General features: G+C 59.5%; 90 protein-coding genes, 2 tRNA genes and 1 pseudogene (1 of these 93 cut by a window edge). 41 read left to right on the forward strand and 52 right to left on the reverse strand.

Annotation, left to right across the window (positions count from 1 at the left end):
* The 21 genes from LKK40_RS05110 to LKK40_RS05205 all read right to left on the reverse strand — a co-directional run.
* On the reverse strand, window positions 1-140 hold the 5' end (the start) of the coding sequence (locus tag LKK40_RS05110) for an HK97 family phage prohead protease (RefSeq protein WP_304309736.1). The gene continues 532 nt to the left of window position 1, outside the view; 140 of the gene's 672 nt are visible here — the first part of the coding sequence; its start codon is at window positions 138-140; its stop codon lies beyond the left edge, outside the window.
* The gene (locus tag LKK40_RS05115) at window positions 137-1,423 is read right to left on the reverse strand and encodes a phage portal protein (protein WP_304309737.1); all 1,287 of its coding nucleotides are present in this window, start codon (window positions 1,421-1,423) and stop codon (window positions 137-139) included. Before LKK40_RS05115 ends, LKK40_RS05110 begins: the two co-directional genes overlap by 4 nt.
* A gap of 21 nt (window positions 1,424-1,444) precedes the next feature.
* Window positions 1,445-2,989 (reverse strand): terminase large subunit, encoded by a 1,545-nt coding sequence (locus LKK40_RS05120; RefSeq protein ID WP_304309738.1) that lies wholly within the window; start codon window positions 2,987-2,989, stop codon window positions 1,445-1,447.
* Window positions 2,934-3,257 carry a hypothetical protein gene (locus LKK40_RS05125; protein ID WP_304309739.1) on the reverse strand — a complete coding sequence of 108 codons (324 nt, stop codon included), beginning with the start codon at window positions 3,255-3,257 and terminating at the stop codon, window positions 2,934-2,936. The genes LKK40_RS05120 and LKK40_RS05125 overlap by 56 nt, the downstream gene beginning before the upstream one ends.
* A 271-nt stretch (window positions 3,258-3,528) precedes the next feature.
* Window positions 3,529-3,822 carry an HNH endonuclease gene (locus LKK40_RS10715; RefSeq protein WP_368491454.1) on the reverse strand — a complete coding sequence of 98 codons (294 nt, stop codon included), beginning with the start codon at window positions 3,820-3,822 and terminating at the stop codon, window positions 3,529-3,531.
* Between the two features lie 12 nt (window positions 3,823-3,834).
* Window positions 3,835-4,053, reverse strand: a complete 219-nt coding sequence (locus LKK40_RS05130) for a hypothetical protein (RefSeq protein ID WP_304309740.1) — start codon at window positions 4,051-4,053, stop codon at window positions 3,835-3,837.
* 135 nt (window positions 4,054-4,188) lie between these two features.
* On the reverse strand, window positions 4,189-4,521 hold the full coding sequence (locus LKK40_RS05135; protein WP_304309741.1) for a hypothetical protein: 333 nt from the start codon (window positions 4,519-4,521) through the stop codon (window positions 4,189-4,191).
* A gap of 61 nt (window positions 4,522-4,582) precedes the next feature.
* The gene (locus LKK40_RS05140) at window positions 4,583-4,879 is read right to left on the reverse strand and encodes a hypothetical protein (protein WP_273328458.1); all 297 of its coding nucleotides are present in this window, start codon (window positions 4,877-4,879) and stop codon (window positions 4,583-4,585) included.
* Window positions 4,880-5,023: 144 nt separating this feature from the next.
* Window positions 5,024-5,905: a hypothetical protein gene (locus LKK40_RS05145; protein ID WP_304309742.1), complete on the reverse strand. Its 882-nt coding sequence runs from the start codon at window positions 5,903-5,905 to the stop codon at window positions 5,024-5,026.
* Window positions 5,906-6,122: 217 nt separating this feature from the next.
* Window positions 6,123-6,335: a hypothetical protein gene (locus LKK40_RS05150; protein ID WP_304309743.1), complete on the reverse strand. Its 213-nt coding sequence runs from the start codon at window positions 6,333-6,335 to the stop codon at window positions 6,123-6,125.
* Complete coding sequence (locus LKK40_RS05155) at window positions 6,328-6,690, reverse strand: hypothetical protein (RefSeq protein ID WP_273328452.1); 363 nt, start codon at window positions 6,688-6,690, stop codon at window positions 6,328-6,330. Before LKK40_RS05155 ends, LKK40_RS05150 begins: the two co-directional genes overlap by 8 nt.
* Window positions 6,691-6,773: 83 nt before the next feature.
* Window positions 6,774-7,400: a hypothetical protein gene (locus LKK40_RS05160; RefSeq protein WP_304309744.1), complete on the reverse strand. Its 627-nt coding sequence runs from the start codon at window positions 7,398-7,400 to the stop codon at window positions 6,774-6,776.
* Window positions 7,397-8,455: a hypothetical protein gene (locus LKK40_RS05165; protein WP_304309745.1), complete on the reverse strand. Its 1,059-nt coding sequence runs from the start codon at window positions 8,453-8,455 to the stop codon at window positions 7,397-7,399. Before LKK40_RS05165 ends, LKK40_RS05160 begins: the two co-directional genes overlap by 4 nt.
* A complete protein-coding gene (locus LKK40_RS05170) occupies window positions 8,452-9,849 on the reverse strand; it encodes a ParB/RepB/Spo0J family partition protein (RefSeq protein ID WP_304309746.1) in 1,398 nt (465 codons plus the stop codon). Before LKK40_RS05170 ends, LKK40_RS05165 begins: the two co-directional genes overlap by 4 nt.
* Window positions 9,850-9,978: 129 nt before the next feature.
* The gene (locus LKK40_RS05175) at window positions 9,979-10,449 is read right to left on the reverse strand and encodes a hypothetical protein (protein WP_304309747.1); all 471 of its coding nucleotides are present in this window, start codon (window positions 10,447-10,449) and stop codon (window positions 9,979-9,981) included.
* Between the two features lie 12 nt (window positions 10,450-10,461).
* Window positions 10,462-10,944: a single-stranded DNA-binding protein gene (locus tag LKK40_RS05180; protein ID WP_304309748.1), complete on the reverse strand. Its 483-nt coding sequence runs from the start codon at window positions 10,942-10,944 to the stop codon at window positions 10,462-10,464.
* Window positions 10,934-11,191: a hypothetical protein gene (locus LKK40_RS05185; RefSeq protein ID WP_304309749.1), complete on the reverse strand. Its 258-nt coding sequence runs from the start codon at window positions 11,189-11,191 to the stop codon at window positions 10,934-10,936. Before LKK40_RS05185 ends, LKK40_RS05180 begins: the two co-directional genes overlap by 11 nt.
* A 126-nt stretch (window positions 11,192-11,317) precedes the next feature.
* The gene (locus tag LKK40_RS05190; RefSeq protein ID WP_304309750.1) at window positions 11,318-11,503 is read right to left on the reverse strand and encodes a DivIVA domain-containing protein; all 186 of its coding nucleotides are present in this window, start codon (window positions 11,501-11,503) and stop codon (window positions 11,318-11,320) included.
* A complete protein-coding gene (locus LKK40_RS05195) occupies window positions 11,487-11,687 on the reverse strand; it encodes a hypothetical protein (RefSeq protein ID WP_273328441.1) in 201 nt (66 codons plus the stop codon). The genes LKK40_RS05190 and LKK40_RS05195 overlap by 17 nt, the downstream gene beginning before the upstream one ends.
* Complete coding sequence (locus tag LKK40_RS05200) at window positions 11,684-11,926, reverse strand: hypothetical protein (RefSeq protein ID WP_273328439.1); 243 nt, start codon at window positions 11,924-11,926, stop codon at window positions 11,684-11,686. Before LKK40_RS05200 ends, LKK40_RS05195 begins: the two co-directional genes overlap by 4 nt.
* Entirely contained in the window at window positions 11,926-12,177 is a 252-nt protein-coding gene (locus tag LKK40_RS05205; RefSeq protein WP_273328437.1) for a helix-turn-helix domain-containing protein, read from the reverse strand. The genes LKK40_RS05200 and LKK40_RS05205 overlap by 1 nt, the downstream gene beginning before the upstream one ends.
* A gap of 117 nt (window positions 12,178-12,294) precedes the next feature.
* Between LKK40_RS05205 and LKK40_RS05210 the strand changes: the two genes are divergently transcribed.
* The gene (locus tag LKK40_RS05210) at window positions 12,295-12,669 is read left to right on the forward strand and encodes a hypothetical protein (RefSeq protein ID WP_304309751.1); all 375 of its coding nucleotides are present in this window, start codon (window positions 12,295-12,297) and stop codon (window positions 12,667-12,669) included.
* A gap of 19 nt (window positions 12,670-12,688) precedes the next feature.
* Window positions 12,689-13,084, forward strand: a complete 396-nt coding sequence (locus LKK40_RS05215) for an ImmA/IrrE family metallo-endopeptidase (protein ID WP_304309752.1) — start codon at window positions 12,689-12,691, stop codon at window positions 13,082-13,084.
* A gap of 29 nt (window positions 13,085-13,113) precedes the next feature.
* Here the strand turns inward: LKK40_RS05215 and LKK40_RS05220 are convergent, their stop codons facing one another.
* From LKK40_RS05220 to LKK40_RS05230, 3 genes are read right to left on the reverse strand one after another with little or no spacing between them, the layout of a single operon-like run.
* Window positions 13,114-14,025: a hypothetical protein gene (locus tag LKK40_RS05220; protein ID WP_304309753.1), complete on the reverse strand. Its 912-nt coding sequence runs from the start codon at window positions 14,023-14,025 to the stop codon at window positions 13,114-13,116.
* Window positions 14,026-14,080: 55 nt separating this feature from the next.
* Window positions 14,081-14,902, reverse strand: coding sequence for a hypothetical protein (locus LKK40_RS05225; RefSeq protein WP_304309754.1), 822 nt, complete (start codon window positions 14,900-14,902; stop codon window positions 14,081-14,083).
* A complete protein-coding gene (locus LKK40_RS05230; RefSeq protein ID WP_304309755.1) occupies window positions 14,899-15,921 on the reverse strand; it encodes a DNA-processing protein DprA in 1,023 nt (340 codons plus the stop codon). Before LKK40_RS05230 ends, LKK40_RS05225 begins: the two co-directional genes overlap by 4 nt.
* A gap of 216 nt (window positions 15,922-16,137) precedes the next feature.
* Here LKK40_RS05230 and LKK40_RS05235 point away from each other — a divergent pair, with 216 nt between their 5' ends.
* From LKK40_RS05235 to LKK40_RS05265, 7 genes are all read left to right on the forward strand, one after another.
* A complete protein-coding gene (locus tag LKK40_RS05235) occupies window positions 16,138-17,295 on the forward strand; it encodes a DUF4236 domain-containing protein (RefSeq protein WP_304309756.1) in 1,158 nt (385 codons plus the stop codon).
* A gap of 26 nt (window positions 17,296-17,321) precedes the next feature.
* The gene (locus tag LKK40_RS05240) at window positions 17,322-18,494 is read left to right on the forward strand and encodes a tyrosine-type recombinase/integrase (protein ID WP_273328427.1); all 1,173 of its coding nucleotides are present in this window, start codon (window positions 17,322-17,324) and stop codon (window positions 18,492-18,494) included.
* A gap of 162 nt (window positions 18,495-18,656) precedes the next feature.
* Complete coding sequence (locus LKK40_RS05245) at window positions 18,657-19,454, forward strand: YoaK family protein (protein ID WP_304309757.1); 798 nt, start codon at window positions 18,657-18,659, stop codon at window positions 19,452-19,454.
* 125 nt (window positions 19,455-19,579) lie between these two features.
* The gene (gene mvk / locus LKK40_RS05250) at window positions 19,580-20,758 is read left to right on the forward strand and encodes a mevalonate kinase (protein ID WP_304309758.1); all 1,179 of its coding nucleotides are present in this window, start codon (window positions 19,580-19,582) and stop codon (window positions 20,756-20,758) included.
* 183 nt (window positions 20,759-20,941) lie between these two features.
* Complete coding sequence (mvaD, locus tag LKK40_RS05255; RefSeq protein ID WP_304309759.1) at window positions 20,942-22,123, forward strand: diphosphomevalonate decarboxylase; 1,182 nt, start codon at window positions 20,942-20,944, stop codon at window positions 22,121-22,123.
* Window positions 22,124-22,362: 239 nt separating this feature from the next.
* A complete protein-coding gene (gene fni / locus LKK40_RS05260) occupies window positions 22,363-24,774 on the forward strand; it encodes a type 2 isopentenyl-diphosphate Delta-isomerase (RefSeq protein WP_304309760.1) in 2,412 nt (803 codons plus the stop codon).
* 314 nt (window positions 24,775-25,088) lie between these two features.
* Window positions 25,089-25,724, forward strand: coding sequence for a DNA-3-methyladenine glycosylase (locus tag LKK40_RS05265; protein ID WP_304309761.1), 636 nt, complete (start codon window positions 25,089-25,091; stop codon window positions 25,722-25,724).
* Between the two features lie 146 nt (window positions 25,725-25,870).
* Here LKK40_RS05265 and LKK40_RS05270 read toward each other — a convergent pair.
* Window positions 25,871-25,956: transfer RNA gene (locus LKK40_RS05270), tRNA-Leu, on the reverse strand.
* Between the two features lie 163 nt (window positions 25,957-26,119).
* On the opposite strand from LKK40_RS05270, the gene LKK40_RS05275 reads away from it, so the two are divergent.
* The 3 genes from LKK40_RS05275 (at window position 26,120) to LKK40_RS05285 (ending at window position 29,107) form a co-directional block, all read left to right on the forward strand.
* A complete protein-coding gene (locus LKK40_RS05275) occupies window positions 26,120-26,968 on the forward strand; it encodes a DsbA family protein (protein WP_304309762.1) in 849 nt (282 codons plus the stop codon).
* A gap of 335 nt (window positions 26,969-27,303) precedes the next feature.
* On the forward strand, window positions 27,304-27,609 hold the full coding sequence (locus LKK40_RS05280) for a hypothetical protein (RefSeq protein WP_304309763.1): 306 nt from the start codon (window positions 27,304-27,306) through the stop codon (window positions 27,607-27,609).
* Window positions 27,610-27,679: 70 nt separating this feature from the next.
* On the forward strand, window positions 27,680-29,107 hold the full coding sequence (locus LKK40_RS05285) for a hypothetical protein (protein WP_304309764.1): 1,428 nt from the start codon (window positions 27,680-27,682) through the stop codon (window positions 29,105-29,107).
* A gap of 74 nt (window positions 29,108-29,181) precedes the next feature.
* Here LKK40_RS05285 and LKK40_RS05290 read toward each other — a convergent pair whose 3' ends face one another.
* The gene (locus LKK40_RS05290) at window positions 29,182-29,931 is read right to left on the reverse strand and encodes a hypothetical protein (RefSeq protein ID WP_304309765.1); all 750 of its coding nucleotides are present in this window, start codon (window positions 29,929-29,931) and stop codon (window positions 29,182-29,184) included.
* 16 nt (window positions 29,932-29,947) lie between these two features.
* Window positions 29,948-30,658, reverse strand: coding sequence for a hypothetical protein (locus tag LKK40_RS05295; protein ID WP_304309766.1), 711 nt, complete (start codon window positions 30,656-30,658; stop codon window positions 29,948-29,950).
* A 117-nt stretch (window positions 30,659-30,775) separates the two neighbouring features.
* Here LKK40_RS05295 and LKK40_RS05300 point away from each other — a divergent pair, with 117 nt between their 5' ends.
* The 3 genes from LKK40_RS05300 to LKK40_RS10720 all read left to right on the forward strand — a co-directional run bounded on the left by LKK40_RS05300 (window position 30,776) and on the right by LKK40_RS10720 (window position 33,174).
* Entirely contained in the window at window positions 30,776-31,054 is a 279-nt protein-coding gene (locus LKK40_RS05300; protein WP_304309767.1) for a helix-turn-helix domain-containing protein, read from the forward strand.
* A gap of 771 nt (window positions 31,055-31,825) precedes the next feature.
* A complete protein-coding gene (locus LKK40_RS05305) occupies window positions 31,826-32,992 on the forward strand; it encodes a hypothetical protein (RefSeq protein ID WP_304309768.1) in 1,167 nt (388 codons plus the stop codon).
* Window positions 32,993-33,003: 11 nt separating this feature from the next.
* A complete protein-coding gene (locus tag LKK40_RS10720) occupies window positions 33,004-33,174 on the forward strand; it encodes a helix-turn-helix domain-containing protein (protein WP_368491455.1) in 171 nt (56 codons plus the stop codon).
* Here LKK40_RS10720 and LKK40_RS05310 read toward each other — a convergent pair.
* On the reverse strand, window positions 33,167-34,324 hold the full coding sequence (locus LKK40_RS05310) for a tyrosine-type recombinase/integrase (protein ID WP_304309769.1): 1,158 nt from the start codon (window positions 34,322-34,324) through the stop codon (window positions 33,167-33,169). The genes LKK40_RS10720 and LKK40_RS05310 overlap by 8 nt on opposite strands.
* A 270-nt stretch (window positions 34,325-34,594) precedes the next feature.
* Window positions 34,595-34,667, reverse strand: a tRNA-Ala gene (locus tag LKK40_RS05315).
* Window positions 34,668-35,512: 845 nt separating this feature from the next.
* On the opposite strand from LKK40_RS05315, the gene LKK40_RS05320 reads away from it, so the two are divergent.
* Window positions 35,513-36,112, forward strand: a complete 600-nt coding sequence (locus LKK40_RS05320) for a hypothetical protein (protein ID WP_304309770.1) — start codon at window positions 35,513-35,515, stop codon at window positions 36,110-36,112.
* Between the two features lie 284 nt (window positions 36,113-36,396).
* On the opposite strand, the gene LKK40_RS05325 is transcribed toward LKK40_RS05320, so the two are convergent.
* Both LKK40_RS05325 and LKK40_RS05330 read right to left on the reverse strand, forming a co-directional pair.
* The gene (locus LKK40_RS05325; RefSeq protein WP_304309771.1) at window positions 36,397-37,083 is read right to left on the reverse strand and encodes a DedA family protein; all 687 of its coding nucleotides are present in this window, start codon (window positions 37,081-37,083) and stop codon (window positions 36,397-36,399) included.
* A 265-nt stretch (window positions 37,084-37,348) separates the two neighbouring features.
* Entirely contained in the window at window positions 37,349-39,169 is a 1,821-nt protein-coding gene (locus tag LKK40_RS05330; protein ID WP_304309772.1) for a dolichyl-phosphate-mannose--protein mannosyltransferase, read from the reverse strand.
* Window positions 39,170-39,314: 145 nt separating this feature from the next.
* On the opposite strand from LKK40_RS05330, the gene rsmI reads away from it, so the two are divergent.
* Window positions 39,315-40,316: a 16S rRNA (cytidine(1402)-2'-O)-methyltransferase gene (rsmI, locus tag LKK40_RS05335; RefSeq protein WP_304309773.1), complete on the forward strand. Its 1,002-nt coding sequence runs from the start codon at window positions 39,315-39,317 to the stop codon at window positions 40,314-40,316.
* A 28-nt stretch (window positions 40,317-40,344) separates the two neighbouring features.
* Here the strand turns inward: rsmI and LKK40_RS05340 are convergent, their stop codons facing one another.
* Genes LKK40_RS05340 through LKK40_RS05350 form a run of 3 tightly spaced genes read right to left on the reverse strand, consistent with a single transcriptional unit; the run spans window position 40,345 to window position 41,321 of the window.
* Window positions 40,345-40,545: a hypothetical protein gene (locus LKK40_RS05340; protein WP_304309774.1), complete on the reverse strand. Its 201-nt coding sequence runs from the start codon at window positions 40,543-40,545 to the stop codon at window positions 40,345-40,347.
* Window positions 40,542-40,775 (reverse strand): hypothetical protein, encoded by a 234-nt coding sequence (locus LKK40_RS05345; RefSeq protein WP_304309775.1) that lies wholly within the window; start codon window positions 40,773-40,775, stop codon window positions 40,542-40,544. Before LKK40_RS05345 ends, LKK40_RS05340 begins: the two co-directional genes overlap by 4 nt.
* A 36-nt stretch (window positions 40,776-40,811) precedes the next feature.
* Window positions 40,812-41,321, reverse strand: coding sequence for a hypothetical protein (locus LKK40_RS05350; protein WP_304309776.1), 510 nt, complete (start codon window positions 41,319-41,321; stop codon window positions 40,812-40,814).
* Window positions 41,322-41,692: 371 nt separating this feature from the next.
* On the opposite strand from LKK40_RS05350, the gene metG reads away from it, so the two are divergent.
* Window positions 41,693-43,579 carry a methionine--tRNA ligase gene (gene metG / locus LKK40_RS05355; RefSeq protein WP_304309777.1) on the forward strand — a complete coding sequence of 629 codons (1,887 nt, stop codon included), beginning with the start codon at window positions 41,693-41,695 and terminating at the stop codon, window positions 43,577-43,579.
* A 555-nt stretch (window positions 43,580-44,134) separates the two neighbouring features.
* Here metG and LKK40_RS05360 read toward each other — a convergent pair.
* On the reverse strand, window positions 44,135-45,484 hold the full coding sequence (locus LKK40_RS05360) for a LacI family DNA-binding transcriptional regulator (RefSeq protein ID WP_304309778.1): 1,350 nt from the start codon (window positions 45,482-45,484) through the stop codon (window positions 44,135-44,137).
* 1,162 nt (window positions 45,485-46,646) lie between these two features.
* On the opposite strand from LKK40_RS05360, the gene LKK40_RS05365 reads away from it, so the two are divergent.
* The 3 genes from LKK40_RS05365 (at window position 46,647) to LKK40_RS05375 (ending at window position 54,728) form a co-directional block, all read left to right on the forward strand.
* Entirely contained in the window at window positions 46,647-48,446 is a 1,800-nt protein-coding gene (locus LKK40_RS05365) for a DUF5979 domain-containing protein (protein WP_304309779.1), read from the forward strand.
* Window positions 48,447-48,924: 478 nt separating this feature from the next.
* On the forward strand, window positions 48,925-52,923 hold the full coding sequence (locus LKK40_RS05370; protein WP_304309780.1) for a SpaA isopeptide-forming pilin-related protein: 3,999 nt from the start codon (window positions 48,925-48,927) through the stop codon (window positions 52,921-52,923).
* A gap of 137 nt (window positions 52,924-53,060) precedes the next feature.
* On the forward strand, window positions 53,061-54,728 hold the full coding sequence (locus tag LKK40_RS05375) for a SpaH/EbpB family LPXTG-anchored major pilin (protein WP_304309781.1): 1,668 nt from the start codon (window positions 53,061-53,063) through the stop codon (window positions 54,726-54,728).
* 162 nt (window positions 54,729-54,890) lie between these two features.
* Here LKK40_RS05375 and LKK40_RS05380 read toward each other — a convergent pair whose 3' ends face one another.
* Window positions 54,891-55,052, reverse strand: coding sequence for a hypothetical protein (locus LKK40_RS05380; protein ID WP_304309782.1), 162 nt, complete (start codon window positions 55,050-55,052; stop codon window positions 54,891-54,893).
* 529 nt (window positions 55,053-55,581) lie between these two features.
* Here LKK40_RS05380 and LKK40_RS05385 point away from each other — a divergent pair.
* The 3 genes from LKK40_RS05385 (at window position 55,582) to LKK40_RS05395 (ending at window position 57,975) form a co-directional block, all read left to right on the forward strand.
* The gene (locus LKK40_RS05385) at window positions 55,582-56,892 is read left to right on the forward strand and encodes an ATP-binding protein (RefSeq protein ID WP_304309783.1); all 1,311 of its coding nucleotides are present in this window, start codon (window positions 55,582-55,584) and stop codon (window positions 56,890-56,892) included.
* 481 nt (window positions 56,893-57,373) lie between these two features.
* Window positions 57,374-57,679, forward strand: coding sequence for a type II toxin-antitoxin system RelE/ParE family toxin (locus LKK40_RS05390; protein ID WP_304309784.1), 306 nt, complete (start codon window positions 57,374-57,376; stop codon window positions 57,677-57,679).
* Window positions 57,676-57,975, forward strand: coding sequence for an addiction module antidote protein (locus LKK40_RS05395; RefSeq protein ID WP_304309785.1), 300 nt, complete (start codon window positions 57,676-57,678; stop codon window positions 57,973-57,975). Before LKK40_RS05390 ends, LKK40_RS05395 begins: the two co-directional genes overlap by 4 nt.
* Window positions 57,976-58,502: 527 nt before the next feature.
* On the opposite strand, the gene LKK40_RS05400 is transcribed toward LKK40_RS05395, so the two are convergent.
* Window positions 58,503-59,663 (reverse strand): LacI family DNA-binding transcriptional regulator, encoded by a 1,161-nt coding sequence (locus LKK40_RS05400; RefSeq protein WP_304309786.1) that lies wholly within the window; start codon window positions 59,661-59,663, stop codon window positions 58,503-58,505.
* Between the two features lie 501 nt (window positions 59,664-60,164).
* Between LKK40_RS05400 and LKK40_RS05405 the strand changes: the two genes are divergently transcribed.
* The 3 genes from LKK40_RS05405 (at window position 60,165) to LKK40_RS05415 (ending at window position 71,841) form a co-directional block, all read left to right on the forward strand.
* Complete coding sequence (locus LKK40_RS05405) at window positions 60,165-61,193, forward strand: class C sortase (RefSeq protein ID WP_304309787.1); 1,029 nt, start codon at window positions 60,165-60,167, stop codon at window positions 61,191-61,193.
* Between the two features lie 565 nt (window positions 61,194-61,758).
* Window positions 61,759-62,385 carry a hypothetical protein gene (locus LKK40_RS05410; RefSeq protein WP_304309788.1) on the forward strand — a complete coding sequence of 209 codons (627 nt, stop codon included), beginning with the start codon at window positions 61,759-61,761 and terminating at the stop codon, window positions 62,383-62,385.
* 171 nt (window positions 62,386-62,556) lie between these two features.
* On the forward strand, window positions 62,557-71,841 hold the full coding sequence (locus LKK40_RS05415) for an Ig-like domain-containing protein (protein WP_304309789.1): 9,285 nt from the start codon (window positions 62,557-62,559) through the stop codon (window positions 71,839-71,841).
* A gap of 326 nt (window positions 71,842-72,167) precedes the next feature.
* On the opposite strand, the gene LKK40_RS05420 is transcribed toward LKK40_RS05415, so the two are convergent.
* Together LKK40_RS05420 and LKK40_RS05425 are read right to left on the reverse strand one after the other, a co-directional pair.
* Entirely contained in the window at window positions 72,168-75,275 is a 3,108-nt protein-coding gene (locus LKK40_RS05420; protein ID WP_304309790.1) for an HAD-IA family hydrolase, read from the reverse strand.
* Between the two features lie 396 nt (window positions 75,276-75,671).
* Window positions 75,672-77,273 carry a PucR family transcriptional regulator gene (locus LKK40_RS05425; protein WP_304309791.1) on the reverse strand — a complete coding sequence of 534 codons (1,602 nt, stop codon included), beginning with the start codon at window positions 77,271-77,273 and terminating at the stop codon, window positions 75,672-75,674.
* Window positions 77,274-77,592: 319 nt separating this feature from the next.
* Here LKK40_RS05425 and gabT point away from each other — a divergent pair, with 319 nt between their 5' ends.
* From gabT to LKK40_RS05465, 8 genes are all read left to right on the forward strand, one after another.
* Window positions 77,593-78,963: a 4-aminobutyrate--2-oxoglutarate transaminase gene (gene gabT / locus LKK40_RS05430; protein WP_304309792.1), complete on the forward strand. Its 1,371-nt coding sequence runs from the start codon at window positions 77,593-77,595 to the stop codon at window positions 78,961-78,963.
* 39 nt (window positions 78,964-79,002) lie between these two features.
* Complete coding sequence (locus LKK40_RS05435) at window positions 79,003-80,580, forward strand: ABC transporter substrate-binding protein (protein WP_304309793.1); 1,578 nt, start codon at window positions 79,003-79,005, stop codon at window positions 80,578-80,580.
* Window positions 80,581-80,665: 85 nt separating this feature from the next.
* Window positions 80,666-81,607: an ABC transporter permease gene (locus LKK40_RS05440; RefSeq protein WP_304309794.1), complete on the forward strand. Its 942-nt coding sequence runs from the start codon at window positions 80,666-80,668 to the stop codon at window positions 81,605-81,607.
* 3 nt (window positions 81,608-81,610) lie between these two features.
* Complete coding sequence (locus LKK40_RS05445) at window positions 81,611-83,299, forward strand: dipeptide/oligopeptide/nickel ABC transporter permease/ATP-binding protein (RefSeq protein WP_304309795.1); 1,689 nt, start codon at window positions 81,611-81,613, stop codon at window positions 83,297-83,299.
* Between the two features lie 16 nt (window positions 83,300-83,315).
* On the forward strand, window positions 83,316-84,104 hold the full coding sequence (locus LKK40_RS05450; RefSeq protein WP_304309796.1) for an ABC transporter ATP-binding protein: 789 nt from the start codon (window positions 83,316-83,318) through the stop codon (window positions 84,102-84,104).
* A 91-nt stretch (window positions 84,105-84,195) separates the two neighbouring features.
* Window positions 84,196-85,815, forward strand: a complete 1,620-nt coding sequence (locus LKK40_RS05455; RefSeq protein ID WP_304309797.1) for an amidohydrolase — start codon at window positions 84,196-84,198, stop codon at window positions 85,813-85,815.
* A gap of 102 nt (window positions 85,816-85,917) precedes the next feature.
* On the forward strand, window positions 85,918-87,327 hold the full coding sequence (locus tag LKK40_RS05460) for an amidase (RefSeq protein WP_304309798.1): 1,410 nt from the start codon (window positions 85,918-85,920) through the stop codon (window positions 87,325-87,327).
* Between the two features lie 109 nt (window positions 87,328-87,436).
* Window positions 87,437-88,372 (forward strand): NAD(P)-dependent oxidoreductase, encoded by a 936-nt coding sequence (locus LKK40_RS05465; RefSeq protein WP_304309799.1) that lies wholly within the window; start codon window positions 87,437-87,439, stop codon window positions 88,370-88,372.
* Window positions 88,373-88,597: 225 nt separating this feature from the next.
* On the opposite strand, the gene LKK40_RS05470 is transcribed toward LKK40_RS05465, so the two are convergent.
* From LKK40_RS05470 to LKK40_RS05520, 11 genes and pseudogenes are all read right to left on the reverse strand, one after another.
* On the reverse strand, window positions 88,598-88,795 hold the full coding sequence (locus tag LKK40_RS05470; protein ID WP_152599295.1) for a hypothetical protein: 198 nt from the start codon (window positions 88,793-88,795) through the stop codon (window positions 88,598-88,600).
* The gene (locus LKK40_RS05475) at window positions 88,776-89,492 is read right to left on the reverse strand and encodes a zeta toxin family protein (RefSeq protein ID WP_033503404.1); all 717 of its coding nucleotides are present in this window, start codon (window positions 89,490-89,492) and stop codon (window positions 88,776-88,778) included. The genes LKK40_RS05470 and LKK40_RS05475 overlap by 20 nt, the downstream gene beginning before the upstream one ends.
* Before the next feature lie 479 nt (window positions 89,493-89,971).
* The gene (locus tag LKK40_RS05480) at window positions 89,972-91,480 is read right to left on the reverse strand and encodes a multicopper oxidase domain-containing protein (RefSeq protein WP_033503402.1); all 1,509 of its coding nucleotides are present in this window, start codon (window positions 91,478-91,480) and stop codon (window positions 89,972-89,974) included.
* 122 nt (window positions 91,481-91,602) lie between these two features.
* Window positions 91,603-93,072 (reverse strand): hypothetical protein, encoded by a 1,470-nt coding sequence (locus LKK40_RS05485; RefSeq protein ID WP_304309800.1) that lies wholly within the window; start codon window positions 93,070-93,072, stop codon window positions 91,603-91,605.
* A gap of 25 nt (window positions 93,073-93,097) precedes the next feature.
* A complete protein-coding gene (locus LKK40_RS05490; RefSeq protein WP_304309801.1) occupies window positions 93,098-94,474 on the reverse strand; it encodes a hypothetical protein in 1,377 nt (458 codons plus the stop codon).
* A gap of 841 nt (window positions 94,475-95,315) precedes the next feature.
* Window positions 95,316-96,584: an ISL3 family transposase gene (locus tag LKK40_RS05495; RefSeq protein WP_304309802.1), complete on the reverse strand. Its 1,269-nt coding sequence runs from the start codon at window positions 96,582-96,584 to the stop codon at window positions 95,316-95,318.
* 314 nt (window positions 96,585-96,898) lie between these two features.
* The gene (locus LKK40_RS05500) at window positions 96,899-97,243 is read right to left on the reverse strand and encodes a hypothetical protein (protein WP_304309803.1); all 345 of its coding nucleotides are present in this window, start codon (window positions 97,241-97,243) and stop codon (window positions 96,899-96,901) included.
* Window positions 97,244-97,281: 38 nt separating this feature from the next.
* Window positions 97,282-98,247 carry a DMT family transporter gene (locus LKK40_RS05505; protein ID WP_304309804.1) on the reverse strand — a complete coding sequence of 322 codons (966 nt, stop codon included), beginning with the start codon at window positions 98,245-98,247 and terminating at the stop codon, window positions 97,282-97,284.
* A 59-nt stretch (window positions 98,248-98,306) separates the two neighbouring features.
* Window positions 98,307-99,299 (reverse strand): annotated as a pseudogene (locus tag LKK40_RS05510) (hypothetical protein); the annotation flags it as partial.
* Window positions 99,300-99,314: 15 nt separating this feature from the next.
* Complete coding sequence (locus LKK40_RS05515) at window positions 99,315-99,611, reverse strand: hypothetical protein (RefSeq protein WP_304309805.1); 297 nt, start codon at window positions 99,609-99,611, stop codon at window positions 99,315-99,317.
* Window positions 99,608-100,399 carry a TetR-like C-terminal domain-containing protein gene (locus LKK40_RS05520; protein WP_304309806.1) on the reverse strand — a complete coding sequence of 264 codons (792 nt, stop codon included), beginning with the start codon at window positions 100,397-100,399 and terminating at the stop codon, window positions 99,608-99,610. Before LKK40_RS05520 ends, LKK40_RS05515 begins: the two co-directional genes overlap by 4 nt.
* 87 nt (window positions 100,400-100,486) lie before the next feature.
* Here LKK40_RS05520 and LKK40_RS05525 point away from each other — a divergent pair, with 87 nt between their 5' ends.
* Window positions 100,487-101,338, forward strand: coding sequence for an aldo/keto reductase (locus LKK40_RS05525; protein WP_304309807.1), 852 nt, complete (start codon window positions 100,487-100,489; stop codon window positions 101,336-101,338).
* Between the two features lie 3 nt (window positions 101,339-101,341).
* Here LKK40_RS05525 and LKK40_RS05530 read toward each other — a convergent pair whose 3' ends face one another.
* Complete coding sequence (locus LKK40_RS05530) at window positions 101,342-102,601, reverse strand: glycoside hydrolase family 26 protein (RefSeq protein WP_304309808.1); 1,260 nt, start codon at window positions 102,599-102,601, stop codon at window positions 101,342-101,344.
* A 131-nt stretch (window positions 102,602-102,732) separates the two neighbouring features.
* Here LKK40_RS05530 and LKK40_RS05535 point away from each other — a divergent pair, with 131 nt between their 5' ends.
* Window positions 102,733-103,821 (forward strand): glycoside hydrolase family 26 protein, encoded by a 1,089-nt coding sequence (locus tag LKK40_RS05535; protein WP_304309809.1) that lies wholly within the window; start codon window positions 102,733-102,735, stop codon window positions 103,819-103,821.
* On the opposite strand, the gene LKK40_RS05540 is transcribed toward LKK40_RS05535, so the two are convergent.
* Window positions 103,722-106,187 (reverse strand): glycosyltransferase, encoded by a 2,466-nt coding sequence (locus LKK40_RS05540; protein WP_304309810.1) that lies wholly within the window; start codon window positions 106,185-106,187, stop codon window positions 103,722-103,724. The genes LKK40_RS05535 and LKK40_RS05540 overlap by 100 nt on opposite strands.
* Window positions 106,188-107,665: 1,478 nt before the next feature.
* On the opposite strand from LKK40_RS05540, the gene LKK40_RS05545 reads away from it, so the two are divergent.
* The 4 genes from LKK40_RS05545 (at window position 107,666) to LKK40_RS05560 (ending at window position 115,007) form a co-directional block, all read left to right on the forward strand.
* Window positions 107,666-108,841: an IS1249 family transposase gene (locus LKK40_RS05545; protein ID WP_304309811.1), complete on the forward strand. Its 1,176-nt coding sequence runs from the start codon at window positions 107,666-107,668 to the stop codon at window positions 108,839-108,841.
* Window positions 108,842-109,203: 362 nt separating this feature from the next.
* Entirely contained in the window at window positions 109,204-113,031 is a 3,828-nt protein-coding gene (locus LKK40_RS05550) for a hypothetical protein (RefSeq protein WP_304309812.1), read from the forward strand.
* Between the two features lie 252 nt (window positions 113,032-113,283).
* The gene (locus tag LKK40_RS05555; RefSeq protein WP_273296759.1) at window positions 113,284-113,700 is read left to right on the forward strand and encodes a helix-turn-helix domain-containing protein; all 417 of its coding nucleotides are present in this window, start codon (window positions 113,284-113,286) and stop codon (window positions 113,698-113,700) included.
* A complete protein-coding gene (locus LKK40_RS05560) occupies window positions 113,697-115,007 on the forward strand; it encodes a type II toxin-antitoxin system HipA family toxin (RefSeq protein WP_274967660.1) in 1,311 nt (436 codons plus the stop codon). Before LKK40_RS05555 ends, LKK40_RS05560 begins: the two co-directional genes overlap by 4 nt.
* The last annotated feature ends 336 nt before the right edge of the window (window positions 115,008-115,343 follow it).

Raw genomic sequence — 115,343 nt, forward strand, 5'->3', positions numbered from 1 at the left:
AGGTCGCGGCTTTCGGTGTTGAAGGCGATGGCAATGCCTTCGAGCGCGCCGGGGGATGATTCCGAATCGTCGGCTGTCCGGAAGATCGCTGGCTGGGGGCTGGCGACGCGCTGCAGTTCATGCGGGATGGTGATGGTCATGATGCCTCCTGTGTGCTCGATGTGCTTTCGGACACGGATTGTGATGTGGATTCGGACTTGGCTTGGCTGCTGCTCTTGGTGGTGCGGTACCAGGTCTGCCAGTCGTCGACGTCCTGCATGCTGAGCGCGGGGTCGCCGTTGTCGACGCGTGCTTCTCCCAATGTCAGGGTGCCGTTGTCGAGACGTTCGGACTGCACCTTCGCCCACGTGAGGGCGTCGGGCTTGCTACGGGCGTCGAGGTCGAATCTTACGAACCGTCGCGGAGCGCCGAACGGCTTGTCGAGGTTCGCTACCGGGGAGAGTGCCTGCTGCAATCGGATGGCCCATGGCTGCAGGGTGCGCAGCACGAGCTTGCGTTCGTTGCCCTCCACGGTGCTGTAGGTCAGGCTCGAGTCTTCGCTGCCGCCGATGTCGCGGGGGTCCACGCCGAAGATCACGGCGATCTGCGTGGCCGATGCCTTGATGGTCTCGAGGAACTGCAGGTCGCCGGCGTCCAACGTGACTTTCTCGAATGACCAGTGTTTGTCCAATGTCGCCACGTCGCCGGGCTTGACCGAATCGCGGAAGCGCTGCTTCGCGGTGTCGGCCTGCTTTTGGTTGAGTGTCTGATCGTTTTTCAGGATGCCGCCGGGGATCGGGGCGCGCTGGCCGAAGAACGAGTTGGCTGTGTCCGTCGCGTTCCTGCTCATTTCAAATTGGCTGCGAAAATGGGCGATCGGGTTGATGCCGCGCACGGTTCCGGTCACCGCGAACGCGGGAACGTGCAGCATCAATGGGGTTCCTGCGGGCTGGGCTATGCCTAGGGGGGAGCGTATTGCGGGGATCTCGACGCCGTTGACCCAGTATCGTGGCCAGTGGCGTTGCGAGGAGGAGTCGATGTCCTGCACTGTCACGTCGCTGCGTGGCACCCAGTCGATCTCGCGCACGCTGCCGTCGTCGCGCCTCCATACGATGCCGTACGCGTTGCCGTGCAGCAGCAGTTCGACCAGCCCTTGGTGGATCCAGTCGAAGGTGCTGAACCGGTCGTCCGGCGTTTCGAACCATTCCGGGTCGGGCAGGCGCGAAGGGGCGCTGCCGGTTCCGGCTGACTGCCACAGCCCCCAGGGCAGGGTGGCCACGCCGTCGGCGATCAGCCTGACGGCGCCGAACACGCTGGCGACGCGCAGCACGTTGTCGCCGCTGATATCAGTCCACGGCGAGTCCGGGCTCCAGCTGTCGCCGAACACTGATTGTCCGTCGATGCTCCGCTGCTGCGGGCCGAACAGATTCTTCCAAAAGCCCATCGCGGGAGTCCCTTCGATTGGTTACCAGATGCCGGAGAGCGGGTCGTATCCCCAGTCGGGCATGTCCTTGGCGAGCGCGCGGTGCGCGAGTGTGATGGCCATGAGCGGCGTGATCTCTTTGAGGCTTTTGCCTCGTGCCCATCCCCAGCCGTCGCCGATCGGGCGGCGTTGAGCCACGGACAGTGCGTCGGCGAGTTCGGATTGGCCAAGCAATGCGACCTGCTTGTTGAGGATCGCGTCGTATAGGCCGGGCGCGGCTACTCTGATCTCGGATGCGGGCAGCGGCTGCGCGTCGATGCCATGAGCGGCGAATTGCGGGGCGAGGGATCCGACGGTCTGCCAGTCGAACCATGTTCTGCCGCCCCATTTGCCGGTGAGCTGCTTGATGCCGTGCAGGTGCAGCGGGTCGGATGATGGCCGGTCGTCGCCGTCGATCACCCAGTCGGTGCCCGGCCCGTGGTCGACGATCTCCAAGTGCACGATGTTGTCCGCGCGCACCGCCGCCACTGCTATGGATGCTGCGGAGCGGTCGGGCGCGATGTCCACGCACCACACGAGGTTCGTGTCCTCGGGGATCGTGGAGTGCGGATCCGTGCAGGCGGCGACCGCGTCGCGCGGGATGGGCCAGTCGTCTGTGCTCTCGTCGGGCCAGATGTTCAGGAACGAGCGTTTGAACAGGGAATGGTTCTTGCTGGTGTCCTGTTCGAGCTCGTCGGTGATCTTGCGGATGGATTGCGTGTAGCCGAGCGCGGGCATCGTGTGCCACCAGGTGAGTCGGTCCATCGGGTCGGCGTCCGGGGGAGCGCTGTATTCGACGTACAGGCTGTGCGATTCCAGCTTCGATTCGACGCGGTTCCTTCCTGCCTGCATCTTCGCCCACAGGGGCGCTGAGCGGATCTTCGATTCGCCGACCGTGGAGAGGTACCAGAGCTGCGAGTCGTCGACGGTGATCATCGTGGGGCGCGGCGCCTTCTCGACTCGGTCGTCGACCTGCGACCAGTATTCGTCGATGAATCCGAGGTCGTTCGTGCTGCCGTGACCGGCGTCCTCGCTGGGAACGTCCGGCCACCATTGGGAGCCTGTCACGAAGTCCAGGTGCTGGCGTCCGTTGGTGCGGTTCGGCTCCAGTTCGTGCATGCGGTTCGGCTTGATGAGCTGGCGGAACGGGCTGGCTTGCAATTGCAGCACCTGCTCCTCCCATTTCTTGACGGTGCGGATGCCGTCCTGCGCGATGTAGACGATCTGCTGGGCGTGAGGCCACACGGCTGCGCGATGCGTGTTGATGGAAAGCGTCGACGTGGTCTTGCCTGACTGCCTTGGCACCAGCACCACGATCTCGCCGTACCATAGGCTGCCTGTCCGCGGGTCGATCTCGTAGGCCACGTCGAACAGGTCGCGCTGCCAGGGCAAAGGCTCGACGCCGAGCAGGCGGGAGATGCGCACCAGCTCAGGGCCGCGCGTCTCCCTGTGTGGGTTGCGCGGTGTCATCCAGCGCGGCGCGCATTCGCCGTCAGCTGGTTCCCCGGATCGCTGCCACAAGCGCAGCGGCTTCGTTGGATCCAGCATCAGCAGCCTCCACGACTCCCAGCTCGTGCAGCAGGTCGGCCACCACCTTCACCTCGTCCTTGAAGAGATTCGAACGCTTTGGGGCGTCCATGATCGTCGCCGCCGTCATGAGCTCCGCGAGACGCAGATCCGTGACCGGGTCACGCGGGTCGAGCCTGCCGTCCGAGCAATACTGCTCGATGAGCTTCGCCATCTTCTCCACGCAGCCGCCCGGCACCCATATGGCGCGCTGCGGCGCATGCGCTTCGATGACTTTGAGGCGATCCAATCGTTCGGATTCGGCTCTGCCGTGCGCCAGTCTCTTCCTGCGTCCTCTCGCGTAGGACGCGTTCGCGCTCCTGCATCTCTCGCACTTGCATCCGCGCCGGTAGCGTGCGCGCGTGCCATGCTCAGGCATCGTCATAGCCGCCTCCAACATGGCCCGTGTCACGGGTTCGCGGGTTTACTCGGGGAGAGAAAAAATGGAAACTGCGCGGGTCTTGCATTGCGCGCTTCTTAAAAAATTCTGTGGCAATCGCAGCCGACAGACGGCAGTGGGGCTACCAGTTGCGGGAACGAATGTGGTTTTGCGATTCGATTCGTTGAATTCTGTTCTGCTTCGCGCTGTTGCATCCGTAATGCGCTGGCTGCAGGTTGCCCATGGCCCACGTGCCCCCCAGTGACCTTGGCAGGATGTGGTCGATGCTCGGGCCGAGCGGGTGGCGTGGCCTCAGGCCGAACACTATCGGCTTGCCGCACAGGGCGCAGACGCTGCCGGTCGGGCATACGAGGCGCAGGAGCCGCTGTCGTTCCCTGCCGGTGGGCTCACGGTCTGGGCCTGGACGGTATGACATTGGTTACATGGGTCACGGGTGCTGGAGCGCGGCCACGATGTCAGCCGCCGTGCTCTCGCTGGTAAGGCCCGCGATAGCTTCGAGAGTTCCTGCCGGCAGGCTTGCGGGCATGCCAGCGGCGAGGTCGACGTGCTTGCCCTGTTCGTCCACGATGTCAAGGGTGACAGTCGCTTGGGTCGGATCCGCGTCACCTGTGCCCAAGGTGGCTTGCATTGATGTGTTATCGGCCATAATAATTCCAATCGTCGATGTACGGGATGGTGTGATTCGAACGTATGCTGCTTCGGGCAGCGACTCCTGCGGATATGGCGAAGCCCCGTGCCATCCATTGGGTAGGACGGTGCGGGGCTTCGGTCTCTATGGCCATCAGGAGAAAGAGTCGTGAAGGCCGGCGGGTTCTTTTTCTACTCTAACTCGATTCGAGAAGTCGTCTATGTCCTGTCGGATTTTCTCGATGGCTTTGGTTTTTTCGTCCTCCTGTTTCTGAGCGAAATAGAGGAAAAGCACAGCGACTGCGATGAGGACAATCCCAAGAATCAACTGCAGAGCATCGAGGCCTTCGGGAATTGAGATTAGTGCTTGGATGAGGAATGGCGCTCCGCATCCGAGGAATCCCCAGAATGCGTTGTCAAACTTGCTCTGACCGTCGGGAATATCGCCGACATCCCGTTTGACGTGTTCGAGCTCTACGACTCTCACGATTCTCGCCTCCTCGGATGTTGGCAATGGCACTGAAAAGTGTCCCTGGATTAGCATTTGACTACCGGGCATTTCCGCCGTCCCTTTGGAAATGCCAATCGTCGACTACTCCGGCCTCTTGGGCGCTGAAGAATAGTACATTGCCGCAAGTCGCGCAGATGGCTGGTACCACAGGGAACACATTGCCTGTCAGCCCAGTGGCATCGACCTCGTTCATGGTGAACGTGGAATCGGATATATGCCATTGGTTGCCGTGGCAAACCGGACATCCGTCGAGACGTTGAATTTGTTTGGAGACATATTCAAAGGCACGTGCCTTTGCTTGGCGAAGATTCTCGTCATTATTGTTGGCTGGCATACGGTGAATATTACCAGCTGCAAAGAAACAATCCGTTGAAACGCCTAGGTGCCAGCCATTGACATTTCAACGGATTATCTGGCTTTTCAGCCACTTCTCCCACTGCAATAATCGGTGACACTTGGGATTTTCGCAAGCCGATGTCTAAAGATTCTCAGCCGATCGCTCGCCGCATAGCATGTAGGCGCGTCGTGCGACGAGCGACGCGACTCGCTGCAGCAGTGTTTGACGCAATGCCGAAGTCGCCTGCGCCGCACTGGAATTCGGGGCAAGCGCAAGCCGATACACATCGGAATACAGGTACTGCGGACTGCCGTCCTTCCTGCCGGTCGAGAGCAGTTTGCCGCGCGCCGCCCATTGATTGATAGTGTTGCGCCGCAGCGGAAGCCCGCTGTCGGTGAACGCCTTGGCAATCCAAGATGCGCTCGCGGATCTGCTGGCGTCGAAGCACAGGCGCGAGAGCCGGTGGAGCTTGACGACGAGCACCTGCTGCTCGCGCTTGCAGACCGGGCATGTCACCCACTGGTCGTCTTTTCCTGCGGTCAGCGGCGTGGCGCACAGCTCGCACACGCCTATCGCCCGTCGCTGCTCGGGCGGGTCGAGCACGCGCTCGATCTTAGCGGCCAGACGGGTAAGCGTATCCATGTACATACCGGAGTCTGGCAGCCTAGCCAGCCGCACGTGCGCCGCACAATGCCATAGGGCGTCGCGCAATCCCATTGGCGGAGTCGCCGTGGCCTCGAGCGCGTCCACACCGTCCAGACGTCGCAGCAGCTCGGTAGATGTGCTGTCGAGGATGTCGATGAGATCGAGCACGTCGAGGCGGATTGGCGTTTGCGGTGTGGAAAGGATAATGCGCGTGGGCGAATGCCCGCCTGGATGCAATGTCGCATCCAGGCTGTCGTGCAACGGTACGACATCCATGCCCAACCGCAGGAGCAGCAGGCCGAACCGAAGCTCGCATTCTAGGCACAGCGTATACTCCACGCCGCCCAATATGGCACCGCAACGCTGGCAGTAGCTCATCGCTTTCCCTCTTCCCTCTCGCGCTTCTTCTTGTCGAGCTGTTCGGCCCGGTGCTTGGCATACCAGCGCCGCCAATACTCATGGCGCCTCTGAGCATCTGTCATGCCCTCAGTGCTCACAGGCTCTTGCTCCTGCGACCCACCGCGCCGGCAAGCCCTGACATAAGCCTGAATATCCGGATCCGACCAATCAATCGACACATGCTCATCCCCGACACTCATGACGCCGCCAGAGAATCATCACCACCTCCGAACACAGGAGGCTGGATGAACAACGGCATCGCGCTCGCATCTAGGGCGGGGTGCTCGGACGTATGGATAATGGCCCGCACCTCGTCTATCGGAATGCCCAGCAATCGCACGATGGCAGCGTTCTCGATGCCACGCTCATGCCAGTGCAGCACTATCTCACGTTTCTTCTGACTAGTCACTGGGCATCCTCCATGTCTGCGAGCGCAGAATTGGTTTTCTTGGTATTGGTTCTTGTGAGTCGCATTGCGTGCCTTCTGTGTTGTTTTCCTGTGACGGGGTTGGTGTCCAGTGGCCTTGATTGTCGAGCAGGATCCAGCCGTGTCGGGCGGTCAGGATGGGCACGTCGGTCGGCAGCAGGTTGGCGTTGCCTCTCACCAGCCATCCTTTTTCGTAGGACTCGGCCGGGTGGGCGTGGATGTATCCATGGCATCCCGTACTGCCGGATCCACAGACGTCGATCACGTTGCCCGGCAGATGCAGGCTAGAGAACGGATGCGAGCGCATCCTGCGATGGTGACGGCTGAACGTGAGCACGCTGTACAGGCTTCTGCCGCAGCGTGCGCAGCAGGACTCGTCGCGCGCATCCACTAGGTCACAGGTCGCCCTTGTCGGTTGGCTCATTTCACTTCTTTCTTGCCCTTGTGGTTGGGTTCGTTCGCCCAATGCTTGGTGATGCGCTGGTAGAGGGTGATGTCCCTGTCCAGGCAGTGCGCGGATCGGTGGTCGGTTTCGGGCAGGCCATCGGCCAGGCGTTGGAAGTTTCCCGGTTCGCTGGCTTCGATGGCGAGCCTGAGGCTGGTGAGGTCCATGCGCTGGTGGTGGATGCCGGGCAGTCGGGTGACCTGCAGTAGATTCGCTTCGAGGAACATGATGTCGAAGTGCACTGAGCTTCCTGCCGGGTGCAGGTTCCATGACTCGTAATCGGCGAGGAACTGGCGCATGCTTGTTCTGATCTGCTCGATGCCCCGGTCGGCGCGGGCCATGTCGGAGAGCAGCCCGTTTGCCGTGTGGGTTTCGAGCGCCCACTGGCTGAACACCATGTCGTCCGTGAGGGGCAGGAGCCATGACTGTTGCGCGTAGAGGTCTGCCTGCATGCTGGTGACGCGCAGCTCGACCTCGAGCAGGCTGTGCTTGTCGGGGTCCAGGCCGCTGGTTTCCACGTCCATCCACAGCAGCAGATCACGGCTGGCCTTGGCTCGAACGTGCCGGCTGGCCTCGATGCTGGCGGGTTGATTATCGTTCATGCTGGGTTCCTTCCGTTGATGGTTTCGATGATTTCCGTGGCGGTTTCGATCGGGTCTCGGCCGGTTTTGATCTCGGCCCAGAAGCCTTGTTCCCGGCTTTCGGTGAAGGTGCCGGGCGGCAGATGGCGGGTGATGTGCTCGCGGATCCATACTCGGGTGATGCCGCCCCACTCGTAGCTCCTCGAGGCCTGTTTGGGCAGCCATTCCGTGTACTGGCCGGTTTGGAGCCATTTGGCCATGCCGGGAGCGTAGCGGGCGTCGCCTTCGAGGCTTTTGGCGTACCGGAGCACGGCGGCAAGGAGCTGTTCGGGAGTGGCTTGGCGCATGCCCTCGGCGCCGTCCAAGGCTTGGTGCCATCGGTCTTGAGCGGCTTTTCGGCTGCCGGCATGGCGTGGGTAGGCGTTCCACGCCGCGGTGAACGGGTCCGCGAGGACGCCGGCCTCGGCATCGGCCATGGTCACGGCATTTGGTTCGCGGTTTTCGGCGGGGGGATGCAAGGGGGTGGTATCGGTATGGGTAGTAGGTATCGGTATAGGATTCCCTTTGCTGGAAGTTTGCTTGCCGGTTTGCTTCGATTTTGCTAGGGGTTTTGCTTGACCGTTTGCTGTAGCACTTGCTTGAGCACTTGCTTCGGCTTTTGCTTGCGGTTTTGCTGTAGCGCTTGCTTGACGTTTTGCTTGCGGTTTTGCTTTGGCCTTTGCCGCTTTGCGTTTGGCGGCCGTGGCCTTGCCGCCCGCGCTGCCGCTCTTGGAGCGGGCTTCGGAGAGCTCCTTGCCGCCAGCGAACTTGCATGTCGTGGGCGATTCGACGACCTTGTAGTGGGTCTTGCGCTGCTCCCAGAGCTTGGCGTCCACGAGCGCCTGGGCGAGCTTGGGCGAGCCGCCCAGCGCTTTGACGCGCTGCATGGAGAACAGGCCGTCGTACTCGTCGCCGTACCGCTGGCGCTGGTGGCCGACCCAGCTGCCCGCTTTGACCCAGAGGCCGACGGCGGCCAGGGACAGGTCGTCAACCTGCGCCGAGTCGGAGAACCCGTCATCGACCATGAACCACGTCATGACTCGTCCGGTTTCTGGGGCAGGAAGCCGCCGTACACTGCCTCGCGCTCCGCGTCGCTCACCGGGTAGCCCAGCGATTCGAGCACGCCATAATACTCGTCGGCCACGGCCACGCCAGCCGGTTCGTCCCATTCGATGCGAGCCTCGAGGTGCGCGCACAGGAACACGAGTAGCTCGCGGAAGAGCGCTCCTGGCTGCTCGCTGCGCCGCAGGACCTCCGCCGTCCAATACTCATCGCCCGCTTCCTCGGTCTTGTCGGGCAGGGGAGTGGGGGCGAGCATGTTGTATGCCTCCCACAGGTCGCGGCTCTCCGTGTCGTAGAAGCTCACGGCATGCAATCCGTCCTCGCCGGTGAGCGATTGGAACGCGAGGCGGGCGCACGCGGCGCGCAGGGGGATGGCCTTCAGGCTCGTGAGGTGTTTTCGCATCCACGCGCTTCTCAGTTCCAGGCTGTCGGCCGCATACCGGTCGCGGCGCTCCTCAGCCTCGTTGCGCTGCGCGCGACGCTGCTCGCGCTCCTCCTCGTCTTTGGCGTTCTGTTCGAGCTGCTCTTGGGTCTTGGGGGTGCTCATGCTCCACCCGTACGTGTTGTGCGCCAGCCACGGCTCGCCCTCCGCATCCTTCGTGAGCCGCTCCCACTGCTCTCCGAACGGGTCGCCGCGCCGGATGTCACTGAGCCACTGGTAGCCGTCGGGCTGCAGATTGAATGCCGATTGGCCGCCTAGCTCGACGACCTCGATATGGTGCTCCCTGCAGTACTGGTATGCCTGCTCGTCCCACCGCCGGCTGAACCGTTCATTCGTCAGGTTCTGCAGCGTGTAGTTGAAATTATGGCTGCCGGCGGCCTTGAGCAGCTGCTCCTGCGCTTCGGGGTCGTCAGAGAATTCGGCTATCGCGTCCAGGTCGGCCAATGAGAGCTGGGCGAAGGTCTTGGAGTTGCCGCGCAGTTCCTTGGGTATGGCGGCGATCTTCAGGCGGCGGCGAACGAACGATTCGCTCCGCCCCGTCTTGCCTGCCAGTTCCGTGACACCGGCGCCGAGATCCAGAAGCCCTTGGTAGCCGTCGGCCTCCTCGATGGGCGTCAGATCCGCGCGCTGCGTGTTCTCCACCAGCATGACCTCCCGCTCCTGACGGGCCGTCATCTCCTCGACCTTGCACGGCAGGTATTCGAGCCCTGTCAGCTGGGCTGCGGCGAATCTGCGGTGGCCGATCACGATGCGATACAGGGGCGCCCCGTTGCCGTCCGCGCCGGCGGGGGTGACGAGCAGCTCCTGCTTGAGGCCCTGCGCCTGGATGCTCGCGGCCAGCTCGCTCACGTCGCCCACGTCGGTGCGGGGGTTGTCGGGGTTCGGGACGAGCTGCCTGAGGGGTATGTCTACGATTTGTATGCTCACTTGATGCGGGTCACTGCTCCTTGGTCCTGTAGGTTTTGATGTTGATTGTTATGGTGTGCGGTCGCCGCCTGCGACGGTTGCGCTGCCGTTCGTGCTCCAATGCCTGCCGGCCATGCTTGTGCGCCGCCATCACTCGTCCCCCTTGATCTCGCCAGTCTCCGGATCCACGCTCTCGTCCCCATCGCCGGATGCATCAGGGTTGTCCGCGTCATCCGGCTCATCGGCATCATCCGTGGCACCGCCCGCGCCGTCGTCCTTGCCTTCCTGGCCGACGCTCAGGTGCCAGCCTTCAAACGAATTCAGGCTGCGCCGCAGATCGCCGAACATGATCAGCTCACGGCTTTTGCTGGGCTTGACGAGCATGGTCTCGATCGCGAAGCCCGCGTCGATGATCAATTGGGCCAGGTCGTCCGCGTCGTACAACGCCTCGGTGATCGCGTCGATGTTCTTGTATTTCGCGATGTAGTCCTCTTTCGTGCGCGAGGCGAGCATCTTCGCCAGGCGCACCCGGAACGCGGCCTTGGATAGCTGCAGGAGCATGACGGGCGTGATCTCGTCCGGCACCAAGGCGTCCTGCACCATCTTCTTCTTCGACATCATGTGTCCTTTCGTTTAGTATTCGTCCGTGCCGTCGGGCAGGTTCCACGGATCCGTGGCCGCCGCCTCGTTCGCCGCCGGTTTGACGGCCGGGGCGGGCGCGGTCGGATTGCCGTACGCGGTCGGGCCCGCGTGGTTGGTGCGCGTCACCTGCGCGGTCGCATAGCGCAATGACGGCCCGATCTCGTCCACGGTCAGCTCCCACACCGTCCGGTTCGTCCCGTCCTGCGCCTGATACGAACGTTGGGAGAGCCGTCCCTGCGCGATCACGCGCACGCCCTTCGACAGCGTGGCGCCGCAGTGCTCGGCGAGATCGCGCCACGCGTTGCACCGCATGAACAGGGTCGGCCCGTCATCCCACTGATCCGAGCCTTTATTGAATGCGCGAGGAGTGGAGGCGATCGTGAAGTTGGCCACGATCTGCCCGCCATTGGTGGTGCGGATCTCCGGATCAGCCGTGAGGTTCCCGATTATGGTCATCGCGGTTTCACCGGCCATTGGAGGCCTCCTTGCGCTTCCACATGCACAGGGCGCTCACCTGTCGCCTGTCCCTATCCACGATCACGTCGCGTGGACGCGGCGGCAACAAGGTCAGCGGCCACGCCGTCGTATGGTTCAGCTCGGTGATTGTGTCCAGGAGGCTATCGAGCAGGTCGCCCGCACCCATCCGGATCCCCACCGAGTCCAAGGGCCACGAGAACAGGCTGGTGCCCTCCTCGCGGCCATCATCATCAGATGCCATCAATTGCTCCTATCGTTGGTTGGCTTGAAATGTCGTGGGCGAGGCCGGGGTCGAACCGGCTGCCAGAACAGCGGGGAATACTCACGTCCGCGTCTCCGGCGGCGAGCCATGCATCCCGCCCGGACGCGGCTACTCGCCGCGTGACTCTTTGAGCTGCTGGTTCTCCCGGGCGAGCATGATGTTGGCCACGTGCATGGTCGCGATGGTGGAGGCGACCTCGTCCAGAAAGTCGTCGACCTGATCGGCGTCGTACCCCTCATGCATGAACCGCGACGTAGCGAACCGCTGCTTTTTGACTTCATTGCTCGTGAGCATTGGAGGCCTCCCACCGGTGGAAGCACAATATGCCGATGGCGAGCGAGCCGACCATGGCCGCGTACTGCAGCACGCCGAATACGCCATGTTGCAATCCCGCCAGCACCCACATGGTGCTGATCATGAACACGACCACCATCGCGTCGCCCAAAACGAGCCAGAAGTATTTGATCCAGTCCATCATGCGGCCTCCGTCTGGTGCTGAAGCTTGTTGCTTATGGCCCACGCCATGACCTCGCTGACCGGGTACATGACCGGTCGCGTATCCCTTTTACAGCCCGCAGGCTTCACCCCGAGCTTCACGAATCGGGGGCCGCGTCCGAGCGTCCGCCATGTGTTGAGCGTGCCGACCGTCGGACGCCCGTTGAAATACTCCGAGACCTGCGCCGCAGACCAGAAGCCCGCATCGAGCCTGCCGCTCATCACGCTGCCACCTCCTGAGCTGAAAGCTCACGCTCGTTCTTCGCGAGCGCCATTAGCTCGAATGCGTTTGATAGTCCGAGAGCCGAGGCTACTTTGTCCATGACTGAAATGCTCCACGTTCCTTGGTGGAGTAGGCCGTTGATGTACGAGTATGAGACGCCTACCTGTTTTGCGAGTTCTCGTTGCGTTATCTTTTTGCGGGTCAGCTGTACGTTGACTGCCTGCCGCACGAATCGATCGCTGTCATCCATGCGAAATCTCCTTCCTTGTTCATATATCTGAACTTTGTAACTAGAAATTATCATATATATGAATCCGCGGTACGCGACACGCCGAGAAAAGTTCAAATATATGATAAATTGATGTTCATGAGCGATATATCTACGTCAAGTGCAGACTTAGTAGCGGCCTACATACGACTGAAAATGGTCGAATTCGACCTCACACAAAAAGACATCCAAAACAAGCTGACCGAAACAATCGGCGCACGATCAAAGGGCTACGTCTCTGGAAGGGTCAGCGGCAAATACGCATACTCAGTCGCTGAACTTGACGCTATAGCTCCCATGATCGGACTGCACGATGCCTTCGATGTCATGAGCAATGCGGAACGCACTATGCAAGACCCATCTGCACTGCCCGAAGAAGTCAGGAAAAAGCTCGCTCTCGCCAATATGTTTGGCATGGCTGCTAATACGAATCATGATAAAGAGGCTGAGAAGAGACTGGATGCCGGCGACTGAGCTGGGAATAACCCCGCGCATGACCTATGGTCGGATGCGCGGCTACGCGGCATCTCTGGGCGTGGACGTGTGCAGCGACAATCTGCCGGACGACAAACAGGGAATGTATGTGCGCGCATTGAATCTCATCATGATAGAACGCGACACGACGTACCGTGTCAAAAGATGCGCTCTCGCCCACGAGCTGGTGCACTGGGAATATCGGGACGCCGTGTGCGGGGGAGTGACGGGGATGAAAAGCGAGCGCCGTGCCAGGCTTCTCGCGGCGTCGCTGCTGGTGTCTCCGGCTGAGTATGCGAGCGCCGAGGAGATTTATGAAGGCGAGCGCCTGTGTATGGCTTCTGAGTTGGATGTTACGGTGCAGGTGCTGGATGATTACCGTGAGCTGGTGTTGCCGCGGCTTGTGGTGGTTTAAGTTCTATGACTCCGCTGAGAAGTTGTATTTCACATATTTATGAACGTAGGCTGCTGCTCAAGTCTGATGTACTCGATGACTTTTAGAATGGAGCGTTTCACCGGCGTTAAAATTCCCTGCACGACCTTCTGCTCGGTTTTGAGCTCCACCCTCAACATGTCGCCGTCATAATAGGCTACTTCTCGATTAGCGAATTTTCTGAGAAAGTCCTCGTCCAAAATCTCAGCGTAGAACTTATCGCTCCCGTACTGGAACTGCCACTTGTTGGAGTTCCTTTGAATGACTTCGATCTGAAGAGTGTGCACGGACACATCCGGTTCGACGATTTGGTCGGGAACCTTCGCCTCAATCAGTGCCTCGGTCTCCTGCCCGCCAAGCTCGACATGCTCTCCGATCTCCGGAATCGAGAATCGAACGGGATCGAACCCCTCGAGCGCGGACGGCCGCGCTGCAGCTCCAAGACTTTCAGACATAGTCTTCGATTGGGATGCCTGATATGCCTGTCTCCCGTAATGGAAAGTTCGACCATTCCCGAAATCCACATCCACATGTGTATCGGACTGCTTAACCTTTTCATTCGCCGACGGTAATGCGTGTCCGGTCGTCGCAATCCTTTCCTTGAATATCTTCGCGGTTTCCAGAACGCCTTTCGCAATCGCGCAGACATTGCCAATACTGAGGCCACCGGAGAAGGAATCAACTAGCGCAGGCGCTATCCCGACCAGCTGCAGTATGACATCGAAGGATCCTTCCTTCTGCGCTTTGATATTGACATCGAGATCCATCATCGGATCATTGATGTTCTTGTATTCGTCTATGGCATCGGCGAACCCCAACAGTGAGCGCGATAGGTCTCTGACTTTTATGGTGTGGCTTTCGACTGCCGGCCCGTCGAAATATACCTCGAAGGTTGTGGATTCAGCTTGTTTGCTGCTATTCATGGTTGTATTCTGCCACTTGCAATGGTCTTTGCGATGGGAAAAGGGTTACTGCTGTTCATTGCGTTGCAGGCAGCTCGACTCGGCGGTGCCAAGGGCAGTATCCGCCGGTGTAATGTACCGACCTGTTGAATTTTCCTGCGGCCGATTTGTCGAGGCTGTTCAGGAAAGCCATATCCACGACTCTGGCCACGCAGTACGCGGACACCTGCATGCCAGACGCCCCTTCGAGCTTGAGTCTGGCCGCAGCGGACTGGACGTTGCCGCCCGTCACCCAGGAATCATCAACAAGCAGCACATGCCCCCGCAGCAACGCCGCATTCCACGGGTCGGCGAGCGCGAACAGGTCTGGGTTGAAGCCGCGTGCTCTGTTTCCTGTGGCTTGCAATGGTATTTCCGGTATTCCTTTGAGTATTTCGTTGAGGATGTCGTGCAGTGGGTGTGGCTTGCCGTAGCGTCTGGATGATTTCGTGGAGGGGATCATGGCCCATGCGTCTATTGGCCCTGCTGCCTCTCTGAGGCATTCGCCGTGCCCTTGCAAGGCGAGCGCGATGATGGCTTTGACGTTGCGGCGGTAGTCTGGCGATGCGGGGTGCTCGTCCTTGTACCCGTACATCATCTTCATCGCCTGGCTTGATGGGTGCTCCTGGGCGTAGATGCTGATTGCCGTCCGGTCTGCGAGCTTGTCGCCCATGTTCTTCGCGTCGGCCTGCTGCTCTATCGCGTGGCAGCTTCGGCAGCACGGGTATGCCGGGCTTTTGAACCCTCCGCACCTCGGGCACAGGAAGTCTCCGACGGATGTGTAGCGCACGGTGCGAAGGTAGCTTCCGGCCATCCGGTCTATCGCATGGTCGAGCCTCAGGCCGTAGGCGGTGATCATCGCACGAGCGTCATGTCGATGAGCTGGCTCATGGCGTCCTCGATGACATCGGGCATGCGGAGGATATCCTGAAGGATCTGCTGCACTTCGAGAACGGAAGACGCGACATACACGCCGGGCTTTCCAACCAGCTTGCGGCCCCATTGGGTGCCTTGGGCCACGGTGTCCCTCAGGATGACCGGACGGCCGTGCTGCTGGGCCTGCCGGGCCTGGATGCGCGTGCCGGAATGCTCGCCGGCCTGCACGACGACCGTGGCGAGGCCATAGCCGCTCATCGAGGCGTTGCGCATGGGGAACGTGTAGCGGGTCGGCCCCTGATCGGGCCAGAACTGGGAGAGCACCAGTCCACGTTCGCTGATCTCCCGCTGCAGCATGCGGTTCTGGACCGGGTACTGGCGGGTGATGCCCGTACCGATGAACGCGACGGTGCGCCCGCCCTCGTCGAGCGCGCGACGATGCGCGGCGGCATCGATGCCCGCAGCGAGACCGGCGATTACAGTCAGATCATGGCCCACGAGCATGGACGCGGTCTCCTGCGCGAACGCCACCGAATCGGGCGTCGCCTCGCGGGACCCGACCACGCTCACGCCCATGTCATCCTGCACGAGCATCCCATCCGCGAACAGGAACGGCGGCATATCCACCACCTGCCGCAAACGATTGGGATAGCGCTCGTCAAGCACCGAGATGAAATCCATCCCCTGCCCCTGCCACGACTCCACCTGCCGCTGCGCGTCCGCGAGCGCCTTTTCGAGCGTAGCCTTGCGTTGCGGGCTGGCGGGAATCTGCTCGTCGTCGAAGAGGGTGGGTTCGCTGTTCTCGTAGTCTGCTGGGTCTTCGTCGTCGTAGAGCCTGTTGTTGATGGGGTCGATCTCATGGTTGAGGACCGCGATGGCGCTGCCGTTGCGTTCCACGGCGTTGGCGATGGAAGTCCAGCTATCGCGTTTCCGGTCTATGGTGTCCAGCAGTGCGACCAGTGCTGCGTTCTCGTGAAGGAGCTGATCAGCGCGCAACGTCATCACCTGTTTCTCGTTGTCCGTTCGGATGCAGCCCAGTCTACATCAGGACCATTAATAGTGGCTGGGTGATTCTCATGGGCGCAATCCTGCTCGATGAGCCGGGCGATGCGCTCTCCGAGCCGCTTATGTTCCGGGAGTTAACAGAGGATGTTCATGGCGCGGTATGATTCTTCTCAGCAACGATGCTGAAGAGCACTCAACGAGAAGGGTCAGAACATGGGCTGGCGGTTCAGGAAGAGCATTGGCGGCAAGTACTTCAGAGTGAACATAGGCAAGAAGGGCATCACCAGCGCCACTTTCGGCAAGCGAGGCGCTCCCCATGTCACTGTGGGCAGGAACGGCACCCGCGTCGGCTCGAGCATCCCCGGCACCGGAATCTACTACACGCAGAAGGTCGGGGGAGCGAAGCCGCATCATGCCGATACCGCGCAGCTGCCCATCGTCAACGCCGAACCCATGCAGGAGCAGACAGCCGTGCTGCCGCCCAGCATGCCGCCCTCGAACCCGATTCCGCCTGTGAACGGTGGAAGCCACCGGCTGCCTATGTCCCGTCTGATCATTGCAGCATTGATCCTTGGCGTGCTCGCGCTGATTTTCGCCTTCACGTCGGCAGCCGCGTTTGGCGTCATGCTGGCTTTGGCGGCGTTCATACTGGGCGTCATCGGGATGATCGTGGTAGTGGTGCGCAAGAAAAGGCGCGGCACCCTGGCCGGATTCCTCGCAATTGTCTTGGCCTGCGCTTCCCTCGTTGCGGGGGCGAACAACGTGCCGCCAGCCGCGGCAACGCATCCGCAATCGACGGCGAGCAGCTCGTCGGCGAGCGCCAAGGCCTCGAAGTCAGCCGAGGCTAAACGGAAAGCGGCGGCGACGCTCAGGACGGCTCAGGACTCGTTGTCGTCCAAGGTCGTGGATGCCAAGGCGTTGCTTGACTCGTCCGGCAACAACGTCGCGGATCCGAATACGCGGCAGGCATTGAGCGATGCGATCGGCAAGGCGAGTGCCATCGACTCCGCCAGGCCGGATGACTATGCGACAGCTGCGTCTGATGTCCAGACGGCGATGGATGCGGTGACGGCCAGCGTGGAGAAGAAGCAGCAGGATGATGCTGCAGCGGCCCAGCAGGCGGAAGCTGAAAAGAAGGCCGCCGAGGAAGCCGCCGCTCAGAAGGTGGCAGCGGATAAGGCAGCGGCGGATGCCGCAGCCCAGCAAGCCTCACAGCAGGCGCAGCAGCAGGCGCAGCAGCAGAACTCCGGCAGCGCGTATTATCCCAACTGCGCGGCCGTCAGGGCGGCGGGGAAGGCTCCATTGCATCGTGGGGATCCCGGATACAGCAGCAAGCTTGATCGGGACGGCGATGGGATAGCCTGCGAATGACAGTGGGATAGATAAGGCCGGGAGATATGGCGAACATCACCAAGTACGAGACCGCGGGCGGAGTGCGCTATCGTGTGCGTTACCGCAAGCCGGACGGCACGCAGACAGACAAGCGCGGGTTCAAACGCAAGATCGATGCGACGAACTGGGCCGCGGAGCATGTGACCGTAGCCAAGGCCAAAGGGCTTTTCGTGGACCCATCGCTGGGCCGCGCGACGGTCGGCAGCCTCGCGCCGGCATGGCTCGCCAAGAAGAAGCTAAGCGTCAAACCCAGCTATTACGACGATCTTGAGGCCGCCTGCAGGAACTACGTCATCCACGATTGGGGCACGGTGCCCGTGGACGCTGTCGACCGCGACGACGTGCAACGATGGGTGACGAGAATATCCAATGGGACCAAGGCCAAGGACGAGGCGAAGAGCGTGCCGGCGAAAAGCGCGAGCGTCGTGCTGCGCGCGCACGGGATCCTCGCCGGCATACTGGATGACGCGGTGTCCGACCGGCGCATCGGCACGAACCCGGCCCGCGGGGTGGAGCTGCCGCGCAAGGCGGTGAAAAGGCACGCGTACCTGTCCGCAGGACAGCTGGCCGCAGTGGCGGAGGCGGCCGGATGGCGACGGGATATGGTGCTGGCACTGGGCTTGTGCGGCATGCGGCTGGGGGAGCTGGTGCCATTGCGCGTTGGCGACGTGGATCTGGAGCGGCGGCGCATATGGATCGGGGTGAGCGCGCCGATGGTACACGGCGTGGTCACGCCGGGGGATACGAAAACGCATGAATCCCGGTCGATAATGTTTCCCGCAGCACTTGATTCGGTAATGCGCTCGAGATGCGAAGGGAGGGCGAAGAAGGCTCTGCTGTTCGAGGCCCCGGGCAGGCCGGGCAAATACATGAAGGAGTTCGGAGCAGCCAGCAGCGGGGACGGATGGCTGGTGACCGCGCTCAAGCGCGCCGGGGTCAAGGAGCATCTCACCCTGCATGATCTGCGGCACACCGCCGCATCGCTCATGGTCAGGGCCGGAGCGAATGTAAAAGCCGTCCAGCGCCAGCTCGGGCACAAGAGCGCCGCCATGACATTGGACACATATGCTGACCTGTTCGACGATGACCTCGACTCCCTCTCGGACAGCATGTCGCAGATGCTGCTGCGCGAGAATGTGGGCAGAATGTGGGCAAACGAAGTCGGCGAAGCCTCGTAATCGTTGCGACACAAGGCATGCTAGCATATGTATGTTAGGGTTCGACTCCCGTCATCCGCTCTTTTCATATGATGCCAAGAATGGCGTAATAGCAATGGCGCGACGGCTTCAGGCCTCCGGAATGCGACGCTCTGGCAACGGGGTGACAACAATTTGACAACAATGCATATTGGTCGTTCCGCGCTCGCTGGCGATGCCGCCGATATCGACCATGCTGACGCGAAACGTGTCGTGAAAACCGTGCATGGTATCGTGGCGCACCGTACATCCAGCATAGAAAGGCAGAGCGTGAACGAGCCGCAGCGCGATATTCCCGTATACGAGAGCCTCGCCTTTGCCGGGCTGCTCACCATGATCGCGGGCAGTATCGATGCCTACTCCTATCTGTTCCATGGCGGGGTGTTCTCCGGGCTGCAGACCGGCAACATAATCCTGCTGGGCATCAATCTTGGCCACGGCGATATCTCCGGATGCGCGCGCTATCTTATTTCGCTTGTCGCGTTCATGCTCGGCACCGTCATCGCACACGGCGTGCAAAAGCATTTCGGTCGCAAGCCGATTCGCGTGCCCGTGCCCCAGCTCATTCTCGGCTACGAATTCGTGCTGCTGCTGGTCGTCGCCCTCACCGATCAGCTGGTTCCCGACTTCATCTCTACGGCGATACTGTCCGCCGCTGGAGCCGCCGAACTGCAGGAATTCCGACGGATGAAAGGCCGTCCGTTCGCGCCGCTGATGATGACGGGCACGTTGCGTGCATTGACCGAGGGCCTGTACGACGGCGTGCATTATCACGACCGTGCTGGCCTGCGGCGGTCATTCGATGCCATCGTGGTGCTCGCCTGCTTTGCCTGCGGAGTCGTGCTCGTCACGCTCACCCGATATATCGCGGGATCGCTGTCAATCGCCGTGCCCATGGTGCTGATCGCGGCTGCGATGCTGATGCTCAGCGTGAGGCGATAGCGCGGGAACCCTACAGCAATCTCCGCACTATCTCTACGGGTCTGCACGACTGCGACAACAACGCTCCATTAGAATCCCTATATAGAGGACAGCGGGAGAGTAGGTCGGATTTGACAACAACATCTTTGACTGCAACGCAGATGCAGGGCGAACGCGGCGGTGAGCCGCGGCGCGGATTCGGCGAGACCTGGGCCAAGGCCATCCTGATGGGCGAGCACTCCGTGGTCTACGGGTATCCTGCGGTGGCGGTGCCCATCCAGACGCTGAAAATGCGCGCCTGGGCTACGCCGGTTCGTGGGGGTTTCAGTGAGCTTTCAGATGAGATTGCTGGCGATATTTCTGGTGAGAGCGTAGGCGCAGATGGGTTCACACGTAATAGCAATAGCGTCAGCAAAGGTAACGGCAAGGCCGGCCGCAGCGGGCAGGACAACCTCGATGGCAGAGGGAATCACGGGCAGGGCACCTTGCGCGCGCTGGGCTATTACGGCCCGCTCTCGCAGGCACCCGCGCAATTCGACGGGTTGGTTCGGGCGGCGCAGGTCGCCAGCGAATTTGCCGGATACGCAGACCGCAGTTTCGACATCGTCACCCGCTCCGATTTTCCGGCTGGGCGGGGATTAGGCTCCTCGGCTGCGGCTTCTGGGGCCGTCATCCGCGCGGTGCTTGATGCCTGTGGTGTCACGGCGAGCGCCGAACAGCTAGCAGCGCTGACCAATGAGGCTGAAATCGTCACCCACGGCAATCCTTCCGGACTGGACACGGTCACCACCTCCGGCAGCCATCCGGTGCTGTTCACGCGCGGCGACATGCGACGGGTGGATGTGCACCTGCCGGCATATCTGGTGATTGCCGATTCAGGAATTGCGGGAAGCACTAAGCAGGCCGTCGAGGGCGTGCATGGGAGGTACGAAAACGACCACAGACGTGTTCGCACGATTCTTGAAAGCCTAGGTGATTTAGCGCGGCAATCCGCCAACGATCTTGAGCAGGGCGGGCTGGATTCACTGGGCCGGTGCATGGATGAGGCCCACGGTTTGCTTGACACGCTGCGCGTGAGTCACCCAGTGGTCAATGCCTTGGTGCGTACGGCGCGGGCGAGCGGCGCGCTGGGGGCCAAGATGACTGGGGGCGGTCTCGGCGGATGCATCATCGCCTTGGCTCCCGATGACCGTTCGGCGGAGCACGTGCGCCGGGCACTACTCGCAGCCGGGGCACCGGCTGTGTGGGTGCATCCGCTCAATCAGCTCGATGTCGAAGTCGCACAGCATGCCAGCCGGGAGTTTGACACCTCGATCAGTGGCTGATTGGGGCGGTATGGATTGTGCACGATGCTGAAGGTTGCTGCATGTAGGATGCCGACTGACGCTGCGTGGTGCGCGGATTCGTTTCGTTTCCGAGCGGGCGGACAACCGGGTGGCGGGCGGCGGGAATATATATTAGGAATGGCAATATACACGCAAGGTCTCATAACGGCGTAAGGGGGAGCAATGGGCGAGCGGGAAGCTTTACGGCGTGGCGAGGCTATGAGCGGCATAGCGGCTAAAGGGCCGGAGCGAGCGATTGGGCGTAATGCCAGCAATTCGGCGACGGCTTGTGCGCATGCGAATATCGCGTTGATCAAGTACTGGGGCAAGGCCGATGAGGGGCTTGTCATCCCCACTACGTCCAGCCTGTCGCTGACGCTTGACGGGCTGAGCACGCAGACCACGGTGGAGTTTCTGGATGGTGACGAGACGCTGGCTGGTGACGATGAAGCGCGGGACGATGGCGGCATACCTCGCAGCGAAGCTGGCGAGCTGACTGATGCTGCCGGTTCCGATGTCTCAGCTACTAAATCGGACACCGCTCCCGACACCGTTCTTGACATACTGACCATCGACGGAGTCCTGCAGCATGGCACTTCGCTGGCTCGCGTCTCGCGCTTTCTTGACTTGGTCCGCGAGCGTGCGGGAATAGCTGCGCCTGCCCGCGTAACATCGCGCAACACCGTGCCTTTCGGCGCAGGGCTGGCCAGCTCTGCCTCGGCCTTCGCCGCGCTCGCCGCCGCAGCATCACGCGCTGCCGGACTTGAGCTGTCGGGTCGTGAACTTTCGAAGCTTGCCCGGCGCGGCTCGGGATCGGCCTGCCGGTCGATTTACGGCGGACTGGTCAAGTGGAATGCGGGCCACGACGACGCTACGTCATACGCGCAGCCGGTGGAATGCCCTATGGATCTGGCGATTATCGTCATCCTGATCTCCGCGAAGGAGAAGCCGATGTCGAGCAGGGAGGCCATGCGTCTGACGATGCGCACTTCGCTGCTGTACCCGGCCTGGGTGCGTGCCAGTGCCGACGATATGACTCTCGCGCTCGCGGCAGTGGCGGCAAGCGACTTGGACGCGCTTGGCGAGGTGGTCGAGGCGAATGCGCTGGGCATGCACGCTTCGATGATGGCCGCGCGCCCGGCCGTGATCTATTGGCTTCCGCAGACCATAACCGCCCTGTCCGCAGTGCGCGACCTGCGCAAACATGGCTACAGCGCGTGGTCCACGATGGACGCTGGCGCGAACGTCAAGGTGCTGACGGCTGCCGCCGACGCCGAGCGAGTCGCTAGCGAGCTGCGTGACCGTCTTCCCGGCCAGACGATTGAGGTTCATCATATCGGTTCTGGTGTGCGCGTGGTTGAGTGAGCGGGAAGGGCGAGCAGCGCGGTGCGGTGCGTCTGCGGCCGTACGGATCGAATCGTCTGAGCGGGCTGATTGATTGTGTCAATCGGTTACTTATTCGATTGTTCCTAGTATTGGTATTGCGCAATGCAGCACCCGCTTTGCAGACATCATGAAAATTCGTGTGGATGGCGGCATTCGGGGCATGTGTGCCCTTAGCATGGAACGGTACGAGACAGGTGCCGGACACGAATGGGGCAGGGATGGCTGAGCGGGAACAACATCGCATAATCGCCGAGGCGCAGGCGCCGGGGAAGCTGTATATCGCCGGCGAATACGCGGTCGTCGAGCATGGGCATCCGGCCATTCTGGTCGCGGTGAATCGCATGCTTACCGTGCGGGTTACGGGGCATGGGGAAAATCCGGGTGAGGGTGCGCTGAGTGGGGATGTACCGGGGAATACGCCGGACGAGTCGTCCGCTGCGGCATCGTTGCCGCTTGAGCCGCGTACCGCCGGGAGCATCCGCTCGCAGGGTCATGATGAAGCTGCAACGACGTGGCACAGGGATGCACACGGGCGGTGCGTACCGGACGAGGAGCGCCCGGGGGCAGCATACCTTGTCGCTGCGATTCAGTGCGTCGAAGAGCTTGCACGCGCTGCCGGCATTGGGCTTCGTGTTTTCGATATCGATGTGACCAGCGATTTGGACGACGTTTCCGGACGCAAATACGGCCTCGGATCCTCTGCTGCGGTCACCGTGGCAGCGATGCGGGCGCTGCTTCGTTTCTATGGTCTTGAGTCTGCGTTTGAGCCGCTAGAGCAATACAAGATGGCATTCGCCATCGCCTGCCGCGCGGGCAACGTCGGTTCGGGCGGCGATTTGGCCGCAAGCCTGTTCGGCGGTTGCATCCGCTTCTGCTCGCCCGACCGCGACTGGGTCGGCCAGCGCTTGGACGATACGGCGCTGCCTGAGCTCATTCGCATGTCGTGGCCTGATTTGAGTGTGACGCGACTGCCAGTGTTTGGCAGTGATTCCGTGACAGTTTCGCCTGCCGCGCTCCGACTCTTGGTCGGGTGGACCGGCAAGCCGGCTTCCACTGCTGATCTGGTCACCAACGTGCAGCATCACAGCACTGACGAGCGCGAGCGGCGCTATCGCGAATTCTTGGAGCACAGCGACCGCTGCGTCGATGCGCTGTGCGAAGCGCTTGCGCAGTCGGATATGGCTGCGGTTCGCGAGCATATCGCTCAGGCGCGGGAGCTGCTGCACGGCTTGTCATCGCTGACCGGCACATTGATTGAAACCCCTCGGCTCACAGCGCTGGTCGAGACGGCCATTGCCCACGGTGCTGCGGCGAAAAGCTCGGGTGCAGGCGGTGGGGACTGCGGCATTGCGATTATCGGTGTTGAGAGCGATATGGCGGCTACTGAAACCGCTGGTTTCATAGACTCTGTTGGCGGGGCGACTGCTGACGAATCGGACGCAGAATCTGCCGAGTCTGCAGTTTCCGCAATCTTCCAGGATTGGCGATTGGCGGGCATCGAACCGCTCGATTTGGCGGTCTGTGCGCCGCTTGCCAAAGCTCCGCAATGGCAAACCAAGCGTTCGAGTCGCAAGGATGACCATGTGCGATTGGCTTTGCAGCAGCATGAGCAGGAGCCAGCCAACGCTTTCGATGACGTACGTTTCATCCATCACGCCCTGTGCGGGATGTCGGTGAACCGCGTCGACACGGCGACGACGGTGTGTGGCGCTCGCTGGGAGCTGCCGTTCTATATCAATGCGATGACCGGCGGCTCGCAGCGCACGGGCAGCATCAATGCGGCTCTTGCGCGCGCCGCGCAGGCCACAGGCATCGCCATCGCCTCCGGTTCGCAACATGCGGCGCTGCGCGACCCGGAGCTCGCCGCGACCTTCACCGCCATCCGCGAGCAGTCGCAAGGCTTCGTTTTCGCGAACGTCGGGCCAACCGTCACCCCGCAGCAGGCCGTGCAGGCCGTTACGATGCTCAACGCGAATGCCTTGCAGGTTCATGTCAACCTCGCTCAGGAAATCGTCATGCCCGAAGGCAACCGTGATTTCTCCGGCTGGCCGCAGCACATCCGCGAGATTATCGCGGCCTCGCCCGTGCCCGTGGTCGTCAAGGAAGTGGGCTTTGGCATGAGCCGTCGCAGTGTCGAGCAACTCGCCGCACTCGGCGCGCGAACCGTCGACGTCAGCGGGCGCGGTGGCACCGATTTTGCGGCCATTGAGAACAGCCGTCGCTCGGCGCGCGAGTACGGCTACCTCGACGGATGGGGCCAGTCCACGGTGCTGTGCCTGCTGGATTGCTGCGGTTTTGGCACTTCTGGCGAAAGCTCTCTCGGCTCTGTTGACATCCTGGCCTCGGGCGGCGTGCGCAATCCGCTCGACGTGGTCAAGGCGCTCGCCTTGGGAGCGAAGGCCGTGGGCGTGTCCGGCCACTTCCTGCGCGTGCTTGAGGATTGCGGCGAATCCGGTCTGGTTGACGAGATCAACGCCTGGGCCGAGCAGCTGCGCTCGCTGATGGCCCTGCTTGGTGCTTCGACTGTCGCCGATTTGCAGCATACCGATCTGCTGCTCGGCGGCACGACTCTTGAGCAGGCGACACTGCTGGGCGTCGACGCTGCAGCGCTGGCGCATCGCTCGGCGTGATTCTGAGGAATCTGCTGATGCGCGGATTAGCTAGGCCGTTGCTGGTTGTTAGTTGTTGGCTGCTGGCTTCTGACCTCAGCCCTTTGTCTTCGTGTGACTCCATTCCCACAGCCGACGTTGCAAAACCCGCATTAACGTGAATGCACTGCGGGAGTTGTGTCGTTTCCGCACGATTATTCATCACGATTCCCGCACCAACCTCGTAATAATGCGGGAAATGTGACGTTTGAAAACAAAGGTACAACGAGCGCCGTATGCCTCAGATTGCGAACGCACGCTAGCGGTTATCCACGCGAAGTACTTGAATGGCAGGCATGTTCCCGCAATTTCTTGCTCAGGACGCCGATAGCGTCGCTCGTGCCCTGCTCGGCTGCCGTATCGTGCGAATTCTTGACGATGAGCCCGTTGATAAGTCCATTGATGAGCATGATGCCGGGAGCGTCACCGGGCGCGCCGATAAGTATACCCCCGAACGCATCGTCGTGCGCATCGTGGAAACCGAGGCTTACGACCAGCTTGACCCAGCCAGCCACACCTTCCATGGCAAAAGCGAACGCAACCGGGCGATGTTCGGGCCGGCGGGCCACGCCTACATCTACTTCACCTACGGTATGCACTACTGCCTCAACGTCACGGCCGCGACCGAAGGCTTCGGGGCGGGCGCGCTGATTCGCGCGGTCGAACCCGTTGAAGGCATGGAGATCATCGAACGCAGGCGCGGACGCAAGGGTGCCGACTGCGTCAACGGCCCGGCAAAACTGTGCAAGGCTCTCGACATCGACAAGACGCTGTATGTCCACGACCTGCGCCTGTCGCCGCTGAGTTTGGAACAGGCTGGGCTGCGTCCCGGAGAGCGCGTCGAAGTCACGGCGCGCATCGGCATATCTAAGGCGACTGAGCGCCAGCGGCGCTTCATCGTAGCGGGGAACCCATACCTGTCGCGGCGGTAGGAAACAAGGTCGCCGCGCTGAATGTACGTTTGATGGGGCTTTTGATCTATAATCCCTATCTCCCCGATAACCCAGCTGGATTGAGAAGTCGAACCGGATGCAGGTATGCAAAACCCCTGCAACCATAATGATTGCAGGGGTTTATCTGGTGCGAGTAGGGGGAGTTGAACCCCCACGAGCATTCGCTCACTACCACCTGAAGATAGCGCGTCTACCATTCCGCCATACTCGCAAACAAATAGCTAACTTACTACGTCTTGCCTGTGACCGCAATTCGGTGTGTCGTACTTGGGCTTCTCGTGACTCTATTGCCCAGCCCAAGGCGGTACCATAAGTGTACAAACTATGTGCGCGCAACGGTACACAACGACGCGCAGCGCGAATGGAGATGGGGCATGGAATCAGGCAAAGACGGCTTTTCGCGGAAGGAGCGTCGTCAACAGACGATTATCGGCGTGATCGCTTCGGTGCTGGCCGTCGTGCTGGTGGCGGTTATCGCATTCGTGATCTATAGGGCGAATCACCCCACGGTGGTGTCCGCGAGTAGTGAATACGCACAGTTGCAGAAAGTGTCGGACAAACCGAAGAATGCCAATGCCTCCGGTGGCTTCGTGATTTCCAAAAGCGCCGACCCGAAGAAGGTTCCCACGGTTTCGGTGTTCTTCGATCCGATGTGTCCTTCATGCGGCATGGTGGACCGCGCGCTGAGCCCGACCTTGACGAAACTGTATAACGCGGGCCAGGTCAACATCGAGCTGCATCCGCTTGCTTTCCTCGATCGCAGTTCCAGCGATCAGTATTCCACGCGCGCGGCGAGTTCCTTCGCCTACGTCGGCGAGCACGATCCGGAGCACCTGCTGGCATACATGAGCGCCTTGTACGACGAGAAGTTCCAGCCCTCGGAGACGAATTACCAGCCGGTCAGCGACGCGAAAATCGCCCAGCAAGCCATCGCTGCTGGGGTTGACAGCGCGGTTGCGAGCCAATCCGTGAAAGGCCAGTACAAGGACTGGGTTGCGAAGGTCACTGCGTACACGATATCGCGCAAGGAGCTGCAGCGTTCGAGCCAGGGAACCTTCGCGACGCCCACGATTCTCATCAACGGCCACTACTGGGCGATGAACGACGCTTCGATAGGCGACCTTCCTCACGATTTCGTTGCGGCCATAGGTCTCCCCGATGCCGCAGCCGGCAGCAAAACGGTCCTGCCCTCCATTGGGTCGGACGGCAAGCCGGTGGAGTGATTCGCCGGGAGAGCTGCTTGGGTTTGGGTTTGGGCTTGCGGCGAGAGGGCTGCGACAGCGCCAAAATATGAAAAATGGGAATCGAACCTGCCATGTCGGCGGTTCGATTCCCATAAGTCCTGTGGAGCTGATGGTAATGCACATCATCATTGATATATAGCTGAAATATAACCATATTCCTAATTTGTACCCCTGAACATACCCCTAAAAAATAAATTCCTTATTATTTTTCCCTTCTTCGGCCTCCCGCCATTCGTGTTTTTGTTTGGGCGCATAGACGGGTTCAACGCCGAATGCATCGCGCATTCGGCCTAGAAACCTGAGGAGGTTTTGATATGTATCTGCCCATCGATGAAACGCGTTTCGGCGCTCTCGAAGTCGTAGGAGTGCGTCCCAGCACGGCGAAGGACGGGGAACAGTGGAAGAAAGACGGCGTTCCTCAGTGGGACGTGGCCTGCACGTATACCTCGCGAAGTGGGTTCGCCAGGCGCATCTATGTCCGAGTCGCCGCGGCCACGGCACCCGAGTTCACGCGCGGTACGAAAGTCATGCCCGTAAACCTGCTCGCCCGCGACTGGTTCAAGAAGCAGTCCGGCAAGAACGGAGTCGATTTCTTTGCCGACTCGTTTAAAGCAGTCTGAGCAGCGCGCATAGTGCAGGGCCGGGTGGGGAATCCCTCCCGGCCCTTTTTCTATATCGGAAGGATTTCCCATGAATGAGAAGAATCGCGCTCCCGCTGCCAAGGAAGGCATCATTGCGACCGTGCTCGAAGCCGCGGCCCGCGGCCTGTGGCATCTGCTGCGCGTCGCTGTGGTCGCCGTCGCGGGCACGGCGTTGTGGGCGCTGGCGCTTGTGCTGCTCTACCGGTGGTTCCACGGTACTCTGTGGGCGCCGCTGGCGCTGCTGGGCGTGCCCGTGGCGCTGCTGGCCGTTGCGAGCGTTCTGGCCCCGTGGCCGCGCGTGCGGCTCGCATGCCTCTTCGCATTGCCCGTAGTGGGCGATTGGCAGCGGCATATCAAACGCAAGGCCCGCAAGCTCGGCAACCGGTGGGTGCGCGAAGCTGGTCTGGTCAAAGAGCGCAAAGGACAGACCTCGGAATCGTACAAGGTCTACCTGCGCAAGGACTCGCTGGACATCGACCTGCCCGTAGTCGGCGTGACCGATGAGAAAGTGCGCGACGCCGTGTCCGCATCTCTGGTCTCATGGCGAATGGCCGACTGCGAGATCACCCGAACTGGAAACTCTTCATGGCATGTCGATCTGTTTGAGCATGACCGCCTTGACGCTTTGAAGACCAGCCGCGTTCTTGACTGCCTGCCGCCCGTGCAAGCCTCGCAAGGCCATCTGGCCGTACGCATCGGCCGGAACCTGCAAGGGGACGCATGGCTGGACTTCTCCGGTGTTTCCGGCGTACTGCTGGCCGGATTGCCCGGAGCTGGCAAGACGGCGGCTGCCAATGCCATCGTGTCCGGTCTCCTGTCGCGCCCCGACCTCGTGGACGTGAGTGTGCTGGACGGCAAGGGAGGTGGAGACTGGGAATGGTGCAAACCCTACGCGAGCAATTACACGAACGACGATAGCTATGGCGAGGCGCTACGCATCCTGCATGGAGTGCAAGACCAGATGCGCGAACGGCTCAAGACCAATCGCGGCAAGTATGGCGACCCGAATCTTTGGCATGTTCTGGACGCTCCCGAATGCGACGCGCGCGCCACGTGCGTACTCATCGATGAGATTCAGAACTGGACGGCCTCGCCCGTGCTCGACAAGGACACGAAGACCAAGCGTGACGAATTCATCGGTCTGGTTACGGATATCGCGAAGAAGGGCCGCTCGGCCTGCGTGTTCCTCATCATCGCCACCCAGAAACCTACGAGCGATGCCATCCCTACGGGTCTGCGGGACGTGTGCGCGAAGCGCTGCGCTTTCAACGTCTCCACGCCTGATATGGCCAAGGCCGCGCTCGGCGTCATCCCCGAGGGTGACCCCGATCCCACAGCCATCGCCCTCGAAGACAAGGGCATGGCCGTCACCAACACTGAGTCCGGCGGCACCAAATATGTGCGTTTCGACTACTTGCCAGAGCCAAGTATCGAAAGATTGTTGAGTGAAGCCCGCGCATCAAAGTCACGCGAGTAAACCCAAAGAAAGCGGCCTCTCCCACATCGTTCGATGAAGGCGAGGCCGCTTCTATTGTTCGTCATGGCGTCGTTTTATCTTGCGATGAAAGTGGCATAACCTACGTCTTCAAAATTATGTGTCTTCGTGTTTATTTGACAGCTTTCAGAGCCACCTTGGTCACCAGACCCCCACAGACACGAGGCAGAGTAACCCCCTTCCTCAAGATTGACCTGTGCTCCCTTGGGAATAATGGGTATGAGCTGAAATTGCGTCTTGTCCGAATTCCATTTCACTTCAAACTGATCTATAACCAGTCCTGTAGTTTTGGATGTATCGTATTTCATGATGTCATCCGAGTTTTCTTGGTTACAATCATAGTTGTCCGGACCAATCAGGACTCTTTGCAGCTTCCCTGTTGCGTCCGGTCTGAATATCGTTCCGCACTTCACATTCTTCTGCCAGTTTGTCCTTTCCTTGAATATGCATTGCTTCTGGTTCGATGTGCTGCATGTTTTTGCACTTGGAATTGTCTTGGAATCGACTTGTCGATTGAGTGTGATTATCGGGTTGCCATCTCTCGCCGGCTTATTGGCGAATTCATAAAGACCGTGTAGGGGGCTGCTGTCTCCGTCACTCGAATCGTCTGACGACTGACTCGTCCAAACTCCGTTCGAGAACGAGACTGATACGCTCAGGTCACCTTTCAAAGCGAAATTGCCCTGAAGGCTTGGCTTTACGACTGGCTGTGGCGCTGCATTCATTGTCGAGGATTGCCCGCCGCATGCTGACAATCCAATTACGACAGACAACGCAGCAAGGCAGGTGAGAATTCTCTTCGTCATCTTCTTCACCTCCTGCCTAATGAGTCGACGGCTGCGTTGCGTCGTCTGCTGTCTGTGGAATCGACGGTACGAATACGGCACCGGTGCTCGTGCAGCTTGCCACGGAGAAGCCTTGAACTAGTTGCTCGAAGTTATGCGCGAAGGATGCTTGGTCTTCAGCGGATACGACCACAGGGAATCGGCAGGAATATTGGGGCTTTGCGAACGTGCCTGTGTTCGCTATGTCCACGCTGTCGGGAGCTGCACCGAACATCTGCGCTACGGCAGCCTGAAGCCCATATACTTGCTGCAAGTCCTTGTTCGGCATCTTCGTCACCTGCACTCCTGTACCGATGACTGCCACAAGGAACAGCGCCGCGAATACGTACCATGAACTTTTTCCGGACATTGCGATGGCTATGACTCCTATCGCCGCCATCGCAATTATCCAGTACTTCGCTACAGCGTCGCGAGAGAACGAGGCAATAGCATAGGAGGGCCACTTGAATATCGACAGTGGTTGGAGCGTGGCGAACTTGGAGACGCAGACCAGATCGAGGAAGCCGAACAGTACCACGCTGAATAGCACGCCGCCCATCCCGATGCTCTTGTTCGCGAACGCTGCGAAAAGGAAGGCCGTGTAGATTACAAATCCGATTGCCGACAGAATGCGACGGCTGAAGCGACGCGGATCCAGCAGTGCGCTGCCGACCACGTATCCGGTCGCGAAGCTTTTGATAAGTCCCATGATTATTCTTTCTCTTTGATTTTGCTGAGGGAAAACTTAAAGTCCCCTCAAAAACAATACTCCGATTGCCATATATAGGAGGCCATATTCGAGTAACAATTTTCATAGCTTGAAGCCATGCCACGCAAGACACCTTCAGGATCATGGACGGAATACGCGAAGCAGCTTGGTCTGAACATCCAGCGCAAGCGCATCGAGAAGAGCATGAGTCAAGAGCAGGTCGCCTATGCTGCCGACCTGTCGAGGTACACGTTCCAGAAGTTCGAGAAGGGCGAGTCGATGCCGGGCACCCCGGCGAACCCGAGTCTTCGCAACATCATGGCGATTGCGCAGGTGCTCGGCGTCGGGCTGGATGACCTGCTGCCATCTCCTTGGCCCGACTTGAGGGCACGTTAGCCGCTTGCGCGCCTATATACAGGCGCGCAAGCATTTTAGCGGCTTTGCAGGAATATTGTTTTGTGACGATAGCCCTGACCACGGGCATGGCGACGTTGACAGCATTGGTTGGGACCGCTTAATCGCCCCCACGCTTTCTCGTTTGAGATGAAGGCCCTCGCACATAGTGCGAGGGCCTTTTTTCGTGCTCGGACTCTGCGCGTGCGGTGCAATCGTCGACAGTCGGCGAAGCCGATTCGCGGCGTAGCCGCGCCCGTTGGGTTCTCGTTGGGAAGGTGCTCTCTTTTTCGGAGCCTCCAACGGAAACCCAACGGCATCCCCGTGTGCGTGATTCTGCTTGGACTTGAAATCTGCCCCGCAAGGGTTGCATATGGTCGGGGCACTGCCTTCAGGTCGTGCCTTCTGGCGTTTTGAAAATGCGGGGGCGGCTCCCGGCACGGGAGGCGAGATATTACCCCGCATTTTCGTCACTTTTCACTTTACCTCTCCGCATTGGCGGAATTCCAACGTTTTGAGCCTGCCTGAGAAGTGATTCTTAAAAAGTGACGCATCTGCTTCACAAGAAATCTTCACAAGACTTACACGCGGCAGTCTGGAGCCGCTTGCTGGGCCATTTCCTCCCTGAATGCTTCAGAACTGGCGGAATTCCAACGATTCTAAGCCTATCCACGAGGCCCTTGACGCGCTCTCCGCTGACGCATGTAACCCACTGCAGACCGCATAGCTCTCCGGCGTATGGACGCCGAGTGCGCGTCTTGCAGGAAGACAGACATGAACATGGCTGACAAGACCGAAGCAGCAGTGAAGGACATCGAGCGCAAGCAGGGACTGCGCCCCGGCCAACGGGTGCATACGTGGTTCGTCACGCAAAACAACCCCGCCAAGAACATTCCCGAGTGCATGGGCAAAACGCCGGAGGAGATTGTGCAGTGGGCCATCGATCACTGCTTGGGCAAGTCGCGCGGCGTCGCCGCGTGCTACGAGCGCGGCGAGAACGGCACCGACCACATCCACCTCGCGCTCTCATTCACCGGCCGCAACGGGGGCAAGACCGAGACAGTGTACCGCCTCTTCCCGAAGGCGGATATCGAGGTTGCAAAAGGCTCGATGGAAGACATCGAGGACTATTTGCACAAGCGGGGCAGGTTCGCAGGCAAAGGCGAGACTGTGGTCGAACCCGTGTATGGCGGCGAGCCGCTGGTGACGAACCCGCGCCAAGGCGGCAAAGACGAGAAGGACGACGACCCGTCCAAACTATCCAAGCGCGATCTGCGCTGGCTCGAACTGCAAAAAGCCGTAGACGAGGGCAAGACATGGGACGACATCTGGAACGACCCGGTGCTCTCGCTGTATGCGAAGGACTTCGAGTGGCAGCTGGGGCATCTGCTGGCGGCACGTGCAGCCCGTCGCCCACATAAGCGGGAAGTAACGGTGGCTTGGGTCATGCCTGCTCCCTCTCCCTCTGGCGGTGCGATTCCGGTTGAGGTTGTGGAATCAGCGGTACGTGATTGGCTTGATGAGTGCGAGGCTTCTTGGGGTGAATGGGATCCCTCTCTAATCACTCAGCCACACATCACTCCGGACACTGCGACAGTTCTGGTGGTAGCTCCTCGATGCGACTCGACCACTGTCGGTATGGTGTACCGCCTCATGTCGGGTTCACCGATGCAGGTTCCTCAGGGTCGGGGTCACGGCTTTTGGGCCATGTGGGATAAGGTCGTGGTGGTTTCTTCCGCCCTGCCGGCGCAGTCCATGGAACCGCTGATATCGCGAAGGGTATCTATTCCCCCCGATGCTCGTACGACACTGATGCGCAAACTGATTGCCGATGGCAACTGCCTTCTGGATGTCAGCGAGGTCGCTGAGGTGTTCGAAACTACAGCAGAGGAGACGCTAGATAAGTCCTCAACCGCCAAGCTGTTGGGCGGTGCGCGATGAGCGGCGTACCGATGACTCGCCGCTGGTTCAGTGTGCGCGAGGCGACTGAAATAACCGGGTTGAGCCGAGATACCATAATGAGACTTTGCAGGCAGGGGAGACTGAAGTATAGCCGACCGACTCCGCGTAGCACGAGGATACTAGCCGAGAGTTTGGAAAATCTCATGCGGGTTCTTAACTAAACGCCTTCAGCTCCTTTTCAAGTTGAAGAAGCCGCTTCTTTGTCTCTGCAAGCTCCTGTTCCACGACTTCGCGTGTGCGTTTCTGGGGCAGGAGCTGTGAGGCTACATTTTCGGCGATTGCCCGCTGCCTCGCCTCGCCACCTGCATCTTGATATCGGATGATGCTTGTTTTTGCATCGCTGTGCCGCCCGTAGCGCATGGTCTCCGATAGCGTTGCACCGCTAGCTGCTGCGGCCGTGATGGCGGTCTTTCGGAGAGTATGGAAGTGTAAGTCTGGTCGTCTTGCGTGTATCCGCGCCTTCTCGAATTGAGCGCGCAAGGCCTTGTCCGAGAGTATGCCCCCAGTTCGAGGAGACACGATAAGTGGTGAGTCTGGGGGCTTGCCTGCTATCTGAGCCTTGAGAAGGGAAATCATCGCTTCTGGAATCGGCTGGTCGGCGGTGCTGCTTGCTGTCTTGGTTCTTTTCAGACGCAGGTATCCCTTGTCACCCGCTCCGCGGCCCAGCCCATGCCGGACGTGCAGAATGCCGCGATTCAAGTCGATGTCTTGAACTTGCAGCGCCAGCACCTCGCTGATGCGTAGATCAAAGATGCTCGCGATGTATACAGCAATTCGATCGTATTCAGGCAACGCAGTATAGATGGCCTGCAATTCCTCCGCTGTCGCGGGTGGTATTTTCGCCTGCTGACTGGGCGGTATTTTGGGGGCGTGCCCTACAACAGGACTTTTCGTAATTAGGCCCTCGTCTTCCGCTTGCTTCATAAGCTTTTTGAGTTCTTGCCATGCGCGGAGCCGTGGAGTTGGAGCCAGATTGTTATTGTTCTTCCAGTCGGTCACTTTTTCGGGCGTAATGTTCCCCAGTGGCTCAGTCCAGAACGGGGCCTCGCTGAGATGGCTGAGATACTCCCGCAGCTTTCGTTTATAGCTTTCAGTGGGTTCGCTGCCGTCTTGCTTGCGGAAGTGCTGGTACTTTTGCTCGGCGTATTTTTCAAGTGTGGTTGATGCAGCTAAGAGCTTGGCTTTGCGCTCTTTTTCTCGCTCTTGCCAAGGCTTCCATGTGCTGCGTCCGGCCCAGTGGTCTCGGACGAGCACTTCTTCGGCGTCGAGCCAAGTTGATGCGTCGGCCTTGTATCTGAATGTGCGCTCCACGCGCGGGACGCCTCCCGGTTTGAGGGGATTGGGATATTGAACCCTCCATCGTCCAGTCTTGAGCTTTCGAATAGACCCAAAGACTCCTGCTGTGCGTGTCATACTTCTTAATGTACTGTGGGGAGTACCCCTATTTAAACCCCTATAGCCACATGAAACTGCTGTATTGTGCGTGTTATCGACATTGGGTCGAAGCGTTCGAGAACGGCACTATTCCGCCGTTTTCAGCATGAAAAAAGGGTTTTCGGAGTGCTCCGAAAACCCTGTCCGTGGAGCTGATGGTAATCGAAACCACGACCTCTTCGATGCGAACGAAGCGCTCTACCAACTGAGCTACAGCCCCATTGCCCTCGCGGGCAACTCTCGATACTGTAGTACAACCTCTGCCCAAGCGCAATTCATGGTGTCACCATGTTGCTGAGCCTTGTGGCAGCATTACGTATTGACGTAACTCGGACCAGCAAAACCGGTAAAGCGTGTCCGCGGCCTGCTTTTGCGTGTCGGCGTACGTTTTCTAGCACGTTCAGCAGGTCCGTATTGGAAAACGTACGATAACTCCGACTCAGCGTACGTTTTCCAATACGAGGTTAAGGAAGGTGACGGAAAACGTACGGTGAGGAGGCCTGTGTCTGCCGCAGCTCCGACACCGAGCCCTGAGGCCTCAGGGCTCGGTGTCGGAGCAGATTCTCAGCGTCGCCACATAGTATGCGCCGGCAGCAAACCCTTGTCCCACAACGCGACACGCCGAACCATCAAGCCTTCGACCACATAGGTCGTTTCCGCTTGCCTGGCGTGTGCTCGCGCCTTTAGCGTGAAAGCATGAAGATTCACAAGGAAGTCAATGCTTTGATATCGCAGGCCGAAGCCGAGAGGCGTTGCTGCTATGGCAGCAGTGATGCCCAGCGCAGGGCGCTGCACAGACGTGTGCTTTCGAACGAGCTAGCCAGCCCATATCCCAACATGTATGCGCGAAGCGGATATTGGGAAGGGCTGAATCCGGAAGAGCGCACCTGCCATCTCGTCGTGGGCCTATCGCAATTGCATCCGCGATGGGTGTTTGCTGGGCTGAGCGCCGCTGCTGCCTTGGGATTCGATCATCCGTGGGCCTTGCACGATGATAGGTATGGACTTGTGCACATAGCGACGTCCGGGCCGACGCGCCGTGAGTCACGATTGCAGTATTTTCATGTGCATGATCTGAAAGTCCGCGCGTACGCAGGATTGCGTGTGACGACTCCGGCGCAGACCCTTGTCACTTGCGCGATAGCATATCCGTTTATCTATGTGCTGCCCATATTCGACTCTGCGTTGCGAAAAAGAATGACGACGAAGCTGGAGATATTGGAGATATGCGATGCCATGCATATCGATGTCGGCAGCGTGCTGCGACTTTTGCATTATGCCAACGCGCTGAGCGAGAATGGCGGCGAATCGTTATGCCGGGCCATCATCATCGAATATGGTTTTGCGATACCGCTATTGCAGGAGACACTCGTTGACCCATATGACGGAGGCTGTTATAGGGTCGATTTTCTATGGCGACTGGCTGATGGCCGTGTAATCGTTCTTGAGTTCGACGGGGCCGCGAAGTACGCCGACCCGCAAATGACCCGTGGGCGAGGTGTTGAAAGGGTTGTATTCGAAGAGCGTCGCCGCGAAGACGCGTTGAGACGCGCGGGGGTGACCACGATCATCCGAGTGAACTATTCAGAGGTTGCGCAAGGTTTAGATCTTGTGCGCAAGCTGCAGAATGCAGGGATTCCGCGCATCACTCAAAGGGCGTGGTGAGAAGGAGTTTGGCGCGGGTGCCGGGGGTGCCGGGTGCCGGTGCTAGCGTTTGTGCTGGCGTTGATGCTGACCCTAGGCAGACCCGCACTGCCACTCGCACCGTAGCGTACGTTTTCTAGCACGTTCATCGGGTCCGTATTGGAAAACGTACGATAACTCCTACTCAGTGTACGTTTTCCAATACGAGGTTGGGGAAGGTGACGGAAAACGTACGCTGAGAGGCAGTCATACAGGTGCTGGCTTCGGACGGCGCTGGCCCTATTGGCCGAGTAGGCTATTTACCATTATTTGCCATGCCGCGCGGGCTGCTTTTTTGTGCCGAACTTGGCTTTGAGCAAGCCGATGACGGTGGGGAGGATGGAGATGAGCAGGATGGCGACGATGACCAGCTCGAAGTGGTCCTGCACGGCTTTGATGCCGCCGAAGAAGTAGCCGAGCAGGGTGAACAGGGTGGCCCAGGTCAGTCCGCCGAGCATCGAGAACGGCGTGAATCGCGCCCACCGCATACCCGAAATGCCCGAGATGAAAGGCATGAACGTCCTGATGAAGGGGAAGAAGCGGCCGATGAAGACTGCGAGCGGCCCCCATTTTTCGATCATGGCTTCGGTTTTGTCCATCCGCTCGGGCGTGAGCGCCTTGACTTTGCCTGATGCGATGATGCGCCTGCCGAAGAAGTGGCCGATGAAGTAGTTGCACTGGTCGCCGACGATTGGCGCGATCCATACGACTGGCAGCAGCGCCACGATTGGTAGCGCGCCCGGCTTGCCGGTGGCTGCGTCGGGTGCCGCGAAGAATCCGGCTGCGAAGAGCAGCGAGTCGCCCGGCAGGAACGGGAAGAAGACAACGCCGGTCTCGATGAACACGATGAGGAAGATGAATCCCAGCGTCGGCGCCACGCCCATCGTGATCCAGCCCGCGATGATGGTGCGGGGGTCCTTCAGCAGCTCGATGAGGAAATGAACGAAGCCCATGAAAATCCTGTCGTATACGGTCTCAATGCGTGTCCACCTTACACCACGACCCACCGCGGCCCTGCGATGGGCAGTTGCTAGGCCGAGCCGTTAAGCGGATAGCACGGTGTGCTATCCGTAGGCGAGGCTGAGGCCCCACTAAGGGGCCGAAGTAATCAGATCCACGATCTGAACCACATATGCTGAGCCGTTAAACGGACAGTCCTGTGGACTGTCCGTAGGCGAAGTGAGCAGCCGCTAAGGCTGCGAAGGAGTCATATGTGGCTTAAATCCAAGATTTCAGCCACATATGACTCAGCCAGAACTCGTAGGGCACGGGCATCGCGGTCCAGATTGGGTAGAAGAACAGCGATACCAGCGCGATTAGCCCCAGCACGATGCCTACGGTGAGCCGCCAGACGCGCACCGAGACGCGCTGCCGATACCAGTCGGCCACGTAGCAGATCGCGAGCACGATCCAGGGCAGGATGACGATGGAATAGAAGGTGAAGGTGGTGCGGTGCAGGTACTGCGCCCAAGGCAGCCAGCCGCCGAGGAAGCCGACGAGAACGGCCCATATCTTCCAGTCGCCGCGCCGCCTCACGGCAATGATGATGCCGACGATGACGCAGAGCGATCCCAGCCACCAGATCAGCGGATTGCCTAGCGAGGTCACGGCTGAAACGCATTGCGAATCCGGCGACAGCGAGCATAGGCCCGGGTGGCCGTGCAGCTTGGTCCAGTAGAAGCTCGTCGGGCGAATCTGCAGGGGCCAGGTCAGCGGGTTGGCCTTGTACGGGTGCGGCGCGTCCAGCGTGGTGTGGAACTGCCACATCTGCACATGGTATTGCACAAAGGACCGCAGTACGCTCGGCAGCCATGTGACGCCTTCGCCGGGGTTGGCGGCGGCCCAGTCGCGCATGTACGAATCGCGGTGGATGAACCAGCCTAGCCAGCCGGCCAAGTACGTCCCCGCCCACAGCGGCACCATATACGCGGCGCTCGGCAGGGCGTCTTTGACCAGTCCGGTGGCCAGCCAGCCGCGATATCCGGCCTGATGACGCTCCCACGCATCCCAGGCCACGCTGATGACGGCGAATGCGGCGAACAGGTAGATGCCGGACCACTTCACGCCGGTTGCCAGGCCGAGCAGAATCGCAGCGCCCACCCGCCACCATGACAATGCGATGAACGGCCCGCGCGCGTTGAGCACGAAGGGCTTGCCGCGCCGCGAAGTGCTGGGAATCCATGTGGCGGAACGGGAGCGCGAGTCGAGCGCATATTGCTTGCGCAGTTTCTCGCGCGCCCAGTCGCGGTGAATGGGCAGCAGACTGAAGGCACCGAGCGCGAACACCATGATGAAGTTGTCGAGCAGACCGGTGCGGCTCATGACGATGCCGACGCCGTCGAGCGACATCAGCAGCCCGGCAATCAGGGCAATCGGCACGTTGCGGAAGAGCCGCAGCGCCACGCGAATCATCAATATAATTGCCACGGTGCCGGCCACGGCGACGCTGACGCGCCAGGCAAAGATGTTCGTCGCCCCGCCGAAAAGCTTGAGGCCCAATGCAATCAGCCATTTGCCTACTGGCGGATGGACGACGTATTCGGCCGTATCCAGCCAGCCGCCCACATGCCCGGAGGCGAACGCCGTGTCAATGGGCTGCTTGATGCCGTCGATAACCGTGGTTTTCGGCCAGTCGCGCGGCTCGCCGGTCAACAGCGCTGTCCACGCGTCCTTGACGTAGTAGGTCTCGTCGAACACGATTTCGCGCGGGTCGCCGAGTCGCACAAAGCGCAGCAGACCGCCGAATGCCGCCACGAGCAGCGTGAGCAGCCAGGTGATAAGCCGGTTGGGCGTGGGCGTGGGTGTGGGTGTGGGCGTGGGCGTGGACGTGGGTACGGATGTGGATGGAGTAGACGGCACGGAGCGGGACTCGTCAGTGGCGGATATATGGAAGCGCGACGAATCGGAATCGGAACGCTCTTTAGAACGCGCTTGGCCCTGAGCTGGCTGCGTCTGAGCGCTGTTCCGGTAATCCGCAGACGGGTCGGCGGCCGATGATGCCCGGCTGGATATGCTGCTGGCACGGGTGAATAATGGCATGGTTCCCCTTTCTCGGCTCGCACAGCTCAACTCGTTCTGTCTACCACATTATCCCGGTTGTAGCGTGATGCATAGGCGATGGGCGCATGTTGTGAATGCGCGTTGTGGATGCACTTTGTGGGCGTGGTGCGCGATACTGGAAAGCATGGAAACGGAAGATATGCAATCTGCGCAGGCCGCGGTGTCGGTGGCGGATAGGCCAGCGCAAGCGAACAGCCCACAGCCGCAGACCGGGCAGCGTCCAGAAAAAGCCGTGCCGATTCCCTCCGGCACTGTCATCCTCGCCGCGACGCCAATCGGCAATATGGCCGACGCCTCTGCGCGGCTGGTCGCGCTGCTGGAAAGCGCCGACATCGTCGCGGCGGAGGACACAAGGCGGCTGTACGATCTGGCCAACCGCCTGGGCGTGCATGTGGGCGGCAAGGTCATCGCCTATCACGACCACAATGAGCGCAACAAGGCCGACGGGCTGCTCGATCAGGTGGCCGAAGGCGCGAGCGTGCTGGTGGTGTCCGATGCAGGCATGCCGACCATCAACGACCCCGGGCTAGCTATCGTCCGACGCGCCATCGAGCGCGGCATTCCGGTGACCTGCGCTCCCGGCCCGAGCGCGGTGCTCGATGCGCTCGCCTTGTCCGGCCTGTCCACGGACCGCTTCTGCTACGAGGGATTCGTGCCGCGCAAGCACGCCGAACGCATGCAGCGCCTGCGTATGCTGCGTGCCGAACGGCGTACCATTGTGTTCTACGAAACCCTGCATCGCATCGCCGAGACGATGGACGATCTGCTGGCCGCTTTCGGTCCTGACCGGCCGATGGCGCTGTGCCGTGAGCTCACCAAGGACTACGAGGAAATTCGCCGCGGCAGCATCACAGAGATTCATCAGGGCGTCATCGACAACCCGCCGCGCGGGGAGATTGTGCTCGTCATCGGCGGGGCAGATGACGAGACGGCCGCGCAGGAGTCTCCCGACGTGCTCAGCATCGATGCATTAGCGGCTCTGGCCGCTGAACGCTCGCAATCCCAGCGCATTCGCGTCAAGGACGCCATCGCCAAGGTCGTCGCTGAGCATCCGCTGCCGGACGGTTCGCTGGCGAGTCGCAAAGAGGTCTACGCGGCCGTGCTGGCGCTGCGGGATAGTGAGTAATAGACGAGGCCGTTCAATCGGTTGAGCGCTACTCCTTGTGTTCCGCCGATTCGAAGAACACCTCGAAGGCCTCGTTGACTCCTGGGCCGCCGGATTGCGCCACGTATTCGAGCAGCAGCGCGTCGGCGTGGGGGTTGGCTACGAGCCAGCGGCGCAATTCGGGGGCTTCGCGCGCGATGTGCCATAGGATCTCCGCGTCTGCTGTTTCGCATGCGAGTAACGGCGTCAAGGCAAGTGGCGGAGGCGGAGGGACGTAGCGGCTTGCGGCAGCGGAACCGGCAGCGGCTGCGCGAGTCGTGCGGATTGTGCTGGCTGCGCCCCCGCCCCCAGCCCTGGTGCTGTGAGCCGCATCGCTTCCAAGCCGTCCAAGCCGCCCGAGACGGCGTGGCGCGGTTGCGGCTGCTGCGCCAGCGCTGCCCAATAGCGAATGCAAGCGTCGTCGGCTTCGCGTTCTTCCATGAATCATTGATGCGCTTTCGTTGCCCAAGGCCACGTTCAGAAGCAATGCTCGATGATGCGGAAGAACTGCTTCGCGCGGGGTGAGTTCTGCCAGAAGCGGTTGGCCGCTAGGATATCCAGGCAGTCCGTGGGGCGGAATCCGTAGGTTTCCATCAGTGCGCAGACCGTCTCGTTGGCGTAGATCTCGCCTGCCTCCTCCTCGCTGAGCAGTGCGATATCGCATGCGGTGCGCTGCGGCGTGGTGATGTGCAGATCGCCTATCGAGGTGAGATGCTCCTGCGGCGCATTGCGGTTGAACACGCGGATTTTGCGACCATAGGTCAGCGTACGGAAATGCGATGTCGAGACGATGTCGATGGTTTTGGGGAACTCGCCGCCCAGCCACACCCATGCGGCGGTCACAGCGCAGCAGACCGTGCCGTAGGGCGCGACCGAGTGGATGATGGCGCCGCGACCGTAGAGCGTGTTGGCGTCTTCAGTCCGGTAGGCGTTGGCGTTGTCGAGCTTGCGCACGGCCCCGACGAACGCGAGACGATGCAGAATCATCGGTCCGGGGAGATCCCGAGCCTTCAAAACCGTAGGCGGCGCATGGGATGGCATGTTTGGCGGTGCGTAAGACGGCGCGCGCGACACGGCTGTCGCTGCCGTTGACGGGGCTGCGGCAGAGGGCAGTGCGGCAGGGGACAAGGCAACAGAGAACAGGGCTGTGCGTGCTGTCTTCGCGGGTGAAATCGTTGCGTATATCATGAGGCGACGGTAACAGCGCCACATGCGGCCCATGCGCCCGAGCCGCAATAATGTGAATATGTGGATAACTCCCCAAAGGCACCCTTCCGATGTGCATAAGTCCGTATATAAGTCTGGGGCAACCAAGGGAAAGGCGCGGCTGTCCCCGCTGGGCCAGATAATCGTGCATTATGAGTCATATTATGGTGAATGTCGCCTGGCCGTACGCCAACGGCCCCCGTCATATCGGCCACGTCGCTGGCTTCGGCGTGCCTTCGGACGTTTACGCGCGCTATGAGCGCATGAAGGGCAACGACGTGCTGATGGTGTCGGGCACCGACGAGCACGGCACCCCGATTCTGGTCGAGGCCGAGAACGAGGGCGTCAGCGCGCAGCAGCTTGCCGACCGCTACAACCGCGTCATCGCCAAGGATCTGTGCGACTTGGGGCTGAGCTACGACCTGTTCACCCGCACTACGACCGGCAACCACGAGCACGTCGTGCAGGAGATGTTCAAGCAGTGCCTGAGCAACGGCTACATCTACAAGGGCACGCAGAAGGTCGCGATCTCCCCGTCGACCGGCCGCACGCTGCCCGACCGCTATATCGAAGGCACCTGCCCGATCTGCGGCGCGGATGGTGCACGCGGCGACCAGTGCGACAACTGCGGCAACGAGCTTGACCCCGACGAGCTGATCAACCCGGTTTCGAAGATCAACGGCGAAACGCCGCGCTTCGAGGAGACCGAGCACTTCTTCCTCGACCTGCCCGCGCTCGCCGAGGCGAATCTCGCCTGGCTCAAGACGCGCGAAGGCTGGCGCACGAACGTCATCAACTTCTCGCTCGGCCTGTTCAAAGAGGTGCGCCCCCGCGCCATCACGCGCGACATCGACTGGGGCATCCCCATTCCGGTCGAGGGCTGGATCGACAACCCGAATAAGAAGCTCTACGTCTGGTTCGACGCGGTGATTGGCTACTTGTCGGCCTCCATCGAATGGGCGCGGCGGCAGGGCGACCCGCAGGCATGGCGCGCCTGGTGGAACGATTCCTCGACGCCGGCCTACTACTTCATGGGCAAGGACAACATCACCTTCCACTCGCAGATCTGGCCCTCCGAGATGCTCGCCTACAACGGGCAGGGCTCGAAGGATGGCGAGGTCGGCGAACTCGGCCCGCTCAATCTGCCCGAGCAGGTCGTGGCCTCCGAGTTCATGACGATGGAGGGCAAGAAGTTCAGCTCCTCGCGCGGCATCGTCATCTACGTCAAGGACATCCTCGCCCGCTACCCGGTTGACGCCGTGCGCTACTACATTTCGGTGGCCGGCCCGGAAAGCTCCGACTCCGACTTCACTTGGTCCGAATTCGTCCGGCACAACAACGAGGAGCTGGCCGCGAGCTGGGGCAACCTGGTCAACCGCGTCGCCAATCTCATCAACAAGAACTTCGGCGCGATACCCGAGCTGGACGAGGATTCGATGACCGATGAGGACCGTGCGCTCCTGCAGGAGAGCGCCGACGCCTTTGACATCGTCGGCGGCATGATCGAGCGCCATCGCCAGAAGAATGCGCTGTCCGAGGCGATGCGCGTGGTCGGCGACACCAATAAGTACATCTCCGCCACCGAGCCGTGGAAGATCAAGAACGACGAGAAGCGCTTGGCGACCGTGCTGCATGTGGCCGCGCAGGCCGTGTCCGACGCGAACCATCTGCTCGCGCCCTTCCTGCCGCATTCCGCGCAGAAGGTCTGGGAGGCGCTGGGCGGCGAGGGCACATTCTCGCCGCTGCCGCGCATCGAAGAGGTCGAGGACCTTGACAAGCCGGGCTTCAACTACCCGATTATCACCGGAGACTACGTGATGGGTGAAACCGTGCATCCGTGGGTCAGCGAGCCGCTGGTGGCGGGCACGCCGGTGCCCAAGCCGGCCCCCATTTTCGCCAAGATCCCCAAGGAGGCCGTAGACGAGGAGCTTGCACGCTTCGACGCCGAGCTGGCCGAGCGCGAGGCCGCCAAGAAGGCCCGCTTCGAGGCCGCCAAGGCGAGGCTCGAGGATGGCGGTGCTGGTGCCGCTGGTGAGTAGTGGCCGCTGACGCTGGCTCTGACGTTGACAGTGCGGACGCTGCTGGCGAGTAGCGGCCGCTGTGGTTCGCACCGCGTGACGCTATGCCCCTTTCGTGACGCTGAGCTGAGCTAACAGTCACGAAAGGGGCATAACGAGATGGGCTCTGCCCCTTTTGTGACTGTGCGGGGCGGGTTTGCGTCACGAAAGGGGCATTATGCCTCGGGGGCGCGGCTAGTCGTCCATATAACTGGCAGGAATACGCCACTGACCGTAACTCAGCAGCCTTTTTGTGCCAGTAGGCTCGGGTTAATGGCACGATACATGTTCGTTACACGTTTCACAGGATTCTTTGAGACTCACCCATCGTTCCTCTAAGAAACGTCGGGTTATATAAGAGTTGTCGGCGGGATGGTCGCCGGTGAGGTTCCGAACAAACCCCATAATTGAACCCTTCTTCTCTCTTCTCTGAACCCGGCGGCTTCCCTCCGCCGGGTTTCTCTTTGCTCGACGTCTTATGCCCTATTCGTTCCAGTAGCCGTGGTTGTGGGGAGGGACGGCGTCAGTGTCTGTGTATCACCGCCTCAAGGGCGATGCAGGATAAGGGAACAACGAGGCTGTCGAAGGCGCAGATGATGCCAAGGGTGCCGAGGATGCCGTAGCTACTGGCTGATTAGTGCGGCGCAGGTCTATGCGGGTTGGGCCGTTGAGGCGTCGGACAGACTGCCCGGGCCTGAGATAGCCGGGAACCATGAAGCAGGTGGGTGAGATGGCCCGCGCCTCGGCCGGGCGCGAAACCTGTCCGGTTTCGCTGGTTCCTCCAGTTTGTCCCGTTCCGCTGGTTTCGTCAGACGAGTCCGCTGCACCTAACGTACCCCTCGCCTCTACACCTCCCACCTCGCCCGCACCCACAGACCGTCGCGAAGCAGTCAACGGGATCGTGCCGGCGAAGGCCCTGCCCTCAAGCAGATACGAAACCGCTTGGGCGGTGGTCTCGATGATGTCAGGCGCGGGCTGCACCCAGGATTGAATCGAGGTGGGCATGAGCTCGGTGATGCTCCATCCGCCGAAGCTGGCGAGGGAGATGTCATCTGGCACGCGAATGCCCTCATCTGCAAGCACTTTGGCCAGAGCGAACGCGAGGTAGTCGCTCAATGCGAGTATGGCCGAAGGCCGGTGGCGCGAGCCGGTGAGCGCGGGAATGACGTGCGCTCTGATGGTTGCCATGGCCGAGTCGATGTAGTCGCCGTAGTCGATAGGCAGCGCCATCAGTGCAGACGCGTCGAAGCCCAGGCCATGCGCCGCCAGCGCGTCCTTGAATCCCTCGATGCGGTCGTGGTAGTAGGCGCTTCCGTCCGTCTTGCGCTCCGTGAGCACCATAATCGATTCGTGCCCGGCACCGATCAGCGATTCCGTGATGGCTCTGGCACCGTGGCGGTCGTCGCTCACAATTTGCGGATACCCGGCCGGGGCGTCGTCGGAGAGAATGAAGAGTATGGGTGCCCTCAAGGCTTCGAGCTGCGAGTTGTCGGCGATTTCGCAGGGGCCGTAGAAGATGAAGATCGCCGGATTGTAGGCGATTTCGGCGCGGTGAAGCCCCTCGGCGAAGTCCTCTCCGTAGGGAATCGTGACCACGCGCGGTTCGAAGCCTAGACTGCTGGTCAGCTCGAAGGCGTTTGCCGACACGGCGTTTATCCCCGCCACTCCTTGCGCTCGGATGATGAACAGGACGATCGAGGATTTGCCGACGCGTATCGACACGGCATTGCGGTTCGGTACATAGCCGTGGTCTTTCGCATAGCGCACGACCTTCGATTTGAGTCCTTTGCCCACGCCCGGCTTGTCGTTGAGCGCCCTCGAAACCGTTGCGGTGCTCACCTTGAGCGCCTGTGCTATTTCCTGAATGGTGACGTTGCTGTTGCTCACGACAGCCCCCGGGCTTGATGCGATGCACATGTTGCGGTTGTATGGCGATATACACGTCGTTGCGTTGTGTGAAAATCTGTTCGCTGCGCCATACGTTCTGCCCCTGTATTTGCTATATGTGACCTACGTCACGTAATGCTTTTCATATCATCTGCATGTTACACTGAAACGCAGAATAATAGAAAGAACGAAGAGTGCCTTTGCTCGCGCGAATGTCGAAAATCGATGAGATTAAAACGTAATGATTTCAGGTCATACGGCCTTGATTCCTGGTATGGCGAGGCTTACGCAGCAAGGCTTCGGCACTCATTACAACAAGATTTGCGGGTCATAGGAATTGGCTGGAATGGAGGTCGTGTGGTAACCCATGCGAGGCGTTTGCGGTTGCGCTCGGCCACCATCACCATAGCGAACCCGGTTGAGGCGGTAGGCATTGAGTACTAGGACAGCAGCACGACAGCATCGTACTTCTATCAGCAGATTCGTGTTCTGCATACTGACTGCCATCGCCATGATTGCCGCTGGCGGAGTCGTGGCGGCGGTTCATGCGCCTGTGGCGCAGGCGGCTACAAATTTGAGCTGTGCGGCGAATGTATTCTATTCAGTCAGTTCGGCCGGGAAGATTACACAGGTCACTCATACCGGCAACAACGCTGCGACACTCACTCCGCTGTCCGGTGGATGGTCCGGAGTAAGCACGGTGAACGGGCTTGGAATTGGTAAAGATGGTGCCGTTGCGTACGCATATGAACGCACAGGCACCATGACCCTCAGATCACCTACGTATGTGGGTTCATATACGAACTGGTCAGAAAGTGGGATGAATGTTGCATCCATACTCCGATATACCCCTGCAGGCGACAATTGGGAGGTAATCCCGAATAGCGCATACACCACTGGTCTTAACACTGGTCTCGTGACTGGTGCGGTAGATCTGGCAACAGGCAAGTATCTGTTTGGCGGCTTCGGAACCACTTCAAAATACGTTTCGGCTGGGAACTACTACCAAGGTGCGCTAACCGACACGATTGTATTTAAACTGTATTCTTTCAACCCTGCGGACAATACAATCACGACGGTAGGTTCATTTGATACCGGGCGTGCAGCGTGGGTGCTGAACAACAACCTGTACAGATACGACCCCGTTGCCATGAACGGCGATATGTCTTTTGACAGTGCCGGCAATCTTTACATCGTGGGTAGTGGTGCAACAACTCAGATTTTCACGATTACCAAGGCGACTCTCGCGGGCGCGAACGGTGGCACACTTGCTTTCTCTAAGACAGATGAGAAGACGCTTGGCAGTCTCACGAATGTGAACGGAATGGCGTTCGACCAGGATGGCACTGTCTACCTCGGCAACGGCTCGACGGTGAAGCGGTACAAGGCGCAAGACTGGACGCTGGCGGCGAATGGCAACGTCACGACCGGCCTGAGCAACAGCACGGATCTCGGCAGCTGCCAGTCCCCGGCGAACATCGCTGTGAAGAAGAATGTCGTGGCTCGTGCGAATAGCACTGATCAATTCCGTCTTTCGCTCGCTCAGGGTTCGACTTCTATTGCCACAGCAGACACTGCAGGTACCGATGACGGGGTGCAGACTCAGCAGATTGGCCCAGTTCCCGCGCTGTTGAATCAGACTTACACGGTTGGCGAATCGATGATTTCCGGAAGTGCATCTGATTACACGAGCGGCTACGCTTGTGTGCGCAAGGATACAGGCGCCACTGTCGCAAGTGGCTCTGGTACGTCGGGGAGCGTGACCATTCCCAATGTCGCGAGCGTATCCGTGGAATGTACCTTCACCAATACGCCAATACCTAAGACTGGTGCCTTAACAATCGCGAAGGCGTTTGACTCGTCGGTGCCGTCGGGTGCGACTGGTCCGTTCAGCGGTAGGTACACCTGCTCCGGCACTGGTTTGGCGGCTGCTACTGGTTCGTGGACGGTGAACGGCACGGGCGCGGCGGCGCTGACGGCGGATTCGGGTTCGGCGAGTCCCTCGGCGCTTCCCGCCGGCTTGAGCTGTTCGGTTACGGAGACCGTTCCGGCATCTGGTGCGTCGACGGGGCTCCCGGCCAGTTATGTATGGGGAACTCCGACGGTTTCGGGGCCGGTGACGATTGCCGCCAATGCGACATCGAATGTCACGGTCACGAACAAGGCCACTCAGCAGAAGGGCGCGCTGGCTATTACCAAGGCGTTTGACTCTTCGGTGCCGTCAGGTGCGACTGGTCCGTTCAGCGGCAAGTACACCTGCACGGGCACTGGCTTGGTGACCGCGACGGGTTCGTGGACGGTGAACGGCACGGGCGCGGCGACGTTGACGGCCGACCAGGGTTCGGCCAGTCCGACGGCGCTTCCGGTGGGGCTGAGCTGCTCGGCTACGGAGACGTCGCCGGCCGCGGGTTCTTCGACGGGGCTTCCCAATAGTTATGCGTGGGGCACGCCGGCGATCTCATCGGCGGTGACGATTGCCGTGGACGCGACGAAAACTGTCACGGTCACGAACAAGGCCACGCATGTGACGGGCAGCGTCTCGTGGAACAAGACGGACGAGTCGGGCCATGCGCTGGCGGGTTCGCAGTGGACCATCACGCCGACCAATCCGTCCGGCGCGGCAATCACGGTGGTTGACAACGGCACGAATGATGCCGATCCGACTGCGGGCGCACTGAAGGTCACGGGTTTGAACGAGGGCAAGTACGAGCTTCAGGAGTCGAAGGCCCCAGCAGGGTATGTGTTGTCGGATACGAAGTATTCGTTCGAGATCACGGCGACTGGTCTGACGGCTACCGTCAATGGCGGCAGCCCGATCAAGAACACGCAGGTCGTGCCTCCGGTGCTGCCGTTCACCGGCGGCATGAGCACGGATGAGTTTCTTATCGGCGGCACAGGTCTGATAGTGCTGTCGCTCGGCCTTGCATTCGTCTGGCGGCGTAAACGCGCGTCCAGTATGTGAGCAGCCAAAGGCTATGAGACGGTGCCTCACCGTGGGTTCACGGTGAGGCACCGTCTCATACTTAAGGAGTATTTCCTCACCCTTTTCACTTCCATAAGATGTTCTTAAAACGTGGCTAAATCACGTATCAGACCGATTCCGCCATGAGTGAGTGCTGCAAAATCGCATTAATACTGGCATAAGCAATACACGCAGAATGATGATGAGAAAAATGTGACTTGCATCACGTAAACGTTTGCGTAACGAGATGAAATCGATTACGCACCTTCGACCTTCAAGTAGGCTGGTAATTGAAGAAAAAAGAAATGACGAATGGCTAAAAGTTGGAGTCATACGCCGACTGTGCAGCTGAGTGGCACGGTTGCATGAGATTGAATGCGGATGAGCCCAATGGTACTGATGGTCAGATTCTCGGGGAAGTAGTTCGTGGCAGTGTATGATTGCCGGCTCCCTGGGGCAGGAGTAGAGAGTGGTGTTCATGACGAAGATACGGAGAAGCGCCCGTGCGTTTCTGGCCTGTGTAGCCACACTAGTGGCGTGTCTTGCCATGATGTTTGCGGGCATCCCCACAGGGTCCATCAAACAGGCGCAGGCGGCGGGTCCGGCACCCATTCCGGCGAATGATCAGTTCCCCGCGCCGAATCCGGTGTACACGGAAGACTTCGAAAACAACGTGAACGCAACTGGTACGCCGTCCAGCATCGACGGCTACCGGGCTGAAAGCGATACCCCGCGTTACACGGCCGGCAATTATTGGAAAGATCCGAACGTCTGCAACGGCTTCATCGCCAGCGCCAACAATCAGATTACGTTGAACGCTATTAGGGATACGTATTGCGGCCCTAACAGCAGCGATACATACAATAATAACGGTACTCAAAAAAATACATGGGGCAGAACAGATGCCGACTATGCAGCTGTACGTACCAAGGCATTTGCACTTGCCAAGGTGAATTTGGCTGGTAACCCGGATCCGAATGGAAAGTTCATTAGCAACGGCAGCCATGTCGGCAGTATGTCCAATCATGCCCTATCGACTGATACTTCTGGTGGGGCACCGGGCAACGTGCCAGGTAACATGTTCATTATGCCGGATCAGTCGGCAATCGACGCTTCATCGGTACGTGGCCGTTTCATTAATTTCTCAGTCGATGCAGCGACATCGAACTGTGCTGCTACATCGCCGCGGCTGCAGTTCTTCATGAATAAAATATCTGCAACGGGAGGCGACAACGAGGTTGCTTTGAACTCGACTCCTACGGATACTTGCGACTCAACGGCACTTGCTGACTATCAGCAGGTGCAAGTTAATAACGATCCAACTTTCTCCAGCAAGAAGATGGATAATGATGACGGCTCCAATACCAAGGGGCAAAGTGTTACGTATAGCGGTTATACAGATTGGGTTAACACCGTGGCTCGTGGAACCGTTTATGGATCCCAGGCACAATTGATAGGCACGGATGTATCGAAACTAGGTTTGCGCTTGTATAACTCTGCGACATCGAGTTCAACAGGCAAGGCCAATACGGTAATAAAGACATGGGGCCAAGGTACGCAGAATGGCAATGATGGTGCGATCGACAACATCCGCATCTTGGACGTCACCCCGCGCCTGACCAAGTCCTTCTCTCCGGACGTGACGTCTGTCGGAGCGACCTCACGCTTGACACTGACGGTCAACAACCGCGCCGACAACGCAGTGAAAGACGGCTGGGGCTTCACTGATACCCTGCCGTCGGGATTGACCTTTGCGGCCAATCCGAACCTCGGCGGCACCTGCCTTGCCTCGCCGAACGCCGCCACGGTCAACGCCGACAAGAATTCCAATGCGCTCGTGGTGACCAATGGCAAACTAGGGGGTGCTGGTGCTGGCCAGACGCTGACGAACTGCACCATTCAGGTTGATGTTACTTCAACGACCGCTGCCCTATATTCGAACGGTCAGGACAACATGTCGCAGCAGGTCGGCATTGATGGTCCGACGACTCCGGCGAAGGTCAAGTTCACCAAGGGTTCCGTACGTTGGCAGAAGGTCGACGGCGTGACCAAACAGGCGCTGGCCGGCTCGCAGTGGCAAATTACTCGTACCGGCTCGAATTTGCCGACCGGCTCGAATGTAGCGACGACCAACGGTCAAGCCAATGGCCCTGTGACGGTTGGGCCTGCGCTCAATGCGTCCTTCAACATCACTGACACGGGTACGGGGCAGAGCTCTTCGGTAGATAACTCGATTACTACGTATACGACCGATGCTGATTCGGGAGCTGGTTTCCTCGCCTCGCAGTACCTGCCGTGGGGCACCTACAGTTTGAAAGAGACTCAGGCGCCTGCTGGCTATAAGCCAAGCACAACCACCTATACCTTCACCATCGGCTCTGGAGGCTTGACGACTGCGGACAATACGGTGATATCCAATCCGGTCAGCCTGAGCGGAGTCTCCAACTCACAGGTCCCCAACACCTCGGTGTATGGCGGTGTCCGATGGGCGAAAGCCGATTCCTCGACAGGAAACATGCTATCGGGCTCGGAGTGGAAGATTACCGGGCCTTCCGGTTCCTCGTCGCAGGATTTGGCGGTTACCGACTGCGTGGGTTCTTCTGCAAACGACTGCCCTGGAACTGGTAAAACAGGTCCGGATGTGAATTTCCAAGCTGGTCAGTTCGAAGTGCAGAAGCTGCTACCCGGCGATTACACGTTGACGGAGACCAAAGCCCCAGACGGGTACGCTGTGGACCCTGCCGTGCACAAATTTACGGTAACTACGGGAACAACGGTAGATTTGCAAGTCCTCCAAAACACCAGCCTGCCGGTGTGCAAGCCCAATTCGCCGAATCTGTACAACCAGCTCAGTACGCCAGATGGTTCAAAGGATCATATAGGCGCAACAGCCAACAAGATCCAGCGCTATGATGTGAGCAATGGTCAGACGACAGATCTTGCCGATTTGTACAGTGCAGGTGTAACGCGCGAGACGAATGGCCTGGGTATTTCAGGCGATGGGCAATACTTCTACGTCATCGATTTCAATATCACCAGCAATCCGCACATTTATCAGTACGATGCGCAGACGGGCAGTATCAAGACCTTCAATGCTGCCAATAACGGCCCAAACGATAATTATCGGGTGCGGCGCGGCGGCGTCAATTTGCTGAACGGCATCTACTATTATTCGACTACGCGGCAGGATTCGCAGGAAAACCCGACGAATGTCAATAACCTGTATGCGCTGAATCCTCAGACCGGTCAAAGCTGGTATGTGGGTGCGGTGAACACGCGAGCTGATGCAGCGGGCCAAAGCGGAGACTTGGCATTTGATAACCAAGGCAATATGTATTTCGTCGTGGGGCAGAATGGTTATGCCTACGTCTATGTGTATTCCGGTACGTTGCCTCAAACACCCAATAGCAATCCTATCAACATCACTCCGCAATACCTCAATGCAGTAGGCGGCACTGGCAACGGGGTAGGCATTGCTTACGGCGGCGGCAATTTGTACATCAGCAACACCAACGGAGACTTCTATCGGGTTGATCCCAGTACAGGAGCGACTATTCCACCAGCGATGACTGGCGTTGGCGGCAACGGCAACACTGTCGACCTCGCGACCTGCACCTCGCCGAACACGCTGACCGTGAAGAAAAACTATCCGAACGGCCGCGGCAATGCTGACGACAACGTCACGCTGAGCGCCTGGCGCAATACGAGCACACAGGTGGGGCAGAACGTCGATACTGACGGCCCGGCGACCGGCGTGCAGACCAACCAGCTTGGCCCGGTTCCGATTCTGGTCGGCAGCGGAAACTCCTACACCGTGCGCGAAACCGCCAAGGGTGGGGCGAATAGCTTGACCGCGTATGACACGAGCTATTCGTGCACCGATACGAACGACCCCACGTGGCCGGGCAAGTCGGGCACGATTCCAACGGGAGATACGCAGCGAGACATCAATCTCGGGGAGATACCTGCCGGAGGGGCGCAAGCCCGTGCCATCGTATGTACATTCACAAACTCGCCGATTAGCGGCAGTGTGACCTGGTCCAAGTCAGGACCGGACAAAACACGGTTGGCAGGCTCGGAGTGGACGATCACCAAGGCTGGAGTAACAGGCCAAACGATTGTCACCGATTGCACGAATTTGAACTGCAGCAAAGAGGCGTATGCCGACCAGGACTCGAACCCGGGCGCGTTCAAGCTGATTTCGCTGCAATTCGGCACGTACACCCTGACCGAGTCCAAGGCACCCGCCGGTTTCGTGAAGGATACGACTCCGCATACGTTCACGATCGATGCGAGCAATCGCAATATCGTGCTGAACTCTGGTAACCCTTTCATCAACCAACAGGCGACGCCTCCGACGTTGCCGTTGACTGGTGGCCTGAGCACCGATGCATTCATCATCGGTGGTGCTGGTTTAATTGTCCTTTCTGTGGCTACGGCGTTGATTATGCGACGCAGAAAGGCGGTTCATGTGTGATAGACGTCACTTTTAATAGGTTTTGGTAACCCAGTATTGACATGAGTCTCACATAGAATTAAATATTAGAATTTTGGCAATTCTGTCAGAAAAATGTAGTACCCGCCAGCAGAGGGGTGCTAGAAGGAAGGAACACAATGAGTAACATTGGGAAAAGCTCGCTGGTGCGCCGTGTTGCGGCTGCTGCTGGCGCGTTGGCTCTGGGCCTTGCCGGCCTGGCGGGCGCCGCTGCTGCGGCGAACGCCGCTGATCCGGTCATTTTGCAGGGCAATATCCAAGCGGGCCAGCCGACGACGTTGACGATCCATAAGTATTCGGGTCTTGAGGCTTCGACGCACGACAATGGCCTGCCCAAGGACATCGACGCTTCGCACCAGCCGCTCCAAGGCGTGAAGTTCAATATCACGCCGGTGACGGCGAAGGGTACGCAGCAGCTTAACGCGAATGCGATTGACACTGATCCCAAGGCATGGGACCTCATCTCGGGTCCTGACGGTAAGACGCCGCTGGATGTCACCACTGTCACGGAAGCCAACGGTTACACGTTCGGCCCGTCGATCGAGGTCACGACCGATGCCAGCGGTATCGGCAGGCTGGACAATGGTACGGGCGATGTGCCGACGCTGCCTCATGGCCTGTATCTGGTCCAAGAGGGCGATGACACCGGCAACAACAACATCGTGTCCAAGACGGCCCCATTCCTGGTGACTCTGCCGCTGCCGAAGGGCGCCGCCGCTAGCATCGATAATGGTTCGTGGATTTATGATGTGAACGTGTATCCGAAGAACCAGCTGCTGGCTGGCCCGGTCAAGACGATCAAGCCGGAGAATCCTACGGACGGACAGACTGGTTTGAAGATTGGTGACAAGGTCCAGTACACCATCGACCAGATCGTTCCTTCGCTCAATGCTGGCGAGAAGTACACGTCGGCGAGCATCTTCGATTACCTGAATCCCGACGAGCTGCAGTTCGCTAATACGGTTTCGGTTCAAGTTGGTACCAAGGATGATGAAGGCAACTTCACCGGCAGCGCCGCTCCTTATACGTATGATGCAGCGAATGCGGCTTGGAATTTGACCGCGACCGAGCCGGGCGCGAACCCGGGAGATCCCAGCACCATCAACCTCACGGCTGGGCAGGTCGTCCGGGTCGTGTTCACGGCCAAGGTGCTCAAGGTCACGGAGAGCGGCGTGGTCGACAACGCGCCTTGGAACAATCAGCCTGGTCAGCCGGGTTATGGCTCTGAGTTCAACGGCAAGAAGGTTCCTGGTACCACGACTCCTCACTCCTACTGGGGCCAGCTTCAGGTGACCAAGGTCGTCCAAGGCAACACGAGCCAGAAGCTCGCAGGCGCCGAGTTCGCGGTTGCTGAGCTGCCTGCCACGCAGAACACGTGCTCACCCACGGCCCCGGCTGCCGCTGATGCGGTTGCGACCGGCACTTCGGATGATAACGGTATCGTGCAGTGGAACTCGACCCCGTCCAACCCGCTGGGCCTGTTCGTGGCCAACAGCGACACCGATCCGAACCCCGCTGACTTCTCGAAGGACTACTGCCTGTACGAGACCAAGGCCCCGGCCGGCTACATCCTGAAGGATGCTCCTCAGAAGGTGACGATTACTCCGGGCACGACGCTGACTGCGGGCGCGAATGACATCACGGTCGAGGATGAGCAGCAGAATCATCCGAACCTGCCGCTGACTGGTGCCGCGGGCACCGTCGTGATGACGCTGGGCGGCATCGCGCTGGTGGCTGCCGGTGGCGCTGCCTACGCGATCTCGCGCAAGAAGCAGTCCGCTCGCTGAATGCGGAGCTGCTGACTAGCAGACACGGTCCTCGCTCCTGTTCAGACGGCTAATCGTCTAGCAGGACCTGGGCTAAAGAGGGGGAAGGCTAACGCCTTCTCCCTCTTCGCATATGTAGTGGTGCCGCCCCGGCCTTTGACGACCGGGACGGCTGTGGAGTCGCTAGCTGCGCTCCTTGCTGTGTGCTCGCATCGTGTAGCCGGCTATCGCCAGCATCACGATATCGGCCGCAATGGAATCCACCTTGGTCGACAGGACGATCACGAGGACCGCCATGAGCCACAGCATAGAGCCGTTTTGCGGCTCCTTCTCTAGATTGTGCATGGTGCACACTCTTTTCTTGATGGCCGCACCGCAAGGGTGCGGCGCGTCGTCCGACGGTTGCCGGACGGTCGGTGCTTGTCCTTTCCACGGGATTTCGCTCGACGTGTTCCAGAGTATCGGTTATGATGGAGATGCTGGACACGGCATTTCCACACGTTCCCGACACTCTCGGCAGGCGCTAGGACTTTTAGGGGACGTTGCCAAATCCAGTGGGATGGCTTCTAGATTCATCCCTCTTGATGGCCGCGAGGCCCCCGAACTGTTAAAGTTTGGGGGCCTTACGCATGCTTGGCGGATTCTGTTCCATTTCCGTGATTCCGAGATGGATGAGGAATCAGGAATCACATGCCGAATTTTATATTCCCAGCCTCGATGCAAGGGCTTTGTATTCCTGAACCCTCTATTCGTATTTCCGTCATTGAGAAATTCGGATTATAGTAGTTGAAAAATTCGGATTTACACAGTTAAGAAGTTCGGATTTTGGTAGTTGGCAATAACTGCTGCTTGGGTCATTTGGAAAGGCGCGATAATGAGCGATGCCGCAGGGCGAAACATCAGGCCGGCCGCGTATCGGCCGCGTATCGTGGATGCGCAGATCGACCGGTATATGCGTATCTTCGGAGCGGTGGAGATCGCTGGCACCAAGTGGTGCGGCAAGACCTGGTCGGCGCGCGCTCATGCGGCCAGCATCACCTATGTGGATCGCGACAGCAACCTTGCCGCGGCCCAGGCCGATTCTTCATTGATGCTGCTGGGCGAGCGGCCGCACGTCATTGACGAGTGGCAGCTCGCTCCTGCGCTCTGGGATGAGGTGCGCCATCACGTCGATGACGAGCCTGAGCGCAAGGGGCAGTGGCTGCTGACCGGCTCATCCACGCCGCCGGATGATGAGATGCCAAAGCACAGCGGTGCCGGGAGGATTGGACGCATCCGCATGAATCCCATGACGCTGGCGGAATCCGGGCTCTCCACCGGCGAAGTCAGCCTTGCTGGCTTGTTCGAGGGGCGGTTCTCCGCTGCGAAATCCAGGATAGACACTCGTGCATTGCTGGATGCGGTGTGCCGTGGTGGTTGGCCCGAGGCCGTGGACATGCCCGTTGCTGACGCGCAGGTTCTGGTTCGGGAGTATATGCGTCTTACCGTGTCCGAGAGCGTGCCGAGGCAAGGCAGGTCCGCCGACGTGGCGCGGCGGCTGCTTGATTCGCTGGCGCGCAGCATCAGCCAGGCCGTGACCTTGAGGACGCTGCGCAACGATATGTATGGCGCCGAGGAAGACCTTGACGGCCTTGTTTCCGAGCGGACGGTATCCGAGTACCTCGCTGTGTTCGAGAGCATGTTCGTCATCGACCTGGTGAAGGGGTGGGTGCCCCCTTCGCGCAGCCCCAAACGGCTGCAGACCAAGGCTCGGCGGTACTTCGCCGATCCCTCCATCGCCGCCGCGATGCTCGGCATGAGTCCTGCGGCACTGCTCGGCGACTGGCAGACCTTCGGCTTGCTGTTCGAGAACCTTTGCATCCGCGATCTGCTGGTGTACGCGCGCGCCTTGCCTGATATAGGCATGGATCCCGTCCGCTATTATCATGACGATTCCGGCTTGGAATGCGACGCCATCATCGAGCTAGCCGACGGGCGGTGGGCCGGCATCGAGATCAAGACCAGCGAAGACAAAGTTCCCGAAGCTGCGACGAACCTGCATCGCTTGGAGGCGAAGCTGCTGAAGAATCCCGGTGCTCGCACCCGCGCGCCGGAGTTCCTAGCGGTGCTGGTGGGCATCGGCGAGTTCGCCTACCGGCGCGACGACGGCATCTACGTCATCCCCGTAGGCACGCTGGGAGCATAGCGTCGGGAGGTTTCTCAAGGGGGACTGCTGTAGGAACCATGTAACCGTCCTTCCGCCATTACCCCTGTGCACACGAGGACAGGGGATAACGGAGCAAAACGGCCGCTGACCGCTATTGACGCGCCACGAGTGACGCGGCGCGTCGTCCGACGGTTGCCGGACGGTCGATTGTTCCCCGCTAAAGGAATTTTTCGACGCTTTTCAGACTATCGGTATGATGGAGATTGCTGGATGAAGGGCATCGCTACCGTTTCCGTATCGAGGCGGCGAGCTTAGACTTTTGGAAACGGGTCCGAATCCGGTGGGTTGCGTATATCTGCGCTCTTCTGTTATTGCCGCGAGGTCCCCGAACCGCTAAGGTTCGGGGACCTCGCGCATGTCTGCCAAACGGCGTATCCGAAGCGTATCGGTGGGTTGGGGGTTATAGGAATTTTTGACGAGTCGTTTGATTTGATGTATTCTATGAGATACGCTTATGTGTATGGAAATTGAACAATCGAAGGAATACCGAAAATGGTTCAAAAAACTCAAAGACCATTCCGCCAAGGCACGAATAGCTATTCACTTTGATGCATGCGGACATGCAGGCAAGTTGTTTGGCGACATCAAATCTGTGGGAGAAGGAATCAGTGAATTCAGATTCCATTTCGGCGCAGGATACCGCGTATATTTCGCCGTGAAAGACAGCGTGCTTGTGCTTCTGCTTATAGGCGGAGACAAAGGCACTCAGCAAAACGACATAGAAAAAGCACGCCAAATACTCAACGCATATAAGAAGGAACAATGAGCACCGAATTTACCAAATACGACACCAGTGAATATCTCGAGACCGAAGAAGATATCATCGAGTATCTCAATGCCGCAGCCGAATACGGAGACCCTGCGCTTATGCAAGTCGCGCTCGGCAACGTCGCCAAGGCGCGAGGCATGACCCAGATTGCTCATGACGCGGGCGTGGGCCGTGAAAGCCTGTACAAAAGCCTGAGCAGGGACGGCAACCCCAGCTTCCAGACCATTGCCAAAGTCGTCCGGGCAATCGGCGGCCGGCTTTCTGTGCAACCGGCTTCAACAACTACTCATTGAGAATTCGGGTTTCGGTCAGCGGCGTATCCCTGCCAGTCCGTGGGCTGCTGGCGCGAATCGGCCACTTACCGCGAGTCAGAGGCCGATTCGCTCCAATAGTGAGCAGGTTTTGGCACATAAGTATTGGCTGAAATTGAGTATTGTAATTAACGATTTAAGCATTATTGGCTCGGTGCCAGATTATTGGGATTCCGGCAGTATCTCAGTATCGAGGAGCGATAATTCACGATTCCGCCCGTGAATCCGTCTTCGTGCGGGCCTCGCACAGACACATGCAGGCTTCGTACAGCGTTTATTAGGCACTCTGCTAAGTAGACCACGATATCGGTGTCCTTGAAAACGTTGGAATGAAGCCATTCCATACATTCCGTGCAAGCGTAATCCGGTCCGATTTGAATCTTAACCGCGGAAATCTGCCTAATAGATTTTCGCAGATTCGTGTACGCCCACGAAAGCCCCTTTATTATCCCGAAATCGGGGTAATCCGGACGTGTTATTCACGTATCCCGTTCTAGGATCAGCTACTGCTACTCGGCGTTCAGGTTGCGCACTGACTGCCCGACTCTGAGGTAGCCTGGTACCATGAAGCAGGTCGGCGAGATCGCCCTTGCGACGGCTGGCTTGGCGCTGGCAGAAGCTGTCTTCGTTCCCGAGGTATCCGAGGTGCCTGAAGTGTCTGAGGCGTCCAAGGGCTGTAGGCTGATTTCGCCGGAAAAAGCTTTGCCTTGCAGCGTGGAGAGACCTGCGGCGGTCGAGGTTTCGAGGATGTACGGAATCGGCGGCACCCATGATTGAATTGGCGCAGGCAGAAAGCTTGTGACCTCCCAGCCGCCGAAACTGGCCAGTGAAATGTCATCGGGCACGCGAATGCCCGCCTCCGCCAGCATCTTCGTCACGAAAACCGTAAGGTAATCATCGAGAATGAATATGGCCGTAGGCCGATCAGGCTTGGCAAGCAGCGGGGGAATCTGCTCGCGGAACGCCGCCATGAAGGAATCCGCATGATTGTTGTAATCCACATGGAGCGCCTGCACTTGCGCCGAATCGAAAACCATATGGTGGGCGACCAACGCATTCCTGAACCCCGCAATGCGGCGCTGATAATACGGCTCACCGTTGCTTTTCAGCTCGGTAAGCACCATGATCGAACGGTGTCCTGCCTCAATCAGCGATTCTGTGATCGCATAGGCCCCATCTTCGTCGTCGCTGGCTACGTGAGGGTATTCGGCGGGCGCATCATCGGAAAGGATGAACATAACTGGCGCTTGGACTTCGTTCAGCCTCGACTTGTCCCCGATGTCGCACAAGCCGAACAGCAGAAAAATGGCAGAATGGCAGTCCGCTTCCACCTTGAGCAGTCCATCGACGAAATCTTCGCCGTAGGGTATGCGCACTACGCGCAGTTCGAGTCCGAGACGTGACACCAGTTCGAAAGCCTGGGACGGGATGACTGTTTGCCGGTCTGACGATTGGATTTGTATCACCAGCACGGCGAGGGACGAAGTTCCGGTGCGCATTGATCGGGCGGTGCTGTTCGGCACGTAGCCAATGCTTTCGGCGTACTTGAGAACCCGTGATTTGATTTGCGGACTTACCCCCGGCTTGTTGTTCAGCGCACGCGACACGGTCGCTGTACTGACCTGACAGTGTCGGGCTATGTCTTGGGCAGTGGTCTTATGTTGTGTCACCGGGCGCCCCCTTGGCAGCGGTTATGCAGTTGGGCAGGTTGGGCAGGCAAGACGACTCGGGCAGGTTGGGCAGACGGTGCCCCCTTATCCGACATTGACAGAACGATCATGTGGATTCTACCGATCTGCTGCTTGTGCTGCATCTGCCTTGCGAGCCCCCTCGTATCTTCTATTCTTAAGTATTATGCATTTTCGTAGCATTGTAGCGCATGGCAAGCGCTGCACCTGGAATAGAGTCCAGCGCGCCAACGTCGCTCGACCATCTAGCTTACACGGGAGTCGATATCTGGGAGTTCGGCTGTGCAACGGCCGCTGACGGGCGGGCTGATATCATGGAATACAATATTTCATGAATTGATGATTGCTGCAGGGATTGCGGCGCTGGGGCGTGATGGGCACGGCGTGACGAATTCGGCGGAATCGGGATGATGACGGGGCGTAATGTTTACACGACATAACGACACAGAGGCCAATCCAAGGCATCGTTCTTCGGCGGTTGCGATGACACCGGCTGAGGCGGCATCGGCTGAGACACAGACTGAGGCGGCAGCTACGGCGAATGCCGGCGGAAACAAGAGTGCAAGACCCAAGTGGAGACTACGCCTTTATGCGCTGATTCCGGCGCTGCTGGTGCTGGCGGGGCTGGGGGTGCTCATGTATCCCACGGCGGCGGACTGGTTCTCGCAGTACGACCAGTCGCGGCTGATTGACGACAGCACCCAACAGATCAAATCAGGAAAGTTGGAGCCTTCCATCGTGCAGCAGCTCAAGGACGCGCACGAATACAACGACGCGCTCTCCTCGGGGGCTGTGCTGGAGGCGAACCACCGTATCCCCACCGGTTCGGGCACGAGCCAGGACCCGAACGAGTCGCTGGACTACAACAATATTCTGGTCACCCCCTCGGGCGTGATGGCCCGCTTGCGCGTGCCCTCGATCGACGTCGATCTGCCGGTCTACCACGGCACGTCGGACGCCACGCTGCTCAAAGGCATCGGCCATTTGGAGGGCACATCGCTGCCTGTGGGCGGAGAGGGGACGCACGCGGTGCTCACCGGGCATCGCGGGCTGGCCACGGCCACGATGTTCACCAACCTCAACAAGGTCAAGAAGGGCGATACATTCACCATTGAGGTGCTGGACCAGGTGCTGAGCTACAAGGTCTTCGACATCCGGGTCGTCGACCCATCCGACACGGCCGCGCTGAAAGCCGACCCCAAGAAGGACCTCGTGACGCTGGTGACCTGCACGCCGCTGGGCATCAACTCCCAACGCATTCTGGTCACGGGCCAACGCATCTACCCCACGCCGAAGGCGGATATCGCGGCGGCGCGCAAGCCGTCGACGCTGCCCCGCTTCCCGTGGTGGATCGTCGTGCTCGCCGGCGGATTCATTGGCGCGACCGCGTTCGTATGGCGCTCGGGCTACCCGCCGAAGGCGAAGAAGCCGAGTGGATCGGGCGTCTCGGGTGGGGATGAGAGCTCGGAAGGCACGGAAGGCGTAGAAGGTTCGAAAGAAGACGCAGACTGAGCGGTCGACGGACGTGCGGAAGATTAAAACTCATACTTGCGTGTAGTACTTTGGTGATTGAAGAGGGTGAGGTGTACTGTCTTGCGGGGTGCGGCAAGATTATGCGCGCGAGGATAATGCATAGCGGCATTTCGGGCGCGGGCATGAAGCTTCCGCTTATTTGCAAGGTATTTGGCCGCTATGAGACGGTGCGAAGTCGGTATTAGAAGACTATAGGGTCGTGGACAATCATTGAAAATCTGCCTTGTCAGGGCTTTATTCTTATCTGTGAGATACATCACGTAAACGTTTGCTTAATAATACTTCAGTAATCAAAACCAAGTAATATTTGGCAGCAGACTGTATAAAAGCTGCCTGTTCCATGCGAATTTACGGGGTTTGCGGCTTTGAACGCTCTGGGAGAGTGCGACGCAATCGCGCTCTAGACACGCAGTTTCGGCTGCATGAAGCCGAGCGAACAGTGCAGGAAACAGTGTTACCGATTGAGGAAGGACCTTGAATGAATAAGGGATCAGAGCAAGTTGGGGTGGGTGAATAGATGCAAAAGTTTGATAGCAAGAGGGTTATGCGTTCGATCGTCGCGTTTATTTCGACGATTGCGATGCTGGTGGGGATTTCCGTCGTAGCTCCGGCTCCCGCATTCGCAGGCGATGGTGACACACCGGTGAATCCGGCGACGCCGACGCCGATTTATACCGAGGATTTTGAAAACGTCAGCGGTTCAACGCCGACCGCATTGAGCGGCTATGATTCGGCATCCAACGGTAGCGATGGCAAACCGATTACCTATACCGCGTCGTCGTACTGGCAGGATACGAAGTACTGCAACGGCTTCATCGCCAGCGGCGGCATGGTGCTCAGCCAGAGCGATGTATTCAACACATACTGCGGGAAAAACGGGGATCCCACAGGCAACAACATGGGCGACTATGACGCTGTGCGCGCCAAAGCCTATGCGTTGGCGAATGTGAGTGACCCGAACAACGGCAATATGACCAATCACGCGCTGTCCACGAATACTTCTGGCGGTCAGCCTCCGGCTGATCCGATGTTCACGACGAATGGCAGCCCAATCAGCGTGGGCACCAACCGTTTCATTGAGCTTGCAGTCGATGCGGCAGCAACTGGATGCAATCAGGCGACGCCTGAGTTGAGCTTTAAGATGACCGGACTGCCTGGTGGCGTCAATTAATCACTCACCAACGGCACCATCAATCCGTGCAAGCTGGACAATGCCAAGACATTCAGCGTCGCAAGCAAATTCACCGATACGCTGCCCGACTGGGCCACTACGGGAGCTGTCGGCACGTACTATAGCAACGCATATCTGATTTCTGGCGACTCCTCCAAGGTGAACATCGGTTTGGAACTGGACAATGCTTCCAAAGCCAGCTCGGATGGCTGTGGTGCCTACGCTGTTAATGGCAAGTGCCCAGCGGGAACTCAGAGTGCTCTGACCAAGAATCCTCCAGATGGCTCAGGCAATGGCAACGACGGTGCCATCGACAACATTCGCGTGCTGGATGTGTCTCCGTACCTGACCAAGTCCTTCAACCCGACCACGGTTAAGGTCGGCGATACGTCGACGCTGACGCTGACGGTCAACAACCGCACTGATAACGGCACGAAGAACGGCTGGGCGTTCACTGATGCCCTTCCGGATGGACTCGTTGTTGCGAATACGCCGAATGTGAAGGCAGACGGTAATAATGGCTCCTGCAAGGCGGACGTGACCGCTGGCGCTGGTGACAGTAGCATCGACATCAAGAACGGCGATCTTCCCGGCGGCTCTTCGGCCGCAGATCCCACGACCTGCACCATCACGGTGGATGTCACGCCTACGAAGGCTGGGGATCTCACCAACGGCTCCTCGAATATCGAGTCGACAGTCGGCATGGACGGCCCGCAGACTCCTGCGACGCTGACCGCCATCGAAGGCCCGACCGCGCAGGACTCGTCCGCTACGACCCAGCCGGGTGTTGCGGTGGATCTGAAGCCGACGACTGGCTTCGGCACCTCGCAGAAGTTCACTTCGGTCGCGTTCGACAAGTCGGGTGCTACCACGAAGACGGTTCCGGGCGAAGGCACGTGGACGATCACACTGGGTGACGATGGTCAGCCGGTTGCGACTTTCACTCCTGATGCTGATTTCACTGGCAAGGCAACGACTCAGCCGTACATCGTGACGGATGAGAACAATCTGACTGCTACGGCAAACCTCGATGTGACGGTTGCGGCGATTACTGGCCCGACCGCGCAGGATAAGTCGGCTACGACGAAGCCGAGCACTCCGGTGACCTTGAACCCTGAGACTGGCTTTGGCACGTCGCAGACGTTCACTTCGGTTGCATTCGATGATAAGGGCACGACCACGAAGGACGTTCCTGGCGAAGGCACGTGGACGATCAAGCTGAACGACGAAGGCAAGCCTGAGGCGGTGTTCACGCCTGTTGATGGCTTCACCGGCACGGCGACTCCGCAGCCATACATTGTGACGGATGAGAACGGCAAGACTGCCACGGCGAACCTTGATGTGACGGTTCTCGCTCCTCCGACTGCGAAGGATAAGTCGGCGACGACGAATCCGAAGACTCCGGTGACCTTGGATCCTGAGACGGGCTTCGGCACGTCGCAGACGTTCACTGGTGTGGCGTTCGATAAGTCGGGTGCGACTACGAAGGACGTTCCTGGCGAGGGTTCTTGGACCATCTCGCTGAATGACAAGGGTCAGCCTGAGGCTGTATTCACTCCGGTGGACGGTTTCACGGGTAAGACGACTCCTGTGCCGTATATCGTGACGGATGAAAATGGTCTGACGGCTACCGCCAACCTTGATGTGACGGTTCTCGCGCCGCCGACCGCTTCGGATAAGTCGGCGACGACTGATCCGGGCAAGGCTGTGACGTTGGATCCTGAGACTGGTTTCGGTACGTCGCAGAAGTTCACTGGTGTGGCGTTCGATGACAAGGGCGCGACTACGAAGGACGTTCCTGGTGAAGGTTCTTGGACCATCTCGCTGAATGATAAGGGCCAGCCTGAGGCTGTGTTCACTCCGGTGGACGGCTTCACTGGCAAGACGACTCCTGTGCCGTATATCGTGACGGACGAGAACGGCCTGACCGCGACGGCAAACCTCGATGTGACGGTGAACAAGCCGCTCACACCTCCCACGACGGGCGACAAGTCGGCAGCCATCAACCCGAATCAGACGGCGACGCTCAACCCGGTGACGACTCCTGGCTCCGGTGACATCACCGATGTGAAGTTCGTTGCTCCTGCTGATGGCAAGGGTTCGCTGTCTGCGGACGGCAAGACGCTGACGGTTCCTGGCGAGGGCACGTGGACGATCAAGCTGGACGACAAGGGCCAGCCGGTTGCCACGTTCGCTCCGGACAAGGACTACTCCGGTCCGGTTACCGAGCAGCAGTACACGGTGACGGATGCGAACAACAAGACTGCCACGGGCAAGCTTGATGTGACGATCAACGAGCCGCCGACTGCGAAGGATAAGTCGGCGACGACGAATCCGAAGACTCCGGTGACGCTGAATCCTGATACCACCTTTGGTACGTCGCAGAAGTTCACTTCGGTTGCTTTCGATGACAAGGGTGCTACCACGAAGGACGTTCCCGGTGAAGGCACGTGGACCATCAAGCTGAATGATAAGGGTCAGCCTGAGGCGGTGTTCACCCCGGTGGATGGCTTCACCGGCAAGACCACTGCCGTGCCGTATATCGTGACGGACGGGAACGGCCTGACGGCTACGGCGAATCTTGATGTGACGGTTCTCGCTCCTCCGACGACGGGCGATGCGTCCAAGGCGATCAACCCGAACGAGACTGCTACGCTGACTCCGAAGACGGTTCCCGGCTCCGGTGACATCACCGATGTGAAGTTTACTGATCCTGCTGCGACTGATGGCGGCAAGACGCTGGTGGTCCCGAACGAGGGCACGTGGACGATCAAGCTGGACAATGGCCAGCCGGTCGCGACCTTCGCTCCGGACAAGGACTACTCCGGTCCGGTCACCGAGCAGCCGTACACGGTGACGGATTCGAACAAGCTGACCGCCACGGGCAAATTGGACGTGACGATCAATACTCCTCCGACTGCGAAGGATGAGTCGGCTACGACTGATCCGGGCAAGGCTGTGACGTTGGATCCTGAGACTGGTTTCGGCACGTCCAAGAAGTTCACTGGCGTTGCGTTCGATGACAAGGGCACGACCACGAAGACGGTTCCTGGCGAAGGCACGTGGACGATCAAGCTGGGCGACAACGGCCAGCCGACCGCGGTGTTCACTCCAGTGGACGGCTTCACTGGCAAGACCACTCCGGTGCCGTACACGGTGACGGACGGGAACGGTCTGACGGCTACGGCGAACCTTGATGTGACGGTTCTCGCTCCTCCGACGACGGGCGATGCGTCCAAGGCGATTAACCCGAATCAGACGGCGACGCTCAATCCGGTGACCAAGCCTGGTTCCGGCGACATCACCGATGTGACGTTTACTGATCCTGCTGCGACTGATGGCGGCAAGACGCTGGTGGTTCCGAACGAGGGCACCTGGTCGATCAAGCTGGACAATGGCCAGCCGGTTGCGACGTTCGCTCCGGACAAGGACTACTCCGGTCCGGTTACCGAGCAGCAGTACACGGTGACGGATTCGAACAAGCTGACCGCCACCGGCAAGCTGGACGTGACGATCAATACTCCTCCGACTGCGAAGGACAAGTCGGCTACGACGAATCCGAAGACTCCGGTGACGTTGGATCCTGAGACTGGTTTCGGCACGTCCAAGAAGTTCACGGGCGTTGCGTTCGATGACAAGGGCGCGACTACGAAGGACGTTCCTGGCGAGGGTTCTTGGACCATCTCGCTGAATGATAAGGGTCAGCCTGAGGCTGTGTTCACTCCGGTGGACGGCTTCACTGGCAAGACCACGCCAGTGCCGTATATCGTGACGGACGAGAACGGCCTGACGGCTACCGCCAACCTTGATGTGACGGTTCTCGCGCCGCCGACCGCTTCGGATAAGTCGGCTACGACCGATCCGAAGACTCCGGTGACGCTGGATCCTGAGACGGGCTTCGGCACGTCGCAGACGTTCACTGGCGTTGCGTTCGATGACAAGGGTGCGACTACGAAGGATGTTCCTGGCGAAGGTTCTTGGACGATCTCGCTGAATGATAAGGGTCAGCCTGAGGCTGTGTTCACTCCTGTCGATGGCTTCACGGGCAAGACGACTCCGCAGCCGTACATTGTGACGGATGAGAACGGCCTGACCGCGACGGCAAACCTCGATGTGACGGTGAACAAGCCGCTCACGCCTCCTACAACGGGCGACAAGTCGGCTACGACGAATCCGGATACTCCGGTGACGTTGAACCCGGTGACGACTCCTGGCTCGGCTCCGATCAAGTCGGTTGTGTTCGACAACAACCAGCCCACGAAGGACGTTCCTGGTCAGGGCACTTGGACGATTGAGCTGAAGGACGGCCAGCCGGTCGCGACCTTCACTCCGGACAAGGGCTTCACGGGCAAGGTCACCGATCAGAAATACACAGTGACCGATGAGAACGACAAGACCGCTGACGGCACGCTTTCCGTGACCATCAACACGCCTCCGACTGCGAAGGATAAGTCGGCGACGACGAATCCGAGCACTCCGGTGACCTTGAACCCTGAGACTGGTTTCGGCACGTCGAAGACGTTCACTGGCGTTGCGTTTGATGACAAGGGTGCGACCACGAAGACGGTTCCCAACGAGGGCACGTGGACGATCAAGCTGGGTGACAACGGCCAGCCGACCGCGGTGTTCACTCCTGCCGATGGCTTCACCGGCAAGACCACTCCGGTGCCGTACACGGTGACCGACGGGAACGGCCTGACCGCTACCGCCAACCTTGATGTGACGGTTCTCGCGCCGCCGACCGCTTCGGATAAGTCGGCTACGACTGATCCGAAGACTCCGGTGACCTTGGATCCTGATACCACCTTCGGCACGTCGCAGAAGTTCACCAAGGTGCCCTTCGACAATGGCGATACGACGAAGACGGTCGATGGCGAGGGCGTGTGGACGATCAAGCTGGACGATAACGGCCAGCCGACTGCTGTGTTCACTCCTGCCGATGGCTTCACCGGCAAGACCACTCCGGTGCCGTATACGGTGACGGATGAGAACGGTCTGACTGCTACGGCGAACTTGGACGTGACGGTGAACAAGCCGCTCACGCCGCCTACCACGGGCGATGCGTCCAAGACCATCGATCCGAATACGACGTCCACGCTGACTCCGAAGACGGTTCCCGGCTCCGGTGACATCACTTCGGTGAAGTTCGATGATCCTGCTGCGACTGATGGCGGCAAGACGCTGGTGGTTTCGAACGAGGGCACCTGGTCGATCAAGCTGGACAATGGCCAGCCGGTCGCCACGTTCACCCCGCTCAAGGATTATTCGGGCAAGGTCACCCCGCAGAAGTACACGGTGACCGATTCGAACGGCAAGACGGCCGACGGCACGCTCAACGTGACGATTAACCCGCCTGCTCCGGTTCCGCCGAAGACCGGCGACAAGTCGGCGACGACGAACCCGGGCAAGCCCGTCACGCTGAATCCGGTGACGACTCCTGGCTCTTCGCCGATCACGTCGGTCGTGTTCGACAACGGCCAGCCCACGAAGGACGTTCCTGGCGAGGGCACGTGGACGATCAAGCTGGGCGATAACGGCCAGCCGACTGCTGTGTTCACTCCTGTTGATGGTTTCACTGGCAAGACCACTCCGGTGCCGTACACGGTGACGGATGAGAACGGCAAGACCGCTACGGGCAAGCTGGACGTGACGGTGAATACGCCGCCAACGACCGGCGACAAGTCCGCGACGACCAATCCGAAGACGCCGGTGACGCTGGCTCCGAAGACCACTCCTGGCTCTTCGCCGATCACGTCGGTCGTGTTCGACAACGGCCAGCCCACGAAGGATGTCCCCAATGAGGGTACGTGGACTGTCAAGCTGGACAATGGCCAGCCGGTCGCGGTGTTCACTCCTGCCGATGGCTTCACTGGCAAGACGACTCCTCAGCCGTATACGGTGACGGATGAGAACGGCCTGACTGCTACCGCCAAGCTGGACGTGACGGTTCTCGCGCCGCCGACGACCGGTGATGCTGCGAAGACCATCGATCCGAATACGACGGCGACGCTCAATCCGGCGGCTAGGCCTGGTTCGGGCGACATCACTGCGGTGGCGTTCGACAATGGCAAGGACACGAAGACGGTTCCCGGCGAGGGCTCCTGGTCGATCAAGCTGGACAATGGACAGCCGATTGCGACCTTCACCCCCGACAAGGACTACTCCGGCAAGGTCACTCCTCAGTCGTACACGGTGACCGATGCGAACAAGCTGACGGCTGACGGCACGCTCAACGTGACGATCAACCCGCCTGCTCCGGTTCCGCCGAAGGCTGGCGACAAGACGGTGACTGCCGAGCCGGGTGCTCCGGTGACGTTGAACCCGGTGACGACTCCTGGCTCTTCGCCGATCAAGTCTGCTGTGTTTGACAATGGCAAGGACACGAAGGTTGTTCCTGGTCAGGGTACGTGGACGATCAAGGTCGTTGACGGCCAGCCAGTTGCCACCTTCACTCCCGAGCCTGGCTTCAAGGGCTCGCCTGATCCGCAGCAGTACACGGTGACGGACGGGAACGGCCAGACGGCTGAGGGCACGTTGACGATCAATGTTCCTGCTGCTCCTGTCACGCCTCCGACGACGGGCGACAAGACGGTGACGACTGATCCGGGCAAGCCGGTGACGCTGGCTCCGACCGCCAAGCCTGGTTCTGCTCCGATCAAGTCGGCTGTGTTCGACAATGGCAAGGACACGAAGACGGTTCCCGGCGAGGGCGTGTGGACGATCAAGGTCGTCGATGGCCAGCCGGTCGCTACCTTCACTCCGGACAAGGGCTTCACTGGCAAGACCACGCCGCAGCAGTACACGGTGACGGATGGCAACGGCAAGACCGCTACGGGCACGCTTGACGTGACCATCACCACGCCGCCGAGCGCGAAGGATCAGTCGGCTACGACCGATCCGAAGACTCCGGTGACGTTGAACCCCGAGACGGGCTTCGGCACGTCGCAGAAGTTCACCGCGGTGACCTTCGATAACGGCAAGACCGCCAAGGACGTTCCTGGTGAAGGTTCCTGGTCGATCAAGCTGGGCGACAACGGCCAGCCGGTCGCGGTGTTCACTCCTGCCGATGGCTTCACTGGCAAGACCACTCCTCAGCCGTACACGGTGACGGATGAGAACGGCCTGACCGCTACGGGCAAGCTGGACGTGACGGTGAACACGCCGCCCACGACTGGTGACAATTCCGGGACGACTGATCCGGGCAAGCCTGTGACGCTGGCCCCCGTGACCAAGCCTGGTTCTGCTCCGATCAAGTCGGTTGTGTTCGACAACGGTCAGCCCACGAAGGTTGTTCCTGGCGAAGGCACCTGGACAATTCAGCTGAAGGACGGACAGCCTGTGCCGGTGTTCGCTCCTGCTGATGGTTTCACTGGCAAGACGACTCCTCAGCCGTACACGGTGACGGATGAGAACGGCCTGACTGCTACTGGCAAGCTGGATGTGACGGTCAATGCGCCGGCTCCGGTCACTCCGCCCACCACGGGTGATAAGTCCGAGACGGGCGAGCCTGGCAAGCCAGTGACGCTCAATCCGGTGACCAAGCCTGGTTCTGCTCCGATCAAGTCCGTGACGTTCGACAATGGTCAGCCTAAGAAGGTTGTTCCTGGTCAGGGCACGTGGACTGTGGAATTGAAGGACGGCCAGCCGGTTGTTACCTTCACTCCTGAGCCTGGCTTCAAGGGTTCGCCTGATCCGCAGCAGTACACGGTGACGGACGAGAACGGCAAGACGGCTGAGGGCACGTTGACTATCAATGTTCCTGCTGCTCCTGTCACGCCGCCTACCACTGGCGACAAGTCGGCGACGACTGATCCGGGCAAGCCGGTGACGCTGGCTCCGACTGCGAAGCCTGGTTCTGCTCCGATCACGTCGGTTGTCTTCGACAACGGTCAGCCCACGAAGGACGTTCCCGGCGAGGGTACGTGGACGATTGAGCTGAAGGACGGCCAGCCGGTCGCGACCTTCACCCCGATTGACGGCTTCACTGGCAAGACCACGCCGCAGCAGTACACGGTGAAGGACGAGAACGGCAAGACCGCTGACGGCACCCTCACGGTGACGATTAGCGCTCCTCCGGCCACGGGCGATCAGTCGACGACTGCGAAGCCGGGTGCTCCGGTGACGCTGAAGCCGGTGACCAAGCCTGGTTCTGCTCCGATCACGTCGGTCGTGTTCGACAATGGCCAGCCTAAGAAGGACGTTCCCGGTCAGGGTACGTGGACTGTGGAATTGAAGGATGGCCAGCCGGTTGTTACCTTCACTCCTGAGCCTGGCTTCAAGGGTTCGCCTGATTCGCAGAAGTACACGGTGAAGGATAAGAACGGCAAGACCGCCGACGGCACGTTGACGATTGACGTTCCGGCGCTGACTCCTCCGACGACTGGCGACAAGTCGGCTGCTACCGATCCGGGTGCTCCGGTGACGCTGGCTCCGACCGCCAAGCCGGGTACCGCTCCGATCAAGTCCGCCGTGTTCGACAACGGCAAGACCTCGAAGACGGTTCCTGGTGAGGGCACGTGGACGATCAAGGTCGTTGACGGCCAGCCGGTTGCGGTGTTTGCTCCGGTCAAGGGCTTCACTGGCAAGACCACGCCGCAGCAGTACACGGTGACTGACGAGAATGGTCTGACTGCCGATGGCTCGCTCGATGTGACCGTCAATACGCCGCCGGTGACCGGCGACAAGACGGTGACTGCTGAGCCTGGTGCTCCGGTGACGCTGGCTCCGACTGCCAAGCCGGGTACCGCCCCGATCGTGTCTGCTGTGTTCGATAATGGCAAGGACACGAAGGTTGTTCCTGGCCAGGGTACGTGGACGATTGAGCTGAAGGACGGCCAGCCGGTTGTCACGTTCACTCCGGAGCCTGGCTTCAAGGGCTCGCCTGATTCGCAGAAGTACACGGTGACGGATGGGAACGGCAAGACCGCTGAGGGCACGTTGACGATCAATGTTCCTGCTGCTCCGGTTCCTCCGAAGACTGGTGACAAGACCGTTACGGCCAAGCCCGGCAAGCCGGTGACGCTGACTCCGACGGCCAAGCCTGGTTCTGCTCCGATCAAGTCGGCTGTGTTCGACAATGGCAAGGACACGAAGACGGTTCCCGGCGAGGGCACGTGGACGATCAAGGTCGTCGATGGCCAGCCGGTCGCCACCTTCACTCCTGCCAAGGGCTTCTCCGGCAAGGCGACCCCGCAGAAGTACACGGTGACTGACGAGAACGGCAAGACGGCCACGGGAACGCTGGGCGTTGACGTGCCGGCTGCTCCTGCGGCTCCGGGCAAGACTCCGGCTCCGAAGGCTCCTGCCAAGCCTGTTCCGGCTAAGCCGGCCAAGCAGCCGCAGTCCATCTTGGCTTCCACTGGTGCCAGCGTGGGAATCGCGCTGATCGCCATGCTGGCCTTGGCTGCCGCTGGTCTGGGTCTGCGCAAGCTCTCCCGCCGCAACGATTCGGACTGATTGAGTCTTCCGGGCCCGCCGGCCGCATAGCTGGCTGGCCCGGGCAGGCCGGTAACCGAATCCCCTAGCACAGAGGTGCTGCTTGAAACCACGTAATCGTGGCCTCAAGCAGCACCTCTTTTTGCGTATATGGCGCATGGGGCGGGAGGCTAATGGCGCAAAACGGCCGCTGAGCTGCGGTCAGCGGCGTATCCCTGCCAGTTGTATGGGGCTACTGGAGCGAATCGGCCACTGACGTGCTCTCAGCGGCTTTTTCGCGTCAGTAGTCGCGTCCGGAGGGGACAGAAGAGGGGAGGCAACAGCGTGGCACCCCCCCACCCAGCCACTCAGATAGTCACCGCGCGCCCCTGAATCTGGAAGTCGACCGGGTCGCCGGAGATGCGGGTTACGGACACGTCGTCACGGGTGACCAGTACCTCGAATCGTGAGCCGTGCACGGCGAGCCGGTAGCGCATGCTGTGCCAGGGGTTCGGCAGGCGAGGGTCGATGCAGACCGTCTCGCCGCCTGAATCGCGCAGGCCGCCGAAGCCGTTGACGAGCAGGCCCCAGATGCCGCCTGCCGCAGCCAAATGAATGCCGTCGCTCGTGTTGTCGTGCAAGTCAGCCACATCGGTGAACAGCGATTGGAGGAAGTAGGAGTATGCCTTGTCGCGGTAGCCGACTTCCGCTGCGATGATGGCCTGCGTCGCCAGCGACAGCGTTGAGTCGCCCGTAGTGAGCGGGTCGTAGACGTCGAAATCGGTTTTCTTCTCATTGAGGCTGAAATGCGAGGAGAGCATGAACAGCGTGAGCACCGTATCGGTCTGCTTGAGCACCTGATGGCGGTAGATCTCCATTGGATGATAATGCAGCAGCAGCGGTCGGGCCGCCTTGCGTTTGAAGTCCCACGGCACGCGGTGCAGGAACTGGGCGTCCTGCAAATGCAGCCCGGAATCCGGGTCCTGCAGCAGGCACATCGCGTCGGCGGCGATGCGCCAATCGCGCAGCTCGTTGGGGCGGATGTGCAGCCGCTGGCGAATCTGCGCGGCGAGCCGGGGATCGTCGTGGTCGAAGTGCTCAAGTGCGTCGGCAGCGGAAACCAGGTTGAACTGCGCCATCGCGTTGGTGTAGAAGTTGTCGTCCACGAGCGCGGTGTACTCGTCGGGGCCAGTCACGCAGTTGATATGGAAGCGCCCATCCCTGCCGAAACGGCCGAGATCGGCCCACATGCGCGCCGTCTCCACGAGGATGTCGATGCCTTCGCGGCCCAAGTAGTCCCAGTCGCCGGACACTCCGGCGTACTGCATCACCGCGTAGGCGATGTCGGCGTCGATATGGTACTGTGCCGTGCTGGCCGGGAAGAAGGCGGAGGCCTCCTCGCCGTTGATGGTGCGCCAAGGGTAGAGCGCTCCGTCCACGCTCATCGCGGCGGCGCGTTTGCGGGCGGCGGGCAGCATCCGGTGGCGGAAGGAGAGCGCGTCGCGGGCCTGATCGGGCCGCGTGTAGGTCAGGAAGGGCAGCACGAAGGTTTCGGTATCCCAGAAGTAATGCCCGGAATAACCTGAGCCGCTCAGGCCCTTGGCACCAACGCCATTGGGCACGAAGGCCGTGGTCTGCGCGAGCTGGAACAGCTCCCAGCGGATGACCTGCTGGATGCGCACGCCGAGTCCCGCGCCGCTCGTATCCGCTTCACCGCTCGTATCCGCTTCAGCGTCCACCTCCACTTCGATATCCGAGTCCTTCCAGAACCCGTCAAGCCATTCGCGCTGCTCGTTGAGCAAGGCTGATTCGCCCAGCGCCGCCGCATCGGCCAGCGTCGCCTCGCAGCGCCGAATCAGCTCGTCGGTGTTCTGGCTTCTGCTTTCGGGCAGCACCAGGCCATTGCGGATGCCCTGACCGCTCACCGGGTCGGTGTGGTAGGCGATGTAACGGGTCGCATGCGCCGGCTCGTCGTGGGAGGCGACCACGTTGAAGCTGGTGCCGGTCGGCCTGCCGTCGATGGTCTGCAGCACGCCCATAGCCATAGCCATATGCGAGCTTACGCAGCGGTAGGCGTGCAGTTCGGCCGGGCCCATAGCCTCTTCGATGGGAGGGCGCTCGACCTCGTGCAAGCCGCCTTCGAGCAGCTGTTCCATCTTGCGCGGGTCGTCGGAATGCTCGATGTCGGGCAGGTTGTCGTTCGCCGGTGCCTCGATGCGCACAATCAGCTCGGTGTCGGGCTTGTCCACGCGCACGGTCACGTTGCTGACCGCCAGATTCTCATTGAACAGACACACCATGCGCTCGATATCGATCTGCACCAGCAGGTCCTCGATCTGATATTCGCGATGCTCCTGCGCGATGCCGGTGCGGAAATCCACCTGCTGCGCGCAGTTGATCGGGTGCTCAAGCGGCACGCCGTCAATCAGGAAGTGATAGTCGGTCGCATCCGGCACGCCCTGGATGACCTGGCCGACTCGCGAGTAGCCGTACGCGTCCTCCGCATGCCTGATGGTGAAGGTCTCGTGGTAGCCGCTCAGGAACGTGCCGAAGCCGAGGCGTCGCGGCTCTTCGCCTGCGCCGCGGATGCCGATGGCACCGTTCGAAAGGGAGAACAGCGTGGCGCTTTGCTCGGTGGGTGGGCCGGCTTCGATGAAGGCCCAAGGGTGCACTGGGTTGCGAATGTCGCTTAACGGGTCGCCGATGCGCGCCGGGTCGTAGACGCGGCCGTAATCGTGCACGTACGAGCCGTCGATCATTTGTGCGAGTTCGGTCACCACGAGGTCGGCGCCCGATTTGAGCAGCTGATCACGTCCGACGCCCCTATCGACGCCGATGACCAGGCCGAAGCCGCCCGCCGACCCCGCCGCGACGCCGGAGAGCGCGTCCTCGATCACCACCGCATGGTCGGGCGGTATGCCCAGCATCTTCGCGGCGTACACGTAGGTGTCAGGCGCAGGCTTGCCCCGCAAGTCCTGCTCCGCGCGCACGGTGCCGTCCACGACCCGGTCGAAGAAGCCGATGATGCCTGCCGTTTCCAGCACTTCCGTCGCGTTGCGCGAGCTGGACACGACCGCGAGGTACAACCCGGCGGCCTTGAGATGCCGCAGCACGTCCACGACGTCGTCATAGGCTGCGATGCCCTGCTCATGCAGCAGGTTTTCGAACACTGCGTTCTTGCGATTGCCTAGGCCGCAGACCGTCTGCATGCTCGGGTCGTCGCCCGGGCTGCCCCACGGCAGCTCGATGTTGCGGCTCTGCAGCAGCGAGGCCACGCCGTCATAGCGCGGCTTGCCGTCCACATACGTGAAGTAGTCCTGCTCCGTGTACGGCGGCACCGAATCGGGCAGCGCCTCGTCGAAGAGCTGTTTCCAAGCCGCCTTGTGCAGAATGATCGTCGGCGTGAGCACGCCGTCCAAGTCGAAAAGCGCGGCATTGTATTGGGCGACAGAGCGGAAGCCTTTGCCTGGGGCCATGGGTCATCATCCTTTCACCGCGCCGGCGCGTGCGTCGGACACGAAATACTTCTGCAAGAGGCAGGAACACGACTGTTTGCACAATCATAGCGATGCATGCGCCCATGCGCCCGGAGAGGATTAGCCGGCAGGGTGAGGGGTGAGTTCTAGTGTCCGTTGCAACACCGTTGTTGCCTAGTTGTCGGGTTCAGGATATCTGATGCTTGGGGGTATTACGGGGAACGTCGTGAGCTTAGCGCCCCTTTTGTGACGATTACGGCGGCTAAGAGGCACAAAAGGGGCACTAGCCAAGAAGTGACGCCCCTTTTGTGACGCTGATTCACCAGTTAGCGTCATGAAAGGGGCAGCATCTCGGTAGAGCACGATGAGGGGTAGGTGGGGTTCATTGCCTGGGTGTCATCGTGCGGAAGGCGTAGCGTCTGTCTGCTTCGCGTATTCCGCGTTGAGCGCGAGCCATAGCTCGGCCCGGGTCTGGGGATCGTTGAGTGAGCGGCCCAGTGCCTGTTCGGCGTCGCTCAGCCGTTTGGCGAGCGTGTGGCGGTGGATTCCCAAGAATTTCGCTGTGCGGTCGTTGTTGCACAGCTGGGAGAGCCAGACCAGCACGGTGTGGCACAGTTCATCGGAGCGCTGCGCTAAGGCAATCGCCATTACGTGCGCAGCGTCCTCATCGATGGCTGATACCACGGAACTTGTTGCGTGCGCCTGCGGCATCTCATCAAAGAGCGCGATGCTTCCAGACTGTTCGTCGCCTTCGATTGCGTGGAATGTCGTACGCATGGAGGTCGCTGTTTCGGCTCTGCTTGAAGCAATCAGCGCCTGACGCTGCGCCTCCTTCAGCCCTTGCCAATCGCAGACGCCTGAAATTCCGATGGCGACGGGGTATTTGCCTGACAGCACTTTTACCATGCGGCGATATGCCTGCGAAGACGTGACGATCCAGAGCGATGAATCTACTTGCCCAAAAATGCGGTCAGTATGTTTGCTCCCCGATCGACGAATTGGCGAGATTTCCGCTGCAATGGACCGCAGCTCTTTCGCAGAGCCATGAATAGTGATGACGCGCAATGGTTCGCGGGGCATATCGCAATCCCACAACGTTCTCGTGAAATCGCTCAGCATTGCAGCATCGCCGTCGAAGGCTTTGCGCATCATGATGCTTCGCATCTGCTGGAGCGTCTCGTCTTGACCATGACGTCTGAACAGAGCTAGCCCGAACAGGCTTGCTGCGAAAGTAATCAAAGTTTGGTCAAATTCGGTTGGTACCATGCGAGACCCCGCGACTAAAGTTCCCAATTCGGTGTCATCAGAAGACCGCAGTGGCACGATGCGCACATGGTCGCCCTCTACGCGCATGCTTTGAGGATTTCGTTCGTCACTGGCTCGTGCACCCATCGCAGTGAGCGCCCTGTCTCGCACGCTGAGATGCGAGGACTCTGCCACGGAGCCATACGGTGTGAACAAGACGCACCACCCACCGATACTGGTATCTAGGTTGAGAGTTAATGCCCGTATCGGATCCTGCGAAGACGCTGCCTGCAAAAGGTTGCGCATATCCGAATACGCTTGGCGAAGCTGGGCTTGCCGCTGCGATTCGACTCCGAGCGCCACAGCGTTCATGACCAATGAGAACGGTACTTCGATAGGTATTTCCAAAACAGGCAAGTCACGGCTGCGCGCATAATCCAACAGAACCTGAGGAATGGTTTTGTGCAGCAAACGTGTGCCGAAAGCCAGCGCGCACACGTGGGCGCTGGCTATATTGTCGATGAAGACACGAGCAGCTTCATCAACAGCGCGAGCGTTGGCGCGGGTGCGGCGCGGAATCATCGCTCCTGAGGTCACGATGATTTCGTCGCTTTGCGAGAACATCTGTGGGTTGATGAGCTCTGTTGGGTGCGACCAGAAGATTTCTCGGTTCATTGATTCCGGGCTTGTCTCGATGCGCGGAATCAAACCCAGTTTCGTGTCATGCGCTAAATCATTGACGGTGAGTGCCATTGGCTCCTCGAGTTCGTTAGTGCCGGCTCATATGGATTGTATGCATTATGTCCATATATATAATTTTATGGCCGTTTTGCATATTATATTTTTTTCCTGGGGCTTCATGGCGAAACTCAATATCCACAAGACTTAACGCCATGTTGGACCTTCTTCGATAAGGTCGATGCGTAACATATCGGAAACGAGAAGAATAAATCTTCATTTTCCAATTGACACAGCTGCTTAATCATAGTGAAACCCAAAGTGTTGTTCTCACCCGCACTATTGTGCATATCCAAATTGAGTTCCATCACATCACTGAGGAAATGAAAAGCATATGAGCATAACAATGAAACCGATCTTTGCGACGATTGCAGATGTTCCCCAGATCGCGCGCAAGCTGGTGACCGAAATCCCCGGGCCGCGTTCGCGTGCGCTCATGGAAGAGCACAAGCAGTATGTCAGCGCCGGCGTGGGCGCGGCGATGCCGATATTCGCCGAAAGCGCGTCGGGGTCGGTGATCACCGATGTGGATGGCAACCGCTTCCTTGATCTGGCGGCGGGCATCGCAGTGACGGGCGTGGGCAATGCGGCACCTGAAGTGGTCGATGCGGTGCAGAGCGAGGTCGCCAAGCTGACGCATACGAACTTCGCCACGACGCCGTACGCCGGATACGTCGAGGTGTGCAAGAAGCTGGCGGAGCATACGCCGGGCGACTTCGCCAAGAAAAGCGTGCTGCTGAACTCGGGCGCTGAGGCCGTGGAGAACGCGGTCAAGATCGCGCGGCGCTACACGGGCCGCCCGACCGTCATCGTGATGGACAATGCCTTCCACGGCCGCACGAATCTGACGATGTCGATGACCACGAAGGCCTCCCCGTACAAGCGCGGTTTCGGGCCGTTCGCGCCGGATGTGGTCAGCGTGCCGTATTCCTACCCGCTGCGCGATAGTTTTGGGCAGGATGGCGTCGCCGCCGCGAAGGCGAGCATCAAGCGCATGGAGCTGCTGGTTGGGCACGAGGATATCGCGGCGATCATCGCCGAGCCGGTGCAGGGCGAGGGTGGCTTCATCGTGCCGGCGGATGGGTTCCTCAAGACGCTGTGCGACTGGGCACATGAGCATGGCGTCGTGTTCATCAGCGACGAGATTCAGTCCGGATTCTGCCGCACTGGCAAGTGGTTTGCATCCGAGTATTTCGGCGTGGAGCCTGACCTCATCACCACGGCCAAGGCGCTAGGCGGCGGCCTGCCGATTTCGGCGGTGACCGGCCGCGCGGAAATCATGGACGCGGTGCAACCCGGCGGCATCGGCGGCACCTACGGCGGCAATCCAGTCTCCTGTGCGTCTGCGTTGGCTGCAATCGGCATCATGGAGAGCGAAGATCTGCCCGCACGTGCCGCGCACATCGGCGACGTGTTCCTCAGCCGGTTCGGCTCCCTGCCGGAGCGCTTCGACTGCGTGGCTGCTGTGCGCGGACTGGGCGCGATGCAGGCCATCGAATTCGTCAAGCCCGGCACGATGGAACCGGACGCTGAGATTGTCGGGCGCATCGTCGACGCGGTGCGCGGGGCAGGGCTCATCATTCTCACTTGCGGCATCAACGGCAACGTGATTCGTCTGTTGCCGCCGCTGGTCATCGGCGACGACGAACTGGACGAAGCGCTCGATGTGCTCGAAGCCGCCATCGCCGAGTGCAGCGCGCAGTAGGCGGGGCAAAAAAATGTATGAAATGAAAGGACCACAACAATGAAGGCAACGACAATGAAAACGCATCATTCCATCGCTGCGGCGATTACTGCAGCAGCAATTACAATCTCTTTGGCCGCCTGCGGCGGGGGAGGAACGGATTCACAGGCTGCTACTACAGACACTATTCGTTCTAACTTCAACGCAGATTTGACGTCATTTGATCCCGCACTCACAACAGCGCTCGACGATTACACAAACGCTCAGCTTCTCTATGACACGTTAGTGAAAAGAGATAATAATAATAAATTTGTCGGTGGTCTTGCGAAGTCCTGGAATGTGAGTCCTACGCATGCGACATTCGTCTTGAAGGACAACCTCACATGCGGGGACGGCAGCGCATTGACCGCATCAATGGCCGCCGCTTCACTGCAGAGGCTTGTTGATCCTGCCACTAAATCAGGGCAGGCGACATTGATTTTTGGCAGTAGGAATGTAACTGTCACTGGTGACGACTCAACAAAGAGCGTCGACATCAAGCTTGGGTCACCCAACTCTGAGCTTCTTTCGGGCCTATCGGTGCCGGCTGCTGGAATTATCTGCAAAGCTGGACTCGATGACCCGAAGGGAATGGCAGCAGGTAAAGTCCAAGGCGCCTTCTCTGGCCCTTATAAACTTGCCAGCGTTAAATCCGGTGTCGAATACGATTATGACCTTCGAGACAATTTCAAAGCCTGGCCAAAATATTCGACCCCGCTTAAGGGAGTTCCGGCACGTCACCTGAAGTTCGTAGTGAGCGGTGATCCTACGAGCAATGCCAACCAAATCACGAGCGGCACGCTTGACGTCGCCCTCATATCAGCTCAAGACGTTTCGCGCTTTAAGTCCGATGGTTCGACAAGCGTTGTAAAAGTCAATCTCGGCGACACTTTCATAGTGTTCAACGAAAGAGCAGGAAGCCCCTTTACTGATCAGAAGCTGCGAGTTGCAGTCGCGCAAAGCGTGGACGCGAAGCAGTACAACAAAGTGGTGAATTCGGATAATGGCGAGCGCCTGCTGTCTGCTGGCGATTCCAGCGTTCCATGCGTCAATAAGGATCCCAAGTTGCTCGTCCCGTACAATCCCAAGGAGGCAAAGGGCGCACTGAATGGCGTTAAGATCAAGCTAGTTGGAAGCCTCGCAGTCGGCGGCGCTGAATATGTCAGTCAGGCGTTGACCAACGCAGGAGCGAAGGTCGATCTTGTAAATACTGATAATGCAACGTGGGCGAGCACTGTACTCGGGCCAGATACCGGTGCGTGGGATATGACGGTATTCGGAAGCATCAATTCCATTGGTACGCTTACCACCGGCATCACACGCGCAATCGGAACACCTATTACGGCGGGCGGGCGCAACATGTCGAACGCGGACAATCCCGAGGGCTTGGCCGCCTACAGCAAGGCTTTGGCGGCCACCAACGAAACTGAGATGTGTGCTGCGTACGCTGATGCGCAAAAGAGCGTATTGGGCCGTGTAGATGTCGATCCTCTGGTTACTTCCCCTCGCAATTATGCGGTTCGAAAAGGATTCTCGCTCTGGGCTCCGAGCAGCAGGCAGGATATTAGCACTCTGCGCATCGTCTCTGCGAGCAAGTGAGCAATCGTTTATTTCGAGTTGTGCGCCGGCGCATGTGTTGAACATCAATGTATGCGCCGGCGCACACCTCAGAAAAGGAGAATCGATGAAACGATACCTTGTACGTCAGGCTGGCACGGTACTGGCTTCGCTTCTTGTTCTCGTCATCGCAACATTTGCAATCGTCCAGCTGATTCCTGGCGATCCTGCGAGAGCTGTTGCGGGCGTTGACGCGTCACAAGAACAAGTTGAACAGGTGAGAGAAAATCTTGGAATGAACAAGCCTCTCTTCGTTCAATTCATGACATATTTACATGGTCTCATCACTGGAAACCTCGGCAGGTCATTTCGTACCAACGAGGCCGTGACTGATATCATCGCGACGCGGCTTCCTTATACCGCAGACGTCGCGCTGCTGGCGATTATTCTTACTTTTATCGCTGCCACATTGTTCGGGGCAACAGTCGCCATAGGAACGTACGCGAATAAACGCAAATGGCTTGATTCTTCGTTCAATTGGTTCACCGGATTGGTGGCATCTGTGCCTGAATACGTGAGCGCCGCTGTACTCGTTGCAATATTTGCCATTACGCTTCATCTTTTCCCGGCGGCTGGAGCAGAAAGTGTTTCAAGCTGGGTTCTGCCCACCATTGCCCTTTCGCTGGCTCCTACCTGCACTGTTTCCAGGGTAGTGAGAAGAGAGATGAGCCGGATTCTGACAGAAGATTATATGAGAACCGCGCGTGGCTGGCGCATTGGCACGATCAAACTGTATGCAAAGTATGCGCTTCCTAATGCCATGGTCAGCACACTCACTTTGTCTGGTCTTGTGCTCACCGGCATGCTGGGTGGGGCCATCATCATGGAGAATGTATTCGCGTGGCCGGGAATGGGGCGGGCCGTGGTCGAGGCAATACTCACCAAGGATTTCCCTGTGATTCGAGGCATTGTTATGGTGCTCGGAATCATCGCAATCCTCTTAAACACGATCATTGATATCTCGCTGCGATTAATAGATCGCCGAATTCTTCAAGAAAACCGAGGTTGATTCATGATTTCGAAGACGGCATCAAAGAAACGCAGCCAACATCGTAATATAACGCTTTGGCAAGGCTTGACACTGCTTGCCCTGCTAATCTGCGTCGCAATCGTTGCTCCGATGCTGTGGAGCACCTCGGCGAAAGCCCTTTCGCCCGATATACGACTCCATCCGAATGGAAGCCATCTGCTAGGTACGGACGCCTTTGGGCGCGACCTTTTTCAACGTACGCTTGTTGCGACGCGGACAACATTGTTCCTCACAGGTGGAGCAACGCTAATCGCTGTTATCGGGGGCATTATCATAGGCGTTGGCGTCTGGATTCTTCCGCAAAAGGTTCGGGCATGCATCATTGGCGTGAATAACATCCTTGTTTCCTTCCCTACGTTGATTGTTGCATTAGTCGTCGCATCGGTCTTAGGCGCAGGCGGGTGGCAGGCTATGATCGCTGTTGGCGTCGCCGGCATTCCATCGTTCACGCGTCTCGTCAACAACATGTGCTTCCCTGTTGTCCAACAGGATTTCGTGTTGATTGCCAGGTTGCTGGGCGTGCCGCCGATGCGAGTGCTCAGCAGACACGTCATGCCAAGCATTTTCGCCCCGCTTATGGTACTGGCGACAAGTCACTTCGTCGTTGTTCTGATTGAGCTTTCCGGGCTTTCGTTTGTGGGGCTTGGAGTTCAGGCGCCAGATTATGACTTCGGAAAAATGCTGAATGACAGTCTTTCGTCAATTTACTCCCAGCCTGATCAGATCTTGGGTCCAGCAGCCATGTTGGTCATCACCGGAGTGGCCGTGATGCTTATCGGGGATGGACTGGCGGGTCGTTCCCAGCAGCGGGACGGGTCCGGATCTGCTGTAGTCGTCACCCGCACTCCTATACAGGCAGAGGCTACGGACGGCGCGATACACAATGAATCAGTCTCCCATGACCTTTCGGTTCAGCTGCATGATTTGCATATAGAGACGGAAACCGGGAAAGCGCTGGTCAAAGGCAGCAGCATAGAGATTCGCCGTGGTGAAGTGCTAGGGATCGTCGGAGAATCAGGCTCTGGTAAGAGCCTCACGGCGATGGCCATTGCTGGATTGCTGCCCAATGGGCTGAAGGCTTCTGCATCGGTCATCGAAACGGCGGGAGTGGATGTTCTGGACAAAAGCTCCCTCAACAAGCTTGCGACGAAAGTGGGATTGGTCTATCAGGATCCAATGAATAGCATGAATCCTGTTTTTAAGCTTCGCACGCAGCTCACTGAAACCATGAAATCACACATGGGTCTGAAGCTCGGCGAAAGAAAGCGGCGCCTCGTTGAGGCATTCCGAGCGGTACGAATGACGGATCCGGAACGCCAAATTGAACAATATCCGTTTGAGTTTTCCGGAGGAATGCTGCAGCGAGCGATGATCGCAGGAGCAACGACGACTAAGCCGAAACTCATTATCGCCGACGAGCCGACCACTGCTCTTGATGTGACGGTTCAGGCTGAAGTGCTGAGGGTCTTTGCTTCAATCGTCAGAAAAGAGAATGCAGCCTTGCTGTTTATTTCTCACGATTTGGCTGTGGTAAGAGTTCTTTGCGACCGTGTGCTTGTTATGCACGACGGGGAGATTGTCGAAGAGATATCAACAGAACAGCTTGCGTCAGGCTCGGTACAGCATCCATATACAAGGATGCTGCTAGAAGCCTCGCATTTTGTTGATTAGTCGGAACGAGGATTACATGTCTACAGATACTGCAATTAGAGTTCAGGACCTTATGGTTTCGTATGGCAGTGGCTCGCATCGGACAACCGTGCTTAACGGTGTATCTTTTGCCCTGACCCGGGGCAAAAGCATGGGGCTCGTTGGCGAATCCGGCTCTGGCAAATCCACTATAGCCAAAAGTTTGGTAGGGCTTGTGTCACCGTCTGGCGGCCAGCTTGAGATATTCGACTCGACAGGTCAAGTGGTGCGCCAGTCCGATCCTGTGTCCAAACGGCGGAAAGTCATTCAGCTTATTCCGCAAAATCCGTACTCGTCCTTGGACCCGAGAATCCCGATCGCCGCGTCTATTGCAGAGGCGATTGATCCACAAAAGGCAAGTGTCAAGCGACATAAGTCTGAAATAGTCGAATGGCTGAATCTCGTTGGACTCGATTCGGATGCAGGAGAAAAACTGCCATCTCAATTCTCTGGCGGTCAAAGGCAACGAATCGCAATCGCACGAGCGCTCTGCATCCATCCAGACATTGTCATAGCAGACGAAATCACATCGGCCTTGGACGTATCAACGCAAGCGGATACCTTGAAATTGCTGGATAAACTGCACGATGAATTTGAATTCACCATGTTGTTCATTTCGCATAATCTAGCCGTTGTGCGTCATGTCTGCGATGACGTTTTCGTGTTGTACCGAGGAAACATCGTGGAGCAAGGAACGATTTCGGAGGTATTCGAGAATCCGCAATCGGAATACACCAAAACCCTCATCAACTCATCCCCCAATGCTCCGGGATTCCACCTTGACTGAACTTGAGCCGCTGCATGGCTGTATTGCTGCAAACGCCTTATAAACATCTACAACCCTAAGGATAACAATGTTTAAGTGTGACAGAGTTTTTGTGAACGGGCACTTCACCACCATGAACCCGAACGAACCAGTTACATCGGCTCTCGCGATATACAACGGCAGGATAATAGCGACGGGTGCCGATGCCGAAGATACGCCTGCCAGAGAAGTCATCGACCTTCACGGCCAATACGTGGTGCCAGGTTTCCACGATGCGCATATGCATTTCAGCCAAGTAGGAGATAGCCTGCAGGAGATCGATCTTCACTATGAAGCAGCTCCTAGCATTGACGCGGTCTACGAGCAGGTTCGGGAAAAGGTGCGGCAAAGCAAACCCGGTGAATGGGTGAAGGGATGGGGATTCGACCAGAATAAAATAGGCGGCTATCCCATTCTGGACGTTCTGGATACGATAGCGCCTGAAAACCCGCTCTATCTAGGACATATTTCAGGGCATATGGCGGTAACCAATTCCTTAGGACTGGCCAGAGCCGGGTTTACCGACCCTGATTCTGCGCCGAACCCAGATGGTGGCGTGATTGTTCGTGATGCCAACGGACATGTCACGGGCCTTATGCAGGAACGGGCGAATCAGATTCTCCGGGCAAGCTGCTTGCCCGGAAGCGGAGAAGAACTCATAGAGTCATTGCGCCTTGCATCCGAATACGCCGCTTCATTCGGCATCACGAGTTTTACGGAACCAGGAATCGGAACATCGCACGGCATCGGTCACGGCCCATTCGACCTTCATTTCTACCAGCAGGCCATTGAACGGGGGCTTCTTCGGATTCGGGCGACCGTCATGCCCTATATCACCGCATTGCATGATGTCCCGGAAGTTGAGACAGATGCTGATGCGTACGGTCTTGATCTCGGGCTGCGTACGGGCATCGGAGACGACCGTCTTCGCATAGGGGCTGTCAAAGTGATGACCGATGGGAGTCTGATTGGTCTGACTGCCGCCGTTCTCGAGCCGTATAGGAATCATTCCCACGATGATCTTGGAGTGTTCCAATGGAATCCCGAAGAACTGCGGGAGCGGCTTATCATGCTGCATCGGTATGGGTGGCAGATTGCAGCACATGCTATTGGAGATGCTGCTGTCGAAGAGGCTTTGAAAACTTTCGAGCTCGCGCAAAAGCTGTACCCACGCCCTGACGTGCGTCACCGAATTGAGCATGCTGGCATCACGAATAAAGATCAAGTAGCACGAATTGCAAAGCTGGGCATTGTCCCAGACCCGCAAGGCGCTTTCATCCTCGAGACAGGGGATGGGTTTATTACGGCCTTGGGAGAAGAGCGGGCGGCCATGGCCTATAGGATGAAGAGCTTCATTGATGCAGGCGCTGTGATTCCGGGAAGCAGCGATGGGCCGGTCGTCACGATTAACCCTCTTGTGGGAATGCAATCGATGGTGCTTCGCCGTACGGCTGGGGGAATCGTCCTCAACGCCTCGGAAAGGGTCTCGATAGACCAGGCTCTACGCGCTTATACCTACGGCTCTGCGTATGCGAGTCATCAGGAGCAATACAAAGGTCTGCTGGCTCCAGGTTATTTGGCAGATTTTGCTGTTCTTTCGGAGCCTTTACTATCGGTCTCCTCAGAAAATATCGGAGACATCCGCGTCTTACAAACATATGTGGGAGGAGAATGCATCTTTGACCGTAACTGATTGAGCTTCGTTTCCTTATCCTGAAATATCTGCCTCTCAGTCTTCGCGTGAATTCCATCGGTTTTCGGATCCATGGTCGAAGGCCCTATTGAAAGAAAAGTCATGAGTGATGAATTATATACTTGGTCGGCGTCCCGTCTTGCAAAGGCGATTGCCGGCCGCGAGGTTTCGGCGCAGGAGGCTTTGGCGTCCTCTCTCGAGCGTATCGACGCGGTGAATCCCGCGCTCAACGCCGTGGTCGATGTGTACCACGAGGAGGCTGTGCGGCAAGCCGAGGCCACTGACCAGTATCTCGCTGCGGGATTCTCGCTCGGGCCGCTCGGCGGCGTGCCGACGCTCATCAAGGACAATGTCCGCACTGCGGGGCATCCCGCCACTAACGGCATCCCCTCCCGTGCCAACATCCTCTCGCCCGCAGACGACCCCGTGGTTGAGAACATCCGCCGCGGAGGCGCAAACGTCATCGGCCGCACCAATGTGCCGCCGTGGTGCTGGGAGTGGTTCTGCACCAACGAGTTGTGGGGCACCACGTTCAATGCCCGCAACCACGACCTGACCCCCGGCGGCTCAAGCGGCGGCGCTGGCTCTGCCGTAGCAGCGGGCATCGTGCCGATCGCGCATGGGAACGACATCGCCGGCTCCGTTCGCTACCCGGCCTACGCCAATGGGATAGTGGGCCTGCGCCCCACTGTCGGCGCCGTGCCCGGGAAGGGCTACACGCCTGAGGACCCCGCCCTGTCCGTCCAGCTTTTCGCCGTGCAGGGGCCGCTCGCCCGAACCGTGCAGGACGCGAAGCTTGGGTTTGACGTGATGCGCGGATACTCGTGGCGCGACCCGGTGACGGTGCCGCAAGTCGATCTTCCTGCCGGGGCGCGGCGCGTGGGCGTCTATCGCGGCACGGAGATCACCCCGTTGGCGCCCGAAGTGGGCCAGGCGCTGGACGCCGCGATCGTCGCGCTTGAATCTCGCGGCTATGTGGTGGAGGAGATCAAGACCGACGTCTTCCAGCAGATGTTCGAGCTGGAGATGCTGCTCACGTTCCAGGAGTTCGTGCAGTCCGGCTCGTCGCACATCATCGAAGGCGGCGAGATCATGCGCAAAGGCCTGGAGGGGTGGTCTGCGGTGGTCGAGGACCTGTTCGGCACGGGCTTCCAGCTTGATCTGAAGAGCTATGGCAGGACGCTCGCCAGGCGCGGCACCGTAATCCGCACCTTGCAGGGGCTGCTGGAGCGCACGCCGATCATTCTCACTCCATCTTCGGCGGAAGTGCCGTTCCTGCATGATGAGGACCAGGACACCCCGGTGAGCCGCAAGCATGACATCGTGCTCGCCCAATGGCCGATGTGCGGCACGCCAGTCGTAGGCTTCCCCGGTCTGGTCGTGCCCACGAATGTGGTTGCGAAGAATGTTCCGCTCGGCGTACACCTCATATCACGCCGTTTTGGCGAGAACGACCTGTTTGCCGCCGGACAGGCGCTGGAGGATGCGTTCGGCCCCGCCAGCGTAAGCTGACCGATAGGTGTCAGCCCGCCTGCTGTACCGTAAGAGGTGTTGGGACCTTTCCGGGCCTCGGTACTTCTTACGGCTCTTGCTGTGGCCGTAATAATCGAAGGATGTGTATATGGATATGGCAACAACCATGAAGGATACGAAGACCTCGGAATCTACGGAGGCCACGAAAACCGCTCGGCTTGCAAAGGTCACGGTGCTGGGCACGGGCATTATGGGCGGGGGCATCGCGAAGACGCTTGCGGCAGCGGGATTCGCCGTCACGGCGTGGAACCGCACTCCGGCGCACGCCGAGCCGTTGCGCGAGTATGGCGTGAAAGTCGAGTCGGAGCTTGCCGACGCGCTCGCCGAGGCCGATGTAATTCTGGTGGTCGTATATGACGCTGCCAGCGTGCTGGATGTGCTCGGGCGCGGCATCGGGGCGGCTTTCGCCGATGCAGTCTGGGTGCAGATGGCGACGATCGGCGTCGAAGGGGCGCATCATGTCGCGCAGCTTGCCGAGCAGCAGGGCGCGCATCTGGTCGAAACGATGATGATGGGCAGCAAGGATCAGGCCGAAAGCGGTGCGCTGACGCTGATTGCAGGCGGGCAGCGGGCGCTGTTCGACCAGGCTGGCCCGGTGCTGGATGCGATCTCCACCAAGCTCGTGTACTGCGGCGAATCCGTCGGGTCGGGCAGCGTCGTGAAGCTCGCCTGTAACCTCTGGCTGGCGTGCATCACCTCCGCCGCCTGCCAGTCCGTGGAGCTGCTCAAAGGCGAGGGCGTCGACCCGCAGCTGTTCCTTGACGTCATCACCGGCATGACGACCGACTCGCCCTACGCGCACCTCAAGGGCGGCAAGGCCATCGCGGGCGATTTCTCCGCGCAATTCGAAGTCAACGCGCTGCTCAAGGATCTGGGACTCGTCGGCGAGGTCATGGCAGGCAGCGGCTTCCGCACCGATCTGCTCGAACGTCAGCAGACGCTCTACGATCAGGTGCGCGAGCAGGGCCACGGCCACGACGACGTCAGCGCGGTCGCGCTCGCATTCGAGTCGCCGCGCGGGTGAGCGTGGGCGGTGTGCGGATGAGTGGGAAGGTGCGTAGCTGTAGCTGTGGGGCGGGGGGGGCGGATGCGAGACATTCGTGAGGCATGGCGGGCATGCACACCGTCTCATGTATGACATTTATTCGCCGTAGCTGTCGCCGATGAGACAGAGTATATTGAAAGTCTTCTCGAAAATGTAATTCGAGAAGACTGTGTCCGGGGACTTTTGCCGAGGAGAATTCCTGCCTTATACGATGGCTTTGGCATCGGCCCGGTGTATCAGTTCGCGCTGTCGATCATTTGCTTTTCGCGCGGTGTAGAGCAGGAGGAGCTCGATTTCACCTTGGCTGGCTTTCGTAAAGAACAGGGAGAAATCGCTGCCATATTTGCGGACGGCGTGCTTGACACGCACATATTCTATGGCATTATTGAGCATTTCCTTCATGCGACAGCTCCCTTCTTAAAGTTGTCTCAGTATAGTTCAACGGCGTAAAATTAGCAAGATTGTGCTCGACCGGATGTATTCTGCGAACCTTGTTATTGAACTCTTTTTCGATGACGGTCAAGACAATCTTCGGGCCGATTGTCGGGTCATTCATCGCCTTTTCCACGTTTTCGCGGGACCTGAAATATGATGTGATGAACGAATCAAGCGGAATATTGCGGCCTTCGATCTTCTCGCGTGATTGTGTGAAGCCCCATGCGATTTTCGGCTGTTGAAAAATAAAGTATATCTGGACACGAAAGCCGTGATCCAACGCACGCTTGATATTCAGCGTCGCATTCTTCGACGAAAATGTTGTATCGAGTATGAATGAGTACCCGTCGTGAATTACCTTGTCAAAAACCTTTTCGACTGCGACATTCGTGGCAGATTGGAAGAGATACGAGTTCTCACCATTATACTTTTCGAACTTCTCACGGAAAAGATCAGCGTTGATCATGACCGGCCGTTTATTAAAAAGTCCTGCGAGTTCCTCGGCATATTCGGTTTTACCGCTGCCCGGCGTACCAGCCATGAAAATAGCAAGCTTGCTCCCAGCGACGGACGATTTGGCCTCATCAATTGCCATATCAATGAAGATTCTTGGGTTTCGCTTTGCAAACTCGCGCGCTTCCTCGATGATTTTCGCATCGTTCATGAGTGGATATCCCTCCGTGATTATCAGTAGATGTCAAGTGTTGCTCGCCATCGAGCCTTGAAATCTTTCCTTCGACCTGATTCTCGATTGTACCGAAACGATGAAGCATGCTTATTCATTATGCCCTTTCGGTATCTGGTCCATCTCATTGCTGTGGTTTTCGTGAGTGAGTTCGGCGTATGGCACGCATAGGGTATTCACGTCTGTGCTGCATGGTGAAGCTGCGCGGTTCAAGTGCGCAGTTCGCTGGTTTTGTGATCGTGCAATCTTGATAAATGATTCGCTTTGAAAACGTGATTACTCGCGTTACGACAGGAAAACAGCGCGAGTAACCCTGGTCATCCAGAGCGCCCAACACGCTCGGGTTCGTATGCACAAGTCGGTGGATAGCGATTTTCGGCCGCGTAAAATGGCCCCTCGTATGGGCTATTGGCCGACTTGTGTATACAAACCCGGCCGCGTTCGCGCACGTGACACGCTCACGAAACGTCGAGCGTGCCGTGGGCGCCTTTTTCGGCGAGGGACATCTCGTGGTTGACGATTGAATAATGACCGGGCTCGGTGGGGGTGAACTCGACGAAGCCGCCTTGCGCGGGGAGCAGCGGCAGCTCCTGGGCGCCGGATGTGCCGGATTCGCTGCTGGTCGTGCTCGGTGCCTGACCTGAATTCGTGTCTGATTCGGAGCCTTGGCCCGATCCTGTGCCCGCTCCCGAACTTCCGCCAAACCCATTGCGAATGCTATAGGCGCCTTCCGTCCATACGGTGTCGAACTGGGTGCCGACGACGTGGAAGGCCCAGGATTCGTTCGGCCCGGCGTCCAGCGCCCAGATGCGGATGCGCTGGCCTGCTGAGGCTTGCAATGGGTGGGCGTCGTATTGGAACGGCCTGCCGTTGAATGCCATGAGATCTGGCGTACGATTGGCGATTTTCGTAGCGTCGGCGGGCTTGCCGTTCGCGCCGAGATAAAGCTCCGACTGGATGAGCACATAGGAATGGTCGACCGGCGGCAGGTTCTTCGGCTCGATGACGACCGCGCCGAACATGCCGTTGGCGATGTGATTCGACATGGGCGCGGTCGAGCAGTGGTACATCCACACGCCCGCCCTCGCCGCGGCGAAGGAATATCGCAAAGATTGCCCTGGCGCGATGGTGCGCATGGGCTGATCGGGGGCGACCGTTCCGGCGTGGAAGTCAATCGAATGGCCCATGCTGCCCTTGTTCACCAGCGTGACGTTGAAGGTGTCGCCGACCCGGCCGTGCAGCACCGGCCCGGGCGTCGAGCCGTTGTAGGTCCAGATTTGGCGCGTGACGCCGCTGGCGAGCTGCTGCGTGTGCTCGGTGACGGTGAGCGTGACATTATGCACTGTGCCCGGCTCCAAGGCGGGCAGTTCTGCAGGGTAGGGCTGCTCAGCTTTGGCTTGTTGTTTGAGTGCTGCTGCGCTAGGGATTGGGGCGTCGGCGGCTGTTGCGTTGCTGCCGGAATTGTTGCCTGTTGCGCTGGTTCCTGCGTCACTTCCTGCGCCGTTCGCGCCATCCGCAGCACCGTTTCCGGTCGCCTTCACGCTCAGACTCATGCCCATTTCGCGATGTCCGGCCAGCGAACACCAGCCCTGCATATCGCCCGCGACGATGCCGACATCGAGATTGTGCCGCGCACCCGGCGCGAGCGTGGGTGCAGACGCGCCGTTGGAAAACACGAGATCGTGGCTTTGCGTATCGTCATTGACGAACACGACGCGCAGCCGATCCCCGACATGCACCTGAATTACGTTAGGCACATAGGTCATGTCCTTGGCGCGAATCGTCGCCGTGACGGTTTTCCCTGTCGGCGTCACCTGCGTGGTTGCAGATGATGGTCCTGCTGAGGCTGTGGTCGTAGCGCCGATATTGCCCGAGGTTGACAGGTCGGCGGCCAGACTTGGGCGAATCAGGATGGCGGCGACAGTGAGACACACCACCGCAATTGCGCCCGCAACCAACCCGCCCATATGCTGTGCCGGCGATGCCAACTCGCCTGGAAGCGCTCGTGGCCCGTGAGGGCGGCTGGGTTTGCGCGGTTGATTGGGTGCGCTAGGTGCGTCGGTGTTGTCATTATCATCATGCGATGCGTTCATGCGACTGCGCTCCGATCATGTGAAGGTTGCTGTGCGGTGGCGACGGCGGTGACTGTGGTGGCAACGGTTGCGGCAGCAGCGGCTCGTTTGCTCCGCGATTGGCGGATGCCGGCGACCGCGAATAATGCGATATCGACGACGTATGTAGCCAGCACGAGCGCCCACCACACGCGCTGCAATAGGCCGATTCCAGACGTGAAGCCTGTGAATCCGAGCAGCAGCAAGGCGGTATTGCGGATGGCGAAGCGCACTGGCCATGCTGTTTCCAGCGCCTGCATGCCTTCGCGCATGACGGCCGGGCCGCCGCCGATGACCACGGGCATCAGATAGGTCAGCGCGGCGATGAAGATCTGTGCCAATCCGCCACCGCCCAGCAGCGGCAGCATGGGCAGATTCGCGGCGCGCAAAGCGCTGATATCCGTGGTGAACAAGGCGCGAAGAGCAACCGCAATGAGCATGACGACAGACCATATGACTCCGGCGGCCATCGACCATGTGGCTAGGCTGCGCGGCGGGCGCTGCCGTGCGCATCGCAGCAGCGGAACCGCGACGCCATAGCTGGCGGCACCGGCGAATCCCAGCAATCCCGCGCCAATCCCAATGCCATTGCCCACAGCGGCGCTGACGACGGCGACCAGAAGCGTGGCCGTCAGCACGGGCAAGGCTCGCTGTGCTGCGGCAGGGGCATCCGGGTCAATACGTGCTCGCAGCATCGTGGGCCCAAGCGACACCAGAGTTCCGGCGATTGACAGTCCGACCCATCCGGCGACGGCGGCAAGCGCATGCGCCACGGTCAGGGCATCGCGGCTGCGCACCAGCCAGGCTGCCGGATGCGTGCCGAGCATCGCTTCGACCACGAATCCGGCCAGCACGCAGGCCACTATAAGGAATCCCGTCGCGGTTGCGTAGTAGCGAATCACGACGGCGAACCGCGCCTGCGAGGCCTTTGGAGCCTGCGATGTTTTCGTTGTCTTCGGCGCTTGTGATGCATTGTGCGCGACTAACAGCAAATCCGCGCCATGCCACGCGAGTATGGCGATGACGGCGGCATCGCAGGCGATCGCCGCCGGTGCCGAGCCCAGCCATATGGCGGCAAACAGCGCGACCAGCACGACATTGAACGCCAGCGCGCGAATCACATTGTTCACTCCTGCGTGCCTGTCGCCGGCTGGCAAGTGCAGCAGCGTGCGCGCGAAGAACCACGACCATTGCAGAATACCGTTCGTCAGCACGCCCAGCGCGATCACATGCACCATGGTCCACAAGGGCTTGGGCAGTTTGCCCGCAGCTAACAGACCAATCGCGAGCAGCGCCACGGCAGCCACCATCCACGCGGTCGCGTACCGGTCGGCGCGTGCCCGCGAGGCGATGGTGCGGGTGGCGTGGGTGCGGTCGTGGCTGGTGGCGGTGCTGGTATTACTCGTATCCGAACCCTCATATTCGCCGCTTTTTTCATTAACGCTCATTACCATTGTCTTCCTCGGCGTGCTGCTATTCTGCGGTACCTTGCGTTTGCACGAAGCCGTCGTTTGCTTTCATGTCAGTACTATACGATTTCGTATCGGCGTCATGTGCTTGTTTCGCACTGCTCATGTGCAGCGGCATATCATTGGCATTTGCTGTTATGTTAAGGTCTTTTCCGTCCGTATCGTCGGCACGTTTATTGCCAGTGCCAACACTCCGAAATCGCCCGGCATCAGTGCTGCGCAGCCGTTGAGCTGCAACGTTCCCGCGCTTCCGCCCGCCAAATACGACCAGTGTCACCAACGTGACCATCATCGCCAGCACGGCGACGACGTCGAGCATGTCACCGAATCGCCATGCGGTGACCGATTGGCGGAAACCGGCGATGATGCGAATCAGCAGGCCGGCCTGCAGCAGGCCCCAAACCGCCCACAGCGCGGGATGGTATGGCAGCGGGCGATGCACGATGGCTGGCATGATGATCGGCGCGTGCGCGATCACCATCGAAAGCACGAATCCGATGGTAATCGCATGCACGCACAGGTCATAGAGGTAGCCGTTCGCGCCGGGAGCACCCACCAGAATCCACGCGACGGCCGCCGCCGAAGCCCACGCATAGCCGGCCAGCATGCAAGCGGCCATGAAGCGCGTCGCGCCTTTGCTGCATATCGTGTGCCGGGCGATGTCATGCGTGGCTAGGTCGCCAATCATCACCAGCAGCGCCGCGCCGAGCAATGGATAGCCGATTGTCGGCGATAGCAATGTAACCGGCAGCGCGATAAACAGCACTGTGCTTTCCGCAAGAATACGGCGTTCGGCACCGGCTCCCAGCGACAGCCGGGCGAGGTCGAGGCGCTCGCCGCAAATCGTCATCACCAGCAGCGCCATCCACCACGGGAATATCTGCGCAATGGTCAGCCCCCGCGCCCACAGCGCCATGCCGCACAGGCCCGCGAGCGAGGCCAGCAGCTGAACCACCAGCGCCGGAGCGAACTGTGCGCGCAGCATCACGGCATACATCGTCGTCAGCGCGATCATGGCCGCGCACCACGCCGCTGAGGCCAAAATACGCGGCGAGTCCGCCAGCGATATTGATGCCAGCAGCGGCATCGATTGGGTCGCACCGGGCAACAGTATGCCCACGATCAGCAGCACGGCTCCGAGCGCACCCGCCACCGGCGCGATATACCCCCACCATGAATGCCTGACCACCGAACGCAGCGCCACCGCGCGTTCCAGCGCGATCACCGTCCCCAGGAATCCGTAGATCATCAGCGGCCCATGTGCATCGGCCAGCCCGACGCCGGCGACCGGAGCCGCCAGCCCCACGCGCAGCAGCGCTGCGTCCAGCCCGGTCAGCAGCGTGACCCCGGCGCAGATCAGCAGCGCCAGCCGCCACGGCATATGGCGCTGGGGGTGAGGGTGCGGGTGCGGGTGTTGTGGCTGTGGCTGGCGCTGGAGGTGGAACTGCGTAGGTTGGTGTTGCAGGAGAGGGCGTTGCGACGATTGACGTGGCGCGTGTGCGGGATTGTTCTCGCGCCGAGCAGTTTGGCCGTTAGCGGTCTGCTGGCCTGCGGCCTGTTCTCCAAAAGACTGTTTCCCAGTGGCTTGTTGGTCTGCGGTCTGGTCGTTTGCGACCTGTTTCCCGGTAGCCGGTTCGTTCATCGTTTGCCTGTCTGCGTCCCGTTCACCGGTGCTCTGGCTGTATACGGCTTGTGCGCCCGCAGTCCGCCTTTTGGTAGTCTGTCGCGCTGCGTCCTGTTCCCCAGTGTTCTGCCTCTCGGCGGTCACTGCGCATCACCTCATTCCCTTCGCGCAGCCTCTGCGCTGTGTATTTCCTGCTCTGCAGCTCATCTTCGCGACCCTTGTACCCGGTGGCTTTTGACGCATCCGGCTGTACATCTGCTTCAGCATCGTTTGCTGTTTCGGCAGTGGTGCCTCGTACAAGTCAAGGTGAGGCCAATCCTCTCCCAAGCTTCACGGCATTATAGGCATCACGCGTAGGAAAAAGGAAGAGCGCATTCCGCCGTTGACAACCCCAATGCGGCCGTACAGAACTGGTAAAGTGAGGTGCTATAGCTCTTGAAATGAGATTCTTGAGAAAGGGCGACATGAGTAGGCACCATTTTGATGGATGGTCGCATAGTATACACTCTTTCTAGAGAAAAGAAAATAGTCGAATTCGTACATATTTAAGGCTCTTCGGGTGTTTGTGTGGGTGGGGATCGCTGGTTTGTCCTGCTGGTTATTGGCGTCCGGGGAGTTTGAGGTTGAGCCGGCCGCATTTGAGCATGACGAGGGCGATGAGGTTGTCGAGGTTCCTGTACCCGTAGCCCATCCTGATGGCGGTCTTGATCCTGTTGTTGACGGCCTCGAGCCTCGCGTTGGACAGGCCGCTGCGGATGGTGCGCAGGATGTCGAAGCGGCGTCGCGCGATCTTCTCGCCGAGCGGGACGAATCCCGGGATGCCGGACAGGAACGCGTCCGCGGCCCACTGGCGCAGCAGGGGCGCGGCCTCGCCGGGGCTCTGGCGCAGGATCATGCGCAGCCGTTCCTTGAGCTTGTACGCCCGCCAGAGGGACTCGTTGGTGTTCGCGACGCATTCGAGCCGGGCGCGCTGGCCGGCGGTCAGGTCCGCCCCGTTCTTCAGCGGCGCCCGCCGGGCGCCCTTGATCGGGTCCCTCGCGCCCTTTTCGGCGGCGCCTGCCTTCCTGGCCTCGCGCCACGCGGCGGTCCTGGCCTTGTCGAGTGCGTCGCTCGCCCAGCTGGCGATATGGAACCCGTCGAGGATGCGTTCGGCCGTGGGGCGCCAGCGGAACACGCGCTCGTCGATCCACCTCGCGCCGTCCCCGGTGACCACCGCGATGGATTCGCGCTGGGCGGGCGTGAGCGCCTGGAAGAACAGGTCGAACGCCTTCTCCCCGTGCCCGTCGTGCATCCGGACGACGCGTCCGCGCTCGTGGTCGACGACCACGCTCATGTACGTGTGGCCCTTTTTGTAGCTGGTCTCGTCCACGCCGATGGAACGCGGCCCGTCGAACAGGCCGGGACCCTGCCCGGCGCGCAGGCCGTCGGCGACCCGCCGGCACGCCGGCCCCACGCTCTTCCGGTCGACGCGCATCAGCGACGATGCCGCGCTTCTGGGCGCATGCACGCTCAGCCACGCGACCTGCCGCTCGAAATCACGCGTGTACGCGCTCTTCCTGCCCGCCCACGGCACCATCTCGACCGTGACGCCATGCTCCTCGCAGTCGACGCGCCGGGGCGCGTACTCCAAGAGGAGCTTCACGCACCCGACGTCGAGGTGGCGCCAGCGGCGCATGCCCAGCCGGTCGTATGGCCTGCCGCGCCTCCCGCATCTGGCGCACCGGCCCATATCGCCCGCGTACGGGCGCGCCGGGACGACCGCGACATCCCCGCCATGCGGGTCCTTCTCGACGCGCGGCGTTCCGGTCACGACATCGGCGGGCAGGCGCAGCATGCGCTTGAGCGCGTCGGCTGTTATGGTGGGCACAGGCGTTCTCCCGTTTTCGGTTCTATTTCTTGGCAGAAACAAACCTAACAGGAGAACGCCCCTTTCCACGCCCGCACACGGAAAAGCCCCAGCGACAACACCAAAGCCCAAACCCCCACCACACATACTGGCGAAGACCCAACTTTATGATGGTGACAGGCGGGAGCTTGGCAATCAGCATTCTTCTTGCAGTCATTCCTTTCGTGCTCTTTGTCGTCGGAGTGATTGTCGGTTCCACCTCTTCGAAAGTGCGCGAACAGTTTATGCGTGGATACAAGTAGGCCGCCTATTCAGCCCACTGATACGTCTTCCGCTCACTTGTTCCCGCTCGCTGCCGCAGCCTCCTCGCGATACTTACCCATCAAACTGCTGACGATTTCATCATTGCTCATGCCGAGCATCATCGACAGGCTGTTGATGGGCATACTTTGCATGAACAGCTGCATGGTGGGGTCGTCGAGGGCGGAGCCGTCTTGTTCGGCGGCGGCGCGCATGAGATTCCCGATGATTGGGCCTCCGATGGGGTCGTCGCGCCATTCGGCGTAGGTCGACCATTCGTCCAATTGCAGCGTTTTGCCATCATCGGGCAGTGTGACCTGCACGGTGCCAGCGATGTTGCGCGATGAGGTTGCGACCTCGTGGAGATCGGTGAACGCCATCAATTTGCATGAACGCCATCAGTTTGAAAACCGCAAATTCACAAAGCAAAACGCGTCAGCACGATGCCGATGAGCACCAGAGCGGCACCTAGGATTCGCTGAGTGGTGACGGGCCTGCGGGCGAGGCCGAGCAGGCCGAAATGATCGATGACCAGTCCGCCGACGATCTGGCCGAACAGCACGACGCTGACGGTCAGGGAAGTCCCCAGCAGCGGCGCATCGATGGCGTTGGCGAGCACGTAGAGCGCCCCGAGCACGCCGCCTCCGGCCCATGCCCACCACGGGAGCGCAGCAGCGGTTGCGGGAATATGCGCATGCGACCGGATGGTCACGAGGATGAACAGCGCGATGCATGTGACGCCCACGGAAAAAGAGGCGAACGAAGCTGCTTCCGGCGAACCGAGCACCGTGCCGAGCCGGCCGTTGACGGTGGTCTGCGCGGCGCTCAGGCACCCGCCGAGCACTCCGGCCACAGGCAGCAGAATGCGCTGCGCAATCCTCGGGCGAGCGGTGTCGTCGGCATCGGCGTGCGCATCGGCGTGCAGGCGAGTCGTCATATTGACGAGTATCGCGCCGGCCACCACCAGCGCCGTGCCGGCAAGGCGGCCGAATGAGAGAGACTGTCGGGTGACGTCGAATATGCCGAAGACGTCGATGATCAGTCCGCCGATCACCTGGCCGCAAATGGCGAGCACAACGGTGATGGAGGCGCCGAAATACCGCATGAGCACGATGTTCACGGTGAAGAACGAGACGCCGAACAGCCCGCCGAGCCAGATCCAAGCGGGCTGCTGGGCGAAGGTCGCGCCCCACGGCAGATGCTGCCTGAGCGCAAGCAGCACGAGTCCTAAGAATATGGTGCCGACGGCGAATGAGACGCCGGTCGCCAGCGCGATCGAGCGCAGCCCCTTGGCAAGACGCGTGTTGACCGTATTCTGCAGCGGCAGCAGCGCGCCTGCGGCGATGCCCATGACCATCCACAGTATCGTCAGAGCATTATTCATGTGGGGTGTCTTCTCCTGAGCATGTCGGCGCGGTATCGTGTGCGGGGCTCATCATATAGCTACCGGCGTCCCTGCCGCTTCGCCTCGGGGAAGGAACGCCGCCCGGTTTTCACGGTTCCGATGGCCAGAACGATAGCGAAGGCCAGCACGAAAAGCGCGAACACAGCCACCGAGATACGGAGCGGCGCTCCGGCAAGAGAAGCGAATCCGATGCCGAGCACGGGCACGGACATGCCGAGGTATGCGCCGACGAATACGCCGGCTGTGGCCTCGCCTTGCGCATCCGCCGGCGCGAGCTGCTGAGCTCGGGCGAGTGCGCCGCGGAATGCGGCTCCTCCGCCTGCTCCGCCGATGATGCCGCCGAGCGCAAAGAGCACGCCGTTAACCGAGATCACGCCGCACAGCATCAGCACGACTCCCAGTCCGATGGCGGGCAGACCGGTCAGGATGAGCCGCGCGGCGGACAGCGAGCGCATCATGATCTGGGTCGCGGCAGAGGCGAACAGCACGCAGGCCACCAGGAGACCTTGCCAGAAGCGCGAATGGATGCCGAGCTGGCCGAGCAGCTGCGGGAAGAGCGAAGTGGACAGGCCCTGCACGCAGAACGTGGCGGCTCCCACGCCTATGGCAACCAGATAGCCTGCCCGGTCGGCCCGCTGCACCCGGATGCGTTGCGGATGGTACCGCCGCGAGCGGATGGTCGCGGTTTCCGGCCCGAGCCGCAGCACGCCGAGGCAGACGATCAGCAGCGCAAGGTAGATGCCGTACGGCACGACCAAGGGGCACGGAGCCCATTGCGCCGGTGCGCCTCCGACGAGCGGCCCGGCGCCGAGGCCGCCGAGGTTGGCGGCGGTGGCGATTACCAGCGCGATGGAGAGGGAGAAGCGGCCGCCTGCGATGGCGAGTTCGGCGAGATATGCGGTGGCGGTGGCGGTGAGCATGCCGACGCCGACGCCGCTCACGAAACGCGCGATGACTACTGGCATGAAGAGGTGCGTAGCCATGAGCGCTACGGCGGCAGCGATTTGGCATAGCAGGCTGATTGCGATAAGCGGGCGGCGACCCCTTCAGTCGGAGAGGTGCCCGAGCAGGACGAGGCTCAGCAGCACGCCGAACGAGTAGGAGGTGAAGGCCACGGTGACCATCATGGTGCTGTAGTGTTCGGCGCTCTCATAGAGCGACCAGAGCGTGGTGGGCACGGTCGTGAACGACATGGCAGTGCCGAAGATAATGGCGATAAGCCACAGGAATGTCGTATTCCGCTGTGGGTCGGATTGTGTTCCGGCCTGTGTTGCGGGTCGCATTGCGGACTGTGCCGCGGACTGTTCCGTATATTGCGCATCGGTCGGCTTGGAATCTGTCATGGGCGTTGGCTTCCGTTGCTGTCGTTGCCGCGTCCCGCATGCGCAGCTGCACCGGCAAGGAACTGTTCGACGGCTTTGGCAGTGTGACGGGCTATCGTGCTGCTGTTGTTATCGATGTTGCCGTTGCCGTCGTGGTTCTCTTCGCAACTTCCACTTCCACCTGCATCGCGGTCCGTGCCGGAGTAATAGAGTGCGCGATGATACAGCGGTGCGAAGAGCTGGTCGATGGCGATTTCGAGATCGATGTCGGCGCGGATTTCGCCGCGCGCAATTCCCCGTTGCAGGATGTGCGCGGCGGAATCGCGGCGCGGGGCGAGCCAGAGTCGGCGCAGAGCGCATGCGGTATCGGGGTTCTCCTGAGCTTCGATGGTCAGCGCGATGATCAGCCGGCCGAGGTAGGGGTCGGCGAACAGGCGCTGCAATGCCTCGAGTTGGGTCGCGAGCGTGGTGGCTGTGTCGGCATCGTCCGGGAATTCGAGCGTGGGAACAGTGATTCTGGCGAGCGCCTCGAAGAGCAGCTCGGCACGCGATGTCCACCAGCGATAGATAGTGGACTTGCTGGTGCCAGCGCGTGCGGCAATCGCGGCGATGGTGATTTGCGCGGGAGTGACGGTGGTCACGAGGTCGGCGACGGCGTCGAGGATGGCGCGACGAGAGGCTTCGCTGCGGGGGCGTCCACCGTGGCCGTGGTGCGCTTTAGCTATCAGTGGAACTGCTGGCGGAGCCGTTGGCAGCGCTGCCGATGGCGTTGTCGAAGGCTCCGAAGAACGCGAGGAAAGTGGTCTCATAGTTTCGATACTACCAGTATCGTAGTAGAGTGAAAGAGCGTAATAACGTAATGCAGTGCAACTCTAGACTCGAGGAGGGCAGTCTCTATGACTACTGAAACCACCAATATTCCTACGCTGTCGCTGAATGACGGCCATGCGCTGCCTGCTGTCGGGTTCGGCACCTATAAGCTCAACGGCGTCGCGGGCGCGGATGCCATCGAAAGCGCGCTCGGCAACGGCTATCGCCTGCTCGACACCGCCTTCAATTATGAGAACGAGGGGACGGTCGGCGCGGCGGTGCGCCGGTCGGATGTGCCCCGCGAGCAGATCATCATCAGCTCGAAGCTGCCTGGCCGCCATCACGCGTACGACGAGGCGCTGACCACCATCGAGGAGTCGGTGTATCGCACCGGTCTCGACCATGTGGACCTGTATCTCATCCATTGGCCGAACCCGAAGCAGGGCAAGTACGTCGAGGCGTGGAAGGCGCTGATCGAGGCGAGGGAACGCGGACTGGTCACTTCGATCGGCGTGAGCAACTTCCTGCCCGAGCATCTGCAGCGGCTTATCGACGAAACCGGCGTAACGCCGGCCGTGAACCAGATCGAAATGCATCCCTACTTCCCGCAGGCCGAGCAGCGCGCATGGGATGCGGCGCACGGCATCATCGACGAGGCGTGGTCTCCGCTCGGACGTGCCAACTCGCTGCTGCAGGACCCGGCCATCCAGCGCATCGCCGACGCCCACCAGCGCAGCCTGGTGCAGGTGGTGCTGCGCTGGCATGTGCAGCAGGGCGTCATCCCGCTGCCGAAGGCCACCCACGCTGAGCGCCAGGTGCAGAACCTGTCGGTGTTCGACTTCGAGCTGAGTTCTGCCGAAATGGCCGAGATCACCGCCCTGGGCCGCCCCGACGGCCGCATCGCGAACCAGGATCCGAACGAGTACGAGGAGTTCTGAGGACTACCCCGCCTTGCAGGCGCGCACGTCCTGGGCGTAGTGCAGCCATGTGGGCAGATCGGCGACGAAGGCATCGCGCACGTGCGGGCTGCCGGCGGCGCGCCAGTCGACGGTATCGTCGATTTCGATCTCGTATTTCTGCCATTCGAACCAGTTGATCATCTTGACCTTGGGGAACGTGCTGGCGAACGAGTCGGCGAACACCTGCCGCCACCAGGCCTGTTTGATGTCCAGCTCGTCGGTGCCGCCGCGCGACGGCGTGTAGATCGCGGCGGTTTCGGGGATGGCGATCGGCTTGTTATGCAGATCCCCATAGACATGGTAGAAATCAGGAACCTGAATGTCGTCACCGGCGGTGCCGGAGTATTCGCCGGTGAGCATGTCGGCGAACTTATGGTTTTCGACCAGTGGGTCGTTGCTGCCCCAGGGGCGCTGATTGCCCCAGTGATACAGCGATACGCCGGCCCAATCCACCACGTCGTCGCCGGGGTAATAGGGGGCGTACGAATCGTCCGCCATCGTCAGCGCGCCATCGTTGTTCGTGTCGAGCAGCTTGAAATTGTCGCTTTCAGACGATGCGGCGAACTTGCCGCCGACGAACGGGTACCCGCCGCCGTAGTTGGGCGCCCACATCATCGAGGAGCCGGGCGCCTTGGCGTGCACCGCGTCCGCGACGCGCCTGAACGAGGCGATGTATTCCGCAGGCTGCTGGCCCCACGCATACCACGATCCGTTCATTTCGTGGGCGTATCTGAGCACGACCGGAACGCCATCGTCGTTGAGCTCGCGAAGATCCTCGGCCAGCTGCGCGATGACCTCGGTGCTGACGGCGGAAAGCCCGGCGTGCGGCTCGAGCGTGAGCAGCAGTGCACCGCCGTTCTGCTTTACTTGGTCGACCGCGTCCAGCGTGTGCTGCCAGGTCTCGCGGTCGTAGGGAATGTCGGTGAATTGCACGGCCATCGCCGGGGCATGGCCGAGATTCGTCTTGTACTGCGCGATGGACTCATTGTCCCAATCGAGATTGACTCCGAACAGCACGCCCTTTTCGGGAACGATCAGGCTGGCGTCATCCGCCACGCAGAATTCGCTCTCGGCCGTCGCCGATGACGCGGGCACGACCCGGTTCATTGTCCATGCGACGCCGATCGTGGCCACGGCCATAAGCAGCACCGGAATGAGCGCACTGGCTCGGCGCAGGCGTTTGGACTTGGATTTGTGAGGGAACTGGTCAGGGCCTTGGTATTGATTATTGGACGATGTCATAATGGATTCTCCCAAACGTATCGGTGCTGAGGTGCAATGAGTTGAACGAGCACCATGAGTTGAACTGGCGCAATGGATTGAACTAGCACAATGAGTTGAACGAGCACAGAGAGCTGGTGTGGCGTATGCGAATGCTCCCGACTATCATGCGCACGTTGCGCACCGCCTTTGCCATGGGCCTGGCGGCTGCGCTGATGGCTGCGTGCGTCGGGTGCGCCGCGAAAACCAACGATGCTGTCGACGAAGACGGCACCGCTACGCCAACCGCCCATGCGTTGCAGTGGGGCGTCTATCTGCCTCCGGCGGATTCTCTTTCGAACAGCTACGCCCAAGTGGCCGGCATCGCCGGCGCACGCCCGAATTACGTGCTGAGCTTCTCCGCGCTCATGCAGCCGGTGCCCGCTGCCCAGTTGCAGGAGGTCGCGAGTCTCGGCGCAACGCCGATACTGTCCTTGGAACCATGGGATCCCCATGCAGATGCTGCTGAAAATAGCATTGGCGATGCGAGAACCGAGCAGCCGGAATTCGCCTTGGCTCGGATTGCGGCCGGCGGCCACGACGCGGATCTCACCCGTTGGGCAACGGGGCTGAGAGACTTGGGTTCCACCGTGATGCTGCGCTTCGCCCATGAGATGAACGGCGACTGGTATCCGTGGGCGGTCGGGGTGAACGGCAACACGAGTGATGACTATGTCGCCGCCTGGCGGCACGTTCATGACCTCTTCCGCAGCGTCGGCGCTTCGAACGTGCGGTTCCTGTGGTCGCCGAACGTCCCCGTCGCAGGCCAGACGAGCGACCTCGCCGCCGCGTATCCCGGCGCGGACATGGTCGATATCCTCGGGCTGGACGGCTACAACTGGGGAACAGGCGATGGACACGAGTGGACTGAACCCGACGTGCTGTTCGACGAGGGGCTGAACCAGCTGCGAGCGCTTGACGGCAGGCAGCCGATTCTCATATCCGAGACTGCGTCCGCCGAGGGCTCCGGTCCGGGCCAATCGAAGGCGCAGTGGATCGCCAAGCTGATGAGTCATGGTTCCTCCCAGAAGCGGGTGACGGGTTTCATCTGGTTCGATGTGAACAAGGAGAGGGACTGGCGGATCAACTCGAGCCAAGCGGCTCAGGAGGCGTTCAAGGCTTCGCTTGCCAAGGTCATATCAATCGCATCGGCTCCGCCTGACTCGCCCGGTGCAGCTGGCGTGGTTGGCACGGCTGATTGACCGGGTTGCAGTCGGCCGGTCTGCAGTCGGCCGGTTTGCGACTGGCTGGACTGTGCTTGATGCAGCGCGGGCTTGCGGGCCGAGCCACTGGGGTGAGCCGCCTGAGCCTCGGCCAGACCTTTGTATACATGGGTCAGACCGTCGATGCGATAAGCGAGATTGGCGGTCTCGAGTGCCTGCGAAACCCCGAAGATGCGCATATCCGCGCTCTCGGCCCGCACCAGATGCAGAGTCTGCATCAGGCAGGCGATGCCGGCCGGACTTGCGCTGGTCACTTCCGAAACATCGACGAGAATGATCTTTTCACGGCCATCCAGCCGGCTGCCGAGCTCGGCGGCCACCGTATTGCGCAACGCCAGAGCCGCATGCGCGTCAAGAACAGGGCCGATCGCATGCACATTCGGACCGATTGCGACATCATCCTTCATCGGCACGCTGGGAGAGACGCGCAGGTTCGCAAGCTGCTCGCCCAGCGTATTGGGCTCCGATGAGATCGATCCGGTCAGCAATGCCGCCAGCAGCTCGTGCTGAGGCAACGACGGCGCGGTGATCTCGCTGTCTTTCGGACCGCGGTAGCGTGCCGCGGAAACTGCGGCCCACAGCAACGCCATATCGATCGCCACCCAGCCGAGCGAGACCAAGGTGGATGACAGTCCGGCTGCGCCGAACGCCGCACGCGCCACGCCGATGCCGGAAGCCACGATCAGCAAGCCCATCGCGATAAGCTGCGGGACGATCCACTTGAAGCCCGAATTCGATTCGGATTTCGTTTTGGACGTCACCGAAAATGCCATGTGACGTCCGGTAACGGCCGCCACCAGCCCTTTGGTGGTCGCTATGATCCATGTGGGGAACAGCGCGATCGACATCTGCTGACCCTTCCAGATGCCACGGCAGCCATGGCCGGTGACTTGGAAAAACGCTTGGCACAGCAGGAAGAACGGCAGGAAATGCGCGAAGAACGTCACGGGATCGGCATTCAGCGGGAATATCCCCGTGGTGAGGAACACAATAGGGGCGGCGAGGAAGGTGACTGCCGCGAAACCGTTGAGATAGCTGGTCATGGTGGAGAGATACATAAGCCGTTGGCCCAAGGAAAGGCCGGGCATGAGCAGCGGGTTCTGCGTGAAGAACACCTGCATGGTGCCCAAAGCCCAGCGATTGCGCTGGGAGAGCATGGTTTTGAGATCCTCCGGCGCCAAACCTTGCACCAGCACTTCGTGATGGTAGATGCTCGACCAGCCCATGGCGTGCAGATGCAGGGCCGTCACCATGTCTTCCGTAATGGAATTCGTCCGCATGGGATTGATGACCAGGACCTGCTCGCCGGCGATATGCGTAATCTCGGATTCGATCTGCGCAAGCGTGGCAAGCATATCGTCGGGCAAGGCGACCTCGATCTGCTGGGATTCGACGATGTCGTCGGCAAGCCGGTCGAGAATGTCGGCAAGCGGTTTTCCTCGGCGCAGCCCTGATTCGCAACGGGAGATCGAAGCGAGGACATCGACGGCGACATGCTCCGCGGCCGGATTGGCACGATGCCACCGAGCGCGCAGTTCCTGCACCTGCGTTTTGGCGCGACGCAGCGCACGGCGCACTGCGGCAAGCGAACTCCTCGTATACGCCGACAGCCCGAGCGCCATCAGCGCCTCGCGCCTCAGCACCGCGTTGGACCCGCAGAAGAATGCGGCATCCCAGCCATCCTTGCCCCGCTGGATTGGCCCGTAGAACAGCTCGGCCCTGCTGCCGAGCGGATCGGCCTTCCCCACATTCCAGAACTCCTGCGGCGTCTGGACGAACGCCACCGCCTCATCCTCGAAATAGCCGAGCACATGATCGAGGAACCCAGGGCTGGGTATCTGATCGGCGTCGAGTATGGCGATGAATTCGCCGTCGGTCTGGAACAGCGCATTGTTGATGTTTCCGGCTTTGGCGAACCGAGGCTTGCCTTCCCACTCGGCGCCTCGGGTGATGTAGCCGACGCCGATGCGCTGCGCGGCCAACGCGAACTCCGGACGCTGGCCGTCATCGAGAATCCAGGTCTTATGCGGGTAGGTCACGTATTTGGCGGAGAGCGCGGTTTTGAGCACCAGTTCGAGCGGTTCGTTGTAGGTGGTGATGAATATGTCCACGCTCAGTCCTTTGCGGGCCGGCGGCGGCGACGGTCTTTTCCGGGCGTGCCACATGGTGAATGTGTAGAGAATCGCCTCGCCAAGCGAGTAAGTCTCGGCGAGCGCAAGGGGGATGGCCAGCCACAGGGCGTTCATGTTGAGGGTGAATGCCCATCGCCATGAGATGTAGACGATGCCGGTGGCTACGACGAAGATTCCGATGGTGCGTGCGGTGATGAGTTGGGTCGGTTTCATGGTGTTCTCCTGCTGGCGTTGTGCGCAGTTGCGATGGTTTCGGTTTTTAGGGGGAATCTTTGGAGAGGCTCGATAAGCGCGAGTGCAAAGCTGCTTGGATTGCGATATCGTGATGCCGTCTTGAAGTCACGGTGCCGTCTGAACGGTGTTTTCAGAACGGTGCTTTCTAAAAACGGTGCCGTCTGAAGTCACGATTTCGGTCGCGGCGCAAAGGGTGCAAGATATGGTCATATTTGGGGCGCATGCCCCAAAGGCGAGTGTTCTAAAAGCGAGGTACGGGTGGGTATGCGGGTAGCTCGTTGAGCCGTAAGTGCGGAGCGCTTGGCGTGTAGTGCGACTTTACGACACCGTTTGGAGAGCGTGCAAGAGCGCCTGTTACAGCCGCGTTTCGATACAATATCCTTGCCGTATCGTTGCGGTTAGGGCATTGCCTGCGGCCGCGTGCTCAAATCGAAACAAAATCTAAGGAGATGCGCCATCGCTTCAAGGATTATTTCGTCGCGTTTGCTTTGTTTCGGTGTGAAGAAGGTCACAGCGCATATGAGACGCATCGGGGATGCGGTTATGGTCTTGGCGAAATGCTGCTCGAGCAGGCTTAGGGCGGTTTCTCTCCATGTTTTCGGCTGTCTTGCAGCCATGTCCGCCGTTCATTAGGCACATTTTCGTGCGCAACCATGTGCTCTAGGGTTTTTGGAGTATTATCATACGGTCAAGATCGGCGGAATTCCAACGATTGCGAAATGACCATGATGGGCTTGTACTTTGGCAAGTGCCTAATGAACGAAAAAAGCACCTAATGAACGGAATATCTCTCGTGTTTTGTTCGGGCGGATAGTTTACATATGTCTTGGGGCATGGTTGACAGCTGTGGGCTGTCGGGCGTCCGCCTGTCGGGACGGGTTTGCTCGTTTTCCCGTGTGATGGCCGGTTGGGATCCTTGCGGTGGCCGGATGGTTCTGCATCGCGTATTTGCCGTCGAATCAGGTCTTTGAGGGCTCGCCAGCATGTACTGGTGCTTGAAGGCCCTGTCCTGGCCATGGATCAGGGCCTGTCAATGTCCGAATGCCGGAGGTTTTGACGCCGCTGAACGGTGTAAAGCATGCCCCAAGACACCTGTCAACTATGCCTCAAGACAACACAACGGAATATCTCTCGTTTTATGCGTTTCACCTCTGCTGCGGGTGCACATGCTACTGAGGAACGCTGTGGGACGAACGCTGTGGAACATTTATTAGGTGGTTTTTTCGTTCATTAGGCCCTTCGAAAAGTAGACGCCGAATTGAGTACAGGGCATTTTGGCGGAATATCAACGTTTACATGATTCGACCCATAAATATCATGGCGTGTGAAAAAGCATGTTGGGTTATAGGAACAAACGTGTTGGTTGTGTTTGGGGTTTGGCTTTGCGGCTGTAGGCGTGTCGGGGTGCTGTTTTTTCGCGGGGAGAATAGGGGGCCTGCCGGGTACTGCTGAGTCGGGTGAGAACTCGATCCGGGAGAGCGAGGAAGTGCCCGCTGTGCGGCGGGCCGATGCAGAAATACGGGCGTGCGGCGTCTGGCCGCCAGCGTTGGAGGTGCCGGGCATGCAAGCTGAGCATGGTCGCCGGGAACGGCGGCGCCCGGCGGGTGCGCGAGCTGGAGTCGTTCGTCTCCTGGCTGCGGAGCGGGCGTACGCAGGAGGAGTGCGGCGGGCGCGGCTTCCGCAAGCGCGTCGCGTGGTGCTGGCAGGTGGAGCCGCTCATGGAGTTGCCTGCGACGAGGCGGCACGTGCTCATGGCGGACGGCACCTACATCTCGCACGGCCACTGCCTGCTCGTGCTGATGGACGGCGTCACGGGCGAGGTGGCGCGCTTCCGGTGGTGCGCGCATGAGACGATCGCCGCCTACCGCGCCCTGTTCCATGGCGTGCCCGCCCCCGACGTATTGGCCGGCGACGGCATGCGCGGCATGGAGACGGCCGCCCGGGCCGAATGGCCGGACACCCGGCTGCAGCGCTGCCTGGCGCACGTGCAGCGCGACACGCGCCGCGACCTGACCATGCATCCCGGGAGCCAGGCGGGGCGGGAGCTCAGAAAACTCTCATTGAAGCCCGCCAGAGTCGGGACGGCCGAGCAGGCGGCCCAATGGGCGGAGGCGCTCAACGCATGGCACGAACGCTGGCGCGGCCTCGTGAGCGAGCGGACCGGCGCCAAGCAGGACCCGGGAAACCCCAAGGCATTGGCGGGGCGCAAGTGGTGGTGGACGCATGAGCGGCTGCGCCGCTCCTACAAGCGGTTCGAGAAGCTGTTCCGCGACGGGCGGCTGTTCGCCTATCTGGACCCCAGGCTCCTTGAGGGCGGGCCGGTGCCGGACACCACGAACCGATTGGAAGGCGGCGTGAACTCGCCGATCAAGCGGATCCTTGTGAACCACCGGGGCATGGGCGAGGCGCGCATGATGCGCGCGTGCGAATACGAATGCTTCATGCGAAGCCCCGGCCCCGACCTCAAGGCGCTGCTCGAAGCCCACGAGACGCGGGAGAGGACGCGGGCCTCGGCCAAAGCGCAGCAGGAACGGGAAAGCGAACAGCATACCGGCGACGAGCCAACTGCGGGCAGCGGCGTCGACTGGAACGAACTGCACGCCAGCACCCCATACCCCAACAACACCGACTAAAAACCACAGTCTAAACCAACACGTTTGTTCCTATAACCCACTAAAAACCACAGTCTAAACCAATACGTTTGTTCCTATAACCCGGGAAAACCGCATGAAAAAAGGCTTCCGGCCAAACCGCCGAAAACCCTGTATGTGGAGCTAGCCGGATTCGAAATGAATGTTTGAAAGGCCTTGTTATTGTTGGGGAATTGATTTCTTATCTCATGTTACCACATTATTTACCACGTCAATGAAGGCAAGACAAGACCGTTTGAGAGTCGCTGGGTGGATGTTGGAGAGCGTGCTCCCGGTGAACGGTTCGGATGGATTTGGAGGGCAGGATGTTGTACTGTCCCGGAACGTATGATTACTGAAGCTGTATGTCTGTTGGGAAAATGGAAGAGCGGCGGGGCGACGTGGACAATATAGAGCAGGACGATGAATTCATCGGGGAATGGGATCTTCGCCCATTGACTCCGAGGTATCAGGAGAGTCATCACTCGCCGTATGTTGAGGCACTGAATGCCTGTTTGAAGAACAGAAACATCCACAACATCGCTTTGGCCGGTGGCTACGGGGTGGGCAAGAGCAGTATCTTATCCCGGTTTGCAGATGAGCATGAGAGGGATGTCGTACGGGTATCGCTGCTAACGCTCACTCCCGTGGATAAGAGCCAGATAGATGATTCGGTGCCCAAGCAGGCCACCACAAAGACAAACCTCATCCAACAGGAAATCGTGAAACAACTGCTCTACAGCGCTGAGCCGAAAGACATGCCGCAGTCCCGGTTCAGACGTATTGGCAAACCGAGTCGATTGCGTGAAGCGATTATTGCAGCATATTGCGGAGTGGTATTTCTTGGCATCATGTTTATCACCGGCTGGTTTGGAAAAATAGGAAGTGCGGTATCATCAACTTTCAAGATGGATTGGAATCCGGTCGCGAACGTGGTGGTTTCGCTCTTGGTGGGCGTGGTGTTGGCACTGGTTCTCATCGAACTGTCACGTGGTAGGGTTCACCTGCGGCAATTATCTGCCGGTCCCGCGACTGTGACCCTTGATGAGGAGTCTGTTTCCTTCTTCGACCAGTACCTTGATGAAATCGTTTATTTCTTCGAGCGTTCTCGTCACACCATAGTGATTTTCGAGGACCTGGACCGGTTCGATGACTTCCACATTTTCGAGACGCTAAGGGCGCTGAACTTACTACTGAATAGTCCGAGGAAACGTCTGAGAAAACCCATTCGCTTCATCTATGCACTCAAGGACAGCGTATTTGATGAAGCATCATTGCCCAAGGCCAAACCGTCTGGAGCGAAAGAGGGTACAGAAGCAAAGAACATTCCAGAAGCAGAGGGGACGGAAAAGACCGAATCAATCCGTGCGAATAGGACCAAATTCTTCGACATCGTGATTCCGGTCGTGCCTTTCATTTCGCACACGACCGCCGGCAGTCTGATCCTCAAACTCTTGGAGAGGTCCGAATCCCGTGTGTCGCCATGGATTGCCGATGTCGCAGGACGCTATGTGACTGATATGCGTTTGCTGAAGAACATCTGCAACGAATTCATCGTCTTCCATGATCGCCTCAACGCCGGTGACGGGGTCGATGTGAAATACGAAGCCGATCAGATCTTCGCGATGATGCTTTACAAGAACACACGCATCCGCCAGTTCGAGCTGATGAAGACCGGGGAAAGCGATATGGACAGCCTGTACGCGGATTACCGCCGACTGGTCTCCCGTAATATCAGCGTCCTGCAACAGAAGAATCGAGAACTGGTACAGCAGCAAACCGACCTCACCCTGACCAGTGAGCGAAGTGCAAAGTATGGTGCAGCGCTGCGAGCATTCTTTCAGAGAGAGATGAAATCGTTGAACTCTGCGAATAGTTCCTACAGCATTAACTTGCAGAATCGCTCGTTCAGCCTTGCCGATTTTGACAAGCAGTCCTTCTGGACAGCTGCAGCGGAATCATCTGAACAAGACATTTTTACAATAAACATTCGAGACCGAAACGGGTACAGTCACACGGCACGATTCACCAAGGTCGACCTTGCCGATATCACCGGTGCTCCGTTGCAACTCGACGCGTGGAATGTTGAAAGACTCGGGTCGATCGAAGAGGCGATACATCATAATCTGGGTCAGATCAAGATTCTTCGGTCTGCAACCATGTCGGATCTATTCGAATACCAGAACTTCACACTGCCCCCAGAGTCAAGAGGCAGTTCTGCGACTGAGACGAACCATGAAGGTGGGCACGGAGAATCATTCGAAGCCATTACGAAACGGCATCTTGGCGGGGGATTGGCCTTCGAACTGGTCAGACGAGGCGCCCTAACACGTGATTATGCGATATATGCGCAGACGTTTTATGGCAACCGGGTGAGCGCGGCGGCAACGAACTTCATCCACCACCAGGTCGGACCCAACGAGATGGATGCCCAACTTCCACTCACGGACAGGGACGTCCAGGATATATTACGCGAAAGCACGGGAGGTGATCTCGGTGAACGGGCCTACTATAACGCGTGCATTCTCGACTACATACTAGGACCCGGTTACAAGGAAAACACCATGGACGCTTCGGGGAACAGAGTGGAAACCGGCAGGCTGATAACCGCGATAGCCGACTTGGGGGATGACGAACGGAGCTTCTTGCAATCATATTTCGAGTCGGGAAGGAATACCGCCAAGGATACGCTCCTGGTCCTGCTGCTGGAGCGTAATCCCGGTGTACTGGGATATTTCATTTCCGGCATCGACCTTTCCGATGATGACCGAAGGCATTGGGTCAGCCTCGCCCTGGAGAACATCTCCGCCCAGCAGGAGTATCTCATTGATGACACGGCGGCCACGTACCTGTGTGATCGATTTGGAGGGCTGGAAGTGCTCCATAAGACAGACATGTCCCAAGACACGGTGACATCCATAAGCGGAATACTACAGAAGGCGGGAGCGTCAGCGGAGGGGTTGGGGCAATTCTCGGCGCCGTTCATCGATGAATTCATATCGAGATCCATGTATGAAATCAACCGTATGAACCTGACGGTCATCACGGGTTCCGAGGACATCTCGCTCAACAGCCTCAAATCACTGGAGAAGGACACGGCATACAACCATATCCTGTCACACCTCGACGAGTATCTCACGACCCTCTCCACCGATGACCACAGCGTAACGGCACCGGGCTCCTTCGTTGGAATCCTCAACGATATCGCCAGACAGGGGCGCTACGATGAAGGGATTCTCGACCGCATCGTCAAACTGGCGACAGAGGACTGCCGGATCACGGAACTGTCCACGGTCGATGCCAACGTCTGGAATCCGCTGGTCGAATATTCACGCGTGCCACCAAGCTACGCAAACGTGGCTGCCTTCACCATCGACTCGGACACCATCAGCCAGGACATGGCGAACCTACTCGCCGGTGAACGAACGATCAGCGACATTCCGGACAACGAGGAATCCATGCAAGGCCGGGAAATGCTGGCAGAGAGAATCCTCAACTCACCGGATACACTGCCGGACATCGATCTTCGTATCGACTTAGTCGAATCGTTGGATTTGGGAGAGCAGCTGGATGTTGACCATATTGGCATCCAGGCGGACGAGCTTTTCGCGAAGCTCATCGGGCATCACCTCATCGCCGATGACGAAACCACGTTTCTCAAGATCGTCCAGGCCGGTTGGCCCGCGATGGAGCCGGCGATCGCCTCGTCTACAGGATTCGTGGACTTCATGAGTCCGGAAGTACTACCTCCCGCGATGCTCAGCCGGCTCTTCTCGAGCACACGGGTTCCTGACGCCGTCAGGGAGCGGGTCCTCAAGGAGATCGTCGACTACGCAAAGGATGCCGACGCGCCGACTATGGAAGACGCCATCCGCTACGCATTGAGCAAGGACCACGCGTTCGCTGATGAGGGCCTCCGGCTCTTCATCGACGCGCATGTCGACGTGGCACTGGTGGTCGACGCGCTGGGCCCGAGTTGCGAGAGCATGGGTATATCCAGGGTCGAGACGATCCTGAGCATGCTCCCCGACGAGTATGCGAGCCTGACAGTGGCAGGCAGGGACCATCCGAAACTGTCGGATACACGAGGCAACCTTATCCTTCTGGAGTATCTAAAAAAACATGGGAAAGTGACCTCATTCACCACAAAGGGGAATATGATACGTGTGAACAAGCACTATCCGTCCCAGTGAGAAAAACAGTGGACGACCGTTTCCCGGATTGACAACTCTCTTGCATGGCCCGGATGAGTCTTCCTCGACATCGGAGAGCCGCGGGTCATACTCTTGCCATATAGCCCTGCAGAGCGACGATGGGGCGTTGTACGCACATGGCCGCCGCAAAATGTTCGTTGATTATTACATTCTTAATGTGTTGCGATATCATTACATTTACACGATGTTAGGATATTGAAACATTCTAAGGGAATACGGGAGGGAAGCCTCATGGAACAGTTTGCCTCGCGGATCTTCAGCATCCATCAGATCGCCACGGCCATCAAGGACGCGCGGAACACTCGTGGATGGACGCAGGAGGAGCTGGCGGCGCAAACCGGTTTTTCCAGGGTCTGGATCAACCGTTTTGAGCAATCCGTTATCTCCGACCCCAGTTTCCGGCGCATTCTCACGATGTGTGATGTGCTGGGCATCGATCTGTCCGCGTCATATGCGCCGGAGAAGCAGGTGCTTCCCACTAGACAACACAGTCGACAACGTGCCAAAGGCAGCGCGTCAACAGCCTTGGAGAGTGACGAGCGGACTATACGGCCGCAGACCGTCAGGGAGGCAGCTGCCATTCTTGAGTCCCTTGCGCGGCGTACCGATAATGGCACTGTGACTGCCAATGAGGAGAATGGCTTATGAAACCCAAGGAACTTGTCGTGTTCCTCGAAGGCAAGCGCATCGGTGTGTTGAGCGAGGATAGCTATGGAAAGCATATTTTCACCTATGACAAGGATGCCGAGATTGATGCACCACTGTCGCTGTCCCTGCCTCGCCGCGTGGCGCCCTGGAGGGGAAAGCCGGTGGAGGCGTTCATCGATGGCGTGCTACCCGACGACCAGACCATGCGGCAACGCATCGCCCGCCGGTATGATGTCAATGCCGGCAACCCGTTCTCCCTGCTGACCGCCATCGGCCTTGACTGTGCCGGCGGAGCGCAATTCGTGCCGACGGCAGACGTGGACTCTTTTAACAAGCAAGCTTCATTGCGGCCGATAACAGAAGCTGAGATCAGACAGCGACTGGTATCAATTTCCGACGATCGGCAGGCGAGCTGGCAGGGCGTTGACGAGCACTGGTCGTTGAACGGCGCCCAGGACAAGATCGCGCTGCGCTTCCAGGACGGCCAATGGTACGAGGCGCACGGTTCGGCCGCCACCACGCACATCATCAAACCGGGCATCCTCAAGCTGCACGAACAGGCATTCAACGAGTACGTGTGTCTGAAGGCGATAGCAGCACTGCACGTGCCGGTATCGAATTGCGAGTTCCGGGAGTTCGCTGGACTCCCAGCATTGGTCAGTGAGCGGTGGGACCGGAAATGGGTGATGAACCAGGACGGTGATACGGAGGTCATCCGAATCCATCAGGAGGATCTCTGCCAGGCGACCGGTCATCCGACGGCTGAGAAATACCAGTCCGATGGTGGTCCGGGAGCCACTGAAATCCTCTCGTGCCTGCGCATCAACGGGTTGGATGCGGCCAGTGTCGGCCTGTTCTACATTGCATTGATACTGAATTTCCTGATGGCTGGCACCGATGCCCATGCCAAGAACTACGCAATCGAGGAGCCGGTCGGCGAACGCCCGAGACTGGCACCACTGTATGACATCGCCTCCATGTTCGCCTATGCTACGCAGCGCAACCAACGCAAGCTCGCAATGAGTATCGGCGGGGAATACAACTGGGAGCGCATCGAGTTAAGACACTGGCGAAAACTCGCCGACACCGACAGTTCCGGTGACTTCGAACTTGTGGAACTGCTCCTGGCACGGTACGCTGCCACGTTGCCCGACGCCTTCGCCGACGCGGCGAAAACCGCACGCGAACTGTCCGCTGGAATCCTACACGCAGACAAGGGAACACAGAACAATCGAGAAAAACTCCTCACCCGCATCCAGAACGGCATCGTCACACAGTGCACGCGCGTGCTTCAATGGTTCTCATAAGACGTGGCAGACATGGTTAACCCTACTAGTGGAAAAACGCGCACACCGGCAGAGTGTTCTGGTGGGATGTTGGGACATGCCCTGTGCATATGAAACATTCACTGCACGTTGCGCATGACGCTATCGGCACGTCCAGGTGTTTTCAGCTCTTTTCCAGGCCAGCGTGCCGCAACAGCAACCGAGGGACATCTCTTCCCATTGTTGCTTTGACCCTCTAAGCAGCCCGGTGAGGTCGATGTGGTTTTTGCCAACCAGCGCCTGATTCGCTCAAGAGAATCGCGATACCGCAGGTCAATATCAGTTCGATTGCCGTTCGCTTCGCGCCTGATGACCGTG

The sequence above is a fragment of the Bifidobacterium tibiigranuli genome (assembly GCF_022655035.1).
Lineage (GTDB): Bacteria > Actinomycetota > Actinomycetes > Actinomycetales > Bifidobacteriaceae > Bifidobacterium > Bifidobacterium tibiigranuli_A.

Bases quoted from the DNA above. Each gene is read 5' to 3' on its own strand.
- LKK40_RS05285 (WP_304309764.1), top strand. From the start codon at position 27,680: ATGAATGAGAAGAATCGCGCTCCCGCTGCCAAGGAAGGCATCATTGCG.
- LKK40_RS05240 (WP_273328427.1), top strand. From the start codon at position 17,322: ATGGCGAACATCACCAAGTACGAGACCGCGGGCGGAGTGCGCTATCGT.
- LKK40_RS05160 (WP_304309744.1), bottom strand. From the start codon at position 7,400: ATGAACGATAATCAACCCGCCAGCATCGAGGCCAGCCGGCACGTTCGA.
- LKK40_RS05385 (WP_304309783.1), top strand. From the start codon at position 55,582: ATGAGCGATGCCGCAGGGCGAAACATCAGGCCGGCCGCGTATCGGCCG.
- LKK40_RS05140 (WP_273328458.1), bottom strand. From the start codon at position 4,879: ATGCCAGCCAACAATAATGACGAGAATCTTCGCCAAGCAAAGGCACGT.
- LKK40_RS05515 (WP_304309805.1), bottom strand. From the start codon at position 99,611: ATGACAGATTCCAAGCCGACCGATGCGCAATATACGGAACAGTCCGCG.
- LKK40_RS05440 (WP_304309794.1), top strand. From the start codon at position 80,666: ATGAAACGATACCTTGTACGTCAGGCTGGCACGGTACTGGCTTCGCTT.
- gabT (WP_304309792.1), top strand. From the start codon at position 77,593: ATGAGCATAACAATGAAACCGATCTTTGCGACGATTGCAGATGTTCCC.
- LKK40_RS05205 (WP_273328437.1), bottom strand. From the start codon at position 12,177: ATGGATGACAGCGATCGATTCGTGCGGCAGGCAGTCAACGTACAGCTG.
- LKK40_RS05195 (WP_273328441.1), bottom strand. From the start codon at position 11,687: ATGATGGACTGGATCAAATACTTCTGGCTCGTTTTGGGCGACGCGATG.
- LKK40_RS05420 (WP_304309790.1), bottom strand. From the start codon at position 75,275: ATGGCCCCAGGCAAAGGCTTCCGCTCTGTCGCCCAATACAATGCCGCG.
- LKK40_RS05405 (WP_304309787.1), top strand. From the start codon at position 60,165: ATGACACCGGCTGAGGCGGCATCGGCTGAGACACAGACTGAGGCGGCA.
- LKK40_RS05300 (WP_304309767.1), top strand. From the start codon at position 30,776: ATGCCACGCAAGACACCTTCAGGATCATGGACGGAATACGCGAAGCAG.
- LKK40_RS05325 (WP_304309771.1), bottom strand. From the start codon at position 37,083: ATGGGCTTCGTTCATTTCCTCATCGAGCTGCTGAAGGACCCCCGCACC.
- LKK40_RS05295 (WP_304309766.1), bottom strand. From the start codon at position 30,658: ATGGGACTTATCAAAAGCTTCGCGACCGGATACGTGGTCGGCAGCGCA.
- LKK40_RS05480 (WP_033503402.1), bottom strand. From the start codon at position 91,480: ATGGGCGGGTTGGTTGCGGGCGCAATTGCGGTGGTGTGTCTCACTGTC.
- fni (WP_304309760.1), top strand. From the start codon at position 22,363: ATGGCTGAGCGGGAACAACATCGCATAATCGCCGAGGCGCAGGCGCCG.
- LKK40_RS05220 (WP_304309753.1), bottom strand. From the start codon at position 14,025: ATGAATAGCAGCAAACAAGCTGAATCCACAACCTTCGAGGTATATTTC.
- LKK40_RS05130 (WP_304309740.1), bottom strand. From the start codon at position 4,053: ATGGCCGATAACACATCAATGCAAGCCACCTTGGGCACAGGTGACGCG.
- LKK40_RS05230 (WP_304309755.1), bottom strand. From the start codon at position 15,921: ATGACGTTGCGCGCTGATCAGCTCCTTCACGAGAACGCAGCACTGGTC.
- LKK40_RS05425 (WP_304309791.1), bottom strand. From the start codon at position 77,273: ATGGCACTCACCGTCAATGATTTAGCGCATGACACGAAACTGGGTTTG.
- LKK40_RS05345 (WP_304309775.1), bottom strand. From the start codon at position 40,775: ATGGAAGAACGCGAAGCCGACGACGCTTGCATTCGCTATTGGGCAGCG.
- LKK40_RS05465 (WP_304309799.1), top strand. From the start codon at position 87,437: ATGGATATGGCAACAACCATGAAGGATACGAAGACCTCGGAATCTACG.
- LKK40_RS10715 (WP_368491454.1), bottom strand. From the start codon at position 3,822: ATGTCATACCGTCCAGGCCCAGACCGTGAGCCCACCGGCAGGGAACGA.
- LKK40_RS05200 (WP_273328439.1), bottom strand. From the start codon at position 11,926: ATGAGCGGCAGGCTCGATGCGGGCTTCTGGTCTGCGGCGCAGGTCTCG.
- LKK40_RS05460 (WP_304309798.1), top strand. From the start codon at position 85,918: ATGAGTGATGAATTATATACTTGGTCGGCGTCCCGTCTTGCAAAGGCG.
- metG (WP_304309777.1), top strand. From the start codon at position 41,693: ATGAGTCATATTATGGTGAATGTCGCCTGGCCGTACGCCAACGGCCCC.
- LKK40_RS05275 (WP_304309762.1), top strand. From the start codon at position 26,120: ATGGAATCAGGCAAAGACGGCTTTTCGCGGAAGGAGCGTCGTCAACAG.
- LKK40_RS05540 (WP_304309810.1), bottom strand. From the start codon at position 106,187: ATGAAACCGACCCAACTCATCACCGCACGCACCATCGGAATCTTCGTC.
- LKK40_RS05505 (WP_304309804.1), bottom strand. From the start codon at position 98,247: ATGAATAATGCTCTGACGATACTGTGGATGGTCATGGGCATCGCCGCA.
- LKK40_RS05350 (WP_304309776.1), bottom strand. From the start codon at position 41,321: ATGATTCTGCATCGTCTCGCGTTCGTCGGGGCCGTGCGCAAGCTCGAC.
- LKK40_RS10720 (WP_368491455.1), top strand. From the start codon at position 33,004: ATGACTCGCCGCTGGTTCAGTGTGCGCGAGGCGACTGAAATAACCGGG.
- LKK40_RS05520 (WP_304309806.1), bottom strand. From the start codon at position 100,399: ATGAGACCACTTTCCTCGCGTTCTTCGGAGCCTTCGACAACGCCATCG.
- LKK40_RS05330 (WP_304309772.1), bottom strand. From the start codon at position 39,169: ATGCCATTATTCACCCGTGCCAGCAGCATATCCAGCCGGGCATCATCG.
- LKK40_RS05305 (WP_304309768.1), top strand. From the start codon at position 31,826: ATGAACATGGCTGACAAGACCGAAGCAGCAGTGAAGGACATCGAGCGC.
- LKK40_RS05290 (WP_304309765.1), bottom strand. From the start codon at position 29,931: ATGACGAAGAGAATTCTCACCTGCCTTGCTGCGTTGTCTGTCGTAATT.
- LKK40_RS05450 (WP_304309796.1), top strand. From the start codon at position 83,316: ATGTCTACAGATACTGCAATTAGAGTTCAGGACCTTATGGTTTCGTAT.
- LKK40_RS05550 (WP_304309812.1), top strand. From the start codon at position 109,204: ATGTCTGTTGGGAAAATGGAAGAGCGGCGGGGCGACGTGGACAATATA.
- LKK40_RS05530 (WP_304309808.1), bottom strand. From the start codon at position 102,601: ATGACATCGTCCAATAATCAATACCAAGGCCCTGACCAGTTCCCTCAC.
- LKK40_RS05435 (WP_304309793.1), top strand. From the start codon at position 79,003: ATGAAGGCAACGACAATGAAAACGCATCATTCCATCGCTGCGGCGATT.
- LKK40_RS05370 (WP_304309780.1), top strand. From the start codon at position 48,925: ATGACGAAGATACGGAGAAGCGCCCGTGCGTTTCTGGCCTGTGTAGCC.
- LKK40_RS05265 (WP_304309761.1), top strand. From the start codon at position 25,089: ATGTTCCCGCAATTTCTTGCTCAGGACGCCGATAGCGTCGCTCGTGCC.
- LKK40_RS05165 (WP_304309745.1), bottom strand. From the start codon at position 8,455: ATGACGTGGTTCATGGTCGATGACGGGTTCTCCGACTCGGCGCAGGTT.
- LKK40_RS05490 (WP_304309801.1), bottom strand. From the start codon at position 94,474: ATGCCGTGGCGGCTGGCGCTGCTGATCTGCGCCGGGGTCACGCTGCTG.
- LKK40_RS05380 (WP_304309782.1), bottom strand. From the start codon at position 55,052: ATGCACAATCTAGAGAAGGAGCCGCAAAACGGCTCTATGCTGTGGCTC.
- LKK40_RS05245 (WP_304309757.1), top strand. From the start codon at position 18,657: ATGCATATTGGTCGTTCCGCGCTCGCTGGCGATGCCGCCGATATCGAC.
- LKK40_RS05560 (WP_274967660.1), top strand. From the start codon at position 113,697: ATGAAACCCAAGGAACTTGTCGTGTTCCTCGAAGGCAAGCGCATCGGT.
- LKK40_RS05375 (WP_304309781.1), top strand. From the start codon at position 53,061: ATGAGTAACATTGGGAAAAGCTCGCTGGTGCGCCGTGTTGCGGCTGCT.
- LKK40_RS05190 (WP_304309750.1), bottom strand. From the start codon at position 11,503: ATGCTCACGAGCAATGAAGTCAAAAAGCAGCGGTTCGCTACGTCGCGG.
- LKK40_RS05395 (WP_304309785.1), top strand. From the start codon at position 57,676: ATGAGCACCGAATTTACCAAATACGACACCAGTGAATATCTCGAGACC.
- LKK40_RS05180 (WP_304309748.1), bottom strand. From the start codon at position 10,944: ATGGCCGGTGAAACCGCGATGACCATAATCGGGAACCTCACGGCTGAT.
- LKK40_RS05445 (WP_304309795.1), top strand. From the start codon at position 81,611: ATGATTTCGAAGACGGCATCAAAGAAACGCAGCCAACATCGTAATATA.
- LKK40_RS05210 (WP_304309751.1), top strand. From the start codon at position 12,295: ATGAGCGATATATCTACGTCAAGTGCAGACTTAGTAGCGGCCTACATA.
- LKK40_RS05120 (WP_304309738.1), bottom strand. From the start codon at position 2,989: ATGCTGGATCCAACGAAGCCGCTGCGCTTGTGGCAGCGATCCGGGGAA.
- LKK40_RS05555 (WP_273296759.1), top strand. From the start codon at position 113,284: ATGGAACAGTTTGCCTCGCGGATCTTCAGCATCCATCAGATCGCCACG.
- rsmI (WP_304309773.1), top strand. From the start codon at position 39,315: ATGGAAACGGAAGATATGCAATCTGCGCAGGCCGCGGTGTCGGTGGCG.
- LKK40_RS05115 (WP_304309737.1), bottom strand. From the start codon at position 1,423: ATGGGCTTTTGGAAGAATCTGTTCGGCCCGCAGCAGCGGAGCATCGAC.
- LKK40_RS05500 (WP_304309803.1), bottom strand. From the start codon at position 97,243: ATGGCGTTCACCGATCTCCACGAGGTCGCAACCTCATCGCGCAACATC.
- LKK40_RS05215 (WP_304309752.1), top strand. From the start codon at position 12,689: ATGACCTATGGTCGGATGCGCGGCTACGCGGCATCTCTGGGCGTGGAC.
- LKK40_RS05280 (WP_304309763.1), top strand. From the start codon at position 27,304: ATGTATCTGCCCATCGATGAAACGCGTTTCGGCGCTCTCGAAGTCGTA.
- LKK40_RS05410 (WP_304309788.1), top strand. From the start codon at position 61,759: ATGCGTTCGATCGTCGCGTTTATTTCGACGATTGCGATGCTGGTGGGG.
- LKK40_RS05535 (WP_304309809.1), top strand. From the start codon at position 102,733: ATGCTCCCGACTATCATGCGCACGTTGCGCACCGCCTTTGCCATGGGC.
- LKK40_RS05225 (WP_304309754.1), bottom strand. From the start codon at position 14,902: ATGATCACCGCCTACGGCCTGAGGCTCGACCATGCGATAGACCGGATG.
- LKK40_RS05365 (WP_304309779.1), top strand. From the start codon at position 46,647: ATGTCTTTTGACAGTGCCGGCAATCTTTACATCGTGGGTAGTGGTGCA.
- LKK40_RS05145 (WP_304309742.1), bottom strand. From the start codon at position 5,905: ATGAGCTACTGCCAGCGTTGCGGTGCCATATTGGGCGGCGTGGAGTAT.
- LKK40_RS05525 (WP_304309807.1), top strand. From the start codon at position 100,487: ATGACTACTGAAACCACCAATATTCCTACGCTGTCGCTGAATGACGGC.
- LKK40_RS05175 (WP_304309747.1), bottom strand. From the start codon at position 10,449: ATGATGTCGAAGAAGAAGATGGTGCAGGACGCCTTGGTGCCGGACGAG.
- LKK40_RS05475 (WP_033503404.1), bottom strand. From the start codon at position 89,492: ATGAACGATGCGAAAATCATCGAGGAAGCGCGCGAGTTTGCAAAGCGA.
- LKK40_RS05470 (WP_152599295.1), bottom strand. From the start codon at position 88,795: ATGAAGGAAATGCTCAATAATGCCATAGAATATGTGCGTGTCAAGCAC.
- mvaD (WP_304309759.1), top strand. From the start codon at position 20,942: ATGGGCGAGCGGGAAGCTTTACGGCGTGGCGAGGCTATGAGCGGCATA.
- LKK40_RS05485 (WP_304309800.1), bottom strand. From the start codon at position 93,072: ATGAGCGTTAATGAAAAAAGCGGCGAATATGAGGGTTCGGATACGAGT.
- LKK40_RS05390 (WP_304309784.1), top strand. From the start codon at position 57,374: ATGGAAATTGAACAATCGAAGGAATACCGAAAATGGTTCAAAAAACTC.
- LKK40_RS05235 (WP_304309756.1), top strand. From the start codon at position 16,138: ATGGGCTGGCGGTTCAGGAAGAGCATTGGCGGCAAGTACTTCAGAGTG.